The organism is Marininema halotolerans, from assembly GCF_900116235.1.
In the GTDB taxonomy this organism is placed as follows: Bacteria; Bacillota; Bacilli; order Thermoactinomycetales; family DSM-45169; genus Marininema; species Marininema halotolerans.
Genome location: NZ_FPAA01000007.1, coordinates 115,343 through 203,536 on the forward strand (window position 1 = coordinate 115,343; position 88,194 = coordinate 203,536).

The 88,194-nt window shown below is 44.2% G+C and carries 92 protein-coding genes, 1 pseudogene and 1 riboswitch (1 of these 94 running past the window's edge); of the genes and pseudogenes, 70 read left to right on the plus strand and 23 right to left on the minus strand.

What is annotated here, in order from left to right; all coding sequences use genetic code 11:
• The 4 genes in view from CHX35_RS10510 to galE are tightly spaced (at most 7 nt apart) and all read left to right on the plus strand, a layout consistent with a single transcriptional unit that may run on beyond the window.
• Nucleotides 1–312, plus strand: the 3' end of a protein-coding gene (locus CHX35_RS10510) for a glycosyltransferase family 2 protein (protein WP_091837277.1). The gene continues 663 nt to the left of window position 1, outside the view; only the last 312 of its 975 coding nucleotides appear in the window; its start codon lies off the left edge, out of view; the stop codon is at nt 310–312.
• Nucleotides 299–721 carry a GtrA family protein gene (locus CHX35_RS10515; RefSeq protein WP_091837278.1) on the plus strand — a complete coding sequence of 141 codons (423 nt, stop codon included), beginning with the start codon at nt 299–301 and terminating at the stop codon, nt 719–721. Before CHX35_RS10510 ends, CHX35_RS10515 begins: the two co-directional genes overlap by 14 nt.
• Before the next feature lie 7 nt (nt 722–728).
• Complete coding sequence (gene galU, locus CHX35_RS10520) at nt 729–1,646, plus strand: UTP--glucose-1-phosphate uridylyltransferase GalU (RefSeq protein ID WP_091837280.1); 918 nt, start codon at nt 729–731, stop codon at nt 1,644–1,646.
• Nucleotides 1,647–2,639, plus strand: coding sequence for a UDP-glucose 4-epimerase GalE (gene galE / locus CHX35_RS10525; RefSeq protein WP_091837282.1), 993 nt, complete (start codon nt 1,647–1,649; stop codon nt 2,637–2,639).
• A gap of 316 nt (nt 2,640–2,955) precedes the next feature.
• Here galE and CHX35_RS10530 read toward each other — a convergent pair whose 3' ends face one another.
• Nucleotides 2,956–3,792 carry an alpha/beta hydrolase family protein gene (locus tag CHX35_RS10530; RefSeq protein WP_091837284.1) on the minus strand — a complete coding sequence of 279 codons (837 nt, stop codon included), beginning with the start codon at nt 3,790–3,792 and terminating at the stop codon, nt 2,956–2,958.
• A gap of 235 nt (nt 3,793–4,027) precedes the next feature.
• A riboswitch (cobalamin riboswitch) is annotated at nt 4,028–4,211 on the plus strand.
• A gap of 122 nt (nt 4,212–4,333) precedes the next feature.
• On the opposite strand from CHX35_RS10530, the gene CHX35_RS10535 reads away from it, so the two are divergent.
• From CHX35_RS10535 to CHX35_RS10580, 10 genes are all read left to right on the plus strand, one after another.
• On the plus strand, nt 4,334–5,281 hold the full coding sequence (locus CHX35_RS10535; RefSeq protein WP_176392025.1) for an ABC transporter substrate-binding protein: 948 nt from the start codon (nt 4,334–4,336) through the stop codon (nt 5,279–5,281).
• The gene (locus CHX35_RS10540; protein ID WP_091837287.1) at nt 5,278–6,318 is read left to right on the plus strand and encodes a FecCD family ABC transporter permease; all 1,041 of its coding nucleotides are present in this window, start codon (nt 5,278–5,280) and stop codon (nt 6,316–6,318) included. The genes CHX35_RS10535 and CHX35_RS10540 overlap by 4 nt, the downstream gene beginning before the upstream one ends.
• Nucleotides 6,319–6,331: 13 nt before the next feature.
• Nucleotides 6,332–7,153 carry a heme ABC transporter ATP-binding protein gene (locus CHX35_RS10545; RefSeq protein WP_091837289.1) on the plus strand — a complete coding sequence of 274 codons (822 nt, stop codon included), beginning with the start codon at nt 6,332–6,334 and terminating at the stop codon, nt 7,151–7,153.
• Nucleotides 7,154–7,185: 32 nt separating this feature from the next.
• The gene (locus tag CHX35_RS10550) at nt 7,186–7,743 is read left to right on the plus strand and encodes a cob(I)yrinic acid a,c-diamide adenosyltransferase (protein ID WP_091837291.1); all 558 of its coding nucleotides are present in this window, start codon (nt 7,186–7,188) and stop codon (nt 7,741–7,743) included.
• Nucleotides 7,744–7,820: 77 nt separating this feature from the next.
• Nucleotides 7,821–8,177 (plus strand): arsenate reductase family protein, encoded by a 357-nt coding sequence (locus tag CHX35_RS10555; protein ID WP_091837292.1) that lies wholly within the window; start codon nt 7,821–7,823, stop codon nt 8,175–8,177.
• A 210-nt stretch (nt 8,178–8,387) separates the two neighbouring features.
• A complete protein-coding gene (locus CHX35_RS10560) occupies nt 8,388–9,386 on the plus strand; it encodes a beta-propeller fold lactonase family protein (RefSeq protein WP_091837294.1) in 999 nt (332 codons plus the stop codon).
• Between the two features lie 658 nt (nt 9,387–10,044).
• A complete protein-coding gene (locus CHX35_RS10565; protein WP_091837295.1) occupies nt 10,045–10,938 on the plus strand; it encodes a sulfite exporter TauE/SafE family protein in 894 nt (297 codons plus the stop codon).
• Between the two features lie 238 nt (nt 10,939–11,176).
• Nucleotides 11,177–11,668, plus strand: a complete 492-nt coding sequence (locus CHX35_RS10570; protein WP_091837297.1) for a hypothetical protein — start codon at nt 11,177–11,179, stop codon at nt 11,666–11,668.
• A 748-nt stretch (nt 11,669–12,416) separates the two neighbouring features.
• Complete coding sequence (locus tag CHX35_RS10575) at nt 12,417–12,692, plus strand: hypothetical protein (RefSeq protein WP_091837299.1); 276 nt, start codon at nt 12,417–12,419, stop codon at nt 12,690–12,692.
• Between the two features lie 138 nt (nt 12,693–12,830).
• On the plus strand, nt 12,831–13,316 hold the full coding sequence (locus CHX35_RS10580; RefSeq protein WP_091837300.1) for a hypothetical protein: 486 nt from the start codon (nt 12,831–12,833) through the stop codon (nt 13,314–13,316).
• 125 nt (nt 13,317–13,441) lie between these two features.
• Here CHX35_RS10580 and CHX35_RS10585 read toward each other — a convergent pair whose 3' ends face one another.
• Nucleotides 13,442–14,014 carry a class I SAM-dependent methyltransferase gene (locus CHX35_RS10585; protein ID WP_091837302.1) on the minus strand — a complete coding sequence of 191 codons (573 nt, stop codon included), beginning with the start codon at nt 14,012–14,014 and terminating at the stop codon, nt 13,442–13,444.
• Between the two features lie 238 nt (nt 14,015–14,252).
• Here CHX35_RS10585 and CHX35_RS10590 point away from each other — a divergent pair, with 238 nt between their 5' ends.
• On the plus strand, nt 14,253–14,921 hold the full coding sequence (locus tag CHX35_RS10590) for an SOS response-associated peptidase (RefSeq protein WP_091837303.1): 669 nt from the start codon (nt 14,253–14,255) through the stop codon (nt 14,919–14,921).
• Between the two features lie 147 nt (nt 14,922–15,068).
• On the opposite strand, the gene CHX35_RS10595 is transcribed toward CHX35_RS10590, so the two are convergent.
• Complete coding sequence (locus CHX35_RS10595) at nt 15,069–16,685, minus strand: bifunctional metallophosphatase/5'-nucleotidase (RefSeq protein WP_091837305.1); 1,617 nt, start codon at nt 16,683–16,685, stop codon at nt 15,069–15,071.
• Between the two features lie 405 nt (nt 16,686–17,090).
• On the opposite strand from CHX35_RS10595, the gene CHX35_RS10600 reads away from it, so the two are divergent.
• The 7 genes from CHX35_RS10600 (at nt 17,091) to CHX35_RS10630 (ending at nt 22,435) form a co-directional block, all read left to right on the plus strand.
• A complete protein-coding gene (locus CHX35_RS10600) occupies nt 17,091–17,630 on the plus strand; it encodes a peroxiredoxin (RefSeq protein WP_091837307.1) in 540 nt (179 codons plus the stop codon).
• Between the two features lie 116 nt (nt 17,631–17,746).
• A complete protein-coding gene (locus CHX35_RS10605; RefSeq protein ID WP_091837309.1) occupies nt 17,747–18,199 on the plus strand; it encodes a redoxin domain-containing protein in 453 nt (150 codons plus the stop codon).
• Between the two features lie 13 nt (nt 18,200–18,212).
• Nucleotides 18,213–18,599: a glycine cleavage system protein GcvH gene (gene gcvH / locus CHX35_RS10610; protein ID WP_176392026.1), complete on the plus strand. Its 387-nt coding sequence runs from the start codon at nt 18,213–18,215 to the stop codon at nt 18,597–18,599.
• A 235-nt stretch (nt 18,600–18,834) separates the two neighbouring features.
• Nucleotides 18,835–19,650, plus strand: a complete 816-nt coding sequence (locus CHX35_RS10615) for a DUF1259 domain-containing protein (protein WP_091837313.1) — start codon at nt 18,835–18,837, stop codon at nt 19,648–19,650.
• 248 nt (nt 19,651–19,898) lie between these two features.
• Nucleotides 19,899–20,729 carry a DUF1259 domain-containing protein gene (locus CHX35_RS10620; protein WP_091837314.1) on the plus strand — a complete coding sequence of 277 codons (831 nt, stop codon included), beginning with the start codon at nt 19,899–19,901 and terminating at the stop codon, nt 20,727–20,729.
• 208 nt (nt 20,730–20,937) lie between these two features.
• The gene (locus CHX35_RS10625) at nt 20,938–21,768 is read left to right on the plus strand and encodes a DUF1259 domain-containing protein (RefSeq protein ID WP_176392027.1); all 831 of its coding nucleotides are present in this window, start codon (nt 20,938–20,940) and stop codon (nt 21,766–21,768) included.
• Nucleotides 21,769–22,018: 250 nt separating this feature from the next.
• Nucleotides 22,019–22,435 carry a hypothetical protein gene (locus CHX35_RS10630; protein ID WP_091837317.1) on the plus strand — a complete coding sequence of 139 codons (417 nt, stop codon included), beginning with the start codon at nt 22,019–22,021 and terminating at the stop codon, nt 22,433–22,435.
• A gap of 63 nt (nt 22,436–22,498) precedes the next feature.
• Here CHX35_RS10630 and CHX35_RS10635 read toward each other — a convergent pair whose 3' ends face one another.
• Nucleotides 22,499–23,365 (minus strand): GNAT family N-acetyltransferase, encoded by an 867-nt coding sequence (locus CHX35_RS10635; RefSeq protein WP_091837319.1) that lies wholly within the window; start codon nt 23,363–23,365, stop codon nt 22,499–22,501.
• Nucleotides 23,366–23,510: 145 nt separating this feature from the next.
• Here CHX35_RS10635 and CHX35_RS10640 point away from each other — a divergent pair, with 145 nt between their 5' ends.
• The gene (locus tag CHX35_RS10640) at nt 23,511–24,440 is read left to right on the plus strand and encodes a ketopantoate reductase family protein (protein ID WP_091837321.1); all 930 of its coding nucleotides are present in this window, start codon (nt 23,511–23,513) and stop codon (nt 24,438–24,440) included.
• Nucleotides 24,441–24,572: 132 nt separating this feature from the next.
• Here CHX35_RS10640 and CHX35_RS10645 read toward each other — a convergent pair whose 3' ends face one another.
• Nucleotides 24,573–25,739: an iron-containing alcohol dehydrogenase gene (locus CHX35_RS10645; protein ID WP_091837323.1), complete on the minus strand. Its 1,167-nt coding sequence runs from the start codon at nt 25,737–25,739 to the stop codon at nt 24,573–24,575.
• 343 nt (nt 25,740–26,082) lie between these two features.
• Entirely contained in the window at nt 26,083–26,700 is a 618-nt protein-coding gene (gene udk, locus CHX35_RS10650) for a uridine kinase (RefSeq protein WP_091837324.1), read from the minus strand.
• A gap of 254 nt (nt 26,701–26,954) precedes the next feature.
• On the opposite strand from udk, the gene pfkB reads away from it, so the two are divergent.
• Nucleotides 26,955–27,893: a 1-phosphofructokinase gene (gene pfkB / locus CHX35_RS10655; protein ID WP_091837326.1), complete on the plus strand. Its 939-nt coding sequence runs from the start codon at nt 26,955–26,957 to the stop codon at nt 27,891–27,893.
• A gap of 135 nt (nt 27,894–28,028) precedes the next feature.
• Here the strand turns inward: pfkB and CHX35_RS10660 are convergent, their stop codons facing one another.
• Both CHX35_RS10660 and pckA read right to left on the minus strand, forming a co-directional pair.
• A complete protein-coding gene (locus tag CHX35_RS10660; RefSeq protein WP_091837328.1) occupies nt 28,029–28,457 on the minus strand; it encodes an NUDIX hydrolase in 429 nt (142 codons plus the stop codon).
• Nucleotides 28,458–28,742: 285 nt separating this feature from the next.
• Nucleotides 28,743–30,320, minus strand: coding sequence for a phosphoenolpyruvate carboxykinase (ATP) (gene pckA, locus CHX35_RS10665; RefSeq protein WP_091837329.1), 1,578 nt, complete (start codon nt 30,318–30,320; stop codon nt 28,743–28,745).
• A 216-nt stretch (nt 30,321–30,536) separates the two neighbouring features.
• Between pckA and CHX35_RS10670 the strand changes: the two genes are divergently transcribed.
• The 4 genes from CHX35_RS10670 (at nt 30,537) to CHX35_RS10685 (ending at nt 36,335) form a co-directional block, all read left to right on the plus strand.
• Nucleotides 30,537–30,941 carry a S1 RNA-binding domain-containing protein gene (locus CHX35_RS10670; protein WP_091837331.1) on the plus strand — a complete coding sequence of 135 codons (405 nt, stop codon included), beginning with the start codon at nt 30,537–30,539 and terminating at the stop codon, nt 30,939–30,941.
• A 346-nt stretch (nt 30,942–31,287) separates the two neighbouring features.
• Nucleotides 31,288–32,895 carry a protein kinase domain-containing protein gene (locus tag CHX35_RS10675; protein WP_176392028.1) on the plus strand — a complete coding sequence of 536 codons (1,608 nt, stop codon included), beginning with the start codon at nt 31,288–31,290 and terminating at the stop codon, nt 32,893–32,895.
• A gap of 79 nt (nt 32,896–32,974) precedes the next feature.
• Nucleotides 32,975–33,802: an ammonia-dependent NAD(+) synthetase gene (gene nadE, locus CHX35_RS10680; RefSeq protein ID WP_091837334.1), complete on the plus strand. Its 828-nt coding sequence runs from the start codon at nt 32,975–32,977 to the stop codon at nt 33,800–33,802.
• Nucleotides 33,803–34,238: 436 nt separating this feature from the next.
• Nucleotides 34,239–36,335, plus strand: a complete 2,097-nt coding sequence (locus tag CHX35_RS10685; protein WP_091837336.1) for a glycosyltransferase — start codon at nt 34,239–34,241, stop codon at nt 36,333–36,335.
• Between the two features lie 177 nt (nt 36,336–36,512).
• On the opposite strand, the gene mnmM is transcribed toward CHX35_RS10685, so the two are convergent.
• On the minus strand, nt 36,513–37,091 hold the full coding sequence (gene mnmM / locus CHX35_RS10690) for a tRNA 5-(aminomethyl)-2-thiouridylate-methyltransferase MnmM (RefSeq protein WP_091837338.1): 579 nt from the start codon (nt 37,089–37,091) through the stop codon (nt 36,513–36,515).
• Entirely contained in the window at nt 37,088–38,095 is a 1,008-nt protein-coding gene (gene mnmL, locus CHX35_RS10695) for a tRNA modification radical SAM protein MnmL/YtqA (RefSeq protein WP_091837339.1), read from the minus strand. The genes mnmM and mnmL overlap by 4 nt, the downstream gene beginning before the upstream one ends.
• Nucleotides 38,096–38,231: 136 nt before the next feature.
• Between mnmL and CHX35_RS10700 the strand changes: the two genes are divergently transcribed.
• The 12 genes from CHX35_RS10700 (at nt 38,232) to lpdA (ending at nt 52,731) form a co-directional block, all read left to right on the plus strand.
• Nucleotides 38,232–38,666, plus strand: a complete 435-nt coding sequence (locus tag CHX35_RS10700) for a ferritin-like domain-containing protein (protein WP_091837341.1) — start codon at nt 38,232–38,234, stop codon at nt 38,664–38,666.
• A 336-nt stretch (nt 38,667–39,002) separates the two neighbouring features.
• Nucleotides 39,003–39,281 carry a hypothetical protein gene (locus CHX35_RS10705; protein WP_091837342.1) on the plus strand — a complete coding sequence of 93 codons (279 nt, stop codon included), beginning with the start codon at nt 39,003–39,005 and terminating at the stop codon, nt 39,279–39,281.
• 138 nt (nt 39,282–39,419) lie between these two features.
• The gene (locus tag CHX35_RS10710; RefSeq protein ID WP_091837344.1) at nt 39,420–40,121 is read left to right on the plus strand and encodes a response regulator transcription factor; all 702 of its coding nucleotides are present in this window, start codon (nt 39,420–39,422) and stop codon (nt 40,119–40,121) included.
• A complete protein-coding gene (locus tag CHX35_RS10715) occupies nt 40,115–41,101 on the plus strand; it encodes a sensor histidine kinase (RefSeq protein ID WP_176392037.1) in 987 nt (328 codons plus the stop codon). The genes CHX35_RS10710 and CHX35_RS10715 overlap by 7 nt, the downstream gene beginning before the upstream one ends.
• A 100-nt stretch (nt 41,102–41,201) precedes the next feature.
• Nucleotides 41,202–41,972 carry an ABC transporter ATP-binding protein gene (locus tag CHX35_RS10720; protein WP_091837348.1) on the plus strand — a complete coding sequence of 257 codons (771 nt, stop codon included), beginning with the start codon at nt 41,202–41,204 and terminating at the stop codon, nt 41,970–41,972.
• Entirely contained in the window at nt 41,947–43,857 is a 1,911-nt protein-coding gene (locus CHX35_RS10725) for an FtsX-like permease family protein (protein ID WP_176392029.1), read from the plus strand. The genes CHX35_RS10720 and CHX35_RS10725 overlap by 26 nt, the downstream gene beginning before the upstream one ends.
• Before the next feature lie 392 nt (nt 43,858–44,249).
• On the plus strand, nt 44,250–46,148 hold the full coding sequence (locus CHX35_RS10730) for an ABC transporter permease (RefSeq protein ID WP_091837351.1): 1,899 nt from the start codon (nt 44,250–44,252) through the stop codon (nt 46,146–46,148).
• A gap of 255 nt (nt 46,149–46,403) precedes the next feature.
• Nucleotides 46,404–46,772, plus strand: a complete 369-nt coding sequence (locus tag CHX35_RS10735; RefSeq protein ID WP_091837353.1) for a hypothetical protein — start codon at nt 46,404–46,406, stop codon at nt 46,770–46,772.
• Nucleotides 46,773–47,879: 1,107 nt separating this feature from the next.
• Complete coding sequence (gene pdhA / locus CHX35_RS10740; protein WP_091837428.1) at nt 47,880–48,953, plus strand: pyruvate dehydrogenase (acetyl-transferring) E1 component subunit alpha; 1,074 nt, start codon at nt 47,880–47,882, stop codon at nt 48,951–48,953.
• 2 nt (nt 48,954–48,955) lie between these two features.
• Nucleotides 48,956–49,936, plus strand: a complete 981-nt coding sequence (locus CHX35_RS10745) for an alpha-ketoacid dehydrogenase subunit beta (RefSeq protein WP_091837354.1) — start codon at nt 48,956–48,958, stop codon at nt 49,934–49,936.
• A 31-nt stretch (nt 49,937–49,967) separates the two neighbouring features.
• Complete coding sequence (locus CHX35_RS10750; RefSeq protein ID WP_091837356.1) at nt 49,968–51,314, plus strand: dihydrolipoamide acetyltransferase family protein; 1,347 nt, start codon at nt 49,968–49,970, stop codon at nt 51,312–51,314.
• Nucleotide 51,315: 1 nt separating this feature from the next.
• Nucleotides 51,316–52,731 carry a dihydrolipoyl dehydrogenase gene (gene lpdA / locus CHX35_RS10755; RefSeq protein WP_091837358.1) on the plus strand — a complete coding sequence of 472 codons (1,416 nt, stop codon included), beginning with the start codon at nt 51,316–51,318 and terminating at the stop codon, nt 52,729–52,731.
• Between the two features lie 61 nt (nt 52,732–52,792).
• Here lpdA and CHX35_RS10760 read toward each other — a convergent pair whose 3' ends face one another.
• Together CHX35_RS10760 and CHX35_RS10765 are read right to left on the minus strand one after the other, a co-directional pair.
• Nucleotides 52,793–53,230, minus strand: coding sequence for a hypothetical protein (locus CHX35_RS10760; protein WP_091837359.1), 438 nt, complete (start codon nt 53,228–53,230; stop codon nt 52,793–52,795).
• Nucleotides 53,231–53,232: 2 nt separating this feature from the next.
• Nucleotides 53,233–53,649, minus strand: coding sequence for a hypothetical protein (locus CHX35_RS10765; protein WP_091837361.1), 417 nt, complete (start codon nt 53,647–53,649; stop codon nt 53,233–53,235).
• A gap of 286 nt (nt 53,650–53,935) precedes the next feature.
• Between CHX35_RS10765 and CHX35_RS10770 the strand changes: the two genes are divergently transcribed.
• Nucleotides 53,936–54,328 (plus strand): acyl-CoA thioesterase, encoded by a 393-nt coding sequence (locus CHX35_RS10770; RefSeq protein ID WP_091837362.1) that lies wholly within the window; start codon nt 53,936–53,938, stop codon nt 54,326–54,328.
• A 52-nt stretch (nt 54,329–54,380) separates the two neighbouring features.
• Here the strand turns inward: CHX35_RS10770 and CHX35_RS10775 are convergent, their stop codons facing one another.
• Nucleotides 54,381–54,617, minus strand: a complete 237-nt coding sequence (locus tag CHX35_RS10775) for a DUF1128 domain-containing protein (RefSeq protein WP_091837364.1) — start codon at nt 54,615–54,617, stop codon at nt 54,381–54,383.
• A gap of 94 nt (nt 54,618–54,711) precedes the next feature.
• Here CHX35_RS10775 and CHX35_RS10780 point away from each other — a divergent pair, with 94 nt between their 5' ends.
• Entirely contained in the window at nt 54,712–55,149 is a 438-nt protein-coding gene (locus CHX35_RS10780) for a DUF309 domain-containing protein (RefSeq protein WP_091837366.1), read from the plus strand.
• 17 nt (nt 55,150–55,166) lie between these two features.
• Here CHX35_RS10780 and CHX35_RS10785 read toward each other — a convergent pair whose 3' ends face one another.
• Together CHX35_RS10785 and CHX35_RS17280 are read right to left on the minus strand one after the other, a co-directional pair.
• Complete coding sequence (locus CHX35_RS10785; protein ID WP_176392031.1) at nt 55,167–55,742, minus strand: YdcF family protein; 576 nt, start codon at nt 55,740–55,742, stop codon at nt 55,167–55,169.
• Nucleotides 55,743–55,866: 124 nt separating this feature from the next.
• Complete coding sequence (locus CHX35_RS17280; RefSeq protein WP_140413596.1) at nt 55,867–56,187, minus strand: hypothetical protein; 321 nt, start codon at nt 56,185–56,187, stop codon at nt 55,867–55,869.
• Between the two features lie 293 nt (nt 56,188–56,480).
• Between CHX35_RS17280 and CHX35_RS10790 the strand changes: the two genes are divergently transcribed.
• From CHX35_RS10790 to CHX35_RS10800, 3 genes are all read left to right on the plus strand, one after another.
• Nucleotides 56,481–57,446 (plus strand): endonuclease/exonuclease/phosphatase family protein, encoded by a 966-nt coding sequence (locus CHX35_RS10790; RefSeq protein ID WP_091837369.1) that lies wholly within the window; start codon nt 56,481–56,483, stop codon nt 57,444–57,446.
• A 190-nt stretch (nt 57,447–57,636) separates the two neighbouring features.
• Nucleotides 57,637–58,239, plus strand: a complete 603-nt coding sequence (locus CHX35_RS10795; RefSeq protein ID WP_091837371.1) for a kinase — start codon at nt 57,637–57,639, stop codon at nt 58,237–58,239.
• A gap of 198 nt (nt 58,240–58,437) precedes the next feature.
• Nucleotides 58,438–58,896 carry a hypothetical protein gene (locus CHX35_RS10800; RefSeq protein WP_091837373.1) on the plus strand — a complete coding sequence of 153 codons (459 nt, stop codon included), beginning with the start codon at nt 58,438–58,440 and terminating at the stop codon, nt 58,894–58,896.
• A gap of 66 nt (nt 58,897–58,962) precedes the next feature.
• On the opposite strand, the gene CHX35_RS10805 is transcribed toward CHX35_RS10800, so the two are convergent.
• The gene (locus CHX35_RS10805; protein WP_091837375.1) at nt 58,963–60,342 is read right to left on the minus strand and encodes a PepSY-associated TM helix domain-containing protein; all 1,380 of its coding nucleotides are present in this window, start codon (nt 60,340–60,342) and stop codon (nt 58,963–58,965) included.
• Nucleotides 60,343–60,952: 610 nt separating this feature from the next.
• Here CHX35_RS10805 and CHX35_RS10810 point away from each other — a divergent pair.
• The 10 genes from CHX35_RS10810 (at nt 60,953) to CHX35_RS10855 (ending at nt 71,402) form a co-directional block, all read left to right on the plus strand.
• Nucleotides 60,953–61,669, plus strand: a complete 717-nt coding sequence (locus CHX35_RS10810; protein WP_091837376.1) for an SDR family oxidoreductase — start codon at nt 60,953–60,955, stop codon at nt 61,667–61,669.
• A 362-nt stretch (nt 61,670–62,031) separates the two neighbouring features.
• Nucleotides 62,032–62,970 carry a cytochrome aa3 quinol oxidase subunit II gene (gene qoxA / locus CHX35_RS10815; RefSeq protein ID WP_425435347.1) on the plus strand — a complete coding sequence of 313 codons (939 nt, stop codon included), beginning with the start codon at nt 62,032–62,034 and terminating at the stop codon, nt 62,968–62,970.
• Nucleotides 62,971–63,019: 49 nt separating this feature from the next.
• Nucleotides 63,020–64,981, plus strand: a complete 1,962-nt coding sequence (qoxB, locus tag CHX35_RS10820; protein WP_091837430.1) for a cytochrome aa3 quinol oxidase subunit I — start codon at nt 63,020–63,022, stop codon at nt 64,979–64,981.
• 2 nt (nt 64,982–64,983) lie between these two features.
• Nucleotides 64,984–65,595 (plus strand): cytochrome aa3 quinol oxidase subunit III, encoded by a 612-nt coding sequence (qoxC, locus tag CHX35_RS10825; protein WP_091837380.1) that lies wholly within the window; start codon nt 64,984–64,986, stop codon nt 65,593–65,595.
• Nucleotides 65,595–65,897, plus strand: coding sequence for a cytochrome C oxidase subunit IV family protein (locus CHX35_RS10830; protein WP_091837382.1), 303 nt, complete (start codon nt 65,595–65,597; stop codon nt 65,895–65,897). The genes qoxC and CHX35_RS10830 overlap by 1 nt, the downstream gene beginning before the upstream one ends.
• Before the next feature lie 471 nt (nt 65,898–66,368).
• Nucleotides 66,369–67,844: an arylsulfotransferase family protein gene (locus CHX35_RS10835; protein ID WP_245838760.1), complete on the plus strand. Its 1,476-nt coding sequence runs from the start codon at nt 66,369–66,371 to the stop codon at nt 67,842–67,844.
• Between the two features lie 175 nt (nt 67,845–68,019).
• Nucleotides 68,020–68,559 carry a hypothetical protein gene (locus CHX35_RS10840; protein WP_091837383.1) on the plus strand — a complete coding sequence of 180 codons (540 nt, stop codon included), beginning with the start codon at nt 68,020–68,022 and terminating at the stop codon, nt 68,557–68,559.
• Nucleotides 68,560–68,966: 407 nt separating this feature from the next.
• Nucleotides 68,967–69,371 (plus strand): hypothetical protein, encoded by a 405-nt coding sequence (locus tag CHX35_RS10845; RefSeq protein ID WP_091837385.1) that lies wholly within the window; start codon nt 68,967–68,969, stop codon nt 69,369–69,371.
• Nucleotides 69,372–69,499: 128 nt separating this feature from the next.
• Nucleotides 69,500–70,501, plus strand: a complete 1,002-nt coding sequence (locus CHX35_RS10850; RefSeq protein ID WP_091837387.1) for an NADPH:quinone oxidoreductase family protein — start codon at nt 69,500–69,502, stop codon at nt 70,499–70,501.
• 139 nt (nt 70,502–70,640) lie between these two features.
• Complete coding sequence (locus CHX35_RS10855) at nt 70,641–71,402, plus strand: FxLYD domain-containing protein (RefSeq protein ID WP_091837388.1); 762 nt, start codon at nt 70,641–70,643, stop codon at nt 71,400–71,402.
• Between the two features lie 47 nt (nt 71,403–71,449).
• Here the strand turns inward: CHX35_RS10855 and rraA are convergent, their stop codons facing one another.
• On the minus strand, nt 71,450–71,926 hold the full coding sequence (gene rraA / locus CHX35_RS10860; protein WP_091837390.1) for a ribonuclease E activity regulator RraA: 477 nt from the start codon (nt 71,924–71,926) through the stop codon (nt 71,450–71,452).
• 161 nt (nt 71,927–72,087) lie between these two features.
• Between rraA and CHX35_RS10865 the strand changes: the two genes are divergently transcribed.
• From CHX35_RS10865 to CHX35_RS10875, 3 genes are all read left to right on the plus strand, one after another.
• Nucleotides 72,088–72,792, plus strand: a complete 705-nt coding sequence (locus tag CHX35_RS10865) for a uracil-DNA glycosylase (RefSeq protein WP_091837392.1) — start codon at nt 72,088–72,090, stop codon at nt 72,790–72,792.
• Nucleotides 72,793–72,868: 76 nt separating this feature from the next.
• Nucleotides 72,869–73,435 carry a DUF420 domain-containing protein gene (locus CHX35_RS10870; RefSeq protein WP_091837393.1) on the plus strand — a complete coding sequence of 189 codons (567 nt, stop codon included), beginning with the start codon at nt 72,869–72,871 and terminating at the stop codon, nt 73,433–73,435.
• Nucleotides 73,436–73,602: 167 nt separating this feature from the next.
• On the plus strand, nt 73,603–74,199 hold the full coding sequence (locus CHX35_RS10875) for a class I SAM-dependent methyltransferase (protein ID WP_091837395.1): 597 nt from the start codon (nt 73,603–73,605) through the stop codon (nt 74,197–74,199).
• 51 nt (nt 74,200–74,250) lie between these two features.
• Here CHX35_RS10875 and CHX35_RS17575 read toward each other — a convergent pair whose 3' ends face one another.
• Nucleotides 74,251–74,427, minus strand: a complete 177-nt coding sequence (locus CHX35_RS17575) for a hypothetical protein (RefSeq protein WP_176392032.1) — start codon at nt 74,425–74,427, stop codon at nt 74,251–74,253.
• A gap of 236 nt (nt 74,428–74,663) precedes the next feature.
• Here CHX35_RS17575 and CHX35_RS10880 point away from each other — a divergent pair, with 236 nt between their 5' ends.
• Nucleotides 74,664–75,536, plus strand: coding sequence for a gamma-glutamylcyclotransferase family protein (locus CHX35_RS10880; RefSeq protein ID WP_091837397.1), 873 nt, complete (start codon nt 74,664–74,666; stop codon nt 75,534–75,536).
• A 34-nt stretch (nt 75,537–75,570) separates the two neighbouring features.
• Here the strand turns inward: CHX35_RS10880 and CHX35_RS10885 are convergent, their stop codons facing one another.
• Together CHX35_RS10885 and manA are read right to left on the minus strand one after the other, a co-directional pair.
• On the minus strand, nt 75,571–76,290 hold the full coding sequence (locus CHX35_RS10885; RefSeq protein WP_091837399.1) for a hypothetical protein: 720 nt from the start codon (nt 76,288–76,290) through the stop codon (nt 75,571–75,573).
• A 175-nt stretch (nt 76,291–76,465) separates the two neighbouring features.
• Nucleotides 76,466–77,410, minus strand: a complete 945-nt coding sequence (manA, locus tag CHX35_RS10890; protein ID WP_091837400.1) for a mannose-6-phosphate isomerase, class I — start codon at nt 77,408–77,410, stop codon at nt 76,466–76,468.
• A gap of 163 nt (nt 77,411–77,573) precedes the next feature.
• Here manA and tpx point away from each other — a divergent pair, with 163 nt between their 5' ends.
• Nucleotides 77,574–78,092 carry a thiol peroxidase gene (gene tpx, locus CHX35_RS10895; protein WP_091837402.1) on the plus strand — a complete coding sequence of 173 codons (519 nt, stop codon included), beginning with the start codon at nt 77,574–77,576 and terminating at the stop codon, nt 78,090–78,092.
• A gap of 155 nt (nt 78,093–78,247) precedes the next feature.
• A complete protein-coding gene (thpR, locus tag CHX35_RS10900; RefSeq protein WP_091837404.1) occupies nt 78,248–78,817 on the plus strand; it encodes an RNA 2',3'-cyclic phosphodiesterase in 570 nt (189 codons plus the stop codon).
• A gap of 92 nt (nt 78,818–78,909) precedes the next feature.
• On the opposite strand, the gene CHX35_RS18185 is transcribed toward thpR, so the two are convergent.
• The 3 genes and pseudogenes from CHX35_RS18185 to CHX35_RS17580 all read right to left on the minus strand — a co-directional run bounded on the left by CHX35_RS18185 (nt 78,910) and on the right by CHX35_RS17580 (nt 81,159).
• Nucleotides 78,910–79,209, minus strand: a complete 300-nt coding sequence (locus CHX35_RS18185; protein WP_483869405.1) for a pre-peptidase C-terminal domain-containing protein — start codon at nt 79,207–79,209, stop codon at nt 78,910–78,912.
• A gap of 42 nt (nt 79,210–79,251) precedes the next feature.
• Nucleotides 79,252–80,427: pseudogene (locus CHX35_RS10905) on the minus strand (S8 family peptidase); the annotation flags it as partial.
• A gap of 570 nt (nt 80,428–80,997) precedes the next feature.
• Nucleotides 80,998–81,159, minus strand: coding sequence for a hypothetical protein (locus CHX35_RS17580; protein ID WP_176392033.1), 162 nt, complete (start codon nt 81,157–81,159; stop codon nt 80,998–81,000).
• Between the two features lie 33 nt (nt 81,160–81,192).
• On the opposite strand from CHX35_RS17580, the gene queD reads away from it, so the two are divergent.
• From queD to CHX35_RS10955, 9 genes are all read left to right on the plus strand, one after another.
• The gene (queD, locus tag CHX35_RS10910; RefSeq protein ID WP_091837406.1) at nt 81,193–81,669 is read left to right on the plus strand and encodes a 6-carboxytetrahydropterin synthase QueD; all 477 of its coding nucleotides are present in this window, start codon (nt 81,193–81,195) and stop codon (nt 81,667–81,669) included.
• A complete protein-coding gene (locus tag CHX35_RS10915) occupies nt 81,662–82,390 on the plus strand; it encodes a 7-carboxy-7-deazaguanine synthase QueE (RefSeq protein ID WP_091837408.1) in 729 nt (242 codons plus the stop codon). Before queD ends, CHX35_RS10915 begins: the two co-directional genes overlap by 8 nt.
• Nucleotides 82,391–82,392: 2 nt before the next feature.
• A complete protein-coding gene (gene queC, locus CHX35_RS10920; protein ID WP_091837409.1) occupies nt 82,393–83,070 on the plus strand; it encodes a 7-cyano-7-deazaguanine synthase QueC in 678 nt (225 codons plus the stop codon).
• 162 nt (nt 83,071–83,232) lie between these two features.
• Nucleotides 83,233–84,609: an aminodeoxychorismate synthase component I gene (gene pabB, locus CHX35_RS10925; RefSeq protein ID WP_176392034.1), complete on the plus strand. Its 1,377-nt coding sequence runs from the start codon at nt 83,233–83,235 to the stop codon at nt 84,607–84,609.
• A gap of 8 nt (nt 84,610–84,617) precedes the next feature.
• Nucleotides 84,618–85,487 carry an aminotransferase class IV gene (locus CHX35_RS10930; RefSeq protein WP_091837412.1) on the plus strand — a complete coding sequence of 290 codons (870 nt, stop codon included), beginning with the start codon at nt 84,618–84,620 and terminating at the stop codon, nt 85,485–85,487.
• Nucleotides 85,488–85,673: 186 nt separating this feature from the next.
• The gene (locus CHX35_RS10935) at nt 85,674–86,258 is read left to right on the plus strand and encodes a DeoR family transcriptional regulator (protein WP_091837414.1); all 585 of its coding nucleotides are present in this window, start codon (nt 85,674–85,676) and stop codon (nt 86,256–86,258) included.
• Between the two features lie 179 nt (nt 86,259–86,437).
• Nucleotides 86,438–86,755 carry a FixH family protein gene (locus CHX35_RS10940; protein WP_217895881.1) on the plus strand — a complete coding sequence of 106 codons (318 nt, stop codon included), beginning with the start codon at nt 86,438–86,440 and terminating at the stop codon, nt 86,753–86,755.
• A 61-nt stretch (nt 86,756–86,816) separates the two neighbouring features.
• A complete protein-coding gene (locus CHX35_RS10945) occupies nt 86,817–87,437 on the plus strand; it encodes an SCO family protein (RefSeq protein WP_176392036.1) in 621 nt (206 codons plus the stop codon).
• A 663-nt stretch (nt 87,438–88,100) separates the two neighbouring features.
• Nucleotides 88,101–88,194, plus strand: a 94-nt coding sequence (locus CHX35_RS10955; protein ID WP_140413599.1) for a helix-turn-helix domain-containing protein, incomplete at its 3' end; no start/stop codon positions are given.

Sequence of the window (88,194 nt, forward strand, 5' to 3'; positions counted from 1 at the left end):
ATCACGTCCTTTTCCTATAAACCCTTACGCTTAGCCTCTTATGTCGGCTTTCTTCTCTCCATGGGAAGCTTCCTCTATATGATGTTTATTGTCTTAAAAGCCCTTTTGATGGAGACGGGGGTCCCTGGTTGGGCCTCCCTTGCGACCATGTCACTCTTCTTTCATGGGGTGACGCTCATCATTCTTGGATTGATGGGGGAATATATCGGTCGCATTTATGATGAGTCAAAGAACCGCCCCTTGTATCTTATTGATCGGGAAGGCGGAGTGACAGGGAACGTCTCCCCTGGTGAAAGCGATGTTGAAGCGTAAACTCACTTCCTTACAGGGGATGCGATTTGCCATCGTGGGCGGTATGAATACGCTGGTTGATTTCCTTCTCTTCTTCCTACTCACTTCGGTTCATTGGCATTATCTCCTTGCGCAAGTGGTGGCGTATAGCGGGGGCGTTTGCAACAGTTACCTGATGAACCGGAGGTGGACCTTCTCCAGTGAGCGGATCCATGTGGGTGAGATCGGTAAGTTCTTAACAGTCAATGGCATCTCCCTGAGTGTAGCGGCACTCCTTCTTTATGGGTTCACCCACCTGGGGTGGGGGTGGTTATGGGCGAAGGGGTTGGCCACGGTTATCGCACTGGTCGTCAATTTTTTCGGGAATAAATGGTGGGTTTTTCCTAGGAAAACCCCCTTCAATGAACCATCAAATCCAATAACGAGGTGAGAGACTCATGAGGGTACGTAAAGCGATTATTCCAGCAGCAGGACTTGGAACCCGTTTTTTACCGGCAACCAAGGCACAACCGAAGGAAATGTTGCCGATTGTTGATAAACCCGCGATTCAATACATTGTGGAGGAGGCGATCCAAGCAGGCATTGAAAGCATCATGATCGTCACCGGCCGCAATAAACAAGCAATTGAAAACCACTTTGATAAATCCGTGGAGCTCGAGTCTTTACTTGAGGCGCGGGGCAAAGAGCAACTGCTTGAGCAAGTGCGCCAGGTAGGCGATTTAGCAGACATTCACTATATCCGGCAAAAGGAGCCCTTGGGATTAGGGCATGCAATTCTTTGTGCAAGGCAGTTTATTGAGGGTGAGCCCTTTGCAGTCCTTCTTGGAGATGACATCATTGACTCCAATCGACCTGGCTTACGGCAGATGATGGATGTATATGAACGCGAGCAGACCTCCATTATTGGTGTCCAGCCGGTGCCCTATGAAGAGACTCGAAAATATGGGGTGATCGCCCCGGCAGTTCAACCGATTTCACTGAATGGCTCAGCTTGTCCGATTCGTGAGTTGGTGGAAAAACCTGCACCTGAAGAGGCGCCTTCGAATCTAGCGATTATTGGTCGTTATATTTTAGAGCCAGAAATCTTTGGGTTGTTGCAGGCAGCATCCCCTGGAGTGGGTGGAGAGATTCAATTGACGGATTCGCTCCAGGCGCTGAATCAACAAAAATCGATGATCGCCGCGCTTATTGATGGAGAGCGCTATGATGTGGGGGATCGACTGGGCTATATTCGTGCCACGATTGAAATGGCCTTACGGCGAAAGGATCTTACTGAAGAAGTACAGAATGTGATTCTCACCATTCACGAACGCATCCATGAAAATCGATACCATAAACAAGAGGGGGCGGGTTAAATGAGTGTTCTAGTGACTGGAGGCGCTGGATATATTGGGAGTCATACCGTTAAGAGAATGCTTGAGAAAGGGATATCCGTCGTGGTGTTGGATAGCTTGGTGACGGGCCATCGAGAAGCGATCCCGAAGGGGGTTCCCTTCTACCAGGGGGATATTGGGGATGAAGGCATGGTATCGACGATCTTTACGGAACATACCATTGACGCGGTTATCCATTTTGCCGCACGGAGCCAAGTCGGAGAATCCATCGAGGATCCTTCCCTGTACTTCATGGAGAATACAGCAAAAACCATTCGCTTTTTATCCATGGTCACAAGGCACGGAGTGGACAAATTGGTCTTTTCCTCCACAGCTGCGGTCTATGGAATGCCAACTCAAGTACCCATCCCTGAAACAGCCCCGTGTCAACCGATCAACCCTTATGGAGTTTCTAAACGATTCATTGAAGAAATGCTTCCATGGTTGGAACAAGCCTATGGACTTCGCTCGATGACACTGCGATACTTCAACGCGGTGGGCGCCTCGTGGGAGGGTGAAATTGGCGAAGATCATTCACCAGAGACTCACTTAGTTCCCCGGGTGCTAAAATCCGTACTCGGGCAAAGTGATCCGATTCACCTCTTTGGTACGGACTATGATACACCCGATGGGACATGTATTCGCGACTATGTCCATGTGATGGATGTTGCTGAAGCGCATGTGAAGGCACTGGAGAAATTAAGTCGAGGGGCAGAGAGTCAAGTATTAAACATCGGCACGGGAAAAGGTTACTCTGTACGCGAAGTGATCACCGCTGTTGAAGAGGTGACGAATCGGTGGGTTCCCGTGGTCAATGCGCCTGCACGAGTAGGTGATCCGGGGAGGCTAGTAGCAGGAATAGAGAAGACGAAACAAGCGATTGGGTGGGAAGCTCAGTATCGCGATCTGGCGTCCATGATTAGGACCGCGTGGACATGGCATCAGAAAAATCCCTCGGGTTATCAAAGTGGTTGAAACCTCTCTAACCCTTTCATCGTTAACTATTTCAGAAAGAGAGTCTATGGAAAATAATTATCAATTTAACCACGAGTGACAAAACAGTGAAAAATCCAATATTAGTGATTTTAATGATTGACATGTATTTTTAATTCGATTATGATGAGATTACCAAATGAAAAGCATCCATTGTCCCTTGGTTGAACCAAGAGACACCTTGCTGAAAATCGTGTATTACTAAGAATCGTAAACCCTTCCTTTATTCGATAAACGAGTTAGACCCCCTTGAGACAAAAAGACCGACCCTTGGGTCGGTCTTTTTGTCTCTAAAATTTTACCTAAAATTATTTCGAAAGAACTGCAACGTCTTTTCCAAGGCTTCTCTTAAATAAGGATTTTCTTCCTGAAAAGGATGGACAGCGCCAAAGGTATGATCCGCTCCAGGGATGGTATGTAAAGTGGCATGGTCTGAAGCGCTGTTCAATTGTTGGGCGGCTTCCATTGGGACAGAGGTATCCTGTTCACCGTGGACGATCAAAAGGGGTTTGTGGTAGTGGGACAAGCGGTCGGGGATGTTGAATCGCTCTTTATTCGCCTCAAGATCTTGGAAAAAAGTGAGATCGATTGGCATCTGTTGTTTCGTGCGCGCGTTGGGAATATAGGCGCGTCCGTTCTCCCGGAGTGCTTGTTTAAATGGTTCGGGCAAGTAGTCTGGATGAGCGATACTGTTCCACAAGGCAACGGCCTGAATGCGGGGTTCGTCAAAGGCGAACAGTAGGCTGCTGGCCCCGCCACGACTGTGACCGATGATTCCCATTTGCTTCGTATCCATTTTGGAAGCGAGGGGATTTTCTTTCCCTACAATCCATTCCATTACGTGACGGAGATCTTCTTGTTCATGGCTAAAGGTGTTCTGCGCAAATTTCTCCAGTTCGCCAAAGGTCGTGGAATCTTCCCCGACCCCATTCAATGAAAAGTTGAAACTAACCACAGCAAAGCCGGCGTTGGCTAGGGTTTCTGCTACATGGGGGAAAAATCCCCAATCTTTAAACCCTTTGAAGCCATGACAGAGGATGAGTGTGGTGTGGGTGCCTTCGGTTGAAGGGGTGCGGATGTCACCGCGAATGACACGATCGTTTTCTAGGTTTAGCTGAAAAGGTTGATGCTCCATGATCGTCCTCCTTTGAAAGGGTGGTGTTCTTTTCGAGTCTATGTTTTATATCCCCGAATGATTGCCAATTGACACACCTTCTCTTCTAATTCTATGACGATTGACATCATTTTCAAGGGATTGTTTATCCAGGAGAGTTGATTTTTCGCAGAGACCTAATTGGATAGTGATTCGAACGAAGGAATTGGTTTGCCTAATTGAACCTTTTCTGACAATCCGATATAATGAGACGACAAGTTCATACAAATGGAAGGGTCTTTGCCTTCGTGCAAAGTGAAAAGGGAAACCGGTGCAAATCCGGTGCGGTCCCGCCACTGTATATGGGTAGCGACACCATAAAAGCCACTGTCGAAAGACGGGAAGGCGTGGTGAAGTGATGATCCATAAGCCAGGAGACCTGCCTTTCCATGCGATTCTTGCTAACCCTTCGCGGAGAGGGAGGCCAGGAGGACGGCTTGAACGTTAGAAGCTGTTTTAGTCCTGCTCTTACCTCTTTGGGGTAATTTTTTTTATGTTGATGAGGAGAGAGGATGAATCGGTGATGATGCAACGACGTTGGTGGATGGGTTTACTTGTTCTAATGATGGTATTTGCAGCAGGTTGTGGAGCTGCTTCCGATGCGACAACGGGTCATGAAGATCATAAAGCGCATGAAGAAGCGGCAGATTTTCCTGTCAAGGTGAAGGACGATACAGGGAAAACCGTAACGATAAAGAAACAGCCCAAGCGCATTGTTTCCTTAATTCCCAGTATGACCGAAACGATCTTTGCAGTGGGGCAAGGGGATAAAGTGGTTGGCGTAACGGCGAACGATGACTATCCGGCGGAAGTTAAAAAGCTTCCAAAGGTAGGAGATATGAATATCAACGCCGAGAAAGTACTCTCGCTAAAACCCGATCTGGTGCTTGCTTCTCCAATGGTGAAACAAGAAACACTCGACAAATTGCGAAAGTTAGGACTGACGGTAATTGCTTATGAGCCGACCAACCTTGAAGGGATTTACAAACAAATTGAGGATGTAGGCAAAGCAACAGGAGCCGAAGCAAAAGCAAACCATGTTGTCGATGAGATGAAAAAGGATGAAGCATTGGCGAAGGAAGTGGCAGCGAAGGTACCCGCCAAGAAGAAAGTAAAAGTGTGGATTGAGGTTTCGCCCGACTTATATACGACGGGACAAGGGACCTATATGGATGAGATGGTTACCCTAGCGGGTGGCGAAAATGTTGCCCATGATCAGAAGAGCTGGGTTCAACTTTCTGCAGAAAAAGTGGTGAAATATAACCCCGATGTCATTCTGTATACCTATGGGGGAAAGGCATCACAAATTTCTGATCGCAAGAGCTGGAAAAGTGTTGCAGCCGTGAAGGATCATCGCATTCAAGGGCTGGATAGCAACACGACGAGTCGGCCAGGCCCACGTGTGACCGAAGCGCTTCTTGATATTTCGAAGACGCTCTATCCTGATACCTATGCAAAAGTAGCAAAATGAATCGAGAAAACTGGGCGGGTCGGCTGATGGGCTGGTCCGCCTTTTGGTTGCTATTGTTGTTACTATCCATGGCAGCCTCTGTCTCAGTAGGTAGTGCGGACATACGCTTTGCAGATGTATGGCAGGTGATCATGGCTCATCTTCTGGGCAAGGATGGAGCGATTGATGCAGCAACCGATGCGATCATTTGGCAACTGCGATTTCCCCGGGTGTTGTTGGGAGCGTTGGTGGGAGCTGCTTTAGCTGGAGCGGGTGCGGTGTTTCAGGGATTATTAAAGAATCCGCTGGCGGATCCATTTATCCTAGGGGTATCCTCAGGATCGGCACTTGGAGCGGCGATTGCAGTTTTTACCGGATGGGGTGTTGCTCTTTTAGGGGGCTGGAATGTACCGGTGTGGGCGTTTCTCTTTGGTTGTGTGGCGCTCTTTTTTGTATTGCAGCTTTCTCGTTTAGGTGGCCAGGTGCGAACGGATACACTCATTCTCTCGGGGGTGGTCGTACAGGCTTTCTTTGGAGCAATGCTTACCTATGTGATTGCAATGGCTTCCCCTGTAGAAATTCAGCGTATTCAGTATTGGTTGATGGGGAGTATTGCGCTACGTGAATGGTCGGAAGCGATGGTGATGGCTCCCTTTTTAATCGTGGGGATGGTGACGTGTTGGTTGATGAGCCGTTCACTCAATCTCTTTGCCCTAGGTGAACGATCAGCAGGACATTTAGGTGTCTCGGTGCAACAGACCCGTTTGATATTACTGGTTGCTTCTACCTTGATGACAGCGGCAGCGGTCTCGGTTTCAGGGACGATTGGGTTTGTGGGATTGATCATTCCCCATATTTTAAGAATGCTGACGGGTCCGGATCATCGCATCCTATTACCCGTGTCTTCACTGGCAGGAGCCGTATTCATCGTGTGGGCTGACACCTTAGCGCGTACGGTACTGGATCCCCGTGAACTGCCCATTGGGGTGATTACGGCTTTGATCGGAGGGCCGTTCTTTGCCTGGCAACTCCGGCGATATACCATGGGGCGCAAGTAAGGAGGGATGACCCCTGTTAGAAGCGAAAGCATTAAAAAAGGGATACCAGGGACATGGCGTTCTCCATGGTGTGGATCTTTCGATTCATCGCGGGGAAATTGTCGGTTTATTGGGGCCCAATGGGAGTGGGAAGACAACGCTGTTACGCCTCCTTTGTGGTGAAGAACTTCCAGATAGCGGAGGAGTGGAGCTAGAAGGACGGGATCTTAAACAGTGGTCTTCCCGGGAACGTGCGAAGAAAATGGCGGTTCTTCCCCAAGAAGGGCTGCCGTCGGTTCCCTTTACGGTTGAAGAAGTCATTATGATGGGGAGGCACCCTCATCAAGGAATCTGGCCCTGGGCAGGAGATGGGGATCAGAAGACAGTGGAACGGGTGATGACGGACACCCAAGTCATGCAGGATCGAGATCGTCCCATCCGCCTCCTTTCCGGTGGAGAGCGACAACGTGTGGCGATTGCGAAAGCGATGGCTCAGGAGCCCGCGTTATTGTTTTTGGATGAACCGACGACCTACTTGGATATTGCCCATCAATTAGCGGTGTTGGATCAGATTAAAAGATGGCAACAAACGTGTGGGTTAGCGGTTTTGGTTGTATTTCATGATCTGAACCTGGCTGCGCAGTATTGTGATCGCCTTGCGATAATGAAGGAGGGGGTGATTTGCCATCGGGGAACTCCTACTGAAATTATCGAAGAATCAGTGATTCAAGAGGTGTATGGGGTAAAGCCACTTATCATTCGTCACCCAGAAACCCATGTCCCTCAGGTACTGTTGCAATCGGGAAAAATTTTGGAACCTACACGCACGTCCAATGTGATGTCGCGACATGGATAGCGATATATTGGATCAGAAGGAGGGAATGCAAGATGAAAATTTATACACGAACAGGTGATCAGGGTCAGACTGGGGTGGTAGGTGGACGGGTAAACAAGGACGATATCCGTGTGGAAGCTTATGGTACCACCGATGAAGTCAACGCCTTTGTCAGTGAGGCAATTGTACGGATGGACCCTGAAAAACATGGCGATATGATTCAGGATTTGACCGAAATTCAACATGAACTGTTTGATGCTGGGGGAGATCTTGCCCAGGCAGGAAAGAAACGTCAGTATAAAGTTACGGCAGAAATGGTGACTCGCTTAGAGGAATGGATTGATCGTTATGATGAAGAGGCGCCTGCAATTCAGCGCTTTATCTTGCCTGGGGGCAGTGCGATCTCCTCGGCACTTCATGTCTGTCGTGTGGTGACCCGACGCGCCGAACGGTTGACAGTCACGTTAACAAGAGAACAAGAAACCAATGATGAAGTACGGAAGTATTTGAACCGTCTGTCAGATTTCTTCTTTGCCATTGCGCGTGCGGCAAATGCACGCGAGGGAGTCGCTGATACGGAGTATAAGCGGGGCGGGCAAGTGTTCCGCTAATCGACTCGTTTCCCCTTTCGTCCACGGATAGGGGTTGGGTATACTGGGAGTAACCGACACGAGGAGGACACCCTACCATGCGAACCATGTACTTATACCCAGCCTGTGGAACCTGTAAAAAGGCGCAGAAGTACCTCAAGGAAAATAACATCTCCTTTGCGGAGAAACATATTGTCAATGAACCTCCTTCAAAGGATGAGTTGCAGGCGCTGGTTGAAAAAAGCGATTTACCCATACAGAAATTTTTCAATACCAGTGGAAAGAAGTATCGTGAGCTCCATTTAAAAGAGAAATTAAAGGACATGGAAGAAGAGGAGAAGCTGGCTCTTCTTGCTTCGGATGGCATGTTGATCAAGCGTCCGATTGTGACCGATGGCAATCGAGTAACGGTTGGCTTCAAAGAAGAAACCTTTGCGGATACCTGGGTGAAGTGACCAAGTTGCACCATAAGGATGGATGAGGAGGTGAAATGCCTTCCTATCCATCCTTTTTTGTCTGGAAATCGAGTCGTCTATCGCAGACTCATTGACTGGGTGTATTCTACGATAGGTTCAAGGAACGCCGCTATAAAATCCGCAGTTGCTTCAAGCGCTTTACCATCCCGATGCATTTATTAATAGAAAGGGTTCTTCAGATGGGATGGGATGAAAATTAAACGACCATTTATTAGAAAGATTCGCCCCCTGGCTTATGTTGGCAACCACGATGCGAGTACGATATCGGTTATTAGTATCCGATTTAATCGGGTGATCACAACCTTTTCCTCTGGAGGAGAACAGCCCCTTGGGGTTACGGTTGCAAGGGTTCTGAGAAGAGGCGTTTTCCTTTATGTAGCCAATGCATCGACTAACAATGTCGCTGTTTTTAACATCCAGAACAATCGGCAAGTCGCATCGATCCCCACAGGTGAAAATCCTGTTTATGTGGCGATTGGAAGAGTTCCTGGAGTCGGTATCCGAGGCTTTGTTACGAATTTTGAGTCCAGTAGTGTCACAGTGTTTGATCCTTTGACCAATAACGTCATTGGCCCGCCCATTCCAGTCGGTAAGGGTCCAGAAGGAATCGCCTTAAATCCGACAGGGACGAAAGCATTTGTACCAAACCTATCCGATGGTACCGTATCGGTTATCAATACGCGTCGACGAGAAGTAGCGGATACGATCCAAGTCGGTGAACAACCTGTCCTATTAGCCATTTGTTCGATTCCTTCCCAGAGAGCACCCCAAGCCTATGTTGCTAATTTCGGTAGCAACAGTGTGACACAGATCAATACCCGAACGAATGCGACAGTGGGGAGGCCAATTCCCGTCGGAAGAGGGCCCATCGGTGTCACATGTTTACCCAATGGAGAAAGGGTTTATGTAGCCAATGGGGGCAGTTTATCTGGCAACCAAGATGAAAGTAATCACACGGTCTCAGTTGTGAGTACGCGTTTGCGTAGAGTCGTGAAGACCATCACCGTCGGGGAAAATCCAGAAGCGTTGGCAGCGACGTGTGATGGTCGGTGGGTGTACGTACCCAATCGAGTAAGCAATACCGTATCCGTTATCGCAACCAGAAACAATCGGGTTGTTAAAACCATCCCAGTAGGAAAGGGACCGCGGGGAGTCGCGATCACCCCTTACTGTAGTGTGAGGAAGTAGGGGAAAATAGATTCTCATAACGCCATCGGTTACATTCTTGTTGAGCACAACAGAAAGTGATGGGTATTAGCTAGGTTAAATAATTGCTAGAAGCTATCGATGCTTCGGCAAATTTGATGTGCTAGATGACATTGAAGTGTAGCAACCCGGTTAAGGAAACAGAGCGGTAAGAAAAGGCTGGATACAAAGGCAGCTCACCTGTGTATCCAGCCTTAACATTCGATTTTGCAACTCAAAAAACCAAGAGTGCTGGTTTTATCAAGAAGTTGGATGGTGGAGGGCGTGTGGTAGCATAAAGGACTTGTCATTGACGAGGATGTAACTACACTGTCCCTCTCATTGCTTAGGAGAGCAGGGACAGAACATTGATCATGGGCAACAAAGTCTCTTGTATTAATTTCAGAATATTCAGTTTATTAAACGGTACTCAGGGTAAAGAAAGACTAATCTTATTTTAAAGGAGGGATGAATATGCCAGGGATTCAGCAAACACAGCAATCCAATCTTTTGTGGATTTTGGTGTTGATCTTGCTTACGTCTGGAGGAAGCAGTGCAGATTAATCACCACTTAGCAGCTCAATGCTCGTAGCTTCATTAAATTGGCGGGGTTCTTCCCCGCCAATTTTAACTACTCTCAAAAAAATGGAGGTTAATCACGATGAAAAGAATAATTACCTTTATCATTGTTGGGTTTTTATCCCAATTCATTGATGGTTCACTCGGTATGTCATCGGGATTGTCAGCTACATCGATTATGCTTGCGCTCGGGATTGCTCCCGCGATAGCATCGGCTTCTATGCACATGGCGGAACTTGTAACCACCACCGCTTCTGGGGTATCGCATTACCGCTTTGGCAATATTGATTATGGGCTCGTCAAAAAGCTAATAATACCCGGTGCGATTGGTGCATTTGTTGGAGCGACGCTATTAAGTCGTCTTCCAGGGGAATTAGTAAAACCCTATATTGCTGGAGCGTTGTTGCTTGTTGGTTTCTATGTTTTGTTTAACTTTATTTTTGATAAGAACATGTTAATACCGAAACTACAAAAAGCAACGAAAAAGATAAAAGCACCGCGTCGCGCCTTTATCTACCCATTAGCACTTTGTGCCGGCTTTTTAGATTCCATTGGTGGGGGCGGTTGGGGGCCGCTGAATACACCAATTTTGCTAGGAAGAAGTAAGTTAAAACCGCGAAAGATCGTTGGTTCAGTCGATGCGAGTGAGCCGATTATTGCCCTTTCAGCAACCATTGGATTTATGTTCTCATTAGGGTTGAGTGAGATCAATTGGACTTTGGCGGGGTGTTTAGCGTTAGGGGGGTTATTTGCCGCTCCCATTGCTGCATGGTTGATCAAAGTAATGCCTTCCTCCATATTGGGTGTTCTTGTTGGTGGAATATTGGTGTTATCCAGCGCTAAAACATTAATTACATCCTTAAATACAGTGATTCCGTCATCTCTCCATGATGCAATTTATGCTTCCATCATTACCTTATGGATGTTTAGTGTTGTAGTGGTTGCTTGGATTAAAAAAGTTCTTTCTGTAAAATAGATTGAATATTCAGTTTATTAAACGATGCAAGGAGGGTATAAGGTGGTGAACATGAATTTTCAATGATTGAAAAGGAGGAGGTTATGAAGTCTGTTGACTTTATTTCACCGCAAATCGATGGTGTTTGGATTAGGGTATTCATGTTGTTGATGCCGAGTTCTCGAGTTATTCAAGGAAAAACTTAATGGGACAAGCTCCTGGCTGGGTTAATCAAAGTGACTAAGGAGGCGAAGTGGGAATGAGTGCAGAAAGTTCACCGACGTTTCAAACACTAAAGAATCTGGATAATCAAGCATTAAGCGAATTAGCATCCTATATCATGCATTTCTTAAATGAAAACGGTAAAGCAGGCGAGGGAGAGAGTACAGGGGATATCACTCACACAACCTTAGAAAAAGGAAGTCACACTAGTGAGTACGGCAAAACCTTAGCAACATCCTCTGTGGCAGCGGAAGCGGAACAAGGTGATGGTCCTGCGGCTGCAAGTGCCAGTAGCTCAGCGGTTGGGGAGGAGATGAGTACTTCAACGAGTTCTGTATCTGTGGTTGTTGGACCGCATGGAGCTGCAGCAGCATGTGATATTGCCGTCGTGGCAGTCGGACCCTATGGTGCATCGGCGGCGAGTGAGGTGGGGGTGGTCTCTGTTGGACCACACGGTGCTGCTGCAAGTAGTAATGCTGCGAATTCAAATCGTGTGGCCATCGATAGAGAGGACCATAAGGACGAATAGAAAGACGCTTCTTAACGAGTGTAAAGCAATCGTACAACACTCGATCCATCAACATAGAATCGGATCAGGATAAGAGGATGTAAGGAAGGATGAGAAGGGTTCGCCAGGATTAAGAAGGAGGTTGTCAAAGGGAGCTACCCATTATGGGGGCTCTCTTTATTTGCGTATTGATTTCATAAAAATCAACCATGCATTGCAGGCCATGGAGTGGATGATTTTATTTTCGTTTGTTTATTTTCCCATGATTTTTAATTTCTGAACAGGCAAATAAACACAAACGATGATAGCATGGATTTATTTTCCAGAAGATAAGAATACCGCGAATACGTCGCATTCTTATCCTATAATTAGGGAGTTTTACGCTTAATTAACAGAATATTAAGTTTATTGTTTTTTGATAAGGGTAAAAAATAGTTAACTACCCACTATTCATGTCCTTATTCAGTTTGCTGGGGAGAAAAGATCATTTCATCTTTAAAGGATCTAACTTTAGCGACGGTTTTATTACCAGTTGCTCGTTAGTATTGCGATGACCTAGTTAATCGATCAATCCCCGCTACACTGGCATATGTGCTCACTTACCTATACGTTATTTTTAGCATGCTCATAGAAGGAAAGTGTGTTAAGAATAACGCCGGTTTTCATCCCTACAGTTCAAAAATAAGGTGGGCGAAATAGTCGGCTGTAGGTTGGTACTAGTGGATACGAAAAACATATGATTAAAAAAATATAGTAGGAGGTGATTTGAGTGAAAGATATCATGACAAACTTACCGATTTTTGATGGGAGTAAAGAAGCCATCATATGGTTTGAAAAAAAATATGAGCGTTACTTTATACTGAAATATACAGGTAAGATTGGCGGTCATATCGTTTATGTTTGCCACTTAATCAATGATAAAAAAAGGTATAATCAAGGGTTGAAAAAATTGCATGATGTTGGGATTGTAAATGGCTTAGAACTTGCAACAAGTTATTTTATTCTTCTCATTTGGGAGGATGGGGAAGTGGATATGCTTTATTAGGGAGTTTCGTCCTCTTATAGAAGATGGTCTGAGAAACCTTCGTTAAAGTGGGATAAGGTAAAAACCTATTTTTCACACCCCTTAATCAGGAATCCATATACTGAGTTTGGAGCTATAAATAATCAGGGGGGTGGCATAATGGGGTCATGTTGTGATGATGTTAAGACAAGACCGATTCGTGTAATCATGGCACCAAAACCATTTCAGGTGTTATATTTTCCTAGGATTGATCCTGTGAACACCACAGCTAGAATGACAGGAAGTATTACGGGGACAAGCGGATCGGGTAAAGGAAATTGTAGGATTTTTGTAGGAAATCAAATTATCATTTCACTTCGAAACCCTGTCAGAGTGGCATTTTACACCAATCCTTCAGATGTCAACGAAATTTATATTGATGCACCAGCGATCTATCATTTAAATAATCGTACACGTCCAGTGACAGCCGCTTTTCGTATCCCTCATATTTCGCATCCTGGGAAACGATTATCCGCTGTTACCAAAATACAAAACTCCATTTGGCGATTAAAGATATCGGATAGAGAGTCGGGAGTCAGAATGTTTGATGCAATCGCGACTCCGGGTCAGCCCTCCGTGACAGTGGGGACCGTCAACTTACTCTAATCATTGATTCATCATCACGGAGTTGGTGCTTGAAAAAGAAGGTTTAATAGGTTGAAGGAATGAATGTGTTGTAAATATAGTTGCCGCTAGCTCCTATATAAAGGGGTTAGCGGCTTAATTATGTCTTAAGGTACGTGTATGGGATCTTTGCAGATGTAAACAAATGCAGGAAGCAGGTTACGAATCACCCACCGGATCTCCACATGACGAAAGCGTTTATTTAAGAGTGGCTTCATTTGAAGGGAATATTGATAGGCAGTAAAGACTCCTGAAGGAGCTAAGCTACTGCAGATTTGATCTAATATCGCGTTACGTACGGTAATAGAAAAATTGGTAAAGGGAAGTGAGGACAGGATGGCATCGGCATGAGAAAGTCCATGTGTAGTAAGCGTATTTTTAATTTCTGTCGCATCCAATACATGATGAAGAGTAGGATGGTTTTGATGCAAGAGGGAATGAAGAATGGGATCCTTTTCAAAAATGAAGGCCTTTGCTTGTGAGTGAAGCTTGGATTCTAAAGCCTGTGTGATCACTCCAGTACCTGCCCCAAGCTCTACAAGGGTATCTACTTGACCCCAAGCAATCGGATCCAACAGGGCCTTTACTAGATATTTAGAACTGGGTGTTACACTACCAATTTGACGAGGTGATCGAAAAAACCGCATAAAAAACGCTTTGCGGTATGTCAATGTACTCATAAAGTTACCCCCGAGAATCACTTATTTACTTTAGTATAAGAGAGTTTTGTTGATGAAATCGGGGGCAAATACTTAATATTTGTTTAAGGATATGGAAGGTAGGTAATTAATGAGTTCCATCTATCCCTATACTTTCCTGAAAAAAGGAAAAGACGAAGGGATTCCAGAAGGGATCAAGATAGAAATATAAGCGGTAATGGGGGCAGAATCACGGAACGATGGAAGGTGGAGAAAGCACATGTGTGGGCGTTTTACTCTGACTGCGGGTTTAAGGGAGATTGTGGAGCGCTTTCAAGTGGAGGAACATGAAAATCAGGCGCACCTTCCCCGATACAATATTGCTCCTACCCAGGAAGTCCCTGTGATTCTTATGGCAGAGGGTCAAAGGAAGTTGACATCCATGCGGTGGGGATTAATTCCTCGCTGGGCAAAGGATCCTTCCATTGGCAACCGGTTAATTAATGCGAGAAGTGAATCCTTGACACAAAAGCCCGCTTTTCGCCGATCCTTTCAACGCTATCGATGTTTGGTTCCAGCGGATAGTTTTTATGAATGGAAAAGGGTTGATGGAGGAAAACAGCCCATACGAATCATGCTTGCTAATGAGGAGTTATTTGCCTTTGCAGGACTGTGGGATCGTTGGGACAATGAGCGTGGGGAAAGCTATCAATCCTTTACGATTATCACCACAAGGGCAAATGAGAAGGTAAAAGAGGTTCATGAACGAATGCCTGTCATCCTTCATTTAGCAGAAGAAGCAGCTTGGTTGGACCCTGATTGGGGGGACCCAGAGCTACTCAGCCCCTTTTTGGAACCCTATGAAGCAGAAGCGATGACACTCTATCCCGTATCAAAGGCTGTTAACACGCCAAAAAACGACCAGGTTGACTTAATTCGTCCATTATAGAGGGATGTCGCCTCGATCGCCTATTCTTTGAGTAAGGATTCATTGATAGGATGAGAGGATGTTCCTAGTATTTAAAAGAAAGAGACTCGCAATGTTGATGAATAATAAAAGCCGAGTGGATATCCACTCGGCTTTTATTATTCATCATTAGTTTCCTACTTTTTGAATACGACCGTCAATCTTAGCAGAGAAAGGTTGAGGGAGCTGTTTAATATACTCGATCAATGCATCCAGGTCGACGGGTCCCATTACTTTATCCGTCGCTTCATTAAAGACGGTAAACCCATCGCCTCCCCCAGCAAGGAAAGCATTGGCGGTAGCCGTTAGGGTTTGATCTTCCGTGATCGGTGTACCGTCTGCTTTTTTCAGATCGGTTACACGATCCTCGGCTGGGCGAGAGGGATCATATTGATAGGTAAATCCAGAAATCTGTAGGATTTTAGGAGCCGATGCGTGATCGCCTGCCCATTGTTGGTTCAGCAATTGTTTTAATTGCTTCCCTGTGAATTTCATCGTGATTAATTCGTTGTTGAAGGGCTGGATCGTATAAAGATCGCCCCAGGTTACTTTTCCTTTTGGCATATCCGAACGAATTCCGCCAGGATTCATCAGGGCGATATCCGTTTGCATTTTCCAACGTTGTGCATCTGAAACGAGGTTACCTAATTGGGATTCACCTGAAGCATTTGCTGTCCGGGTAAATTCGTCTGCGGACTGGCCAATTTCTTTGTTCACGATGGGTTCTACTTTGTCTTGATATTTTTTAATGAGTGCAGCAACCTCAGGATCAGGTGTTACACCTTCATGATAGGTGTTGACCACTTCGGCTTTTTTCTTCACAATGTCACGCGTCCGACGATCCAAGGTGAGGTCAACATCGGAGAAGGAAGTGCCATAGCAATTGGCTTGTACGATCAATTTGTTATCAATCGTGGTATTTAAGTTGCTATGACTATGTCCTGCCATGATCACATCGACATCATCGTTGACAGACTTGGCAATTTCGCTAATCCGTCCATTGATTTCACCGGTTTTTTCATCTTGAAATCCGCCTTCATGGGCGAGAACGACAAAGGAATGGATCCCTCTGCGCTTTAACTTCTTCACTTCACGGTTAATCGATTTGGCTTCATCGAGGAACTTTACACCTTTGACTCCAGCAGGTGTAACCACTTTCGGAGCATCTTTGGTGACAACGCCAATGAATGCGACGGGTACGCCTTTGATGCGCTTGACGACATGACGACGCAATAGAGGCTTGCCATTTTTCTCTTTGACCACGTTCGCAGCAATATATGGGAAGTTAGCACCCGCAAAATCCCCCGTTGCATCGTGGTGCCCCCCCTTGATGAGACGGAGCATTTCCTTATAACCCTCATCAAACTCATGGTTACCAAGGGTTCCTACATCAAATCCAACCGTATTGAGGAACTCGATGGTTGGTTCATCTTGCATCAATGCTGATACGGGTGGGCTGGCACCGACCATATCTCCGGAATGTACCAACAAGGTGTTCGGGTTTTGCTTCTCCCGTTCATGGAGGTAGGCAGCTAGATAGTCAGCACGACCTACTTCCTTTCCATCCACTTTACGAGTGACATCCAATTGTCCATGAAAATCGTTGACACCGAGAAGCTGTACATCAACTTGACGATGCTTATGAACCTTTCCATGCTCAGTATTAGCGTAAGCTACAGGCGCTGCTACAGCGATGCACAAAAGGGCACCGAGGGAAGCGCGTACCCATTTCCCGCGTTTGCTCATGCCTTAGTCTCCTTTTCCCTTAATTCTCTAGATGAATAAATGCGACTACTTCACAGCTATTAACCATTTGACATAAGGAGTGGAAATTCCTCTCCTGAGAGGAAAAAATTCAAATGGCAATATTTTTCTTTTTAGTAAGTTAATAAGATAAATGAGTAAAGGAACAGAGCGGTGGGTAATGAGGTCAAAAAGAATGGATGGTGACGGAATGAGCAAAACATTGAGAACAATTCCTAATTGATAAAGAGTCCAATCTTGTATTGACTTTGATTTGAAACATGTTATTTTAGTAAGTGCGTAGAAACAAATTGTGAATTGAATCGGGTGAGTTTATACTGGATCTTGTCCGGGAAATTACATAAGCGGATTATTTATATCTGCGATATTTAAGGAGGAAATGAACAAATGGCATCCCGTTTAGTAGGGCTTCCAGCCCCTCATTTTGAAATGAAAAGCACCAAGAACTTGGAGACCTTGGCAGAGAAAGTTTCCCTTTCTGACTACGAAGGTCAATGGTTAGTTCTTTTCTTCTATCCAAAGGATTTTACGTTTGTTTGTCCCACTGAAATTACTGCGCTTTCGGATCGTTACGCAGATTTTGCAGATAACGATTGTGAGATCATTGGGGTAAGTACTGACACCGAATTCGTACACCGTGCATGGATTAACACCCCTCGGGATGAAAATGGTCTCGGTCATCTAAACTATCCATTGGCTGCTGATCCGACTCATCGCGTTAGCCGTGATTATGGCGTATTAAATGAAGATGAAGGTGTGGCTCTCCGCGGTCTCTTCATCATCGATCCAGAAGGTACGGTTCGCTACCAAGTGGTCACCGATGATAATGTGGGTCGCAGTGTGGACGAGACTCTGCGTGTCCTACAAGCGCTTCAAACGGGTGGACTTTGTGGTGCTGATTGGAAGCCGGGCCAAAGCAATCTGTAATTCATTGGAGTGAAAAGGGAGAGGGCCTAACGTTGTCGTTAGGCCCTCTCCGTAAAAGTGAATAAAAGTTCACTTAATTGGATATTTTTTTGTTGTGAAGAAGGAGGTTGAACACGATGGCTTTACGATTACGGTCAGATTTGCCAGAGCTCAAAGGAGCGACGGAGTGGATTAATGGTGAGGTTCATCAGGAGAGTTTGGCTGGGAACCCCGTGCTCATCCATTTTTGGTCGGTAAGCTGTGGTTTATGTAAGACAAGCATGCCTGATGTATTAAAGATCCGAGATGATTATAAGGATAAGGGATTGCAAGTGATTGGAATCCATATGCCTCGATCGGAGAAAGATACCAATGTTGACCTCGTCAAGGAAACGATTGAAAAGCATGAGATGACTCATCCACAGGCGGTCGATAATCAACATGCGATTGTCGATGCTTTTGAAAATGAGTTCGTTCCTGCTTTCTTCCTCTATGACGAAGAAGGTAAGCTACGTCACCGTTCTGCTGGTGAAAAAGCGCTATCTATGATGAAAAAGCCCTTGGAACGTGTCCTAGGGACTACCGAGTAGTGGAGGGAATCTGATGAATCTACCAAAGGAATTTCGCTACAGTGATGAACACGAGTGGGTTAAGCAAGAAGGTGGCAATAAGGTGAGGATTGGGATTACCGACTTTGCGCAATCAGAGCTAGGGGATATCGTATTCGTAGAGCTACCTGAGGTAGGCGACGAGTTGGAAGCTAATTCTCCTTTTGGTAGCGTTGAATCGGTGAAAACCGTTTCTGAACTCTATGCACCTGTCAGCGGGAAAGTTGTAGAGATCAATGAAGACCTTGAGGATTCACCAGAGAATGTAAATACCGCTCCTTATGAAGGGGGTTGGATGGTCGTTGTTGAAATGACAGACGACGCTGGCCTCGAGAAGTTGATGGATGCGGATAAGTACCAAGCGATGGTCTCTGAAGATTAAAAGTGGTTGCTCTAAAGTGGGTAAATAAAAAATGACGTTCCTCTACTTATGTGGGGCGTCATTTTTTATTTGTGATGAGCGTTTCAAGGTCTAGTATGAGTCAAATGCAATCGTTGTATTGAGTGATGTGTAATCAATGAACATTCGTTTTTGGATATAGATCGAACAGAATGTCCAAGCGCTTTTCTAGTTGGATCCATATGCTATTCTATCAAACTAGGAAAGAAGGGGTCCTATGGGAGGAGTATCCGTCCCTTGTCAACAACTTGCGACTATATTAAAAGGGCGTGTTTCCACAATTGTAACGCCGGGAACCTGTACAGTAACCAATATCCGTACCTTTAAGATGACGATACGGGGTCGCCCCACTACCGATGGTCTCAATAACATTTTTTACATGCAAAATAATAATCTCAATATGGGTTTTCTCTCGTTACTTCCTCGGGAAGTGACAAGAACCGTCAATCAATTGCTGCAACAAGGGATTACCGTGACAGGAATCAACCCGTTTTCGATATTTGCTCGTCCGAATATCATTACGGTGTATTTTCAATCAGTAGAACCTGCCATTCGGTTTGCTGGGAAAATGAGAAGGGTGCTCAATACGTTAACGAATTTAGCGCCCGATCTTCCACAACCACCACCCACCCCTGCGTTTCGGCGGTTGTGCGAAGAGTTTAGTCGAATAATAGGTGGTAATCAAGTTACAGATATTATTGGGTCTTCTTGTGAAGTGTTGATTCTACGGGACTTGGTATTCCGTGTCATGGGAAAACTTGCAACCAACCCAGGAGTACGCTTCCTTAATTTTTCCTTTGATCAATTGGATGCTCAAGGAAGGTCTCTTTGTATTGGTGAAGTTGCCCTGTTACGAAGGGAAGTCACCCCCTATCTCAAGCAGATAAGTAATCAGCCTGGGGTTACTATCTCACCGTTAGTGAGCCCCAAATTTACGATCCCTGCTCTCGTGATTTTAAAGTATAGCGCAGTTGAGAATCCACTTACCTTTGCCAGAACTTCACGGGAAGCAATTTCTGTATTATCTCGATGAATTCGGATCTCAGTTAGCGAATGGATAGGGTGGAAAAGTATCAAGATAGGTTTTATTCAAAAAAATACAAAAACGACAACCCTATTTTTAGGGAGCGTCGTTTTTTTTTGTGAGTTATTCAGCGTAATTAACCATCTTCCTTTAGTAAGCGTCTTCGCCTTTTTAGGTCCATACTTTCATAGTGCGTCCACTCCTTTTTTCTATTCTTTTCATATACTAATCTATCACGCTAGGAAAGAAGGGATCCTATGGGAGGGACTTCGATTTTATGTCAGCGTCTTGCTACCATATTAAAGGGGAAGGTTTCTGCGATTGTTACACCAGGAACTTGTGCGGTAACCAATATCCGTACTTTTAAAATGACCGTACAAGGTCGCCCCACCACAGACGGTCTGAATAACATTTTTTTCATGCAAAAAACCAATGTGCCCAATCAAACACTCAACTTGGGTTTCTTAGCGTTACTTCCAGGGGAAGTAACCAGGGCAGTCAATGGGCTCATTCAACAAGGAATTACCGTGTCAGGAATTGCCCCTTTTATCTTTAGAGCTCGTCCCAATATGATTAATGTCTTCTTTCAATCCCTAGAGCCTCCGATTCAGTTCGCTAGAAAAATGAGGCGAGTGTTGAACACGCTCCCCAATCTAGCTCCCGATCTCCCAGAACCCCCACCTACGCCTGCCTTTCGGCGCTTATGTGATCAATTTAGTCGGATAATAGGTGGGAATCAAGTTACTGAAATTATTGGCACCTCTTGTGAATTGGTTCGTCTACGAAATTTGAACGCCATTGTTATGGGACAACGAGCAACGTCTCCAATTGTACGCTTTCTTAACTTTTCCTTTGATCAATTGGACTCCCAAGGAAGAGCATTGTGCATAGGTACCGTGACGCTGTTGCGAAGAGAAGTTAATCCTTATCTCAATCAGCTAAGAAATCAGCCTGGAATTACTATCTCACCATTAGTGAGCCGCTTCTTTTCGAATCCGGACCTTGTTTATTTGACTTACGATGCCGTGGAACGACCCCTTACCTTTGCTCGAATTTCTCGGCAGGCGATCTCTGTATTATCGGTGTGATACGAGATCTTAAATGGTTGTTTGAAATCACTAAAAACGACAACCCTTATGGGAGTGTCGTTTTTTAGATCGAGGTTGTCATTGTTCGTTGTATCGATGATCCATAGAGTACGACCCTTCCCTTTTTAGATATCCTGTCATCAATGTCCATTCCCTTTTTCCGACCGGTTCATATGCTAATTGATCACACATGGAAAGAGGGGGTCATATGGGAGGGGTATCGGTTTCCTGTCAACAACTAGCTACCCTACTGAAGGGACGAGTTTCTTCTCTTGATACACCTGGAACCTGTACAGTGACCAATATTCGTACCTTTAAAATGACGGTACGGGGTCGCCCCACCACAGATGGACTCAATAATATTTTCTTTATGCAAAAAACCCAGGACCCAAATCAAACCTTAAATATGGGCTTTCTCGCATTGCTCCCAAGGGAAGTGACGCGTGTAACCAATGCCCTGATCCAACAGGGGATTACCGTGCCTGGGATTGCTCCCTTCACTTTTTTTGCGCATCCTAATATTATTAATCTTTCCTTTCAATCAATCGAACCTTCCATCCAGTTCGCAAGGAAAATGAGAAGGGTGTTAAAAACGTTAACGAATTTAGCTCCAGACATGCCAGAACCTCCACCTACTCCGGCGTTTCGTGCCCTTTGTAATCAATTTAGTCGCATCATTGGTGGTCCAAATCGGATGGACATTATTGGGTCCTCTTGTGAAGTAGTCCGTCTACGAAATCTGAATGTGACGGTTATGGGACAACGTGCAACCAATCCGATTGTGCGCTTCCTTAATTTTTCCTTTGATCAACTGGATGCTCAAGGAAAATCCCTTTGCATTGGGGCTGTGACGCTATTGCAAAGAGAAGTGACTCCTTTTCTTAAGCAGTTACAGAACCAACCCGGGATCACTCTTACGCCATTAGTGAGCCGTTACTTTACCAATCCCAATCTCACTTATTTGACGTATGTAGCCATTGAACGACCGCTTACGTTTGCTCGAATTTCTCGGCAAGCGATCTCTGTATTATCAAGATGAAGTCAATCAATAATGAGAGGAATCGAAAAAAAAGGCGGCTAACTAACAAAGCAGCATAATGGTCTAAAAATTATTACTATAAGCGTATATGTCGAATTACGTCTTATTTTCTCCTTTGAGGTCGTGGATTCGTCATTTTTCGTAGTTGGAAATAGGTTTTCGATTATTGGGAATGTGGTAAAATATCGTTAACAAACGGTGAAGGATCCCTTTATTTACTGAACATTTCGACCTAAGGAGGCGGGGGGACATGGGTTTTTGTTGCGGAGCTACGATGGTCGGTGCAGTGGGTACATTACGACAGGGTTCGACATTGGTGCATAATGCTCCCCTGCTTTATTGTCCGGTTTGTCATCAAGTACAGGTTCATTATTCCGCGCAGGAAGAATTTGACCTGATGATGGAATATGCTCAGAGTGATGGTACTCAGCATGTAAACTTAAAGGAATACATTGATGAACACATGATTGCTGAGTGGAAAGAATCGTGTACAAGTTTTCAACAGGGACAATCTGAATCGATCCTACGTGAGCAGATTGATATGGCTCTTGACTTGATGGGAGTTGCTAAACAAATAGAGGATCATGAATGGGAAAAGGCACTCAAAGGTCGTTTGCAAGTGTTGGGGGAACGCTTCAATCAATTGCAAAAACAGGCTAACTGTTAACAAATAAGAGGGTAGTGGTTCGATCCAATAGGATCCCCACTCCCCTCTTTTTGCTAATCCCTTTTAACCGGAAGGAACTAGGCGTTCCATGGCCAATTGTTCGAAGGTATGTTCGAATCCTAGATCTTTCAGCAAAGGGAGGACCGGATGATTGGCTGGAATATTAAGAGCCGCACGAGAATGATTTCCTGGTTGGAGCAGGGGATAGAGAGTGGCTAGGAGAATACGTTCTGGATCCGGGTGAGTCGGATGGACGGCTGTTTGCAGTAGATTCATAGACGTCCGCTTTCCCCGTTCATCAAGGGTCATGCGATAAAGTGAATAACCAACGGGTTGATTTTCTTCATCCTCAACAATCCAAGCTTCAGTATGGATTCCATTCATCCATTGGCATTGCCAAGGCGATTCATGTTGGTAAAAGGAAAGAGATCCGATCTCTTGCCGAGTAGCGCATCGAAGGGGATCGTTAGGGAGGGGGATAGGGGCCTGAATATCAGGATGGCGCAAGACGTGTAGACGCCCGATTTCTTTATACCCTAAACCCTGATAAAGGCGAATTGCTGGTTCGTTTTCGGAGAGAACTTCCAAAAAGGCACGTTGAATACCTTGTTTTGCATAGGTGTTGATCACTTCTTCCATCAGAAGTTGACCAACCCCTTGATTGCGATAGCGAGGAACGATGCCAGTTCCCCCATTCCATGCGATGGATTCACCTTGATGAATTCGTGTACCGTTATAGACGAAACCGATGGGTTGATTCTCCTCCCATGCAATGACAGAAAGGGTTGGTGAAAGATTTTCCTCAGCATAACGTTGTACATAGCGAATTGGATCGGTGGTCATAGTGAGTGGATAGCCATGGAATCCTTCATTCCAAAGAGTTGTCCCGGCATCGAGTGTCAGTTGAGTTGCTGAAGAAAAATGAAGCAATGGGTCACGCCTCCCTAAAACCTTTATTTCTGAATGGATTCGCTGAGAAGGATAGTTTTTCCTTCTCTTTGATAGAAAACCATTTAACTGAGTGTTATGAAGAATCGATTGGTCTCAATGACGGGAATATTAAGGAGGAATTGCTTTGCGAATATTGGTATTGGGTGCGGGTGCTGTCGGCGGTTATTTTGGAGGTCGTCTTCATGAAGCGGGACAAGATGTAACGTTCCTTGTCCGTCCCGGGCGTAAAAAACAAATGGATGAACAGGGGCTCGTGATACATAGTACCCATGGCGATTATCAGGCAAAAGTGAAGACCATATCAGCTGGAGAGCAAGCAGAGCCATTTGACGTGGTGTTGTTAAGCGTGAAGGCGTATCACTTAGAGCAATCCCTTATTGACCTTGCGCCTTATGTTGGCAAGAATACGATGGTGATTCCGCTGTTAAATGGCGTGACTCATCTAGCGAAGTTGGATGAAGCCTTTGGGGAAGAAAAGGTGATCGGGGGTCTATGCTTTATTGAAACCACCCTGAATGAAAAGGGAGAGATTGAACAATATAGCGAACAACATGACATCGTTTTTGGAGAACGAGATGGTCAACGATCCGAGCGGGTAGAAAGGTTTAAGCGTGCCTTTGATCAAGCAAAAGCGACTGGATCACGAAGTGAAAAGATCAAGGTCTCGATGTGGCAAAAGTATCTTTTTATCGCTGTTTTCAGTGGTATCACCTCCTTGATGGGAGAAAGTATTGGACCGATTAGAGAAGCGCCTGGAGGAAGAGAGACCATTCGCGAGCTGGTTAGAGAGGTTGCGCTTATTGCTTATAACCAGGAGCCTGAATTGAACGAGGGTGTGGCTGAGATCACATTTTCCATCCTGGATCATTTGGATGCTTCGATGAAAGCATCCATGTTACGTGATATTGAAAAGTACGGGGAAGTGGAGGCTGACCATTTGCATGGATCTCTTTTGAAAATGGCACCGGAAGGAGTAAGTCTTCCGCGTTTAACGATGGTCTATGCTTTTTTAAAGGTGTACGAAGGAAAGAGAAAGCAAGATCAAGGTCGATAATCAAGAAGAATGATTCGTTGTGAATCGATGCAAAGTGGTTATTGGAAAGGATGGACGATTCCGATAGCCACTTTTTTTGCGTGAATAAATAAAAAAACCTGCGCCAGTTTGGCGCAGGGAAACGGGTGACCGTTATAAGGCTGCTTGTAAAATCGCACGGACGTCATCTTTTGATAACTTCTGGAAGCGACCAAATTCTTTTTCAGAGAGTAAGGCTTTTTCAACCATGAGATCCAGTTTGGCATCATCAATGTCATAGTCCGCAAGGCGAGAAGGGGCACCGATAGAAGACCAGAATTCCCGGAGACGATCGACACCTTCAAGGCCCACTTCCCGATCACTCTTGCCAGCAGGGTCAACACCAAAGACGCGTACGGCTAATTTGGCGGCGCGAGATGGATCAGCATCAATCGTATAGCGAATCCAATGGGGGAAGAGGATCGCCAATCCACCTCCATGAGGGATGTCATATACAGCGGAAACGGCGTGTTCAATACGGTGTGTACTCCAGTCCCCTAACATTCCCATCGAGAGAGTGCCATTGAGTGCCATAGTACCTGCATAGAGAAGGGTTTCACGTAGTTCGTAGTTCTCTAAATCCTTCACCATATGAGGGGCGGTTTCGATGACGGTGTTTAAAATGGATTCACAGAAGCGATCCAACATAGGGGTGTTTGGAGAGTGAGTGAAATACTGCTCCAGTACATGGGACATCATATCCACAATGCCATAAATGGTTTGGTTCAATGGGACCGTAAAGGTATTAACGGGGTCCAGGATCGAAAATAGCGGATAAGTTACAGGTAGTCCCCAACCTACTTTTTCTTGCGTGTCCCAGTTGGTAATGACCGAACCCGCGTTCATTTCGGAACCTGTTGCAGCGAGTGTGAGCACGGTGCCGAATGGAAGGGCTTTATCGGTAGTCGCTTTTCGGGTGATAATTTCCCAGATATCGCCTTCGTAGCGTGCGCCAACAGCAATCGCTTTGGTGCAATCAATTACACTACCGCCACCTACTGCGAGAATAAAGTCAATTTCTTCTTTGCGACACAGGTCAGCCCCTCGTTTTACCGTGGTTAAACGGGGATTCGGTTCTACACCTGCAAGTTCAAAGACCTCCCGATCCATTTCTTTTAGGATAGAGAGTATTTGCTCATAAAGACCACTGCGCTTAATACTTCCACCGCCATAAACGATCAGAATTCGTTTTGCATGGGAAGGGATTTCTTCTTTTAATTTCTCGAGGGTTCCTTTCCCGAATACCAGACGGGTAGGGTTATGATAAGTAAAGGTATCCAAGCATTTCACCTTCTTAATAGATTAATGGGGTGTTAGGGAGGCCATTGCTAAACCCTTTCTCTAGCATACCGTAGGCAGTATGACTTGGCGAGGAACATCCATGGGGAATATAGGGGATGGGAGACTATACAGATGAGTTATCGCTAATTTTTGCAGTGTAACGCCCTATTTATTTCGATACTTGAAATTTACGCCTTGCGTTACTTATGGACATGCCCTGTCCAATGATTGCCTTAGCGCTTATATTATGATCGCTTTTCCCTTTCATATACCTTATGAATGTAGCCTGAAAAAGAGTATAGCACCCCTCGCCAATGAAGGTGAGGGGTGCTATACTCAGGACTTACGATGAGACGATGGTTTGAATTTGATTAACGAGGAGGTTGATCGCCACTTGATTGTAGCCTCCCTCAGGAATGATAAGGTCCGCATACCTTTTGCTTGTTTCAATGAATTGAAGGTGCATCGGACGAACCACCGTGAGGTATTGTTCCATAACAGAATCTAGGCTTCGACCACGGGTTTTTATGTCCCGTTCCAAACGACGTAGAATGCGAACATCCGCGTCCGTATCGACAAAAACTTTAATGTCCATCTGATTGCGAAGTCGTTCATCTTCAAGTATGAGAATCCCTTCTAGGATAATCACATCTTTGGGGGTAATCGTTACGCTCTCAGATGCCCGTGTGTGAAGAGCAAAATCATAGACCGGTTTTTGAATGGCCTCCTGTTGCTGAAGCTTTATCAAATGATCGATCAGCAGATCATTATCAAAGGCGAGAGGATGGTCATAATTTGTTTTTACTCGTTCTTCCATGGGGAGGTGGCTTTGATCCTTATAATAGGAATCTTGCTCGATTAAAGCCACAGAATCGGAGAACCGTTCACAAATGTTGCGTGCGACTGTTGTCTTTCCAGAGCCGCTACCGCCGGCAACGCCGATGATAATGGGTGCTTTCATATAATATGATTCCTTTCAGTCTCTCCACTGGGATAAGGAGTTTCTGGGTTTCCTGTCCTAGGTAAATCCAGATCCGTTCGAATCGTCGCTTCATAGAGGACAAACCTTTGCTGATAATAGCAAGTTCAGCGGTTTTTTTCAAGGTTTAACGAACAGAACATACTGGTAAAGGATCGATTTCGTTGGTATAGAAAGGTTTTCTTGCTGAAAACTGAGGAATCAACAGAGGGAACGAAAGAGAAGGAGGTTCTCAAATGAGCAAAATCCTTACAGTCACATTAAACCCAGCGATGGATAAAACCTTAGTGTTACCGCAATTTCATGAAGGTGAAGTCAATCGCGTACAGAAGGTGATGACAACCCCAGCAGGTAAAGGAATCAATGTGGCTCGAGCGTTGACAAAATGGGGAGAAGATGTCCAAGCCTCGGGTTGGATGGGGAATTCTTGGCAGGGTGATGCTTTTCTTTCTCAACTCAGTGAATGGAAGATACCTCAACAATTTCTTAAGGTATCAGGGGACGTACGTACGAATACAAAACTAATTAACAGCGGGTCTGATGTCGTCACTGATATTAACGAACCTGGATTTACAGTACAGGTGGACGATGTGAACCGGTTACTAGTCCAATGGGACAAATGGTTGGAGGAGTGTGACCAAGTGGTTCTCTCGGGTAGTTTACCCATGGGAGCTCCGAGTGATTTATATCGCAGGATGATTAAGTTGGCGAAGAATCGTGGGAAAATAGTTGTGCTAGACGCGGATGGTTTGGCATTCCAAGAAGGAATAAAAGCGCTCCCTTATTTAATCAAGCCAAACCGTGAAGAATTACAGGCTTTCTTACATCGTGAATTACATACGGATTTGGATTATATCGAGGCAGGTAGGGAGCTGCTCACACGTGGAATCGAAGCAGTGGTGATTTCGATGGGAGCAGAAGGTGCGTGGTTTTTTCAAGGGAAAGAGATCTTTCATGTGTCACCACCCCCTGTTCAGGCAATGAACCCAGTTGGTGCAGGGGATGGAATGGTGGCAGGAATAATAAAAGGAATTTTCCGTGGGTGGTCCTTCGAGAAAACGGCGTGCTTTGCTACAGCGGCAGGAGCACAGGCGGCAACGATCGCTGGAACGGGATACGGTGAGGAAGATGTGATTCAAGCGCTGATAGCAGGCGTTCAAGTACGAAAAATATAGGATCTGCGAAGGGGAATCCTCCCCAATTTCATAGGGGAGGATGATGTGAGCGTTGCCCAGTACCCGTGCGTATTGAGGTGTTAAAAGTAGTTTTTTCACATGGGAATGCAACCCTTTTTAAAGATGACGAGCCTGTTATCTTTCACCTTCATATAAGTAGGGAGCCGGTAGCTGCTGACGAAGGAGTGCTTCGACGGATGGGAGGTAGGGCATCCGTTCAGAGGCAATCGATGTTTCTACCCATTCGATTGCGAGGATTTCATCAGGACGAGTAAGGGTTTCTTTGCCTCCGATAATGGAGCCGTGAAAGGTGATGAATAGGAGATGTTCCTTCTTTTCCGGAAGGATCTTCTCGTTTATTGCTAAAATTCCTGTTGGTTTAATGATATAACCAGTCTCTTCTTCTACTTCGCGAATGGCTCCTTGTTGAAGGGTTTCAGAAGATTCAACTCCACCACCAGGTAGGCTGTAGTCAAAGGAATCGCCTCGTCGGTTTTTAACCATGAGAATGTGGCCGGTCTCGGGGTGTTGTATCAGGGTATACACAACATGAATGATTTTCATTCAAGAACCTCCAGTATAATTTAATAAATAGGAATATTAATTGATTAAGTATAACTCATATCAATTGCATTGAGAATATACAATGAGGAAATATATTTTTAGCCCTTAATATATGAATCGTTAAGCGTTAGTTGGCGTTGGTGATTCAGGAGGTAGAGGGGAAAGGATCTGTAAGAGCGTAAAAACTTAAAAAGCTTAGGGACAAAAACATGGTGTCCCTAAGCTTTTTAAATACCTATAAAAGTAGTTGGCATTTCGTTGCTAACCTTGCTTTACTAAAGCGTATTATACGCGAGGACCGGCTTGAATGACAGCAGGATCGACATTCTTAAATTTACTAAAGTTCTTTTGGAAGCGATGGGCCAAGTCCTTCGCTTGCGATTCAAACGCAATGGGATCTTTCCATGTATTGCGCGGGGAGAGTAGCTCTGCTGGAACGCCTGGGCATTGGTCTGGAACATAAAGATTGAAGATGGAATCAGGGGTGAAGTTGGCTTGATCCAAACTACCGTTGAGTGCAGCTTTTACCATCGCCCGTGTATAAGAGAGATCCATTCGTTTACCAATACCATAAGCTCCACCCGACCAGCCAGTGTTCACAAGGTAGACGCGGGCATTATGTTCTTCTATCCGTTTACCGAGCATCTCAGCATAAACATGGGCTGGGCGAGGAAGGAAAGGTGCGCCAAAGCAGGTGGAGAAGGTTGCTTCAGGTTCAGTTACGCCCCGTTCTGTCCCCGCTAATTTGCTCGTATAACCGGAAAGAAAATGATACATGGCTTGCTCAGGGGTCAGGCGAGCAATGGGAGGCAATACACCAAAAGCGTCGGCGGTTAAAAAGATGATCACATCAGGGTGTTGACCAATGCCAGGGATCCGTGCGCCTGGAATATGTTCAATGGGATAAGCCGCTCGTGTATTCTCTGTTAAACTCCCATCGTCATAGTTCGGAGATCGGTAATCATCAAGAACCACATTTTCTAGTACAGCACCAAAGCGAATCGCATTCCAAATTTGCGGTTCTTTATCTTCAGATAAGCCGATACACTTGGCATAACAGCCACCCTCGATATTAAAGATTCCATCCTTTGACCAACCATGCTCATCATCTCCAATGAGATACCGTTCGGGGTCAGCAGACAAGGTGGTTTTTCCTGTGCCGGAAAGCCCGAAGAAAAGGGCAGTTTTATTATCGCTGCCGATATTGGCTGAGCAATGCATGGGGAAGACATCGCGATCAGGAAGGAGGTAGTTCATAATGCTAAAGATGGATTTTTTCATCTCACCAGCATATTGAGTTCCCCCAATGAGAATGAGCCGCCGTTTGAGACTTACAGCAATGAAGGCTTCTGAATGGGTGCCATCCAATTCTGGATCGGCCTTTAAGTCAGGAGCACTGATAATCGTAAATTCAGGGGTGAAATCCTCAAGATCCGAAGGGTTCGGTCTGACAAAAAGTTGTTGCACAAAAAGATTGTGCCATGCGTATTCATTGATGGAACGAATCGGAAGACGATAGGATGAATCCGCTCCAGCATAGCCATCGAAAATAAAGATTTCCTTTTCTTTAAGGTAGTTCAACATTTTTAAGTACAAGCGATCAAAAACATCAGGGCTCATCGGTTGGTTGATGGGTCCCCAGTCAATGGTATCGCTGATGGAAGCGTCTTGAACAATAAATTTGTCCTTAGGAGAGCGGCCTGTATAGGCTCCTGTGACAGCAGAGAAAGCCCCAGAGGACGTGAGAGTGCCTTCTTTTCGTAGTAACGCTTTTTCAATTAAAAGCGGGACGGATAAATTCCGATGGGTCTGACCTTTCAGTGTGTATCTCATCCAATGAGAGATATCAGATTGAGTCTTCATGGGTCCATCCTTTCTTTTTGCCATCACATTAAAATGTTGAAAGTGTTTTCATGAGGTATTTAACGCAAAAAGTATAACACATTTATGCTTTTCGTGGGAATGGTATACTTCATAATGGGCGGTGGGGGATCCTGGCTATTAGGTCCCACCCCATTGACTTCCCCTTGATTTAGTGGTATCTTCATACAGAATGAATAAGATTTCGGGAGTGTTTGAATGAGTCAGCTAGCGGAAGGATCCGTCGTAAGCGGAGAAGTGGTCGCCATTAAACCCTTCGGGGCTTTCGTCAAACTGGAAACAGGAGAGACGGGTCTGGTCCACATCTCTCAAATTTCTTCCAAGTTCGTCGAAAAGGTGGAAGATGAACTTTCTGTTGGAAGTACCATCAAAGCAAAAGTGCTTTCCATCGATCCGTCAGGGAAAATATCTTTATCCATTAAAGCTCTGACAGATGATCGCCCACAACGTGGTGGTGGTGGTGGCGGTGGGCGCGGTGGTCGTCGCGGAGGCGGGGATCGTCGTGGAGGTCCTGGCGACTTTGAGGATATGATGAAGAAGTGGATGAAGAGTAGTGAAGAACGGCTGAGTGCATTAGCGGCTAAGCAGAAAAAAGGTCGCTGACACATAGATTCAACAACATCCTTCGTGGGAACGGAGGGTGTTTTTTTTATCGATTTCCAGCGGGTTCACATGTAAGGATCATTCTTGTGGTAATATCATGACAGACATTGTTTCAAGGTGTTGAAGAATGGCCAGTTCATCAACCCCCCGTGCAAAATGAGTAATTCCTTTAACTATGGGATAATTAATAACGTTTGATTTTTTACAATGGACATATAATGATGGATCTCCCTAGTTTTTTTATGTGCTTTGGTTGGAAGTTATATGTCCTTTGGCATAGCAATGATAATATAGGAAATATGAAATGTACCTTATTCCTCAGGATGAGATGAGAAGGGTGATGCTTGTGGAAGGGAAGTACCTGGGAGGACGATACGAGATCCTTCGCCGTCTTGGTGGTGGCGGTATGGCTGTCGTTTACCTAGCCCGGGATCAGCTTCTGGAACGACAAGTTGCCATTAAAGTGATGAATGAGTCTTTGAGTCATGACGACGATTTTATCCGCCGTTTTGCTAGGGAAGCAAAGGCAGCAGCCATTATGTCCCATCCCCATGTGATTAATGTGTATGACGTGGGGAGGGAGGACCATATTCATTATATGGTAATGGAATATATGAATGGAGCTTCGTTGATGGATGTGATTGAACAACGAGGTTCGCTTCCGCCTGAAGAGGCGATTTCCATTATCTCGCAAGTTTGCAGTGGGTTATCCCATGCCCATGAACAAGGGATTATACACCGGGATATTAAACCTCACAATATCATGCAACGAAATGGTCAGTACAAATTAGGCGACTTTGGTATCTCACGCTTAAATGGGGCAACATCGATTACCCAGACTGGTTTTGTGATGGGATCGGTCCATTATTTTTCTCCAGAACAAGCCCGGGGTCGGGATATTGGTTATCAAAGTGATATTTATTCACTGGGTGTTGTTCTCTTTTATTTGGTTACCGGAGAGCTACCCTTTCAAGGAGAAGAAGCAGTAGCAATTGCTTTAAAGCACTTGCAAGAGCCGGTTCCTGATCCGAGAATGTGGAATCCCCATATCCCGATTGGAGTATGTGAAGTCATCTCGCGTGCGATGGAAAAAGAACCGCAGCATCGTTATGTGAGTGCAGATGAGATGAAAAATGATTTGGATCGAGTGCTTGAGAATCCATTGAGTTCAACACGACTGATGGAAAATGATCCCGCTCCAGTAGCTAGACAAGTAATAGAAGACAATCATGAAGATATCCATACACCATTATCTGGTGAGCGACTGCCAAGCCGTTCCCATAGTGGACGTGTTCCGGAATTAAAGAAAACGCGCAAGAAAACAGGTTGGATTGTTGCAGGTGCAGGGTTAGCTATTATTTTGCTATTATTTTCATTTTTAGTGATGAGTAATCTTGGTTCGCATCCGGTTAATGGGGCATCCCCGAAACCAGTGCATCATAAAAAGAAAGTGGATCACAGTGAAGATAATAAAGACTCGGTCACTCATGATCCCGCAGATGATAATGACGAAGGGAACCAGGGCGATGGGACGGAAGACCCTACGACCAATCCGACGAACCCTTCTGATCAATCCAATGAGCCCACCGATGACAGCTATGATTGGAATCAAGATATTCCAGGTGCCCAAGGGGATAATAATACCTTTAGTGGCTTTTCTCAAACCGGTGCCAATGGAAATTACCAAGTGAACGTGGCGGTGAAAGCGGCGCCGGGACAAGGAGTTTTCTATGATGTGATCCTAGCGGACCATGTAGGACAACGGGAGACGACCAGTCACCAACCGATTCAGCATACCAGTGATGGAACGAACTATTCTCCCACTAAGTTCTCGGTTTCAACACCAATTCCTCCAGGTGAAGGCATCGTGAAAATCAGGATGTATCGTGTCGATTCAGGAACCAACCAATCCGTCGATCCGGTTGAATACTTGTTATATAAGGCGGATCAATGACAGGGCTATGAAATGCTAGTCTGGATATCCTATGGTATAACTAAAGGGAAGAATGAAGGATTGGCTAAGGAGGTACAATATGAAGCGCTTGCAACAAGATATTATTGCTGAATTAGGAGTATCTTCTTCCATTGCTCCTGAGACAGAAGTGAAGAATCGGGTCAACTTTATTAAGAATTACCTTACTCATACGGGGGCAAAGGGTCTTGTATTAGGGATCTCTGGAGGGCAGGATTCCTCACTCGCTGGACGGCTATGTCAATTGGCGGTTGAAGAATTACGCCAAGAAACGGGAGGTACCTATACATTTATTGCGATGCGCCTTCCCTACGGAGTGCAGCGGGATGAGGAAGATGCACAGCGTTCTCTTCAATTCATTCAACCCGATCAAAGCATTGTAGTGAATATCAAAGATGCAGTGGATGCGAGTGTGCGTTCATTCCAAGAGGGAACAGAAGAAGCTCTCTCTGATTATGTCAAAGGCAATTGCAAAGCACGCCAACGGATGATTGCTCAGTACAATGTAGCAGGGCATTATGGTCTCCTTGTTGTGGGAACCGATCATGCTGCAGAGGCCGTCACTGGATTTTTCACGAAATTTGGTGATGGGGGTGCTGATTTAGTTCCGCTCTTTGGATTAAGTAAACGCCAAGGTAAAAAACTATTGCAGTACTTAGGGGCAGAGCCTGCCATCTATGAAAAAGTCCCCACAGCGGATCTGCTTGATGAAAAGCCAGGTCAAGCAGATGAAGCAGAACTTGGTTTGACCTATGAAATCATCGATGACTACCTAGAAGGAAAAGAAGGATCACAAGAACATGCAGAAAAAGTGGAGCAACGCTTCCTAGCTACTCGTCATAAACGAACCATTCCTGTGTCCATATTGGATACCTGGTGGAAAGGTTAAGAAGCGAAAGTGACGAGTGAAAAAGGTTTGATTCATTAAAAGAAAGTCCCCAACCTTCATGAAGGTTGGGGACTTTCTTTTAATGATAGGAGAACACTTCCAAAAATAGTGAAGGTATTTTCCAAAAGAAAAAAATGGTTTAATAGTTAGTTTGTCAGGTGGTTTTGCAGTGGCAAATCATTGTGTAAAGAAGAAAAAGTATTTTGAGAAAGGAATAATGTTTGTTTTAAAAGGGAAGGAAAAATCTGTTATGCCAATTATTTTATATAAAAAGGAGGTGAAGTGGACACAAAAAAAGATTGGGTCTCGAATTATAGAGTGAGGGAGTTATTAAAGGGTGATTATATATTTATTGCATTGACAAGGGAGAAATAAAATAACCATCCAAATTAAACAAAATTTAGAAATCGAAAACTAAAAGGTAGGGGGGTTTACGTTGTTATTTGAGGAGAGAACGGATCAAGCGGATAAGCTTTATCTTTTATTAAATACGATGAATCCTAAAAGAGGAGGACTGACACGTAATCTTCTACAGCGTGCAAAGCTTCTTTCTGAGGGCTCCCGTTATGAGGTTCATATCTTAACCTTTGATTTTAATCCGGATTACAATCATATATATGAATTAATGAAAGAAAAAAAATTAATTAACCATCGTATGTATATCCATAATTTATACGAGTACTTAGAAGAGCAAAGTGGTTTCTCAGAACCTGAACGCCCTGCGCAGACGCACCCGATTGAAGAAGTTGGGATGACTGTAGAGCCGGTCAACGACAGTAATGCATATCGAATATATCGGGATGGCATCTATATTAAATATAAAAATTATGACGCAGAGGGTCGATTACGTTGGATCGATTATTTTAACGAAAATCGTTACCGCACCAAGCGAGAAACTTATGACTATCAGGGGCGCTTGCGTCGTGTTACGTACATGGATTATTTAAAAAACAAACCCAAGCAAATTCGATATTTTGATAAACGAGGGTGCTGTTATCTAACAAAATGGTTTAATCCTGAAAATAATCTTTGTACCCGAGTTAATCTTTTTTATGATGATTCGAAGAAGATCGATACCTTCAAAGATGAACATCACCTTAAAATTAATTGGTTAGATCGTTTGGCCAATGATTCCCCGGGCGCTATCTTCCAAACTGAAATTACCCAATTGGATAAAACGGATGAGCTGATCCTGGGTATGGAAAATAAAGAAGTTGCGAAAGTGAAGATGATTCACAGCAATCATCTTAAGTATCCTTCGAAGGTACAAGGTCCATTATTAGAGGCTCATGAAAAGGCAATTCATCACGCTCCTTCCTTTGATGCGATGGTATTTATCACCCAAAAGCAGAAGGAAGATGTAAGGAAGCGCTTTGGCCCTCTCACAACCTATCATGCGATTCCCCATAGTGCTCCGATCCCTGAAAGTGGTCGTTCAATCAAAAGAGACCCTTGGAAGGCGGTTTGTATTGCTCGATTTTCGGCTTCGAAGAACCTTGATCATGCAATAAAAGCTTTTCGTAAAGTAGTTACTAAGTTCCCCAAAGCCCAGTTAGAGTTGTGGGGATACGGTTCTGAAGAAAAAGCCCTACGAAAACTGATTAAAAAATTAAAGCTTGAAGAACATGTATTTATTAAAGGGTTTACTCATGAAGCATTGGATGTATTTCGAGGGGCTGCCTTCTCGGTATTTTGTTCGAAAAGAGAAGGCTTTGGTCTAGTAATTGCAGAAAGTATGTCAGTTGGGACACCAGTAATCAGTTACGATATTAATTATGGACCGCAGGAAATGATTTCTCATGAAGAGAATGGCTTGCTCATTCCCATGGGTAAAATTGATCAATTAGCGACGGCGATGATGGATCTCTTTGCTCATCAGGATAAACGGGAGCGTTTTGGGAAAGCGGCATGCAACATCGTAGAAACAATGAATGAGAAAACTTATTTAACACGTTGGGTACAGGCATACGACCACATTCAGAAAAAGAAAAAACATCAAATCAATGGGCTGCCCAGATATGGTTCCCTTACCGAAGTGAAATTGGCGAATAACAAAACGGTTCGTATTTCGGGAACGGTCCATCTGCAAAACAAAAAGTGTCCGAGTGAAAGACGTTCTGTCTTCTTGCACCTTCATCATCCAGATCACAAACTGACACAAGAGTTCCCAATAAAAGTGATATGGTCAGAAAATGGAAAAGGTAGTTTTACTACCGAAATCCGACTTTCCGACTTAACAAGCAGGCACAAATCAGCGACAAGGTCATGGAAGATTTTTCTGAATTTCTCTGAACAAGATTTCCCAACGTATCTACCTCTTCGAGCGCAAAGGAATATTACTCAAAGTAAGCGTGTATTCTTTACTCAGGGTTTAGTTGCAATTCGGAGTAATCAACAGGGGAATGTGATCCTCACGATGGGCAAATTTCTTCACATTTACCAGGGATTAAAAGAGAAAATGAAGAAGAGAATACGGCGTTATGAAACCTCGTTAAAAAAGCGTCTTCAACGATGGTTGCAAGTACCTAACTAAGGAATGAATAGTTCATTCAACGATCGAACCATTAAGAATAATAGTTGCGCTGTTGGAAGAATCGACTTGGCAACGAGTTAGTAACAACCGTAGAATCTGGACTGTGTTAATTAAATAAAGGAAAAGAGGAGGGTTGGTTTTCATTTGAAAACCAACCCTCCTCAGTTGTTGGTAAACCTAATTCAATCCCTTTTTTCGCACCAGTGCCAGAGAAGGGGCTAGGTTCCGATTGAGGAGTTGATAGTGAGCCGTATCAAAAAGGCGAGTATTTAGTAGTGAAAGCTTCTGAAGAACTGCTGTCGCTTCTTCCTTACCGCCAGCATGCCCTGTATAAAGAACCAGGCTTAAGGTGCCGCTAGGTCCGAGCCATTCAAGGGATTGATCGATTGCCGTAAGGGTCGTGTCTGGGAGTGTCGTTACTTCAAGTTTCCCTTTGGGTAAGTAGCCGAGGTTAAACATGATGGCTTGAACCTGTGGGATGGTTAACTCGGACAACACTTCCGTCATGTGCTGATGCCCCCTTTGATGTAAGGAGACACGTTCCTCAACCTTTGCTTCCTTTAAGCGGGTGTACGTGTTTTCAAGTGCTTGGGACTGAATATCAAAGGCAATCACTTGCCCCTCTTCACCCACCGATTGGGCGAGGAAGAGGGTATCATGCCCATTGCCTGCCGTCGCGTCAATCGCGATGGCTCCAGGAAATAAGGAGTCCTTCACCAGGGTGTGGGTGAAGGACAAGATGGAGGCTAGGTTCATTGAATGGAGGTCACCCCCCAAGGACGTGTCCGAACAGGGAGTGGAGTCGTCATCGAAGGGTTCCAGTGCTTGCCTTGCCAGGAATTGCGCCGGACTAGTTCATCATCGATGGCGGTGAGTGCCTCCCATTTCTTTGTACTCCACATGGGACCGATCATAAGATCGGGGGGGCCATCTCCTGTAACCCGGTGGATAATCATCGAAGGAGGGAGCATTTCCAGGGTATCAACGACGAGGTTTACATAGGTATCCCGATCAAGGAATTCGAGAAGTCCCTCTTTATATTGCTTCACCATCGGGGTCTTTTTCAGGAGGTGAAGGGAGTGGATTTTAATTCCTTGGATATCCATCGCTGCACAGGCCTGTGCAGTCTCTAACATCATTTCGGGTGTTTCCTGGGGGAGACCAAAGATAATATGAGCACAGACGCGAATGCCCCTCGCGCGTAACTTGGTCACCGCATCTAAAAAACAAGCATAATCATGGGCGCGGTTGATGAGATCTGAGGTGGATTCGTGTACGGTCTGTAAGCCGAGTTCTACCCATAGGTAAGTTTTTTGATTGATCTCTTCGAGAAGATCCAGGACATCATCAGGTAAGCAATCTGGACGGGTAGCAATCGATAGACCCATAACTCCAGGTTGTTTCATGATGACTTCATACATGGGACGCAACTCTTCTACAGGCGCATAGGTGTTGCTGAAGGCTTGGAAATATCCCAAATATTTCGCTTCAGGCCACTTTTGGTGCATCCGGTTTTTCACTTTATTAAATTGCTCTTCCAAGTCATCGCGACGGCGTCCAGCAAAGTCTCCTGATCCTAAGGGGCTACAAAAAGTACATCCCCCTGGTTTTCCGATGGTAAGATCCCGATTAGGGCAAGAGAAACCCCCATCGAGGGGAACTTTAAAAACTTTTCCTCCAAAACGATTACGGAGGTAATAATTAAATGTATGGTATCGCTTCTCTCCCCAAAAAAGGGGAGCCGGTTGATTTGCTTCCATGGTAAAACCGCCTTTTAGCTGTCGAATTCGTTTCCCATTATACTACAAATTTTGCGATTCCCAAGTTTGATTCTTTGGATTCGGGGAAAACATAACCAAGAGAGCCTGAAAGATCCTGAAAGGAGACGATGCTTTTATGGATGACAAAATTAAAACCCTGATTGAGGGCTTGAACGAAGATCTATCTTATGAATATGCGGCGGTTATCACGTATACGTATAATGCCTCGACAATATCGGGACTTTCACGACCGATTTTGAAGGATTTTTTTGAGGCTGAGGCACAGGACGAATTAAAACATGCGCGGTACCTGTCTGAAAAAATTGCTGCACTCGGTGGAAAGCCCCTGGTAAAACCAGCAGAAGTGAAGCAGGCGGAAGACGTTCGCACGATGTTGGAAAATGCGATTGCAGAAGAAGGGGCAACGATTGAACGTTATGTAAAACGGATCGATCAAGCCGAAGCGGCAGGACAGTATGGTCTGAAAGTCGAGCTGGAGGATATGCTCGCGGATGAGTCCAACCATAAAGAAGAGATGCAGCGGTTGTTGCAAGATCCGCGCCTCTCATAAACCACACCAAAAAAAGCTGGCGCTTAATGCGTCAGCTTTTTTTCGTGTGGTGAGTCTACCTTCTACGTAATTACTTGCTTAAATTCATCAGAGGGTGGAAATGAAAAATACTACAAATAAAAATTGATTACCGATTGAAAGCAAATGAACTTCCTATCAAAATTACTGCGTATCAAAAGTGGTTTGAAGATAACAAACCATTATCACCAGGTGATGTGGCTGATAATAATAAAAATAGAAAGGGTTAACAACCAATTATATGACTGTACAAACGAACGATCTATTCTATGAATAGATTAATAGGGCAGGTGAATTTACTGAAAGTAGGGGTTCCTATTGAAGTCGAAAGTGTCTAAGCAACGACAAGGTCGTGGTAAAGTGAGCCGTTTTGGAGGCTCGCCTACCAATGCGCTTATCGCGTCATTAGTAGCGGCCATTCGGGCAACCTTTTCCTATGGAGATCCGATTGCCGTTAGCTTCGTGGGAGGTTCCGATATTGTCGGTACGTTTGTTTCCGTGAGTGATGGTGTGTTAGTCGTTAATCGGACCGTTGGCGAACATACGGGTACGGCACTGATTGCCTTAGCTGATGTTGATGTGGTAACCAAAGGTTAATAAAATCTCTTTAGGCCAATGCCATCAATCTTAGATGGCATTTTTTATGTTGTTTTTTGTGAAGAAAGGTTATTTATTGCAGTTTATTGCTTCGTGTACAATAGTGGGATACAAGCTTTTGAAAAAGGGTGAAGCTCCTTGAACAAAGTGATGATTGTAGAAGATGATCCGAAAATAAGTACATTGCTTCAATCTTACATAGAGAAGTATGGTTATCAAGTTGTGATTGCAACGGATTTTGCTGGCATACTCGAACAGTTTCATCAGGAAAAACCGGCAATTGTATTATTGGATGTCAATCTGCCGCTGTATGACGGGTTTTATTGGTGCCGTCAACTTCGGTTGGTATCGACCTGTCCCATTCTCTTTATCTCCGCCCGGGAGGGAAAGATGGATCAGGTGATAGCCTTGCAAAATGGGGCAGATGATTACATTACAAAGCCCTTTTATCCAGAAGTGGTTCTCGCGAAAATTGAGAGTCATTTACGTCGAGCCTATGGCTTATATGCGGGGGTAAAGCCACATAGACAATTATCCATTTCGGGCCTTACCCTCTACCCCGATTGCCTCGAACTGGAACGAGCAGGGAAGAAAATAGCTCTGAGTCATAAAGAAAGTGCTTTGTTGGAGCTATTGATGGAGCATCCCAATCAGGTAGTGGGGCGGGAACTCCTTCTTGATGTATTGTGGGATGATTATCAATTCGTGGATGACAATACCCTCAATGTGTATGTCACGCGGACACGAAAAAAATTGAATGAACTTGGTGCCATAGGAGCCATTGAAACCATTCGGGGGGTAGGTTACCGGATTAAGGATCGATGGGAGACGGAATCATGAAATTATTTTGGCGGGAACACTTTTCGTTTCTTCTGGTAAATCTCTTTCAGCTTTTTTTAGTGATCTTAGTCTATTGGCTGGATGGGAATCATCGTAGTACCACGGCAATTTATGCGGGCTTTCTAGGGATTTTCATTCTCGTGATGTATCTGGTCATACGGTATGTGATTCATCGTTCCTTTTATTTGCAATTATCCCATCCGACCAACAGCCTTGATGAAACCATTCACACCAAGGGATTGTCTCCCTTATCTCTAGCGATTCAGGGATATTTATCTTCCCAATATCGTCATTATCAAGCGACCGTTCATCAATATGAAATGAAACAACAGCAGCATCTTACTTTTATTACACAATGGGTGCATCAGATGAAAACACCTCTTTCGGTGATCCAGCTTACGATGAAGGGGAAGATCGAGCCAATTTTCCAAAGCATTCAGGAAGAAATAAGCCGGATTCGTACAGGGTTAGAGACGGTGTTATATACGGCGCGATTGGAGGCTTTTGAACACGATTTTTCTGTGCAACGCGTATCACTTCAATCTGTCATCAATGAGGTGGTGTTTGAACATAAACGTTCCTTTATTCGTCATAAGGTGTTTCCGCAAATTACAGTGGATGAAACCATCCATGTAGAAACGGATCCCAAATGGCTATCCTTCATTGTTGGGCAATTGATCGGGAATGCCATTCGATATTCTGCGGAGATGAGTGAGACGCTCTCCATCTCTGCTTTTTTAAAAGAGGATATGTGGGTACTGGAAATTAGTGATGAAGGAATTGGTATCCCCGCACAGGATATCCATCGTGTCTGTGAACCCTATTTCACAGGGGAAAATGGTAGGAAATATCGGGAGTCTACAGGCATGGGCTTGTACTTAGTGCAAGAAGTTTGCAAAAAGCTCCATCATCAATTTGAGATTTCGTCAGAAGAGGGGAGGGGAACTACGGTCCGTATTCTATTTTTTCATGCCCGCTAACCTTTCAAGGGGTGTAAGGATACTGTCATCTAGATCCATTGGGCCGACAGAACTTCCTCTGCTAAACTAAATCCACCTTATTCATAAAGGAGTTCGGTCCATGGAAATTTGTCAGGTTCGCCATTTGACGAAGATATATGGTGGGAAAGTTCTCAATAAAGCATTATCGGATATGAATTTTACCATTCGAAAAGGAGAATTTGTTGGCATCATGGGTCCATCGGGAAGCGGAAAAACTACCCTTTTGAACATGATCTCTACCATCGATGCCCCTTCTTCTGGAACTGTCATCATTAATGGAAAAGATCCTTATCAATTAAAAAGAGATGAATTGGCACGCTTTCGTCGGCGGGAGTTGGGATTTGTCTTTCAAGATTTTAATCTCCTCGATACGTTGACGATGGAAGAGAACATCGTTCTTCCCTTTGTCCTCGACAAAAAAAACCTTACCGAGATAGAGAAAAACCTGAGAGCTGTAGCTGAACAGCTGGATATCGTCGATATCCTAAAAAAACGGACCTATGAAGTATCCGGTGGACAATTGCAACGAGCCGCGATTGCCCGAGCGATCATCCACTCGCCCTCTCTATTATTAGCGGATGAACCAACTGGAAACCTCGATTCACAATCTGCGCGAACGGTGATGGAGATGTTGGCTTCCGTTAATAAAAAGGATGAGACGACGATGATGTTGGTTACCCATGATCCCATCGCTGCTAGTTATTGTCACCGTGTCATTTTTATTAAGGATGGGAAGATAGAAAAACAGATTGTTCGTGGGAAAGACCGGCAACCTTTTTTCCAAGAGATCATCGACATGCTCTCCTTGTTAGGAGGAAATGCCCATGAACTTTCGTCAGTTCGCCCTTAACAATGTAAAGCGTAATGCAGGTGCTTATGTAGGGTACTTCCTATCCTGTGCCTTTGTAGTTATGGTTTTCTTTCTATATGCCACGTTGATGTTCCATCCACAGTTGGAACAATCGGTGCCGGGTATGGTAACGAAAAACGGAATGCTTATAGCGGAGATTGTCATCTATGGAATTTCATTTTTGTTTCTATTCTACTCGATGAGTGTGTTTCTGAAGGAGAGGACAAAGGAAATTGGCATTCTCATGATCCTTGGTGCCAAGCCATCGCAAATCTATCAATTGATTTTTATTGAAAATATCACCATTGGGATGAGCGCCATCTTTGTTGGTTTGATGTGTGGACTGGCTACGTCGAAACTTTTCTTTATGGTGAGTGCGGATGTCCTTGGCTCAAAGAGGCTTTTCTTTTACGTTCCAGTGCAGGCAACCCTATTGACTGGAATGGTATTTATTATATTGTTTGGTGCGCTGTCCATCCTTACGGTGGGAGGTATCCGCAAAAACAAGGTCATCCATCTTCTGCAAGGGAAGAAGAAAACCAAACAGGAACTCTATGCTAATCCCTGGCTGGCTTTGTTTTCCTTAAGTTGTTTCGTGGTAGCGATCGGTTTAATGCAGGTGAAAATGTTGGCGCCGGAAATCACAATCACTATCCTACTTCTTGGATGTATCGGCACCTATTTTTTCTACACTCAGATGAGTGTATGGGTGATCCAGCAATTCCAGAAAAGAAAGCCATTCTTTTGGAAGGGGACGAGGCTACTGTGGGTATCAGATCTTGCGCATAAACTTAAGGATAATGCGCGCATGTTTTTTATCCTGACAATCGTAGCAACGATAGCCTTCTCAACGATAGGAATCTTAGTCGCTAACGTGCATCAATCGAAGGTATTTTACCAAAAGACCCCCTTTTCAATTGAGATGGCTTCTGAAAGCCATGAAAAAACAGCAATAAAAGAGTCCATGACGGTGGATTATATACTACAGCAACGTGGGATCTACTATCAGAAGGTAATCACTCATTCCCAGTGGGTAGATTTTCAAGGGATCACATATGGGTTGGAAATCATACCGCAATCGGATTATCGATCCCTCATGCAGATTTTGCATTTGAAAAAGGATTTAGTCAGAGATGACGAAATGATTTTACTTAACTCTCCTTGCTATCCACCGATCCAAAAGGTTAATAATGGGGCGATGTTCACGAGAGGAAAAATCCATCTTAAAGTAAAGAGGCAGTATGAGTATCAGATCTTTACAAAAGATAACCGCTTAGCTGTCGTATCCGACCATACTTACTCACAGATTCAACATTCATTAACAAAGGAAGATGGTCAGAGAGTATCGATTTCTTATTACGTACCTGCATGGAAAAGCAATCAAGAACCTCGGGAAAAGGAAATTAAAGCAAGTGAAAAAATTGGAACTATGATTAGTAGTGAGACTTTATTCATGAAGGGAAGTAAATCATTAGATTATATATATGATGCTAAGGGGTATATAATAACCATCTATATAGGTAGTTTTATTGCGTTAATTTTATCATTATTTATCGTCAGTTTCTTATATTTTAGGCTTTTTACCGACTTTTATCTCGAGAGAGAATCTTATAGGAAATTAATTAAGGTGGGTGTGAGTATTAAGGAGTTGAAGCATATCTCCACTTTAAAAATGGCAGTTATGTTCTTTTTTCCGTTAATCATTGCTATGATGGAATCACTTATTAGTTTATCGATGATGAAAAGGCACATTGGGTTACTGGAGATCGTAGTGCCAAGCTTATATGGCATCGGTGTCTTCTTCTGCTTACAGCTCCTTTACTTTCTCATTTTCCGTTCTCGGTATTTGAAAAAGTTAAATCAATGGATGACAATAACAAAGTGAAGGGTTTTAGGCGACGATAAATGACTCCTCCGTCGATAGCGGTAAGATCGGAGGGGTTTTCTGTATCTATCTGTTACTCTATCAGTCAGTTATCTTCGCTTCTCAAACGGTATGTATTCTTATTTTAATGCCCGTTAACCTGAGAAGGATTATATGAATGTTTTTACAAAGGTCCGTGGGATCAGCAGAACTTCCTTTGCTAAACTGAATCTATTTTTTTCACAAAGGAGTTCGATCCATGGAAAGCTCGATTGTCACTCCGCGAATGGTAATGGAGCTGTTGGTTTCCGTTAATAAAGTGGATGAAACGACAATGTTGTTGGTTACCCATGACCCCTGAATCTCTAGTACCTATCATCGTATGATTTGCTCTCTTTACTGGGGGAATTCCTGTGAACTTTCGTCAATTCGCACTTAATAATGTGAAGCGCAATGGGGGTGCCTATGTAGGATACTTTCTATCGTGTGTATTTGTTGTGATGATGTTCTTTCTATATGCTATCCTGATGTTCCATCCTCAGTTGGAACTTTCTATACAAGGTACGGAAATGAGAAGTTGGATGATCACAGCAGAGGCTGTCCTCTATGGTTTTTCATTTCTCTTTCTATTCTACTCGATGAGTGTGTTTCTGAAGGAGAGAACAAAGGAATTTGGCATGCTCAGGATCCTAGGTGCCAAATCGGCGCAAATCTATCATTTAATCTTGTTAGAAAACCTTATTATCGGGATGAGTGCCATTATAGTCGGTTTGGTGTGTGGATTTGCTACATCGAAACTTTTCCTCATGGTGGGTGCAGATGTCCTTGACTTTAAAGGGCTTTTCTTTTACATGCCTGTAAAAGCAATCACTGTGACTTTCACGGTATTTACCGCGTTGTTTAGTATGCTCTCCATATTTGCTGTGGGGTTTATTCGCAAAAACAATATCATCGATCTTCTGCAGGAGAAGAAGAAACCTAAGCGAGAACTTCGTGCCAATCCCTGGTTAGCTCTGCTGTCCATCAGTTGTTTCATTCTAGCGATTGGTTTGTTGCGAAACGAGAGGCTGGAGCTAGAAACTACGATCACCATTTTACTGCTTGGTTGTATCGGCACCTATTTCTTTTACACCGAGCTCAGTGTATGGATGATGCAACAATTGCGGAAGCGAAAGTTTTATTTATGGAGGGGGACGAGGTTACTCTGGATATCGGATCTCTCCTATCAGCTGAGAGATAATGCGCGCATGTTTTTTATCCTGACGATCGTGGCAGCGCTTGCCTTCTCAGTGATGGGTGTCCTACTCGCAAGTGAGCGGCAGTTGATGATGATCTACCAGAAGACACCCTTTTCATTAGAGATGACCTCTGGCAGGGATGAAAAGAAGGGGCTAAAAGAGTCATTAAAGATAGATAAGATACTGAGTCAACAAAAAATTGAATATCAGAAGTTAATCACTCATTCCCTGTGGGTTAAAAAATATGGAATGGGAATGGAAATTATATCGCAATCTGATTTTCAATCGCTCATTTCTACTTTGCGTTTAAAATATGAAACAGTTAAAGATGATGAAGTGATTGTAATAAATTCTCCTTTATATGCATTTAGCAAAAAAGAACATATTGATGCTACGTTCAAGATAGGAAATACCCCTCTTAAAGTGAAGAAGCAGTATGAATACCAGATTTTTTCGGAATGCTCTCGTTTAGCCGTTGTATCCGATCCAATCTATTTACGAATGAATCGGTTATTCCCGAAGAGTCTTCATCATTTAACGATTTCATATTACATACCTGCATGGAAAAATCATAGAGTGCCCCATGATTCAGAAATTAAGACGTCGTGGGAAATTGGTACGATGAATAGTGATAAATTATATTTGAGGGGAGATAAAGTGCTGAATTATATAAATGATGTGCCGTTATATAAATTTACTAATTTTATTTTTGTTTTCATTGTGTTTATTTTATCCTTATGTATCGTTAGTTTCTTATACTTTCGGCTCTTCACCGATTTTTATCATGAGAGAGAATTTTATAGGAAGTTATCCAAGGTGGGTGTAAGTATTGAGGAGTTGAAGCATATCTCCACCTTAAAAATGGCAGTCATGTTCTTCTTTCCGTTGATCATTGCTGCGATGGAATCGCTTATTAGTTTATCGATGTTGAAAAGGCACATTGGGTTACTGGAGATCGTAGTGCCAAGCTTATATGGCATCGGTGTCTTCTTCTGCTTACAGCTCCTTTACTTTCTCATTTTCCGTTCCCGGTATTTGAAAAAATTAAATCAATGGATGACGGTAATGAAATGAAGTGGATCATCTCTTTACTGTTTATGTGGTACAGGTGAAGGGGGTTGTTCCTAAAGGAAAGAAAGAACGAGAGATTCCGAATCAATGACTGAGAGGACATAGCCGGTAGTCAAATAAAAATTGCAATCTACCTAAGTCTATATAATTAGGTAGGAACACAATTCAATCACGAAAGATAGAATCATTTCATAGAATATTGGAAGATATAAATTCCTCTATCTTTAATAATAAATATAAGAGTGGAGTGACTTGATATTGGCTGTTACTAATAGTTTTATAACTCTACACAATGATACGGATGCTTCTTATTTTGTCACAATAACTTTCACCGTAAATAGTGCTCCCATGATCATACAATTTTCATTAGGCGGAAATAAAAAATCATGTACACCTTTTGCAAGAAATGCGGTAAATATTACTCTAACCGTTCGCAAATCAAGAACGAGTGGGACGATAAGAGGCGGTAAAAGGGAGATTGCTGGAAGTCTAGTTTTCCCCACACAAAAATGCTATGTAATCGAGATAAACAAAACATTCCCGGATTTCAGGAAAGTAAGAAGATTGACTCAATTTAAATGTAGCACAGGTAATGAGTGCACCCTTGGTGGCGCAACAGGAAATTAATGTGAATAAGGTGGTTCTAAATGGCTAATTTTTTCAATAGTTTCATTATGGTGAGAAATAAATCCTCCAACTTAATCTTAGTTCATGTCGAGTACACCTTCTCAAGAGAAAGAATATTCGAAAATAAGTTTGTACCTGCGGGTTTCACGGGTTGTTTCGGTTTCCCTATTCCTGCAAGGGATATTAGATTGTTGGTAGTAAACCCGAAAAATGCAAATCGATTTATCGTGCGTCGCTTTCGTGGTAGAAGCCGAATTCAAAAATGTTATGATACGACAAACTCAAACCTGTTGAAAAGAAGTGCCTGTGGAAATAGGGGATGTAGTATCAATGGAAACTATGTATAATCCTATTACTGCGTAAATATTAATATATATATTGTGATTATTGCTACCGAGGCAAGAGCTCTCTCGCCTTTTTTTTGTGCCCTCTGCTACCGCTTTCCTATGGATCGTGGGTAAATGACATCGTATACTTTGTTGGTTTCCCTGATCGTTCGATCTACCTGTCAAGTGGCTTGTGCGGAGGTTACCTCTGTATTTTCCTTGCTTCTAAGCTATTTCAATCGCGCTCCCCTAATCGATTTCCAAATATTACATATCGGAAGAGTTTTTATTAAATCTTTCGTCGATAGAGAAAGATAACCAAGTTAAATCATCTTAATTTTAAATCAGGAGATAATCCTCGCCCATAAAGCTCCTCCGTTTATTAGGTGAAAAGGAGCTTCTGTCCCTATCTGTTGCACTATATATTATCCCACTGTACCATAACTGTATCACCTTTATAATCGTTAATTTTATTAGTATTGACGCTCTTTTTGATGAGGTGTATTATTCGTTTTATAAGGCTGTTTATTAGTTCGTACGACAAGGGTCTCCTATGATCGTATGAAAGAGTGTGCGATCACCTGGCAGGTTTTTTGCCATAGGGTGTCGGGTAGAGATTCTGTGAATGGGTTTTAAGGGCTTTAAAAGGGATTTCTATCTCATGCCGCATGTCTTGGGGTAGAAAAGAGAAGCCTAACGGAATGGAAAGCCCTGCCTGACACTCCGCCTGGAAAGGGAACCACCAAACAGATTGTGAGGTGTATTCATCGTGTCAAACGTGATGGAACTGAAAGAAGGAACCGAGATGTTCCAAATTTTAAACGAAGATGGCGAAATCGTTGACGGACAGAAAGTACCGGATCTCTCTGACGATGAGTTAAAGGATCTCTATCGCTGGATGCTACGAATTCGCACTTTTGATGGACGTGCCATTAAACTGAATCGCCAGGGTCGCCTTGGCTTTTATGCACCCATGGCTGGACAAGAAGCATGTCAAATTGCTTCCATGGCCGCATTGAAGAAGTCCGATATGCTTTATCCTAGTTATCGGGATGTAGGTACCGCTATGTACCATGGTCTGCCGATGGAAAATGTTTTCCTGAACTCCCGGGGACAAATTCACGGAATGAAGACCCCTGAGGATGTAAATGCCTATCCTCCGCAGATTATCATCGCAGCCCAAGTTCTACACTGTGCAGGTTCTGGCTGGGCATTTCGTTTGAAAGAAGAAGATCATGTGGCCATTTGCTTCTTTGGTGATGGTGCCACATCAGAAGGGGATTTCCACGAAGGAATGAACTTTGCCTCGGTCTATGAAGCGAACTCGATCTTCTTCTGCCAAAACAACCAATATGCGATCAGTGTACCCATCCATAAACAAATGAAATCGGAAACCATTGCGCAAAAGGCAATTGGTTATGGCATGGCAGGTATCCGGGTAGATGGTAACGATGCATTAGCCGTTTACCAAGCAACGAAGGAAGCCGCAGACCGTGCTCGCAAGGGTGAAGGTCCAACCTTGATTGAGGGAGTTACCTATCGAGTAGGTCCTCACACCATGGCTGGGGATGATCCGGGTCGTTATCGAACGAAGGATGAGGAAGAAAGTTGGACATCCAAACGGGATCCGCTCAAGCGTCTCCGTAAATTCCTTGATTCCAAAGGGCTTTGGTCGGATGAAGAGGAAGAGAAAGTACAAAAAGAAGTTCTCGACGAGATGAATGAAACAATTAAGAAAGTAGAGAAAGCGCCGAAGGGGACAGTTGCAGAGCTTATGGATGGGCTTTATACGGAACCCACACCGCTTATTAAAAAGCAAAAAGATGAATATCTCACATGGAAGGAGGGCAAATAAACATGGCAACCATGACATTAATTAATGCGATCAACGATGGTCTTCGTGCTGAAATGGAACGGGATAAGAATGTGATCGTTCTTGGGGAAGACGTTGGGGTGAACGGTGGAGTTTTCCGTGCAACGGCAGACTTGTACCAGAACTTCGGCGAAAAACGTTCCTTTGATACGCCGCTTGCTGAGTCGGCTATTATCGGTACAGCCATTGGTCTTGCGAACCATGGGTTTCGCCCTGTTCCAGAAATTCAGTTTGCAGGCTTTATCTATGAATGTATGGATCAAATCTCTACTCAAGCTGCACGTATTCGCATGCGTTCAGGCGGTCGTTTCACGGCGCCGATCACGGTACGTATTCCTTACGGTGGTGGAGTAAAGACGCCAGAAATGCACTCCGACAGTTTGGAAGCTCTCTTTTTACACAGCCCCGGGGTTAAAGTGGTGGTCCCATCCAATCCCTATGATGCAAAAGGGTTATTGATTGCGGCGATTCGCGAAGATGATCCAGTCATCTTCTATGAGCCCATGAAGCTCTATCGTTCCATTAAGGCGGATGTTCCTGAAGAAGCTTACACTGTAGAAATTGGGAAAGCGAATATCGTCCGTGAAGGCAGTGACGTGACGATTTTGGCATACGGAACCATGGTACACACAGCAGAAAAAGCGGCAGACCTTGCTGAAAAAGAACGTGGCGTTAAAGCTGAAGTCATTGATCTACGTACCATTTCTCCCTTTGACCTTGATACGATTATTTCTTCTGTGAAAAAGACCCATCGTGCGGTGATCGTTCATGAAGCGGCGCAAACCGGTGGTGTTGGTGCAGAATTGGCTACCCGGATTAATGAAGAAGCGATCCTATCCTTGGAAGCCCCTGTTGTACGGGTTGCAGGATTTGATACCCCTTATCCGTTAACGGCGATTGAGGATGAGTATCTACCAACTCCTGAGCGAATCGCAGCAGGAATTTACAAAACGCTAGACTTTTAAGATCAATCGTTTTGGAAAGGAGGACGTACCCATGGCATTTGAATTTAAACTGCCGGATGTAGGGGAAGGAATTCACGAAGGAGAGATCGTCAAATTTCATGTCGCCGAAGGGGATTCCATTACCGAAGATGATGTGCTGGCTGAGGTACAGACGGACAAGGCAGTAGTTGAGATCCCTTCGCCGGTAACTGGTACGGTAAAAAAGCTGAATGCTGCTGAAGGGGAAGTTGTTGAGGTGGGTTCGGTACTTGCCATCTTTGATACGGATGGGGATGATGCTGATTCCTCTGACGAAGAAGAGAAGGAAGTATCCAATGAGGAAAAAACAGAGAGTCAAGATGAGCAAAAAGAGAGCGCAAAGGCGGATCGCGACTCCGATCAGGTAGCAAAGAAAGAAAGTGGCACACCGAAAGCAGCGGGTCAAGATGTGTTGGCGATGCCCTCTGTGCGCAAAAAAGCGCGGGAACTCGGCATTGATATCAACGAGGTATCCGGAAGCGGTAAAAATGGTCGCATCATGCTAGAGGACTTAGATAGTTTCAAATCAGGTGGCGCTAAACAAGCAGATGCTGGTGAAGACAAACAAAAAGAGTCGGCGAAAGAAGAGACATCCTCGAAGGAAGAGCAAAAAGATTCTTCTAAAGAGAAGAAGTCAGCTTCTTCTGTCGCTCACGAAGAGGAAGAGCGTATCCCGCTACGGGGCATGCGCCGCACTATCGCTAAACGGATGGCACAAAGCGCGTTTACGGCTCCCCATGTTACAATCATGGAGGAAATTGATGCCAGCGAATTGATTGAAGTCCGTAATTGGGCAAAACCAATTGCTGAAAAGAAAGGCGTTAAACTCACGTATTTGCCCTTTGTGATCAAAGCGTTGACAGCGACTTTACATGAATTTCCGACATTGAATGCGTCGATTGATGACGAAAACGAAGAAATTGTGCTCAAAAAGGTTTATAATATGGGCATTGCCACCGCGACAGAAGATGGTCTGGTTGTACCCGTCGTAAAGAATGTGGATAGAAAATCCATCTTCACGTTGGCTGAGGAAATCCGTGAGGTTGTGGATCGTACCCGCAACAGAAAGGCCAGTGTTGAAGATTTGAGGGGAAGCACCTTCTCGATCACAAACATTGGATCCTTTGGCGGTCAGTACTTTACCCCGATCATCAATTATCCGGAAGTGGCTATCTTTGGTATGGGTAAGATGGCGGATCGTCCGGTGGCCGTGGATGGTGAAGTTGTCATTCGTCCAATGATGAATGTATCTTTGTCCATCGACCACCGTCTTATTGACGGAGACGTGGCTGCTCGCTTCCTAAACCACGTCAAAGAGTTACTGGAAAACCCGAAACTCTTGATGATGGAGATGAATTAATATGGTAGTAGGAGATTTTGCAAACGAAGTCGATGTTCTTGTTGTCGGGGGTGGCCCTGGTGGATATGTTGCTGCCATTCGAGCTGCCCAGTTGGGGAAAAAAGTAACCTTGGTGGATAAAGCAGAACTGGGTGGTGTGTGCCTTAACCGGGGCTGCATCCCTTCAAAAGCGTTGATCCATGCAGGGGACGAAATTCACAAGATGAAAAACTCTTCCCATATGGGAATTGAAGTGGATGGCGTAACCATTAACTTCGCAGACATGATCAAGTGGAAAGATAGTGTTGTGAACAAGCTGACCAGTGGCGTAGGCTCTCTCTTGAAAAACAACAAGGTTGAGGTTGTTCAAGGGGAAGTCTACTTCACAGGAGAAGATACCTGTAAAGTGGCTACGGAAAGCAATAGTACAACCTATCAGTTCAATCACTGCATCGTAGCAACGGGTTCCCGTCCAACGGAGATTAAGTCCCTTCCCTTTGATGGAGAAAACATTATCTCTTCGACAGAAGCCCTTAATCTTTCAGAAATTCCTGCTAAGCTAATCGTAGTGGGTGGTGGCTATATCGGTCTTGAACTAGGGACTGCCTATGCGAAACTCGGTTCTGAAGTGACGATCCTAGAAGGAATGGATTCCATACTTCCTGGTGTGGATGCTTCCATGAGCCGCATGGTAAAACGCAACTTGAAAAAGCTTGGTGTTGAAGTTGTGACAGGGGCGATGGTACAAAGTTCCGACAAGTCTAAGGACGGCGTTACGGTAACCGCGAAGGTGAAGGACGAAGAGAAGACTTGGACGGCGGATAAAGTGCTTGTCTCGATCGGACGAGTTCCCAATACGGATGAACTTGGTCTTGATCAAGCGGGTCTTGAAACCGACGAAAAAGGATTTATTGCACATGATGAGCAAATGAAGACGAAGAATGACAAGATCTTTGTGATCGGTGATATTGCAGGTCAACCGATGCTTGCTCACAAAGCAAGTTATGAAGGTAAAATTGCAGCAGAAGTGATCGCAGGTGAGCCAAGTGTGGTTGATTACCGGGCAATGCCTTATGTCATATTCTCTGATCCGGAGTTAGCCTATACGGGCATGACGGAGAAAGAAGCGAAGGAAGCCGGTCATGATGTGGCTGTCAGCCGGTTCTCCTTTGCTGCCAATGGCCGTGCTCTCTCTCTTGATGCGGCAGACGGATTCTTCCAAGTGGTTGCCGATAAAGAGACGAAGCAAGTCCTTGGTGCTCAAATTGTAGGTCCAGAAGCTTCTAGCCTCATCGCGGAAGTGGTTCTGGCGATCGAGATGGGTGCTAATGCTGAGGATATTGCACTGACGATTCATGCCCATCCTTCATTGCCTGAAACCTTTATGGAAGCAGCAGAAGGAATTATGGGGAATGCCATTCATATGGTGAATAAGTAAATCGATAGTTGATACAAAAACGCATCTCCTGTGCTCAGGAGGTGCGTTTTTTTAAAGAAAATTATTTGGATCGATCTAATGCACCGTTAGCTAATCGTAGTCGACCTCTTGCCCAGGTGGGAGTTGTTGCGTTGGTGATCACACTGCGTAGGTTTTGTTGTGCGGATAAGAGTGGAACAATTGCCCATGCTGGAACAGGTGCTGGTGCTTGATTATTAGTGATTGGTTCACCGTTGAGAAGCCTTTGCGCGCGGATGGTGGCTTGGGTGATAAGTAAAGATGTGAGTGTGCCATAGGATTGTTGAATGAGATTAAGGGAGGGTTGAGGGAGGATGATCCTGGGGTTTACATTTGTCCTTACCCGTCTAATATTTGAGGCAATCACGACTACCTGATTAATAAAAGTTTTGGCTGCCGAAAAGCTTACGAAGGTGGCTGGAGAGAGTAGCTCTCTAGTCTGAAAGTGTATCTGTTTAATTTGAATCGTTTTTTGTTCCATAATTACGCACGCCTCCTACCCAGTACGACTTCTAGAACACGGATCGCGATAACTAAGAGTGGACGAACCCAATTGGGAGTCGATCTTTTCCGCTGTACCAACTGAAGATTTCGTAAGGATACCATGACATGGTTTCTTGCCCATGCTGGAAGTGGTCGCCTAGGCTTTGCTCCTATCCTACCCGTTAGAAGTCGGTTGGAGGTAAGGTAAGCAGACGCATTCATGACCGTAATGATCTGTTCTAAGGCTTTTGCTAATTGATTTTGGGTGGGCAGGGTTAGCGCAATTCCTGCAGGTCTACTTGGTTCAAGATTAGCCGCAGTTGACATAATCTGGCGGAGTGTTAATCGTGCGAAGCCGATGAGTGCAATATCTCGGCCGGAAAGGGGTCGTCTCAATTCGACAGCAGTTGATTCCACATACACACACCCTTTCTGTAAGAGTAAATTTTTAAATAATGTATGTATATGGGAGCTATATTTGATATAGTAACTAGCCTAAATTAATAAATATAATATATATGACACGAATACGCGGTTGTGATAGGCTATTGTATTATCACTATCTATAATGAGAAAGAATACTCTTCAGCGGAAGAGCATGATGGATGATCGGTAATACCATGCCAATCCTAGAATGGTGATGTCCTATGATACAATGTTGCATGGAGAGAAGGTCAGGTGGATTAGGAGAGGAGATTAGCCGATGCGTACATCGATCACGATTGAAGTACGTCCTACCGAAATTGACGTAATGGGTCATGTGAACAATGCAAAGTACTTAGAGTATATGGAGTGGAGTCGAGAAGATTGGTATAACAAGATGAAGCTCCCTATCGATGTGTTTACAGAGATGAACGTGGGTACGGTGACGGTAAATATTAATATTAATTATCGGAAAGAAGCACGGCAGGGAGAGTTATTGACCATTTATACAGAATCCATCCGAAAAGGGAAAAGTAGTTACGTCCTGAAACATGAAATTCGGAATGAGAACAGGGAATTGGTCGCAGAGGCCGATGTAACGAGTGTTACCATTGATTTAAAGCTGCGAAAAAGTGTGGAAGTCCCTTCTGCGCTTGCAAAAGCATTTTCATAATCAATAAAAAGACTGCCGCCGGTTGTATCGGGGCAGTCTTTTGGAATAAAGGTTACTTCTCAGCGGATTGACGGAGGGAACGTAGTTCTTCTAGAATGCCTTCAATCTCCATCATCGTTAGTTTTCCTTGCCGTTTTCCTACCATGGTATAAAGGTCATGGACTTCCTCGTAATCATCAAGATGATAATCTTCTGCTTTAATCAGCCCCGCGTTGACGAGCTTGAGGTGATTTTTAATTTCATTAATCATAAAGGTCAAATTTTCTTGCGTAGGTTGTTCCAGGTTCATGGGTTACGCTCCTTTCTCTTCAGACCTATTGTAAAGGAATTTGTTGCAAATTCCCACTGTTGCCATGCGATTAACCGATGGAGGTGATGGAACGATGAGTCAACCGGGTTGGAAAGGTTATTCCCCGTTATATGTTCAATTTTTATATCATTTTAACGTTGATCGAGATTACTTTGAGTGTCATGAGGTACTTGAAGAATTATGGATGGAGGAGGGAAGAGAACCGCTCTTTCAAGGGCTTTTGCAAGTGGCTGTTGCCCTCTATCACCATCGTAATGATAATGAAAATGGTGCACGTAAACTATTAAAAGGTGCATTAGAGAAGCTTGTCGATTATCCAAAGGATGCCCTAGGAATTGATCTAGATCAATTGAGAACTGATGCAGCTACCTATCTCGAACAGCTAGAGCGGAGTACAAGCACGCATCCCTATCTCTTTCATCACCTAAATATTAAGATACTCGATTCTCAACTCGACTCATTAGTGGGAAAAATCATCACTAATCATCGCAGTGATATTGAAGATATGTAAGGGATCATTTGAATCGATCAAACCTTGGTTGACGATAACAGAAAAAACTTAATCAGTGCCATGCATTCTCTTGTTTTGTGGTAGAACATTCGCAGATGTTTTGAGGCAAAAGGAGCGGGTAGAGCGGTGACCCCTGCTCTTTCAGCGCTTTGTAAGGCACGAAACATATGATAGTCATGGGTAATGAGGTACACATCAGGATCTAACTTTCGTTTTTTTAATAAACGATTCGTTTGTGAGAGATTTTCTAGGGTATTCATCGAGTGAACTTCAGTCACGATGGCTGTTGTTGGAATTCCATTATTTCCCAAGTATGCCCGCATCACTTGAGCCTCGCTTACGTGCTGATAATCTCCTCCCCCAGAACATATCACTTCAGTTAACCAACCTTGTCGATAGAGAGTTAGCGCATAATCTAAACGTTCTTTAAGTGCAGGACTGGGTTCTTCTCCGCGTAATGCCGCACCAAGAACTAAGCCTGGACGTGGTTGGTCAGGCTGAAAATCGAAGGATTCAAAACGGGATACCTTTTGCCATAAAATGTAGTATCCAATCAAAAACATCGTGATCAAGATGATTAAGCCAGAAATCATAGCAAGCCCTCCTGAAAAAAAATTGGGATACTCGTTACACACTCTTCTTCCCAACGATAGTTCACATGCTTTTTGATACATGACATGTGCGATGAAAAAAGCTTGAGGGCATTTTGAGAGTGATTTATTGACAATCAGGTAACGGGCAGTTGGATAACGTGGGAGGATTGGGATGAAAGACCGAAAATTTATCACGCTGAGCATCCCATTCGATTACGATTCCATCGAGCCACCCTGCTTCTGATTGGGGAGCTGTAAAAGGAACGTCAAGTGCTTCTACCAATAAATATCCAGGTAAAATATCCGTTATCTCTAATGCGAAGGAGGGGGTATTGCAACCCGATGTTAGAGGGACCACACGAACAGCGAGGGTGTCTCCCTCTTCTTCAGCAGCAAGGAGGGCATGTAATCTTGCTGCTGCTCGTGTACTGATGTGAATATTCATTCGATCCCCTTCTTTCGTAGATAGATGCTACGCTACTATAGCATGTTTTTAGGATGGATAGGTACCCATTGAAGGGTTTAATGAAGCAACGCCGTTTCCCTCTAGATAAGAGGGGTGGCGTTGTTTTGTTTTGGTTTCCTATTGAAGGAGTCGGCTAGAAAGGTGCATCTACCCCTCTTATTATGAAAAACGTGGTCACTCAGTGTTTTAGATTACCAACTGCCGTTACTTAATCAGTGAATCTACATAGGATTGATATATAACCTTTATTCACAAGAAAATAGGTGGTAAGATTGCTTCAAAATCGAACGATCACGGTGATGACCTTAAACGCTTATGTAGGGACAAACTTAGGTCCTTTATTCTCAACAACTGCCACTCAATTACCGATACGAGTAACAGAAGTTTTCCGTCAATTTTTAGCGACCAATATCCCTTCGCGAGTAAATGGGTTTGCAGCGGAGATAAAACGAGCCCGTCCTGATATCGTCGGACTTTACGAGATGGATATTGTTCAGTTACTTGCCCCTTCTGGTTCAGGTGCTCCCAGTGCGACCTACGATTTTTTAAATCTATTGCTCAAAGCTCTGCGAAGGATGGGGCTTCACTATCGTGTCATAGCCATTGGGAAAAATTATGATGGCCTAGCTCCTGCTTCGACGGGTTATACCGTTCGTCTCTTTGACCGTAATATTATTCTTGCTCGGCGAGGCGCCCCACTATCTTTTTCAAATGTGCAAAACTTTAACTTCAATCAAAATACCGTCATTACCCTTGGGGGAAGACCCTTTCCGATCCTGCATGGTTTCTCTACAGTAGATGTCGTCGCTTATGGGAAAAAATTTCGATTTGCAGCGGCTCATTTGGATGGTTATACAGCAAGTGTACGGTTTGCACAAGTCAATCAATTAATCCGTACCTTGGCTAATCCACCGCTCCCAGTTGTACTCGTAGGTGATTTTAATAGTAATGCTCTTCGGAATGGTCGTGTCTACCGCCGTGTACTCCGTGCGGGTTATACAGATGCCTGGACTCAAAAGGGGATTGGACCAGGCCCCACCTATGGTTTTGATTATGACTTACTGAACGTGGGGAATTCACTTTTCGAACGAGTGGATTATATTCTGTATAAAGGGAAAAAAGCCTTTACTGTGCGGAAAATTTTCCGCGAAGGGCAAACACAGCGTGCCCGCATACCATCGTCACCCCTGTGGCCATCGGATACAGCATCGGTTGTCGCACAACTTCGATTAAACTAATCAGGGAAATCATTTGGGAAAATCAAATTAAAAGGTATGGAATGTACGATTGAAAAGGGGAGTTGCGCATTTTCGTTACTCCTTTTCTAATTCTCAAAAAGGTGTGGTTTAAATGCTAGGATGCAAAAGATAAATACCCACGTGCCTTTTTCGCTAATCAATTTACCTGTCATACATAGGAGGGTATCGATTGGATAGGAATCTATCGACTTTACTCGATCGGTTATTGGGCATTGAGAGTACGCAACGTTTTATTCTGGGGGTTGATGGGTTAAGTCGTTCAGGAAAAACTACGCTTGTTCATCAATTGCGTACCGCATTTGAAAAAAATAATGTATCCGTTATGGTGCTACATATGGACGATTATATTGTGGAACGTAAAAGACGGTATAACACTGGTCAGACACAATGGGTTGAATACTATCATTTGCAGTGGGATGTGGATTGGCTAACGAGAAATCTTTTTAAGAAATTAAAAGACGCTAATTTCCTGACGCTTCCACAGTATGATCCCGTATCCGATACCCATCACACCCTCCAGATTCCACTTGCAAAATCCTCGGTTGTGATTGTTGAAGGTGTTTTTTTACTGCGGCAAGAGTGGGAGGATTTCTTTGATTATACGGTGTTTTTGGAGTGCCCACGTGAACAGCGATTTCATCGCGAAAGTGCTTCGACCCAAAGAAACATGGACAAGTTTCGCGAGAGATACTGGAAAGCAGAAAAACACTATATGGAGGTAGAAAGACCGAAGGGGAAAGTCGATGTAGTATTACAAAATGATGCTCATTGAGGATAAAAGAAAAATCGCAATGCAGTTATTTCAGTTGAGATTGTTGGGTAAGGGCATATCCCTATATAATCGATTGCTGACATTGAGAAAGGCCGCTTAGTAGCAGAAACACCTAAATTTGAGTTCTGAAGTCAAACAACCATACCATTCTCAAATCATCGAAATAAAGTAGTGTAGTCAAAGGTGAGGTGAGTGGTGATGAAGATAAGAAACCAAAGGGCGCGCGCGATTAATACTACGACGGTATTGGCAATTCCTTTTACATTCTATAGTGATCGCGTCATTCAGGGATTTGGTCCAGGGGGAGGACCAGGATTAGCCTTAGGGTTTCCGATTATTGGAATGGAAATTGGTTTAATCGAAAGAAACCTACAGGAAAACATGGTGGCGGAAATTTTAAGAGTTACCAATTTGTTTAATCTTACCGTTGGCAATCGCCTAAACAATAAGACGCTAATCCAACGGGGTGTACCTGTTCCTCAAGGGGTAACGAAGCCAGTTTTACGGGTTGGATTTGAACCCACGATTGAAAGAACGTCTCGCCATGTATATAATCAACTGTTTCCTGCGTTAAGGGCAATTAATGAAAACTTAGACTACGTGACCGTTTTAACCACTGTTGGAAAAGCAACGCATAGAAGGGTTGTGCCATTGTAGCCTCTTTTGATGATCGAGTATACAACGAATCACCTTCATCATAGAGATGGAGGTGATTCGTTGTATTTAACCGATCCATTTTTTTAAAGCGGGTATACGCCGAATGACGAGCCAATCCAAAAGGAGTACAACCAAGAGCGATAAGCCAGCTAAGGGAAAGAGAATCCCTAAGAGGATGATCAGGATAACGGTTCCTTTTGCTAACGCAAAATTCTTGGGTAGTGAAGGGGCCCCCAGCTGATTCCCAGGCTTTCGCTTCCACCACATCATGAAGCCAGTGACTGCAATGAGAATGATTCCTATGCAAATGAGTAAGTCGATCAGTTGATTGGCAAGACCGAAGTAAGTGCCTTGATGAAGAGCAATTCCGGTAGAAATAAGCTTGGCCATGATGCCATAGTCCTTAAATCGGTAATCATCCAACACATTACCGCTATATTGATCGAGGTGAAGGGTCGCTTCATCCGTTGGCTTGTCAGGGAAGACCGAGACGGTATAAACACCTGTTTTTCCCTCTGGAAAAGTTACGTTATATCCAGGGTGTACTTTCTTTTCGTTTGCGATGGATACAGCCTGATCGATAGAGATGGGCATTGCTTTCTGGCTTTTTGACTGAGGAACGGGACGTTCTTCAGCTGCCCAAGGAACTTTGGCAACATCTTTAGAAGGAAGGGTTGATTTCGGAATATCCTCTCCCATTACAGCAGCGGGATAACCAGCACCGGCTGCAGTTGAAAGCTTTTGAACTTGTTCACCCCAAAATCCAGACCAAGGGAGGCCTGTTAGAATCAACATGGCAATACCAAGGGATAACCAAAAAGCAGGAACGGCATGAAGATCTCGCCAGAAAGTGCGCTTTCCCGTACGCAATCGTGGCAATAATGTACCAAAAATACCTGTTTTATCTCGGGGCCACCATAGATAAATGCCTGAAATAATAAGGATCAACCCCCAACAGGCTGCCAATTCGACGAGTCGATCCCCAGTTGTTCCGGCCATTAATTCACCATGTATCTCTTGGAGTTTATTCATCAACCGATCATCCTCAGCAAGATCACCAAGAATTTTACCGTTATAGGGATTTATAAATACCGTGAGGGAAGTTGTTCCATTCTGAAGGCGGACTTCGGAGGAACGATTGGCCTCCGGATGGGGACGATAGCTTAAAATCTGTGCCTTGGGATACGCTTTTTTTACCCTATCAAGCTGTTCTGATGGCTTTAATTCGGTGTGCTCTGCTTGTACTTGAAGCTGATCTTTGTATAACATTCCTTCAATCTGTGGCTTGAAAAGGTAGATACCTCCAGTGATCGCTAGCATAATTAAAAAGGGAGAGAAAATAAGCCCTGCATAGAAATGCCATCGCCAAATTGCACGAAATAACTGGTGAGATCGTTTTTGTTGAGCAGTATCCTGGGTGGGGGATTGATATTGAGGCTCTGCCATAAAGTTATACCCTCAATTCCTTAGTGGTTTTTGTGGTTTTCATGATTCTCATGGTCTTTGTGATTCATATGATTTTGATGATTCGAATCCGTACTCGAAGAACAGGCTGTCCCCATAATCAGTAAACCGATCAGTACCAACGAAAAAGTTAGGTGTCTTTTTAACACAGAACGATCTTCCTTTCCATTTGAGAATTAATTTTGTAGGTAGTTAAAGATTAAATGATAAGTTACCACATCGTTTTTCGTGGGCAGTTGCTCAATTATTGAGGGAGCAGTTGATTCATATTCGGATAATATTATTGCTATATCCCTCTGTATTAAGGCGAGTAACCCGTGTTTAGTGTATAAAATCCAACCGATGTTGAGAAGTAGGGAGAAATTAAATTTTGTTAAATAATGAGGTTAAATAACAAAGTGTCACAAATTGACCACAACAAACGACAAAATGACTTCCTCGTTGTCTCATAGCTATTGAGACACCATAAAAGGCGTGATGTTTCGCCTACTTTTTTTAAGGGTTACACAACTGTATGGAAAAGGTTTTTTAATGTAAGCATTGAGGGTATAGGAAAGTGGCCAAGAATTGCTTTTTAATAGGAGGAAATAGCATGTCACTCAAAGGAAAAAAAGTGATTGTCTTCGGAGGTAGTTCGGGGATTGGACGAAGTGTTGCTGAAGAAGTCGCCCAGGAAGGTGCTCATGTCATTGTTGTCAGTCGCTCCTCTGAAAAATTAGAACAAGCAGTACAATCAATAAAAGGGGAGGTCTCTATTTATACCGTCGATATGACCGATGAGCAGGCAGTTAATGACTTTTTTGCGAAAGTGGGTACTTTTGATCACTTAGTGAATACGGCTGCACAAGGGCCGACAGGGGATTTTCTAACCTTGGAAACATCGGAAGCAAAAACGATGATGGAAAGTAAATTCTGGGGGCAATATCTTACAGCAAAGTATGGTGCACCACGAATGAATGAAGGAGGATCGATTACTTTTACAACGGGCGTACTTTCACGTAGACCAATGCAAGGGACTTCTATTTTATCTGCAGTGAATGGTGGCTTAGAAGGTCTTACGAGAGCACTTGCTTTCGAATTAAAGCCCATTCGGGTGAACGCAGTTTCACCGGGGATTGTAAAAACTCCCTTATATGATGGCATGGATCAAGCGAATCGGGAGCAATACTTTTCGGAAACTGCACAGGCGTTACCTGTTGGGAAAATCGCTGATCCGAAGGATATTGCCCAAGCCTATGTGTATCTTATGAAAAATTCCTTTAGCACCGGTACGGTTCTCCATGTGGATGGTGGTCATCCCTTTATGTAGCTAGGCAAAAAAGCCTCCCATATGATGGGGGCTTTTTTTATGTAGATTTCCAATGAAAATGCTTCGATTCCACATCATACCTAAGTTGTGTCAAATCCGTGGATGATTCCTGACAGAACGGTGTATTTACCGTGACATCTTGTTAACATTGCTTTTTGGAGGGGAGCCGTAAGGCGATTCGGGTGATACGATAAAAGCGAAATTATTGACCCCGGTTAAAAGGGGCAAAGCGATTGCCTATAAGGGAGTCCAACAAATTAAAGGGTAAGGTGTTGACGATGAGGGTCGTTACACGCCTTGAATTGAGTCGGGTGGATAACTAGTCTACCTAAAGAATGTGGAGAAAGGAAGGAAGAATGATGCTGCCATTGCGTAACGGTGCATGGAAGTGGCTGGCAGTGGCTGGAATGATGATGGCCATCTTATCCGGTTGTGAACCTGTTAAGATGGGTGTTCTCAATCCAAAGGGCCCTGTCGCACAGAAGCAGTATGATCTGATCATTTGGTCCGTCGTATTAATGTCGGTGATTTTGATCGTGGTCTTTGTACTCTTCGTCGTTATTCTAGTAAGATTTCGTGCTTCAAAGTTGAGTAAAGATTATGAGCCTCCTGATGTGGAGGGAAACACATTTCTTGAAATTGTGTGGACCGCAATTCCTGTACTTATCGTCGTTGCATTGGCTGTTCCAACAGTGACCTCTACCTTTGATTTGGAGAAGTCACCCAGTCCGAACAAAAAGCCGATTACCATTGAGGCAACTTCAGCGCAATGGAAATGGATTTTTAAGTATCCAGAGCAGGGGATTGAGACGGTAAACTACCTGAAGATCCCCGCGAATGTGCCTGTTCGTTTTAAGCTAAGCTCCCATGATGCAATGAATTCATTCTGGATCCCAGAGCTAGGTGGCCAGGAGTATACCATGGCCGATATGCCGATGTTCTTATGGCTAGAAGCCGATAAACCTGGTAAGTTCATTGGTCGCGGCAACAACTTTAGCGGCCGGGATTTTGCCAAAATGGAATTTACCGTTGAAGCAAAAAAGCAAAGCGATTTTGATAGTTGGGTGGATCATGTCAAAAAGACAGCACCTAAGCAATCAGAAAAGGAATATAAGGCTTTGTTAAAGCCGGGTACTGTCGATCTTAAGACATACTCATCCTATCCTAAATCTGCCGAAGTGAAAGAGCCTAATCATGGTGGAATGGAACATGGTGGAATGGATATGGATCACTCAAAAATGAAACATGAAGACATGGAAGGTATGGAAGACATGCCTGGCATGGACCATGACAAAAATTAGCATCATGGAGTAAGGGAGGTTTCGAGCCGTGGGTCTGTTTAACTTTAAGATGCCTGAGCACTTTATCATTATGAATAATCCGCTGATTATTGGCGCATGGATTTCGATCATATTGGTTTCTGTAGGCATCGTATTTTTTGTTACTAAATACAAAAAATGGGGCTACCTCTGGCGAGAGTGGTTTACCACTGTTGATCATAAAAAGATTGGTGTCATGTACATCCTAGCAGCGCTGTTGATGTTATTCCGCGGTGGATTTGATGCGATTCTAATGCGGACACAGCTTGCGCTACCGGATCTAAAGGTTCTGGACGCACAGCACTACAATGAGATCTTTACCACACATGGTACGGTGATGATCTTATTCATGGCGATGCCCTTTATTATCGGTTTGATGAACGTGGCTGTACCGCTACAAATCGGTGCACGGGATGTCGCCTTTCCGGTATTAAATGCAGCGAGCTTCTGGCTTTTCTTTGTCGGTGCGATGATCTTTAATATTTCCTTTGTGGTTGGTGGTTCACCGGATGCGGGTTGGACGAACTATGTGCCTTTGGCAGGTTCTGATCTGACACCAGGTGTGGGAATTAACTACTATCTATGGGGACTGCAAATCGCAGGGATTGGTACGCTGGCGACTGGGGTGAACTTCTTCGTAACGATTTTGAAGATGCGTGCTCCAGGAATGACACTGTTGCGGATGCCGATGTTTACTTGGTCGACATTGATTACCTCGATCATCATTATTTTTGCTTTCCCTGTATTGACCGTTACCCTTGCGATGCTCACCTTTGATCGTCTCTTTGGTGCTCACTTCTTCACCATCGATGCAGGTGGGATGCCCATGATGTGGGCGAACTTGTTCTGGATCTGGGGACATCCTGAGGTATATATCGTGATCTTACCTGCTTTTGGGATTTTCTCGGATGTGATTAGCACCTTCGCTCGTAAACGCTTGTTTGGTTACAATGCGATGGTGATTTCCATGGTAGCGATTTCTGGATTGAGTTTTATCGTATGGGTTCACCACTTCTTTACCATGGGGAATGGTCCTTGGATTAACTCCGTATTCTCGATTACCACGATGGCGATTGCGATTCCTACTGGTGTGAAAGTCTTTAACTGGCTCTTCACGATGTATAAAGGACGGATTGAAACCCCTGCACCGATGTTGTGGTCATTGGCATTCATCCCGAACTTCTTGATTGGCGGAGTAACGGGTGTGATGCTTGCTTCGGCACCAGCGGATTACCAATACCACAACAGTTACTTCCTAGTCAGTCATTTCCACTATGTATTGATTGGTGGAACGGTGTTTGGTTGTTTGGCAGGGATGTACTACTGGTGGCCCAAGATCTTTGACTTTAAGATCAACGAACGGATTTCTAAGTGGGCTTTCTGGCTCTTTGTGGTTGGTTTCAACCTATGCTTTGTCCCCATGTATCTCGTAGGGCTTCAAGGGATGCCGCGCCGGGTGTACACCTATGGGGAGCATATGGGTTGGACAACCTGGAACTTTGTTGAAACCATAGGCGCTTACTTGATGGGTGTCGGCTTTATGTTGATTGTATGGGCGATCATTTACAGCATTCTCCATGAAAAACGGGATCGGAGTGGTGATCCGTGGAATGGACGGACCTTGGAGTGGGCAATTTCCTCGCCACCTCCTCACTACAACTTCTCCCGGATGCCGAGTCGTGTCACTTCTGCGGATCCATTTTGGGATGCGAAGAAGCGTGGAGAGACTATGTTCGATGAGAATGAGCCATTGAAGCCGATTCATATGCCGAATAACGATGGAATGCCAATTGTTTTGTCTGGCTTTATGTTTATTGCAGGCTTTGGGTTTGTTTTCGAATGGTTGTTGATCGGGTTTATTGGGCTCCTAGGAGTGATCGGGTCGATGATCTGGCGTTCCTTTAAGGACTATGATGCGGATCATTATGTACAGGTTGATGAGATTGAACGAGATCAAGCGGAATTAAAAGCCGCACTGGAAGGGAGGTCCTGATCATGGCATCCAGTAGTGTACCGAAGGGTACTCCAAACTTTCCTGAGTACCAAACGGAAGAAGGACGATTAAAGATTTTTGGTTTTTGGGTATTCCTTGCTGCTGAGGTTGTTTTGTTCTCTACATTGTTTGCTACCTATCTGGTACTTGCAGATCGGACCGCAGGAGGGCCCACAGGAAAGGAACTCTTCGAAGTCAAAGACTTTATGATCGAGACGATGCTCCTTCTGACTTCCAGTTTTACATGCGGTTTAGCGGTTTTGGAAATGCGGAAAGGGAACAAAAAGGGTGTCTTTATCTGGATGATAGCGACGCTTGCAATGGGTCTTGGCTTTCTTGGCATGGAAATAAGTGAGTTTGTCGCCTATGTGCATGAGGGAGCTACCTTACAAACCAGTGCTTTCCTTTCTGGATTCTTTGTACTAGTTGGGACGCACGGGGCCCACGTAACTTTAGGGGTCGTTTGGATCTCATTGGTTCTTACTCAAGTAGCCAAGCGTGGGCTAACACCGATGACCTGTCGTAAATTATTTATCGGTGGCCTTTACTGGCACTTCCTTGATGTAGTTTGGATCTTTATTTTCACGGCAGTCTATCTAACGGGGTTGATCTAATGAGTGAACAACAGCACGCATCTGCTAAGCATCATATTACAGGCTTTGTGCTTTCGTTGCTTCTTACCTTCGCGGCGTTGTTTCTCGCTTTGAATACGCCGTTGAGTGTTGGTCTTAAATTAACGGTCATCATCGTACTCGCAGTTTTCCAGATGCTCGTGCAATTGGTTTACTTTATGCACGTGACAGAGGGAAGCAAGATCTATCAAATTATTTCCTTCAGCTATGGGATATTTGTTGCCGTATGTGTGGTAGCAGGATCGATCTGGTTAATGTTGCTGAATGGAATGAGTATGTATTGATTGACGATAAATAGTAATATGGTGAAAGAGCTTCCTTTGGGCTATAACCCAAAGGAAGCTCTATTTCTATTGGATGGGAGCATTCCTTAGATGGTAGGAGGAAGAGGAAGTATCGAATAGTAAAGTGAATTGGAGAGGGATATATGGGTTATGACAGCATATATTCATTAAGATAACTTCACACGAACATTTAGTATGCCTTTTTCACTAGTTAACAATCGAGTAGCTCGTTTTTAAAAAACTATATCAACAACTGATATCCTGTTTATAGCAATTTTTTTCTATGATAATGCACAGTGGTACATCCTAGCGATGTGGCAACGATTTATATTTACTCGCTATTCTTAGACCAAACGTTCCCTGGGTATTCTGGGTATCCATGACGCTGTCGGGCAATTCCTTACCATCGCATGTGGAAACGGATCCGATTCCTCAACGGGTTACTTCCAACAAAAACGGAGGTCGAGCAGAGTGGAGAACGTTCAATCGGATCGATCATCGCAAACATTTCCACATGTCTCAAGCTCACAAGTGTGGGACTTTGTTTCAGAACCCCATTTACACCCCATGAAAGTGACTGTAAATGTTAATCAACCGGGGACAGCTCCCGGATTCATATTCGTTACCCCAAGTCAAATGGATCTTGAGGACATGCAACAAGGTGCACTGATCATGGATCAGTTAGGTAACCCTGTCTGGTTCAGACCGCTCACCGGTAGTACAGTCAATACGGACTTTCGAGTACAATCTTTTATAGGTAAGCCAGTTTTGACTATGTGGCAAGGAGAGCTAACATTGGGTCTGCCTTCTCCTGGAGCTTTTTTTCAGATTATAAATCAGAACTATAAAGTGATAAAGAGAATTACTGCTAAAAAAGGATTTATTTCCGATGCGCATGAGTTTATTATTACAAAACGAAACACTGCTTTGTTTATTGGATATAAAAAGGTGCCGACCGATCTAACTCCCTTTGGAGGATTAGAAAATGGATTCATTGCAAATGACTCGATTCAAGAAGTGGATCTGAAAACAGGTAAACTCCTATTCTTTTGGGAGGCACTTTCTCATGTTGATCCTGCTGACTCCATGGTACCTGCATCATCAGCAACAGAAACAGACAATATTTGGGATCCATACCATACAAATTCATTGCAAGAAGGACCTAACGATACGCTCCTCATTAGCATGCGAAACATGTGGTCCATTCTTTGTATTGATAAAAAAACGGGCAAGATCTTGTGGCAACTTGGGGGGAAAAAGAGTAATTTTACTTTCGGACCAGATGCTACCTTTTTTTGGCAACATAACGCTCGTCATCGACCTGGAAACAGGATCAGTTTGTTTGATAACTCTTGTTGTGCAACACCAAATTCTCCACCAGAAGGTCAAAGCCACGGTCTCATTCTTAAGCTCAATTTCAAAAAATGGACTGCTGATGTAGATCGGACATATTTTCATGATCCTTCTTTATTTTCTGTTGCAGAAGGAAATGTTCAAAACCTATCGAATGGAAATCAATTTATTGGGTGGGGCTCAGAACCTTATCTCTCCGAATATAAAAGAAACGGGAACACGATAGAAGACCCTACACTCAATTTTTTGTATAATATGGAGTTCCCTAATGAAAATACTTCTTATCGGGCATTTAAAAATGAATGGGTCGGTTTACCGCTTGATGCAGTTAGTATTGTTGTCGATTTATTTGAGGAAACCGCGATTGTTTATACATCATGGAACGGATCAACAGAAACCGTCGCTTGGCGCTTACTTGCTGGTACAACGCCTCAAACGCTGTCTGTTGTGAAAAAAAGCGCCCCACGTACTGGATTTGAGACAGACATTAAGGTTCGAGCAGTCGGTCCTTACTTTCAAGTGAAAGCATTAAATTCATCTGGAAAAGTGATAGGTCGGTCGCGGATCATTTTTGCGGAGGAGATTGAAGAATAGCCACGATACATCGATAAAGTGCTTCTTTGGGGTTAATCCCTAAAGGAGCACTTTTTAAGTTAAAGGGTATCCCTTAGGTTCAGGCATTTTGTGTAACGCTTCAAATGATTGCCGTTTCTCTTTCTTTGGCGACTCATATTGTAATAGAAACGAGAAGTCAGAGAGGGTGAAATGATTGACTCGAATTAAGGATTCTGGATCCCCATTTAAAGGGGTTCGATGTGGGGATGTTATCGGGGTGAACTATATCGATAGTGAAAGTGGAACCTTTACCGATTTCAATGGCATTGTCGTCCGAGTTAATCCGGACAGTGTACAAATCAAACACTTGGGTCCAAGTGGAACGATGGATGAAGTAACGGTGACGACTTCTGAGCTATTGAGTCTCTCTATCATAAGAGTCGCCTGTCGTTGTAACGATGTTACAAGGTCATGTCCAATCGAGTTAAGATGCGGGGATAAAATTGGTACGACACATCCAAATTCACAAGGGCAGATTGTTTCGCTAAATGGCGTCGTGGTCCGTGTTGATCGTGATCAAATCCATTTAAAACATGTGGATATTGAGGGGCTTATTTCTGTGACAGCGATCCCCTTTACCATCATCATAAAGATAGCCAGACTGAAAGTAGACTGTAAGAAACCGAATGAAGGGTCGCCTATCCCCCATGAACAAAAAAGATTTCGACAGCGACGTAAACAAAGGCTTGGGTAGTAAATACAAGGTGCTCTCGGTGGTGTGAAGATCATCATGTTTTTAATTTGTCTTACCGTTTGCCCATGTAATCAGTGGGCGTTTTTCTTTTTATATTGGTTAATTTTTTTGTTGTAGTAGATTTTATGATATTTTTTATAATACAATAGTTAGGGAGTGGTAGGAGATTGCGAGTATTCGAGGGGGAATCCTACAATATCCACGGATTATAGCGCCTAGGCTGTTTGGGTAGGTGGGCAGGGGTTCATGGTGATTAACTCGAACATTAAAGCAGAGTCTAAAAATCATGGGATTATTATGATGGAGAAGATCGTAGGCATTTCAGAAATTTATTGAACACAAAGGTGTGGAATAAAAGAAGACGTTTGTAGGGGCCGCAGCTTTGATAGAAAGGAACGGTCATCACGGTGTTCAGTGAGAAAACATTGTTGACAGATGAGCGGATTGCGCCGGTGGATGCCGACACTTTCGACGACCGGGGCCCGCATTGGCAGGAAAGTGCAGGAGATTATCGTACCCGCTCTCAAGTGTTGGATAAGGGCTGGTATACCGTGACATGGTCTTTAATTGCTCGAGTAGATCGTGATGAAACACCGGTATTTCGAGCACAGCTTTTTGGAGAAGATGGACAGGTCGTAATGGGGTTGCCTTTAGACGAAGAGGATAGTGAAACGGTTGGTCATCATACCATGACGGTTAATCTACCTGGGGATGGATCGTACCATTTTCAAATTCACGCGGAACACGTTACGTGGAAGTTAGCCCTTTTACGGATCCCTACTGGGAATGAGCATCATCAACGCTCCTGGTAGAACCATTGGGATCGTATGATCATTCACTACTGATGGTTTGTTAGGGAACTCCCTGTAGAGGGGGGTTTTTTTGTGTCATGGTACAATGGGGAGGGTCAATCGAAATTTGACGCAAGGAGGGCTTCATGATGGTTGAATCGTTTCGAAGTTTCGTTGTCGATAAGAGTGAAGGTTCATTTACCTCCGGAATTAAACAACTTAAGATGAATCAACTCCCAGAAGGGGATGTCTTGGTAAAAGTCGCTTGGTCAGGTGTGAACTATAAGGATGGATTGGCAAGTATTCCGAATGGCCGTATTATTGAATCCTATCCGATGATTCCTGGAATTGATCTAGCTGGCAGGGTCATTCATTCGAATGATCCACAATTTAAAGCAGGAGATGAAGTAATTGTTGCCAGTGCAGACCTTGGCGTTTCTTACTTTGGTGGGTTTAGTGAATATGCAAAAGTGCCAGCCGAATGGTTAATCCCGCTGCCAGAAGGACTTACGCTACGAGAGGCGATGATCCTTGGTACGGCAGGTTTTACTGCTGCGATGTCCGTGCAACGATTGGAGGATAACGGATTAGCCCCTTCGTCAGGAAAAGTTCTCGTCACAGGTGCTACGGGGGGAGTGGGAAGTACCGCAGTGGCAATGTTAGCCAAACGTGGATATGAGGTTGTTGCCGGAACGGGGAAAGCCACCGAACAGGATTATTTGAAACAATTGGGGGCAGTGGAAATTGTGGCGCGCGAGGAGCTGCTCCAGTCCAATAAACGCCCCCTTGCAAAAGCAAAATGGGCAGGTGCAGTGGATCCAGTAGGTGGGGAAATTCTTTCTTATCTTTTATCCACTGTCTCCTTTGGCGGTTCCATTGCTCTAAGTGGTTTAACTGCTGGTGCAAATTTTTCAACGACCGTGTTTCCCTTTATCCTACGTGGGGTGAATCTTTTGGGTATTGATACGGCACATATTAGTAATGAATATCGCCGAGAAGTATGGAAGCGTTTAGCTACCGATTTAAAACCAGAATCTCTTCTGGAGGAGATCGGGAGCGCTGAAGTTACGTTAGATGAATTGCCACAAGCTCTGGAGACGATATTAAAAGGTGGCGTGCGCGGTCGTATCCTAGTGAATTTGGGTGGATGAGGGAGTAAAGGGAATCAGAGGTAGGGTGATTTTGGTGATGGGCCTCCTTTGGGAATTGGTAAGGAGGCTTTTTTTTGATAAGGTGGTTGAGTAGAAAAAGAGGATGCGTGATCGTTTGTGAGGAGAGGAGCGTGGTAGCGTGAATACATGGATACGACATGGCATGATCTTGATCTCTGGAATGATATTTTTGGCGGGGTGTCAATCGGATGAAGAAGGAACGGCACAAAAACGCGCCAAAGTGCTACAAGCAGAAAAGGTAGCAAAGCAGGAGAGAAAAGAAAACCTTCGAGTAGAAACGAAAGAAGAAACGGGTCAAGCTTGGAAGGATAAACATGGGAAAGTGAAAGCGGTTGGGGCAGCTGCAATTTTAAATACAGGAAAAAAAGCAGTCAAATTTGATTCGGTTCAGCTTCAATTTTTAAATAAGGATGGGAAGGTCATCGCTAAAAAAGAGGTGCTGACAATCGTCCCCCAGATCGTAAAACCAGGGGAGACGGCCTATGTCGGTAGCGTTCATGATTTAACATCCATTAAGGATCCTAAAGAGTTGCATCGCGTTATTGTAAAGCCCCATGCCATTCCTGCCCTTAAACCGATCCCTCACATTCAGTTGACTGATATCGTGGGACAGAAGGATGATCACGGGAAAGTGAGTATCAAGGGAACGGTGAAGAATCAAAGCAAAGCCGAGATGAAAGATATCCTCCTTTCTGCAACGCTACGAGATAGAAAAGGGCATCTCCTGGCGGTCGTCAACGATTATCTTGACGTGAAAATTCCTGGAGGGAAGAGTGCAGCTTTTACAGCATCAGACCAAACGTTACCAAAAGATATACTGAAACAAGTCGATGAAAAAAACTCTGAAGTAGGCGCCTATCCACTGATAGTCAATGATTAACATGTCTGTGGAGGCAGTAACAAAAAAAGAGCCGATTTCGGCTCTTTTTACAGTTGCAAAGGCTTTTGAGAAACGACGATCCCATCTTCATCGACGTAGGCATAGTGACCAGGAGTCCATGTGACCCCTGCAAAAGAAACGGGGATATTGCGCTCCCCAGTTCCTTCTTTTCCACTTTTCTTAGGCATGGGAGCAAGGGCGAGAACGCCCATGTCCATCGTTGCGATATCAGCCGTATCCCTTACACAACCATGGACGATCAGTCCTGCAAGCTTACGTGAAACGGCAATACCCGCAAGGCGATCCCCAATGAGCGCACAGGCCTTCGACCCTTCTCCATCGATTACGAGCAAACTCCCTTCAGGGATGGTTTCAAGTGCGTCGACGACTAATACGTTATCTTCCTTTACTTTTACCGTGGCAATGGGGCCAGAGAATTGTTTCTTTTTTCCGAAATTAGTAAAAAGGGGCTCGGCAATTTGTAGTTGATCGACATATTGATCACATAAATCGGTGGTCTTGATAGTAGATCGCTCCTTTACTTGCGTTTGTGCCCATCATACGGGAAAGAGAGGGAGGGGACAAGGGTTAGATAGAAGTAGACCCTCTTTTAAAAAATGAAGCGGCCAGAAATTCTGTATTCATGGTAAATTAAAAGAATCCTATTTTTCTTTGGAGGGTCATCATGACATTTTCCTTACCGAATGACTGGAATGAGGTTCTTGCCTCAGAACTAAATCACCTGTATATGCAAAATCTACAGCAGTTTTTACAAGATGAGCGAGAAGAACATACGATTTACCCACCAGAGGAAGATTTGTTTTCTGCGTTTCAGTATACTGCCTATGAAGATGTGAAGGTGTTAATCTTGGGCCAGGATCCTTACCATGGTGAAGGACAAGCCCATGGGCTTTCATTTTCGGTTCGGCCCGGTGTAAGGCTTCCTCCTTCTTTACGTAATATGATGAAAGAGTTGGAGCATGATTTGGGTTATCCGCTCGTGAAAAATGGGTCCTTAATTCCATGGGCCCGGCAAGGTGTATTATTGTTAAATGCTGTGTTGACGGTTCGTGCAGGAAAGGCGAATTCCCATAAGAACAAAGGGTGGGAGAAATTTACGGATGCCATCATTCGCAAGGTAAGTGAGAAGGACAGCCGGGTGGTGTTTGTATTATGGGGAAACTATGCGCAAAAGAAGAAACAGTGGATCGATACGGAACGTCACATGGTGATTGAGTCCGTGCATCCTTCGCCCTTATCCGCACGAGGTGGATTCTTTGATAGCCGCCCTTATTCTGCCATTAATCATGCACTCCGAGAAGATGGACAAAAGGAAATTGATTGGCGATTGGAATCCCATGAAGGGTCGGTATTTGCCACGGAATCGTGATACTCCGTGGTTTGACCTTTGTCATCGGGTGCTATACTGAGGGAGAAGAATCATTTTCTCAGGTAGGTGAATCGAAATGGCTGACAAATCCAATGAGAAGACCAATGAACAATATGGGCCACCCAAGGATGGAAACTACACACCCTGGGTCGTTATCCTATCCATTGCCATTAATACGATTGTAGCCGTGCTATTTTTTATGCCAAAGGCAAACGGGTTCGATCATTTTGATCTAACGATTTTACCCATGCTCAACGCGATTTTTAATAGTTTTACAACGGTATTTTTGGTGGCGGCATTAATTTTTATTTTGAAAAAAAATGTAACCATGCACAAGCGATTTATCTATGCGGCATTTACAACCACCACACTTTTCCTCGTCACCTATCTTACCTATCATTCTCTCGCACCGAGTACTTCATATGGGGGCGATGGACCGATTAAGTACGTCTACTACTTCTTTCTACTGACGCACATCGTACTTGCTGTGGTGATTGTTCCTTTGGCACTGATTACTTTTTTTCGTGGAATCAACTTCAAAGTGGAGAAGCATCGGAAAATTGCCCGTTGGACCATGCCATTATGGCTCTATGTGAGTATCACGGGTGTGATCGTTTACTTAATGATTTCTCCGTATTATTAAAGGTAGGGCATCGCAAAAAAACCTAGCAAATGCTAGGTTTTTTTGTTGAAGGAAGAAAGGTAAGACTGGATTCTGTTTACTGAATTAAAAGAAAATAATGAGGCAGGTATGGTACCCCTCTTTGGAAAATACATAGAAAGGAGCAGACGTTAAGGAGGGCGATTCGTGTGAAGGAGCAATTTGATGCGTTGTATACGAGCGGTGAATTTCAAAACATGTGGGATTATGCTTACCCCTCAGCAGAACTCGTCTCATTTATTGCTACAGCGAAGATTCCTGCAGGTGCACAGATGTTGGATGTCGGTTGTGGTGCGGGAAATGAAGCGATCTTTTTGGCAACCCAGTCGTATCACGTAATTGGCGTTGATTTTAGCGAAGAGGCGTTGAAGATTGCAAAGGAAAGGGCCCACGCGGTGGGAGTTCACGTTGATTTACGGCAAGGTGATGTGCTCGACCTTCCTATTGAAACGGGAAGTATCGATTTTATTAATGATCGTGGTTGCTTCCATGTAATTTCAGAGGAACAACGTGAGCAGTTTGTTCAAGAGATGACTCGGGTATTGCGTCCAGGAGGAAAAGTCCTATTACGTGGCTGTCGTGAACACAGACCGGATGGGGATTGGTTTACATTAGTTACACCTGAAGCCATTGATCGTCATTTTGGGAAGCAGTTTACCTATGGTCCTGTACTTCCTTTCTTTATCGTGAGCGATGCCAATAATGAGGCATTAAAAGCCAACCTAGTCGTATTAGAGAAAAAATAAAAAATACACCACGTGCATCCAAAAACAAAAAGCCCGTTTAAGGGCTTTTTGCTAATGGACTCGTTTGACAATATCTTTTCCTTTATGAGTGGCCCTAGAAGAAGATAGTTGTAACTTGTGGCGAATTCGTTCAATCCCTTTCTCAATGAAGATTGCACCCATGTAGGATAAGAATATGCCAACAACAAAGAACAAACCAATCATGATTTGAGGTTGCCATTCCTCCATATAATTTGGACCCTCTTTCTTTTCTTTCTCTCTGTTTCATATGTATACGACAGAGGAATCTTACAACCCTCTTTTTTATCAAATTAAGGAAAAAAGAGGGGGTGGCAAGGGGAGATTACATCTGTTTTTTGTAGGCGTCCAAAAATTATTTTGACGATACAGCGTGAAGTGGGAGCTGAAAATCAGGTGGCTTGTTAACTAACGAGTACCTACAATCATATAAGGAGGGGAAATTGATGGTGGATGAATCCATTCTATTGTTTGTTTATGGGACGTTACTTCGTGGAGAAGCAGCCAATCATTATTTAAAGGATGCTGAGCCGATCGCCATGCAAGCATGGGTGGAAGGGGCCCTTTATGATATGAAAGGAAAGTATCCAGCTTTACTCCCCGACCCATCAAAAAAAGCGTACGGTGAGGTATATCGGGTGTCGAAAAGTCAGTTAGCACGAGTGGATCAATGGGAGGATTATCAACCTGAGCGAGAGAACAATTTGTTTGTGCGTAGATCGGTGCGTGTAGGAACTGACCAAGGTGCATGGGAGGCAGAGACTTATTTTTATGGTGGGCCGAGAGAGGTATGGATGAGCGAAATACCGAGTGGAGATTGGCGAACGCGCCTTTTGCAAGGCGACCAATTTTACTATTTTGCCTATGGATCGTGTATGGATAATGAACGATTTATTGCTCAAGGGGTTGGTGAAGAATTTAGTCGCGTGAAAGGGGGGGCTGTACTTAAGGGGTATGCCATGCGTTATACGCTTTCTTATGCGGATGGTGGGCGTGCGGATATTGTAGAAGATCCACAGGATACCGTTGAGGGAAAAGTGTATCAGATTACTCACAAAGGGCTTGAATATTTGCTTTGGCGTGAAGGTGTTCACCAACAAACCTATCGCCCCGTTTGGATTCCGATTGAATTACAAGGGAAGTTGTACGCTCATGCACTCAGTTTTACTGTCGTAAACAAGCAAAGGGAGGTAGCTCCTCCTGATCATTATGCGCGTGAAATTTTACGAGGAGCAAAGGGAACGGTTACAGAGGCGTATTATCAACGTTTATGTAGCGATCTAACACATAAATTCAAAATGGAAATCCCTACGTTCTAGTTGAATGGAAAAATAAAAACACCTTGTAGGGTGTTCATTGATAAAATAATTGCTTTAGGAAGGAAACTTCACTGGGTGTAATGCTACTTTGCTGTAAAAAACTCATCTCAACAGGGCTAAGAGGAGTGGATGAGAAAATAGGAATATGATGAGTAGAGGCTAAGTGATTCACCTGTTGTAAATGGGTGAGACTCATTCCTCCAGCCTGCCAAATTTCTAAATCTGTCATATCTGCAAAATGAAGAATATATTGGCCGGTAAACAGCTCATCCTCGGCATCGAAGGTATGGCTGACTGAGATGGACTCAACATCATTCCAGTTGTGAGATATTTCATGCCCTACATTATTGATCGGGGATTGAACAATGTGATCGGGCCCGATCATCAAGTAAGAATCAAAGGTGAAAAGTAGAAGCGGTAGTGAAACGATGACGAGTATGCGAAACAACCGTATGGATTGCTGAATCTGTCGGGAACCATTTTGGAGGGCACGGATACAAAAAAACATGAGCGCCAAAATGAGAAGTAGGGAAATCATGCTAAAGGTTGTATCGGAATAAGAGTGAAAATAGATCGCATCCTTTTCACTAAATATCCAGTTTTGTGCGAGAGAGAACCCGTTGATGGCCAATAAGGTAGGGATGACGAGTACGACTAGATTGAGCATGGCAAACCCACTACCTCGCAATGCTTTCTGTAGTAAGGGTTGTGATCCTCTCCAAGAGACCTGTGTGGTTTGTTGAAGTGTAGCCATATATGATCTCCTTTAGGTGGAATCCTTCAGCTATCAAAATCATACTTAAGAACTAGTGAAAAAGCCACTACAAAAGGATTACAAATGAATAATTTTTTGGTGTCAAAACAAAAGGAGCGTCATTCTACCAAGAGTGACACTCCTTATTTCATTTAAAAACTGGGGTTGAACAAACCTAGGGATGGGAAACAATCCATTCGGCTTTCCCAGTAAGGAAAAAGGTCCCTAAGTCATGGGGGAGGATTAAGTGATCTCCCTTTTTAAATGAGAAGACCCCTGAAGAGGTTTCGATTTCTCCATATCCAGCGATTACACTCGCTAAAAGGAAGGGCTGTTCCTGATGGAGAGTCATCCTGCCGTCGAGATTCCATCCTTGAACGGTAAAGTATGGAGATGAAACAAAGGTTCTCCGCTCCCCGCCGTCTACCCTTTGTAATTGTGGCTTGAGCGGATTGTTACGATGGGGAACGGTGGTGACATCCAGGGCTTTCTCGATATGAAGCTCCCTCTTATTTCCGGTTGCGTCTACACGATCATAATCGTAAACACGATAGGTTGTATCGGAACTTTGTTGCGTTTCAAGTACGAGCGTGCCTGAACCCAATGCATGGAGGGTTCCGCTGGGGACATAGAAAAAATCGCCAGGTTGGATGGGAACACGCTGGAGTAGAGATTCCCACTCCCCATTTAGCATGTTGTGCCGGAGTTCTTCACGGCTAGTGGCGTGATGACCCAGAATTAATTCTGCACCGGGTGCGCAATCGATGATATACCAACACTCGGTTTTTCCCCGTTCGCCATCTTCATACTGATTCGCATAGTCATCATTTGGATGCACTTGAACAGAAAGATCCGTATTCGCGTCCAATATTTTGGTCAGCAGTGGGAAAGTCTCTCCTGGAAAATGACCAAATAGCTCAGGATGTTGTACCCATAATTGATCCAAGGATGTTCCTTCATGGGGACCGTTTCGAACGATACTCGATCCATTTGGATGGGCGGAGATGGCCCAACATTCTCCGGTATGATCCGAGGGAATATCATATCCAAACCGTTTAAGTGCAGTTCCGCCCCAAATGCGGTCTTTGAAGACGGGCTTTAAAAACAGCGGTTGAGTCATGGTGGTGTTCTCCTTGCTACGGTATGATAATCGGTTGTTGGTTCTCTATGAGGGTAACACATTCAAAAGTTGTTGAAAAAGATTGTGGTATCCATCGTGTCCGGAACATCTAAAAAATATGTTAGAATACGAGTGTAATTACATAAAGGAGGGGAAAGATCCCATGGTAGCTGAGCGTCAAGGTGCAATTACCTTTAAAGGAAACCCCGTCACATTGTTAGGCTCGGAGTTAAAAGTGGGAGATAAAGCTCCTGAATTTACCGTACTTGCCAATGATTTAAGTCCAGTAACCCTTGCGGATACTGCCAAATCAGTACGCATCATCAGTGTCGTTCCTTCATTGGATACAGGGGTCTGTGACGCCCAGACACGTCGTTTTAATGAAGAAGCCGCCGCTCTTGGCGATAATGCCAAGGTATTGACCCTATCGGTGGACCTTCCCTTCGCTCAAAAGCGCTGGTGTGGAGCAGCAGGAATTGATCGAGTGCAAACCTTATCCGATCATCGCGATTTATCTTTTGGTATAGCCTTTGGAGTGGCGATTAAAGAATTGCGTCTTTTGGCTCGTGCAGTGTTTGTCGTTGATGCTGAGGATAAGATCGTACATGCTGAAATTGTTCCTGAAGCAACGGATCATCCCAATTATGAAGCAGCAGTTGAAGCTGCGAAGAAAGCACTATGATTGACCATAGGAAATCCCCTCCCAGTATTAATTAGGGAGGGGATTTCCTATTCGGGCGATGGCTAGGGTCAATTAACGATCTTGGGACATCTTATAATAAAAGGCCACCGTTTTTATCATGTAGGATGGCCAGATCGTAAAGGTGGGTGCAAGTGATGAGTTCCAATCCCTTGTATCGATTATTTATTGCCATTCCTCTCCCTGACCATCAGCGTGTTACCTTGTCACATTGGAGTGCATCGATGCAAAAACAGCTCCCTTTTCAGCGGTGGGTACACCCATCAGACTATCACATTACTTTGCAATTTTTAGGAGCGTGTACCTTTAAACAAGCTCGTAAAGTAAAACGAGAATTGAAGCAAATCGTAGCGAAGGAAGATCCCTTTCAGCTTCAAGTTCGGGATTTTGGATTCTTTGGAGTCCCGACTCATCCTCGAATTTTATGGGCAGGGCTTGGTGGTGATCTGCACCGGTTGCAATCGCTTTATCATACAGTCGCTGAAAAAGTTGAGCCTTTAGGTTTTACCAAAGAGAAGCGCCGCTACCAGCCACATATTACCTTGGCTAAAAAGTATGGACGTAATGACTTTCCTCATGATCGTCTGGCTGAATTTCCTCCATTACATGGAGAACTATCCTGGACGGTAGATGAGATGATTTTATATCAAACCCACTTATATCGGTCGCCGATGTATTCGCCAATGGCCCAATTTGGTTTAGGGTAAAGGGTTCCGATTCTTTTTACTCAATAGAAAAAGAGCCGTCACCTCGGAAAAGGAGACGGCTCTTTTTTAACGATGTTGAAAGTGAAGACTTCTTATTTGTAGCTGGCTTTTAGAGAGTAATTCTTTGAACTGCTGTAAGCACCATCGTAACCGACGACGATTGCATAGTAGGTGCCAGAATATCCATAGTAAGAAATCGATTCTGAACTGGTTCCACCATTCCAAGATTTAGTGAGTTGTTGACCATTTGAGTTGTACAAGTACAAATCATAGTCATCAGGAAGGTTAGTGAGGTTCAGGTTGATATAGCCACTGGATTTGCTAGTGAATTTGTAGTAATCGATATCAGAGGAGCTGTTGATTTTGCTGTTATAGGTTGAACCCGAGCTGATTCCATAAGCTTGAGAGAAGCTATTGTTTGGTTCGTAAGCGTCTTGGCTATCATCAACGCTTGATTCGCCTTTAAGGGCTTTATAGGCGTTTACGCGACCGTGGGCAAACTTGGATCCGGTGCCGGAAACCGTATCGGAGGTATTTTCAATAGCCGCACGGATTTGTGTGTTAGATAGACCCTGGGATGCAAGGAGACCTGCTAGACCAGCAACATGAGGGGAAGCCATGGAGGTTCCACTTAATGATTCATATTTACTACCAATATAGGTGGACATAATGTCTACACCAGGTGCAGCCACATCTACCCAGCTACCGTAATTAGAGAAATAAGCGAGTTTATCATTGGAGTCCGTTGCTGCTACTGCGATGCTTTTAGAGTAGTAGGCAGGATAAGAAGGTGAGGAAGTGGACTCATTCCCTGCAGCACAAACAATGACAACGCCTTTGTTCCATGCATAGTTGACCGCATCTTCAATCGCTTGGGATTCGTCTGCTCCACCAAGACTCATGTTAATTACTTTTGCGCCATGATCCGCTGCATAAGTAATTCCATCGGCTACAGCATCGTTTGTACCTGAACCCTCAGCATCCAATACGCGTACACCCATGATTTTTACGTTAGGTGCAACCCCTGCAACACCCACACCATTGTTTGTATTGGCTGCGATGGTCCCTGCAACATGAGTACCATGACCATTTTCATCATTGGCATTGCTGTCATTGTCCACAAAGTCATATCCTTGAACAACTTTACCAGAAAGGTCAGGATGGTTGGCTTGTACACCGGTATCCACGACAGCGACCGTAACATTACTACTTCCCTTAGTGATATCCCAGGCTTGCGGCAAGGACATCTTCTGAGGACCGTATTGGTCACTTGCGTACATCGGATCATTTGGGGTCCATGTAGCGTGGTACGTGACGCGAGGTTCGGCATACTCGACATTGGACATGTTCCGATATTCTTTTAGTGCCTGCTTTACACTTTTTCCTTTTACTTTGACAACAGAGAAGCCCACTTTTTTATTCTCAGAGACTAATTGAGAACCCACTTTGTTGATGAGGGACTTCTTTTTTGCCTGCGAAGGATTATTTTTGAATTTTACGATAATGCTATCGGAACTGATTGCATGGGAGCCTTTAGAGGCAGCCTCTGCGTGAAGAGAGGTCAAAGGTACCGATAAAGCAAGTCCCATCGCCGCCAGTGCAAAGGTCATTTTTTTGAAAGAATTCAATACGTCACGCTCCTTATTTCTAATATTCTGATGATTAAATCACACGAAACGATGATCTCAGGAATGTATTTCCTCCTGACATCTTTTTTGAAAAAACTGATTTTTCAATGTAATATATTTGGTAAAGTCCTTCTTCCCCCCTTGCTTGTTGTCGTAGTTTGATTTAATAACAACCCTATCGACTTAAAGCAAACTACGATTCTGGTTGCTTAACAGATGGTTTCTTCTATGCATACCTCAATGGTTGTTTTACCGATCTGTTAATTTTTAACTAATCCTATTTGCATAGTGGGATTAGTTTTTATATATGAATAATAAGCCTAATCTGATTTTTTGTAAATATGCTTGATGAAATTTATCTTAATTAATTAACAAATAATGTAACAAGGCTCGTAAAAAGGAATGCTATTGGTTTTAGATAAAATATTTGTCTATGATATATGTTGTTTTTGGCATAAACTGGCGTTCTTAGATCTGATAAATTTGAAAATTAAAAATTAAATCTCCCATCAATTTATGAAAATGCGTGACCTTTGGGGTGGATTTGGCAGATTACTGAACGTTAGTCATGGGCATTTGCCGTAACGTGACTCCCATGATAGATTTAAAGGAAGAGAAGAGTGTCGTAAACCCACCACTCTTTAAAAACAAAACTAGGGGACCGATCGGAATAGTTGCGTTCTTTCTTAGATTAGAAGGAAGGCTTGTTTTCATCATGGTTCCCCCTTTTTGAAAGGGGTATTTGTCGTGGAATTTAAGATACCAGATCAGGTAGAACGCCTCGGAGTCGATATTAAACCTTCGGAGTTGCGATACCATCGAAAGCGTGTGGCTGTGACGAAATCCTTCACATTTGACGCGGCGCATCATCTTCACGCCTATGAAGGGAAGTGTAAGAATCTTCATGGTCACACGTATCAACTCGCTGTCACAATCAGTGGGTTGACGGATGATGTCGGGATTGCTGTCGATTTTGGAGATATCAAAACGATGTATCAAGAAGAAATCGATGCCCGTTTGGATCATCGCTATTTAAATGAAGTCCTGCCGAATATGAATACTTCCGCAGAAAATATGATCGTATGGATTTGGGAGCAATTTGATGCACGATTAGAGCAGGATGGTTTGAAAAAGAAAGGTCATCGTCTTGAAGAGATTGTATTACATGAAACGCCAACAAGTTGGGCGACGTTGAAGCGAGAATGGATGGAAGAAGATGAGTAATGGCTGGGATTTGTCGAACCCTGATCACTATGAAAAGTGGAAGCTACCAATGGTTGAAGTCTTTGAAACCGTAGAGGGAGAAGGCAGTGGCGCAGGATTTCCTACAATTTTTGTCCGGGTATTTCACTGTAATTTGCGATGTACTTGGTGCGACACTCCCTATAGCTACGCCCCTGCGAAACCAGAGTATGAGGCGACAGTGAAGGAGATCGCAGCTTTTGCCCATCGATTTGCAAGTCGACGCATTTGTTTTACAGGTGGAGAGCCCTTAATGCATCGAGAGAAGTCTGCGGCATTACTTAAAGCCTTAGCACTTCCTCAGAAGATAGACGATGTACACATTGAAACCAACGGTGCAATCGACTTAATCCCTTTTCATGATCTGCGTCAGCAGGAGCCATGGGGGGAGAAGGTTCGGTTTGTCATGGATTATAAATTACCGGCATCGGGTGAGGCCGATAAGATGATTCATCGCAATTTTAATTGCTTGAAGGAACGGGACGAAGTAAAGTTTGTTATTGGAAATCAAACGGATTTTCTTAAGGCTGTCGATGTGATTAAGAGCTATCATAAACAAGGGCAGGTGCTATTTAGCCCTGTATTTGAAAAGCTTTCTCCTCGAAAGTTGGTGGAGTGGGTGTTGGCACACTCCCTTTCCAATGTTCGGGTCAGTTTACAACTTCATAAATTTATTTGGGACCCAGCAGAAAGGGGCGTATAAGCATGGCGAAAAAAGCCGTGATTGTTTTATCGGGAGGATTGGACAGCACCACATGCATGGGGCTAGCGAAGGAGCAGGGGTATGATCTCTATCCAGTGACCTTTTGTTATGGTCAACGTCATGATCGAGAAGTAGAGCAGGCAAAGGAAGTTGCTCGCTTCTATGAAGTAGGAGAACATCGAATTGTGGATATCAGCTTTTTAAGCCAAATAGGCGGAAGTGCTTTAACCGAAGAAGGGATTCAAGTTCCTACGGATCCTGAGGAAGGGATTCCCTCCACATATGTACCTGCTCGGAATTTAATTTTCCTCTCCCTTGCAGCAGCGTATGCTGAAGTGATTGGCGCTGAGGCGGTTTATACTGGGGTATCTGCGGTGGATTATAGTGGGTATCCAGATTGTCGCCCGGAATTTATTGCTCATTTGGAAGAGACCATTCGTCTAGCGACAAAAACGGGGGCGGAGGGTGGGAAAATTCAGTTAAAAACACCGTTGATCCACTTGAGTAAAGCGGATACCATCCGCGAAGGGCTTCGCTTGAACGTACCGTATCAGTTGACGACCTCTTGTTACCAAGGAGCAGAGCTGGCGTGTGGAGAGTGTGACAGTTGTCGGTTGCGTTTGAAGGGTTTTGCAGATGCAGGGGCGACTGACCTAATTGAGTATAAAGCTGTCAATTAAGTAGAGGAATTGGAGTCCTTGAGTAAAAGAGGCATATTGGCTAACGATTTTTCTAAGAAACCCAGGTGTCGTATTGGCACCTGGGTTTCTTAGATGATCAGAGTTTTGGCGTCTGATCATCTTGAGCTACAATAGAAGCAAATCGATCAAGAGGATATAGAGGTGGCGCCAGTGCGGATTGCTTGGAGGCGATTGAATGTACAGAAGGATGCAGTGGACTTATACTATCATTTCGTTGGGGCATCCCAAGTGGGGGTTTATTTAGATAGTTGTGGAAAAGGACGCTATGATATCGTCGCTTGGAACCCGTTGATCAGTCGTTCACTTAATCATGGAGGTGGGTGGAGTCCATTTGCAGCTTTGGACGATTTGGTTGCGATGGTTCCCTTGCTTGATCAACTACCTGACGATGCTCCACCCTTTCTATCAGGCGTGATTGGGTATTTTTCCTATGAAGCGGCATGGGATGAAGAGTGGATTGGGGAGCCGAAAGACAGAAAAGACTCACTCCCTGATGTTTCCTTGATGATCCCTGGAAAAGTGATTGTGCTCGATCAATTAAAAAAAGAGAGTTGGATGGTCGTTTCTACCTTAAAAGAGGATCCAGAACCTGAGGTAGAAAGGCTTGTGGAAAAGGTGAAGGCGTTACAAGCGGCTGAGCCTATCCATATGGGCAATGTGATCGAGCCAATGGTCGCAAAAACAGATAGGGAAACCTACCACAAGCAGCTGGAGCAAATACATGCATATATATCCCGGGGGGATATCTATCAGGCGAACTTGTCCTATGAAGTAGAAGGGAAAGTACAAGGGGACTCCTTTTCATTATATCGGTTGTTACGAGAGACCAATGCCGGGAGGTATGCCGCTTATATGAAATTCCCTGGATATACAATTCTTTCTTCTTCGCCCGAGCAATTTATTCGTCAAGAAAAAAATTTAATTGAGACACGTCCCATTAAAGGAACACGGCCGCGTGGGAAGACACAAGAAAAGGATCGCGATTATAAAGAGGAATTAGCTACAAGTGAAAAAGATCAAGCGGAGTTAGTCATGATTGTGGATTTGGAGCGGAATGATTTAGGGCGGGTGTGTGAGATAGGGTCTGTAAACGTTCCGGAGTTATTCGCAATTAATCCCCATCCTACCGTATGGCATCAATCCGCTCGGATAACGGGTCGATTGACTGAAGGAGTGAGCATAGGAGAAGTTTTACGAATGACTTTCCCTGGAGGGTCGATTACGGGGGCGCCGAAGATTCGGTCGATGCAGGTTATTCACGAACTGGAAGGGGAACGACGTGGTATCTATACGGGTTCGATCGGCTATGTAGATCCCCGTGGATTTTCGGAATGGAATATTGCAATCCGAACAATGGTCTGGGTCGGAGAAGAGATTGGACGCCTCTCTTATCGTGTAGGGGGAGGAATTGTAGCCGATTCAGATCCTGGCCTTGAATATGAGGAGACCCTCGCGAAGGGAAAGGGAATGTTACAAGCGATTGATAAGTGGACAACGACTCCAGCAACCAGGAGGTGACCCCAATCTTGAGGTCCTATTTTGTGATGAATGGAGAGCTGGTTCCCCATGAACAAGGGAGGTTATCTGTCCTTGATCGTGGGGGATCTTATGGGGATGGGTTGTTTGAAACCCTACGTGTAGAAGAAGGTGTGCCCCTTTTTGTCGATGATCACTTCGCTCGCCTCGAAGAAGGAGCGAATGTACTCCGCTTTTCAAAGGTACCGAGTCGGAGTGAGTTGATGAAGGGAATGAAGCGAATTATTCAAGCCAATCAAGTGAATCAAGGGTATCTTCGTCTGACATTGACCCGGGGACAAGGTGGATTTGGTCAATTACTTTCTCACCTGTCGAAACCGACTTGGTGGGTGATGGCGCAAGAACACGTGTTAGATCAAAAGCGATACCGAGAGGGGATTTCTGCTACCTTCGTTTCCATTCAAAAAAACCCTCGATCCCCTCTCTCCGGTGTCAAATCACTCAATTATTTAGAAAGTATTTTAGCGCGGGAGGAGGCGTTGGAAAAGGGGAGGGAAGAAGGGCTCATGCTAACCACGGAAGGGAAACTGTGTGAAGGAGCTTCAGCGAATCTTTTTTTGGTCCGAGGAGAAAGGCTGATTACCCCTTCTCTGAACCAAGGTCCCTTGCCAGGGACGGTCCGGAAATGGGTGTTGAGACAGGCCCAGGAATTAGGAATGGTTGTGGAGGAACGTGAAGTGGAACCTGAGGAATGTTATCAGGTGGATGAATCGTTTTTTACCAATTCGACATGGGGACCCTTTCCTTGTGTTCGTATCGGGGAACATACTTTTGCTGATGGTCAGCCGGGTATTGTGACCCGTCGGATGATGGATGCGTGGATTAAAGCCGTCAAACAGGAAGTGCGATCGAATTTCTAATCTGTGGGGGGTGGCGTTCCCGTAAATCATCAATGAGAGAAACAAGGGGAATTTCTGCTGTACATAAGAAGAAATCCAAGCCGCCTTTTTATCGACGTTTCATTTGATAAGCAAATGAAAGAGAAGTAGACTGAGAGAGGATGTTAAAAGATGTGATAACTTTACAGAGGGAAGGAGGCGTGTAGTTTGTTACCCCATGAACGCCAAGAACAGATCCGAGCACGTATTCAGGAATTGGGTCACGTGAAGATCTCTCAATTGAGCGCGGAGTTAGGTGTTTCAGAGATGACCATTTATCGGGATATTCAACCGCTATTACAAGAGGGCTGGGCATACAAAGTATACGGTGGTGTGGCGCTAGCGAAGCAAGAAGAAGGACCTTCATTGGAAGTTGAAGGGAAGTGTATGCTATGTGGACGGTCTGTGGATTCGAGATTGGCCTTTCGACTGATTTTACCGGATCGCGTGGAGACCACTTGTTGTAGCCATTGTGGATTGCTTCGCTATCATCAATTAAACCGTAGCGACGTTCAAGTGATTAGCCAGGATTTTTTTAGTAATACCACCATCAATGCGCAAGCGGCTTGGTATGTATTGAATGGCATCGTTGATGTCGGTTGTTGTCGTCCTCAACTTCTCTGCTTTGAACAAGAGAAAATAGCGAATGGATTTGTCAAAGGATTAGGCGGGGAAGTGCTTTCTTTTACGGATGCGATCCATCGTGTAACCCAGGCCATGGATGGAGAGCATGGGTGTGGATGCACTTCTTAGGAATAAATCGGACAGGTTCACCATACATCATAAACAGAAAGGACAAGATGCTGATGGTACGGAGTGAGTGGAGACGATGGGGAGTCCTATGTCTAATCGTCACGGGTATCGTTTTCTTAGCCGCCTGTGGTTCAGCACAAGATACTGAGCACCAGGAACATTCGGGAGACCATAAGTCAATGGAGCAACAAACAGAAAATGTGAAAGTGGATCTGATGACCAATCCAACAACGATTCAAGTAGAGAAAACTGTCGAAATTCACGCCATGATCTCCCAAAAGGGTAAGCCGGTAAATGATGCTGATAAGGTTCGCTTTGAGATATGGCCAAAGGGTGATGATGACAAAAAGGAATCCCTAAAGACGAAACGGATGGGTGATGGCATGTATGTCGCTGAAAAAACCTTCAAACAAACAGGGGAATATGAAGTGATGTACCATGTCACTGCCCGTGGCGGTCATGTGATGGACAGCCAGACCATTACCGTTCGTCCATAACCCTTCCTCCGTCCGGAAAGGGGACAGGGATGGTATGCATGGGGACAGAAAAGGCTTTTCGATGAAACCGACCACATTGTTAATATTGGCGGCTCTTATTGTAGGGGTGGGATGGTGGAACCTCGGGGAAGAAAAAAACCATGCGCTACCCTCGGCATCCGATAAGATAGGAGCCAATAGTTTACCAGTGCCTGAGTTTTCCTATCACGATCAAAACGGGAAAGCTTTTGGGCGAAAAGATGTGCTCGGTAAGGTTTGGATTGCGGATATGATTTTTACACGTTGTCCAGATGTATGCTCCCCGATGACAGCGAATATGTCTCGTTTGCAAAAAAAGTTGTCTGAGTCAGGATTAGACGATGTACAATTGGTGAGTTTTAGTGTGGACCCCTTATACGATACTTCTCCTGTGTTAAAACGGTATGGAAAGAATCTTCATGCTGATTTTGACAATTGGAGCTTCCTTACTCATGATAGTGAGAATCAAATGGAACGGTTTTTGCAAACAGCCTTTGGCGCAACCATTGTCCGTAAGGACCCTAAGGAGACAGAGGGACAGCTTGTGATTAACCATTCAGCTCTTTTTTATCTGATGGATAAAGAAGGGAAAGTCATGGCAACGTATAACGCAATGCAACCAGATGTTGAACGCATTATCAATGATGTTCGTTCGTTGCAATAGAAGGAAGAGACAGCCCTCCATCGAGGGCTTTTTTATTGATATCTGGATATGGGACTGGTTTACAGAAGGCAATATTTTGGATATAATCGTCATACAATATCAAAGATAGTCGGGCGGCTACCTGACTGTCATTGCATATAACGCTGGCTTCGGCCGGTCGCATATGGGAAGTGAAACGCCCCCACCTAAGTGCTAGGCCGCTAACCTTTACGCTTAGACCGGGGGTGTTTGCTGTTTTTCAGGTTAGAAAGGAGTCGATCTCATGTATGGTTCAACCGACAAATCCATGATACAAAGACTAACTATTCTTACTTTACAATGCCTGTTCTTGATGGTTGTTGTATGGTTATTATTTTACCAGGGAAATCAAGCTTTAGGGCTTCCCTCAGGGAATCACCATCGCAACATGCTCTTATTTGCGTGCTGTCTGTTTGTGTTCATTCGCATGAATGTTATGATTTTCTATCTATTGAAGAGAGGTATTACGTGGATGGAAGCGATTAATGTGCCTTTTGTATTTGCGATTTATCTTAATTGCGCCGAGAATACTCCCAACTTCTACAAGTGGGGGATGAATCGGCGCGTTAGACGAGGGAGGGACATTTTCCCCTCTCGTAAGTCTAACCATCCCCGTATATAATTAAGTACAAGGGAGGTGAACTCATGCACAAAGCGTTTCAATTTCGTTTGTATCCAACAAAGGAACAAGCCATTCTCATTAACAAATCCATTGGATGTACTCGGTTTGTATTTAACC

Bases quoted from the DNA above. Each gene is read 5' to 3' on its own strand.
- CHX35_RS10515 (WP_091837278.1), top strand. From the start codon at position 299: ATGTTGAAGCGTAAACTCACTTCCTTACAGGGGATGCGATTTGCCATC.
- galU (WP_091837280.1), top strand. From the start codon at position 729: ATGAGGGTACGTAAAGCGATTATTCCAGCAGCAGGACTTGGAACCCGT.
- galE (WP_091837282.1), top strand. From the start codon at position 1,647: ATGAGTGTTCTAGTGACTGGAGGCGCTGGATATATTGGGAGTCATACC.
- CHX35_RS10530 (WP_091837284.1), bottom strand. From the start codon at position 3,792: ATGGAGCATCAACCTTTTCAGCTAAACCTAGAAAACGATCGTGTCATT.
- CHX35_RS10535 (WP_176392025.1), top strand. From the start codon at position 4,334: ATGATGCAACGACGTTGGTGGATGGGTTTACTTGTTCTAATGATGGTA.
- CHX35_RS10540 (WP_091837287.1), top strand. From the start codon at position 5,278: ATGAATCGAGAAAACTGGGCGGGTCGGCTGATGGGCTGGTCCGCCTTT.
- CHX35_RS10550 (WP_091837291.1), top strand. From the start codon at position 7,186: ATGAAAATTTATACACGAACAGGTGATCAGGGTCAGACTGGGGTGGTA.
- CHX35_RS10555 (WP_091837292.1), top strand. From the start codon at position 7,821: ATGCGAACCATGTACTTATACCCAGCCTGTGGAACCTGTAAAAAGGCG.
- CHX35_RS10560 (WP_091837294.1), top strand. From the start codon at position 8,388: ATGAAAATTAAACGACCATTTATTAGAAAGATTCGCCCCCTGGCTTAT.
- CHX35_RS10565 (WP_091837295.1), top strand. From the start codon at position 10,045: ATGAAAAGAATAATTACCTTTATCATTGTTGGGTTTTTATCCCAATTC.
- CHX35_RS10570 (WP_091837297.1), top strand. From the start codon at position 11,177: ATGAGTGCAGAAAGTTCACCGACGTTTCAAACACTAAAGAATCTGGAT.
- CHX35_RS10580 (WP_091837300.1), top strand. From the start codon at position 12,831: ATGGGGTCATGTTGTGATGATGTTAAGACAAGACCGATTCGTGTAATC.
- CHX35_RS10585 (WP_091837302.1), bottom strand. From the start codon at position 14,014: ATGAGTACATTGACATACCGCAAAGCGTTTTTTATGCGGTTTTTTCGA.
- CHX35_RS10590 (WP_091837303.1), top strand. From the start codon at position 14,253: ATGTGTGGGCGTTTTACTCTGACTGCGGGTTTAAGGGAGATTGTGGAG.
- CHX35_RS10595 (WP_091837305.1), bottom strand. From the start codon at position 16,685: ATGAGCAAACGCGGGAAATGGGTACGCGCTTCCCTCGGTGCCCTTTTG.
- CHX35_RS10600 (WP_091837307.1), top strand. From the start codon at position 17,091: ATGGCATCCCGTTTAGTAGGGCTTCCAGCCCCTCATTTTGAAATGAAA.
- CHX35_RS10605 (WP_091837309.1), top strand. From the start codon at position 17,747: ATGGCTTTACGATTACGGTCAGATTTGCCAGAGCTCAAAGGAGCGACG.
- gcvH (WP_176392026.1), top strand. From the start codon at position 18,213: ATGAATCTACCAAAGGAATTTCGCTACAGTGATGAACACGAGTGGGTT.
- CHX35_RS10615 (WP_091837313.1), top strand. From the start codon at position 18,835: ATGGGAGGAGTATCCGTCCCTTGTCAACAACTTGCGACTATATTAAAA.
- CHX35_RS10620 (WP_091837314.1), top strand. From the start codon at position 19,899: ATGGGAGGGACTTCGATTTTATGTCAGCGTCTTGCTACCATATTAAAG.
- CHX35_RS10625 (WP_176392027.1), top strand. From the start codon at position 20,938: ATGGGAGGGGTATCGGTTTCCTGTCAACAACTAGCTACCCTACTGAAG.
- CHX35_RS10630 (WP_091837317.1), top strand. From the start codon at position 22,019: ATGGGTTTTTGTTGCGGAGCTACGATGGTCGGTGCAGTGGGTACATTA.
- udk (WP_091837324.1), bottom strand. From the start codon at position 26,700: ATGAAAGCACCCATTATCATCGGCGTTGCCGGCGGTAGCGGCTCTGGA.
- pfkB (WP_091837326.1), top strand. From the start codon at position 26,955: ATGAGCAAAATCCTTACAGTCACATTAAACCCAGCGATGGATAAAACC.
- CHX35_RS10660 (WP_091837328.1), bottom strand. From the start codon at position 28,457: ATGAAAATCATTCATGTTGTGTATACCCTGATACAACACCCCGAGACC.
- pckA (WP_091837329.1), bottom strand. From the start codon at position 30,320: ATGAAGACTCAATCTGATATCTCTCATTGGATGAGATACACACTGAAA.
- CHX35_RS10670 (WP_091837331.1), top strand. From the start codon at position 30,537: ATGAGTCAGCTAGCGGAAGGATCCGTCGTAAGCGGAGAAGTGGTCGCC.
- nadE (WP_091837334.1), top strand. From the start codon at position 32,975: ATGAAGCGCTTGCAACAAGATATTATTGCTGAATTAGGAGTATCTTCT.
- mnmM (WP_091837338.1), bottom strand. From the start codon at position 37,091: ATGAACCTAGCCTCCATCTTGTCCTTCACCCACACCCTGGTGAAGGAC.
- mnmL (WP_091837339.1), bottom strand. From the start codon at position 38,095: ATGGAAGCAAATCAACCGGCTCCCCTTTTTTGGGGAGAGAAGCGATAC.
- CHX35_RS10700 (WP_091837341.1), top strand. From the start codon at position 38,232: ATGGATGACAAAATTAAAACCCTGATTGAGGGCTTGAACGAAGATCTA.
- CHX35_RS10720 (WP_091837348.1), top strand. From the start codon at position 41,202: ATGGAAATTTGTCAGGTTCGCCATTTGACGAAGATATATGGTGGGAAA.
- CHX35_RS10725 (WP_176392029.1), top strand. From the start codon at position 41,947: ATGAACTTTCGTCAGTTCGCCCTTAACAATGTAAAGCGTAATGCAGGT.
- pdhA (WP_091837428.1), top strand. From the start codon at position 47,880: ATGGAACTGAAAGAAGGAACCGAGATGTTCCAAATTTTAAACGAAGAT.
- CHX35_RS10745 (WP_091837354.1), top strand. From the start codon at position 48,956: ATGGCAACCATGACATTAATTAATGCGATCAACGATGGTCTTCGTGCT.
- CHX35_RS10750 (WP_091837356.1), top strand. From the start codon at position 49,968: ATGGCATTTGAATTTAAACTGCCGGATGTAGGGGAAGGAATTCACGAA.
- lpdA (WP_091837358.1), top strand. From the start codon at position 51,316: ATGGTAGTAGGAGATTTTGCAAACGAAGTCGATGTTCTTGTTGTCGGG.
- CHX35_RS10760 (WP_091837359.1), bottom strand. From the start codon at position 53,230: ATGGAACAAAAAACGATTCAAATTAAACAGATACACTTTCAGACTAGA.
- CHX35_RS10770 (WP_091837362.1), top strand. From the start codon at position 53,936: ATGCGTACATCGATCACGATTGAAGTACGTCCTACCGAAATTGACGTA.
- CHX35_RS10775 (WP_091837364.1), bottom strand. From the start codon at position 54,617: ATGAACCTGGAACAACCTACGCAAGAAAATTTGACCTTTATGATTAAT.
- CHX35_RS10780 (WP_091837366.1), top strand. From the start codon at position 54,712: ATGAGTCAACCGGGTTGGAAAGGTTATTCCCCGTTATATGTTCAATTT.
- CHX35_RS10785 (WP_176392031.1), bottom strand. From the start codon at position 55,742: ATGATTTCTGGCTTAATCATCTTGATCACGATGTTTTTGATTGGATAC.
- CHX35_RS17280 (WP_140413596.1), bottom strand. From the start codon at position 56,187: ATGAATATTCACATCAGTACACGAGCAGCAGCAAGATTACATGCCCTC.
- CHX35_RS10800 (WP_091837373.1), top strand. From the start codon at position 58,438: ATGAAGATAAGAAACCAAAGGGCGCGCGCGATTAATACTACGACGGTA.
- CHX35_RS10805 (WP_091837375.1), bottom strand. From the start codon at position 60,342: ATGGCAGAGCCTCAATATCAATCCCCCACCCAGGATACTGCTCAACAA.
- CHX35_RS10810 (WP_091837376.1), top strand. From the start codon at position 60,953: ATGTCACTCAAAGGAAAAAAAGTGATTGTCTTCGGAGGTAGTTCGGGG.
- qoxB (WP_091837430.1), top strand. From the start codon at position 63,020: ATGCCTGAGCACTTTATCATTATGAATAATCCGCTGATTATTGGCGCA.
- qoxC (WP_091837380.1), top strand. From the start codon at position 64,984: ATGGCATCCAGTAGTGTACCGAAGGGTACTCCAAACTTTCCTGAGTAC.
- CHX35_RS10830 (WP_091837382.1), top strand. From the start codon at position 65,595: ATGAGTGAACAACAGCACGCATCTGCTAAGCATCATATTACAGGCTTT.
- CHX35_RS10850 (WP_091837387.1), top strand. From the start codon at position 69,500: ATGGTTGAATCGTTTCGAAGTTTCGTTGTCGATAAGAGTGAAGGTTCA.
- CHX35_RS10865 (WP_091837392.1), top strand. From the start codon at position 72,088: ATGACATTTTCCTTACCGAATGACTGGAATGAGGTTCTTGCCTCAGAA.
- CHX35_RS10870 (WP_091837393.1), top strand. From the start codon at position 72,869: ATGGCTGACAAATCCAATGAGAAGACCAATGAACAATATGGGCCACCC.
- CHX35_RS17575 (WP_176392032.1), bottom strand. From the start codon at position 74,427: ATGGAGGAATGGCAACCTCAAATCATGATTGGTTTGTTCTTTGTTGTT.
- CHX35_RS10880 (WP_091837397.1), top strand. From the start codon at position 74,664: ATGGTGGATGAATCCATTCTATTGTTTGTTTATGGGACGTTACTTCGT.
- CHX35_RS10885 (WP_091837399.1), bottom strand. From the start codon at position 76,290: ATGGCTACACTTCAACAAACCACACAGGTCTCTTGGAGAGGATCACAA.
- manA (WP_091837400.1), bottom strand. From the start codon at position 77,410: ATGACTCAACCGCTGTTTTTAAAGCCCGTCTTCAAAGACCGCATTTGG.
- tpx (WP_091837402.1), top strand. From the start codon at position 77,574: ATGGTAGCTGAGCGTCAAGGTGCAATTACCTTTAAAGGAAACCCCGTC.
- thpR (WP_091837404.1), top strand. From the start codon at position 78,248: ATGAGTTCCAATCCCTTGTATCGATTATTTATTGCCATTCCTCTCCCT.
- CHX35_RS17580 (WP_176392033.1), bottom strand. From the start codon at position 81,159: ATGAAAACAAGCCTTCCTTCTAATCTAAGAAAGAACGCAACTATTCCG.
- CHX35_RS10915 (WP_091837408.1), top strand. From the start codon at position 81,662: ATGAGTAATGGCTGGGATTTGTCGAACCCTGATCACTATGAAAAGTGG.
- queC (WP_091837409.1), top strand. From the start codon at position 82,393: ATGGCGAAAAAAGCCGTGATTGTTTTATCGGGAGGATTGGACAGCACC.
- CHX35_RS10940 (WP_217895881.1), top strand. From the start codon at position 86,438: ATGGAGCAACAAACAGAAAATGTGAAAGTGGATCTGATGACCAATCCA.
- CHX35_RS10945 (WP_176392036.1), top strand. From the start codon at position 86,817: ATGAAACCGACCACATTGTTAATATTGGCGGCTCTTATTGTAGGGGTG.